Source organism: Corynebacterium canis, assembly GCF_030408595.1.
Taxonomy (GTDB): domain Bacteria; phylum Actinomycetota; class Actinomycetes; order Mycobacteriales; family Mycobacteriaceae; genus Corynebacterium; species Corynebacterium canis.
Genome location: NZ_CP047080.1, coordinates 1,095,228 through 1,210,570, shown reverse-complemented (window position 1 = coordinate 1,210,570; position 115,343 = coordinate 1,095,228). Strand labels below are relative to the sequence as shown.

The following is a 115,343-nucleotide window of genomic DNA, read 5'->3' as shown; positions in this document are numbered from 1 at the left end:
CACCGGCACAATGCCACCAGGCATCGTAGCAGCTAATTCGGTGCGGCACTGCTTTAAATCTATGGTGGTGTTTTCCTCCGCCACGAGGTAGCCCACGAGGACATCCGAACCCGCCTGCGTCTTATGCTTCTGTGCGGCTCCTATGCGCACATTGGTGCAGGCCGTGAGCTTATCATCAATCTCGCCGAGCTCAAGGCGGCGGCCGGCGAACTTAATCTGATCATCCGCGCGGCCGGCAAACACTAAGCCCTCGCGCTCGGCTTTCACAAGGTCGCCGGTGCGGTAGGCGCGCTCCCAATTCATCGCGGGCAGCGGCGCATACACCTGCCGGTCCTTCTCCTTATCTAGGTAGCGGCCAAGGCCCACGCCGCCGATAATCAGCTGGCCGGTCTCGCCCCACTCGACGAGCTCCTCCTTATCATTGACCACCACCAGCTGCCAGCCGGGGACGGGGCGGCCGATGCGCACCGGCGGCGTCGGGGACACTAGGTGGCCGGAAGCGATCACCGTAGCCTCAGTTGGGCCATAGGTATTCCAAATTTCCCGGCCGGGGGTGTGCAAACGTTCGATTAGGTCGTATGGGAGGGCCTCGCCGCCGAAAATAAGCAAACGGATCCGGGCTAGGTCCTCGTTGGACCAAAACGCCGCCAAGGTGGGCACCGTGGAAATCGCCGTAATGCGCTTTTCCACCAGCCAACGGCCCAGCACATCGCCGGAACGCACCGTATCACGGTGCGCGGCCACAAGGGTGGCGCCGGTGCGCCAGGCCAACCACATTTCCTCACAGGAGGCATCGAAAGCCACGGAAAGGCCCGCCATCACGCGGTCCTGCGGGCCCAGCGGGGCGTCCAGCAGGTACATCCGCTGCTCCGCATCCACGAGCGCGGCCGCCGAGCGATGCGTAATAGCCACGCCTTTAGGCTTTCCCGTGGAACCCGAGGTAAAGATAATCCAGGCATCATCATCCAGAGTGGGCAGGCCGGTATCTACCGTCGCCGGATCGGGGGCGTTCACCACCGCTAGCGACAGCTCCGCACCGTAGACCACGGCCACGCTCGCCTCTTCCCACACCGTATTGGCGCGGGAATCCGGATCATCCCAATCCACCGGCACGTATGCAGCGCCGGCGAAGATGGTGGCAAGGATGGCGATATACAGATCGCAGGTGCCGGATGGGACGCGAATCCCAACCCGATCACCCCTGCCTACCCCCATGGCGTGCAATCGTTCAACTTGCTCCCAGATTCGCCCCTCAAACTCCCTAAAAGTTAGGGATTCTGTGTCGGACTCCATACCCACCGCATCGGGATACGCGCGGAAAGTCGTTAACGCAATATCAACGAGGGTGCGCTGTTCCGGCTCCTGTTCGACACCAAACACGGCATAACGTTCATGGTCGGAAGTCGAAGAAAAGGAAGGAACACCTGAAGGGATCAAAAGAATCCTCCTAATGTTTGCCCACAATATAAGATAAAAATTTAAGCCACTCTTAGCTATCAGGGTTAGATCGAAGCTAATTGTACCGCTATAGTATAGCTAAAATACAGCAAGGAGAGTCAGGACGAAGTGACAAGTGGAAAATAGTCGTCTCGCCGTATATCGCGCCCTGGGTTTAGTGGTAGGGCTTATAATTTTGCTCACCGCTGGGGCTTATCTATTCTCTGGAAACCCCAGCGGATCCAACTTTGATGCGGATGCCCCCTGCACACAATGGGGGCTTGACCACGAGGATCCCCGCGCAAAGCCGGGGGACGTATCTACTCAAGACCACCCGGCATTTGGCGCAAAAGAAGATAGTGTACGGCTCAACCAGCAATTTGAGTTCGAAGGTATCAAAGGGCGATATCATTTATTCGCCAAAGACATCGATCACACAAAACCCGTAGGAATTGTCATTCGCTTACACGGCGATGGTGGATTCGAATTTTCCTATCCGAATAACCTTCCGAATTGTTTAGCATCAGTTGCGCAATCATACAACATGGTGCTGTTAGCACCTGAGTCACCGGTGACCTCGGAAAGCAACGAATTGACGTGGTGGAAGGATATACCAACAAAACGGAAATGGGTTTTAGCGTTGGTTCAGGAGCAACTGGAACAAATCAAAAACGTCGACCGCAACAAGATTTGGTGGATGGGCTATTCCGGCGGCGCGGAATTCATATCCTATGGCCTGCTCAACCACCGCACGGACTTGGTGACGGGCGGCACGATCATGGTCGGCGGCGGTGGTGCCCCCAACGAGCAGCAGCTGCGCGACCTAGACGATGCAGTACGTAAACAGGTCCCCCATTATTGGGTGGTGGGCACCGCGGATGATGGCTCCGACCCAAAAACCCCCTTTAACGCGCGCCGAGCCGCAACCCTTGGCGAAGAGTTCTATCGAACACATGGTTTTACTGCGACGTCTCGCACAGAGTTGCAACACATTAATCATTTGAATCTGCCGCAGGCCGCAATATTAGACCGCTCGCTCGACGGCACTTTGCCGCACGATACTCGCCCGTACGCGAGTGACGACGCCCCGCAGCCCCCACGCCCGGCGCCCCCGCTTGAGGACCAGCCGCACAACGCCAACCACGACGATGATCCCGGATTGAGCATTCAAGACGGCAAGGATGGCGACCACGGCCGACATCGGATGCGCCGACATCACCACGACGACGATCACGAATGACCCACAAGTCGCACCAGTCACAATAGCAACTCTGGTTACATGCCATGAACTGCCGTTTCCCTGGTGCACACCTCTTAAATTTGAAGAACTGTTCGATTCAGATCTGATGTATCGGGGGTATCCAAAAGGGGGATTGATGCTGCGACAACCATCTATTTGACCAGCTCAATATTTAGCCAGCAACCTAAGTAAAGGGTCGGCTTACCTTAATAGAAGGTTAACGTGTACCTTCCCGTTAGGTTAGCGTTCACTTAGTAAGCGCTCACTGTTGTACCACTCCCCTCACGACCTTGGAGCACACCCAGTGAAGAAGACTCTCCGCCTGCCCGCAGCGGCACTCGCAACTTCTGTAGCACTGAGCGGCCTCGCCGCCGTCACCCCGGATTTCTCCCCAACCGCAAACCTCAATGTGCTGGCCACCGCGCAAGCGCAGAGCAGCGATAGCATCCCGGATATCTACCACATCCAAAAGGCACCGGATGCAGAAGACTACAGCGCCGAGCTCAACACCTTCCTGCGCATTTCCAAGGCGCGGCACCTGTACCACTCCGCCTCCTACGACCAAAAATACGAAAACTACTTCAATGCCCCGCAGTCCGTTCGCGACGCCGCCGACTTCTCCCAAGATGCATGCTACGCAGCAAAGAGCCGCGTCGCTCTGGCCATCCTCAAGGCCGAAGGCAATGAAGAGGCCCGCAAGCTCGACATCACCAAGGTAGGTTTCGACGCCGACGTCACCGCCGCCGCCGTGAAAGTCCTCGGCGCGGCCACTGAAATCGCCCGCCAAAAGGCGCTATCCGACGATCCCGACCAACAGGCTTGGGCCAAACGCCACAAGTTCTTCGATGAAGGATTCGGCCGCCTCAAGGACCTGAATGCTGCAATCATCGCAGGCACGCCGGACGCCAAAGAAGCCGATGCGTTCTCCGTGGTCGACTGGGGTGTTGCCCAAACATTTGTAAAGAAGGCCGAGACAGACAATGGTTACACGCTCGCTTCCCTGACCGGCATCTCGCTGTACAGCCCTCCGCTACCCAGCAAGTTCGATCCGGCCGCAGCCAAGGAAGTAGCCCGCCAAAACGAAGCCGCCTTGGCTGAAGAATTCGGCCCCATCACCGCACCGGGCTCCTCCACCCCGAAGCCGGGCGAGGGTGAGACCCCCAAGCCGGGCGAAGGCGAAACCCCCAAGCCGGGCGAAGGCGAAACCCCGAAGCCGGGCGAGGGCGAGACCCCCAAGCCGGGTGAGGGCGAGACCCCCAAGCCGGGTGAGGGCGAGACCCCGAAGCCGGGTGAGGGCGAGACCCCGAAGCCGGGCGAAGGCCAGAACACCGACAATGCCTCCGCTGCTGCTTCCGCACAGGAAGCTAAGGATGCTGCGGACAAGGCCAAGGAGGCCAAGGAAGCCGCCGAGGCCGCCGCAGCCGCTGCCGCAGCGGATGCCGCAAAGGTAGCGGAGGCCAAGCAGGCCGCTGCCACCGCGAAGACCGAGGCCGATCGTGCGGAAGCTGCAGCTACTCGCGCTGAGAAGGCTGCTGAATCCGCAAAGGCAGACAAGGCAGCTGCCGAGCAGGCTCGCGATGCAGCACAGGCCGCCCAAAAGGCTGCTGAAGCGGCGCAGAAGGCCGTGGAAGAAGCCCTGAAGAAGGTTCCGGCCGGCAATGAGACCCCGCAGCCGTCCAACCCGGGCACCGATAACTCGGCGGAGGCCAAGAAGGCCGCCGAGGATGCCAAGAAGGCTGCAAGCGAGGCAGAAGCAGCAGCAGCGCAGGCTGCGGCGGATGCCAAGAAGGCTGAAGAGGCAAAGGCTGCCGCAGCTAAGGCTGAGGAAGCCGCCAAGCGGGCAGAGGACGCTGCCAAGAAGACTGAAGATGATTCCGCAAAGGCACAGGCAGCTGCCGAGAAGGCCGCAGCGGATCGTGCTAAGGCTGAAGAGGCTGTGGCTAAGGCCGCCGCCGACACGGAAGCCGCCAAGAAGGCTCGTTCCGAGGCCGAAGATGCCAAGAAGAAGGCTGACGAGGCTTCCGCAAAGGCCCAGGACGATCTGAAGGCTGCCGAAAAGGCACGCGCGGACGCTCAGGAAGCTCAGAAGGCTGCCGAGAAGGCTCAGAAGGCCGCCGAAGAGGCCGCCAAGAAGGCTTCGAACGGCTCCCAGACGGATACCGGCAAGAAAGACGAGAAGAAGCCCGAAACCAAGAAGAATGGCTTCTACGGTTTCTTGGAGCGGATCCTCGGCTTCTCCGGCATCGGCGGTTTGCTGATCACCATCCTGAAGAGCCTGGGTTTCCTCCGCTAAGAGCGCGTAATTAATACCGCATAACCCGAACTCATTCCCCCGCATCGATTCTCGGTGTGGGGGTTTTCATTGCCCGCGCGACCGAAGCCAAGCGCTGCTTATCCCCCAACCCCTCGCTTATACATAAGGGTGTGAACACCCTCCGCAGCAATCGCAATGACCACTGCGGAGGATCCCGCTTTTCTAGGCCCAATTCCCAAATACGCGGTATCCACAGATTAACCTAATCAAGCACCAATAACAACACAAGTAACACCTGCCCCTAACTTCACTCCATTATCGCTGGTACACAGGGGTTTTCACCCGCCCCATTCAATACCCCCAGTCAAGAGACCCCGTGTGCGTATCGACGCCGCGAACCCCCGCCCCGCCCCAAACCCCACCCACTGCGCGCATTACGGAGGCCATCTCTCATCCAATAGATCCTGCGCACCCCTGGGCGGTGCCGAAGACACCAAAACCGCCTGGAGGGGCACACGAGTTATCCCTCCCGCCAACGACCGGACAAACCCCGCCGGTCAGCCTCCAAGCTGCACAGTTCTCACACGACAGTCCGTGAAGAATGCGTTGGGCTTCGTCATCATGTTGCTGCGAACACCAGCCCACGAACCTCCGCTCAGGCAGATTCGACACGCGGGGGTGCTCGGAGTCATGTTTTCGCAGGAGCACGAAACGGCCGTGTCAGATCTGCCTGAGGCAAATGTTGCGGGGCCCATGATTCGAGAAAGTTCGAACGTTATTGCCCGGGATTGCTCTCCCGGCAGCTTCCGCCGATAGGTTGTGTGCAGCCGTTGACCTGCGATCGTCCGGAATTTCTTCATTAGGGTGGTCAACGAAGAATAAAAAGACCATTTGCAGCGTTTTTGGCCAAGATTCGTCCGGAATTTCTTCGTAAGACCCCCGAATGAAGAATAGAAAGACGAGCCCAGGTCGGCGGTTGCGCGCAACCCATCGCCGGCGTGATTTGGAGGGTTGAAGCGGCTGCCAAGCTCCGCGCTCAGGCAGATTCGACACGCCGAGACACTCGGAAAGTTGCTTCCGCAGGTGGGCGAGACGGCCGTGTCAGATCTGCCTGAGGCAGATTTTGCGGGGCCCATGGTTCGAGAAAGTTCGAACCTTATTGCCCGGAAATACTCCCGGCAGCTTCCGCCGATAGGTTGTGTGCAGCTCCGGATAGGTTGTGTGCAGCCGTTGACCTGCGATCGTCCGGAATTTCTTCATTAGGGTGGTCAACGAAGAATGGAAAGACGAGCTGCGGGGTTTTTAGGCCAGATTCGTCCGGAATTTCTTCGTGAGACCCCCGAATGAAGAATAGAAAGACGAGCCCAGGTCAGCGGTTGCGCGCAACCCATCGCCGGCGTGATTTGGAGGGTTGAAGCAGCTGCCAAGCCCCGCGCTCAGGCAGATCCGACAGGGGCGAATGGTTCGAAAAGACTCAAGCTGTGCGCGGGAGGTAAGGGATGCGGCGGCTGGTGCTGAGGCGACACCAAAGACACCAAAGACACCGAAGACACCAAAAACCGCCGCCTGGAGGGAGTACACGAGTTATCCCTCCAGGCGGCGGTCGAACAGGTCGAGAAAACCTTGCCGGTTAGTCTTGGTCGCCACCCCGGTCGTTGCGGCGGTAGCTCCGATCGCCACCACGGTCACGGTTGCGGAAGCTCCGATCTTCGCGTTCGCGCTTGCGGAAGCCCCGATCACCGTCGCGACCACGGTAGCCGCGATCTTCCCGACGCCCACCACGGTAGCCGCCGCCATCACGTTCGAAACGCCCCTGGCCCTTACGGAAGGACGCTGGGCGGCCCTTCGGCGCACCCGGGTCGGGTTCGATATTGATCAGCTGCCCAGAGATGCGGGTATCCTCCAAGGCGTCGAACACTTCCTGCGGCAGGTCCTTCGGCAGTTCCACCAAGGTGTGATCCACGGCAATGCTGATCCGGCCGAAGTCGCGGGAGCTCAGCCCGCCCTCGTTGGCCAAGGCACCGACGATGGCACCGGGTCGAACGTGCTGGCGCTTGCCCACGGCAAGGCGGTACACGGCCATCTCCTTGCCGGAACGATCGAACCGGGTCGGCGCATCGCGATCAAAGCGATCACCGCGATCGCGCTCAAAGCGATCCCCACCACGGTCCCCGCGATCCCCGCGATCGCGCTCGAACCGGTCCCGGCGCCGATCCCCACCGCGATCCCCACGATCGCGATCCCGGCGGCGCTCCGGCGGCGGCTCCTTCATCAGGAATTCGTCGCCGGCCTGCGCCTGGCTGGCCAGCGCCGCCGCAATGTCTTCGAGCGGAACGTCGTGCTCCTCGGAGTACGCCTTTACCAATTTGCGGAACACCGCGATTTGGCTGTCTTCCAGGGAAGCGGTGATGGCGTCGGCGAATTTAGCTTTGCGGGACTCGTTGACCTCATCGACCGTCGGCAAGTCCATTTCCACGAGCCGTGCGTTGGTGGCGCGCTCGATGGAACGCAGCATACGGCGTTCGCGCGGCGTCACAAAGAGAATTGCCTCGCCGGAACGCCCAGCGCGGCCGGTGCGCCCGATGCGGTGCACGTAGGACTCGGTGTCGTGCGGAATATCGTAGTTGAGTACGTGGCTGATGCGCTCCACGTCCAGCCCGCGCGCGGCAACGTCGGTGGCTACCAGGATATCCAGCCGGCCATCCTTCAGCTGATCGACAGTACGTTCGCGCTGAGCCTGGGCGATATCGCCGTTAATAGCCGCCGCGGAGAACCCCCGCGCGCGCAGCTTTTCGGCCAATTCTTCGGTCTCGTGCTTGGTGCGCACGAACATAATCATGGCCTCAAACTCTGTGACCTCAAGGATGCGGGTCAACGCGTCGAGCTTATTGCGGTGCGCCACGGACAGGTAGCGCTGCGAAATATTGGTATTGGTCCGCGTCTCGCTCTTTACGGTGATTTCCGCGGGCTCGGACAGGTATTGCTTGGAAAGCCTGCGAATCGCGTTCGGCATGGTGGCGGAAAACAGCGCCACCTGCTTCACGTCGGGGGTGTCCGCAAGGATGCGTTCCACATCCTCCTGGAAACCCATGTTCAACATTTCATCGGCCTCGTCCAAGACCAGGAAGCGCAGGCCAGAAATGTCTAGGGAGCCTTTTTCAAGGTGGTCAATCACTCGACCAGGTGTTCCCACAACGATATGGGCGCCGCGGCGCAGCCCGGAAAGCTGAATGCCGTACGCCTGTCCGCCGTAGATGGGCAGCACGTTCAGGCGGCCGAGGTGATCGGCAAAGGATTGGAACGAGTCAGCGACCTGCAGCGCCAGCTCGCGCGTGGGCGCAAGCACGAGCGCTTGGGGGGCCCGCACGGAGGGGTCGATGCGCGCGAGGATAGGCAACGCAAAGGCGGCCGTTTTACCGGTGCCGGTTTGCGCCAGGCCCACCACGTCGCGGCCCTCCATGAGAACCGGAATTGTTTGCGATTGGATAGGGGACGGAGTTTCGAAGCCCACCTTCTGGATTGCGGAAAGAACTTCCGAGGGAAGACCGAGGTTTTCGAAACCTTGCGTGGAGCCGGTGTCCTCAGAAGTATTCGCATCCCTGATGTCTTCGGCAGCAGCGGCTGCCCCATCCTGCGAAGTTTCCTGAGATTCCGACGAAATGACGTTGTCCGGCTCTTCTACGCCGCCGGTGACGTTATCGGTAATGCTCATTGCCCGTCCACGTTACGCTATTGCACAACTAATCGTAAAACCGGTGTGACCAGCATCCTAACGCGGCACGCATTGCCAAAACCGCCACTCCCCCGCTTTTCGACGCCCCCCGCACACCGATTGCGCACAATGTCGGCGCGTGGGGGTACGAACGTGGGTAGCCCTAGCAGGGCCTTTGCATCCTCTGCCCCTGATGCGCCCCCAACAGGCAACTCCTAAAGATAATCTAAGTTGATCTTAACAAGGGCCCACCAGCCCAAAAGCAGTCCTGGGGATGCAAAGGAAAATCGCGGATGACGGATGGTATTGACGTGCTCGACGAGTCGGAAGTTCTCTTAGCCTGCGAGGACATAGAAATCTTTATTAGGGGCGGATTGTCCATTGATGCTGCGGTCGCACGGCTATCCCGGGCGCTTGGTGAAACGCCCGAGATTTCGGCCGCTGAGAAAATCATTCGCCGCAAGCTGAGCGATTCCGGCCTTTCCGGGACGCTCAGCGAATACATCACGGCGATCTATGATCCCGAGGAAACGAAGTCTTGGTACGGCGGCCCGAACCTGGCACTAGATACCTATTGGCCCCCGGTGCGCTCCAATATCGAAACCGCCATTGGCAAGGCCGTGGATTCCGTCGATGTCACCTCCACCGCCATTATCCAATCGCTGCGGCAGGCCAACGGCACGGATTTCTTTAACCTCAAGGGCTTGGTGGTGGGCTATGTGCAAAGCGGTAAAACCACGAACTTTATGTCCGTGATCGCTAAGGCCGCCGATGTTGGATACCGCCTGATCATTGTGCTCACGGGCATGACCGAGAACTTGCGCGTGCAAACTCAGGCCCGCCTAGAGCAGCAGCTGATTCTGCACGATCACGGCAAGTGGCACCGGCTTACTACCGTGGATCACGATTTTTGGGGCGATGATAATCCACAGCGCTTAAAGGACCCGGAAACTCGCTTTATCGCGGTGGTAAAGAAGAACTCCACGCGGTTGCAGGCGCTCAATAATTGGATCAATAGCGCGGGCATGCTGGGCGATTCCTGTCCGATTCTGGTGATCGATGATGAGGCGGACCAGGCCAGCATCGATGTGTCCCCCCGCGCCAAGGGCCGCCGTTCCGCCATTAACCAGCAGATTAGTGACCTTTTGGATCGCAAGAAAACCGTCTATATCGGTTACACCGCCACCCCATTTGCCAATGTGCTGATCAACCCGAACAAGACGGACGACCTCTACCCCTCCAATTTCATTCACGTATTGCCAAAGCCGGAAGGTTACTTCGGCGCGGAGGCCCTGTTCGGCCGCGATCCGCTCGATGGTGAAGAGAAATCGGATATGCATGGCGATGGCTACGACATGATCCGCATTATCGGGGAATCGGAAGTGGAGAAGATCAAGCCGCCATCTTCCCGCAAAGATTCCGCGGACTGGACGCCCGAAATCGATTTCGGCTTACAGGATGCGATCCGCTGGTTCATCATGGCCACGGCCGCCCGGTGGGTCCGCGGCGATGAACGCGAGCACTCCTCCATGCTGATTCACACCTCGATGCTCACCGACCATCACCTAAGCCTCGAGATGCTGGTCCGAACAGAGCTCAACGAGCTGCGTCGCACAATCAAGGCCGACACGATTCCTTATTCCTGGGTAGAACAATGGAACAGCGAAACCGCCACCGTTCCCGCCAGCGAGTTTGATTTGCCCGAGGTCAGTTTCGAACAAATCCGGCCGCTGATCCCCGAGGTGCTGGAGAAGACCCGCGTGATCATAGACAATGCGGAGTCGGATGACCGCCTGATCTACACCGACGAAAATCCGGAAACGGTGATCACTATCGGCGGTAACACCCTTTCCCGTGGTCTCACATTGGAAGGTTTGGTCGCTTCGTACTTCGTCCGTCAGGCAAGCGCCTTCGATACTTTGTTGCAGATGGGCCGGTGGTTCGGTTTCCGCAACGGCTACCAGGATCTCCCCCGCATTTGGATGCCTGCGGAACTCGCGCTTTGGTTCCGCGACCTCGCACTGATCGAGGCTGACCTACGCCAGGAGCTTGCCTGCTACGCCCGCGAACGCTACACGCCGATCGAAGTGCAAGCGAAGATCCGCAAACACCCTGCGATGATGATTACCGCACGGGCAAAGATGCAGGATTCCATTAAGATGACCGCCAGCTACTCCGGCCAGCAGGTGCAAACGGTGCGGTTTAAGGCAGGCGACAAAGAATGGTTGCAGAACAACCTGGATGCCACATGGGATTTTGTCTCCGCACTCCAAGAGGAGGGGGTCGCCTCCGAAAAGTTGGATAACGGCACCACGGTGTTCCGCAACGCCTCCACCGATCTTGTCATGGATTTCCTTACCAACTACTTGTTCGATGAGGGTTCTCGCCTTGAAAATCGGCGGAAGACTCTTGTCCAGCAATACATCCAAGAAGAATCCGAGGCCAAAACACTCCGCAGGTGGAACATTTCCTTCTTCGGGTTGGCTAACGAGGCGCAGGGTACTCGAGAAGTCGGCCCCGGCCTGCAGGTACACAAGGTACGCCGTTCGAAGCTGGAGGATCACACCACCACGAACGCGCAAATTAGAGCTCTCGCCGCCCCGCTGCACCGCCTAAACGATCTCCCGGTGGACAATGAAACCCGGCACCAAATCATCGCCGATGCGATCGCGGAGATTAAGAAAAATGAAACAAATAAGGATGCAGTGATCCGCGCTGCGCACGATAAATACGCTGGCAATGGCACGGCGCACCTCGCGATCTACGTGATAGATAAGGATTCCAAGGCCCCGGCGCAAGCGAAACGACAAACGCCGTCCTCCCGTTACGCGAGCAATAAACCGCCGCGCGTGGATCTCAATGCTGTCGATGACATTATCGGCATTGCCATCTTCTTCCCCACCTCGGCGAACCCTGGGTCAGGTGTGGAATATGTAACAGCGGTGGAAGCTGATGCGGAAACCCGGGCGGCGTACGAAGCCATGGACGACGAATTTGATAGCGCCGAATCTGTGGACGATAAGAGGCTCAAGGATGAGGCCAGTGACCGAACCTAGGCCGCTACCTTCTGCGGAGTTATTTCAGACGCTGTATACCCGGGCCGCATCCGGCGAGAAATCGCCGTTTACTCGGTTGATTCTCCCCACTGGGGTGCTCAGTGCCATCGGGCGCATCTCAGCGTTTATTAATGATGAGCGCGGCATTGGGCTGCAAATCCCAATGACCGAGGAAGTCGCACAAAAGTTCAGTACTGACACGAGAAGTCCGAGTTTGGTGCTTACGCGCGACACGTATCGCGACCAAGCCTGCGCACTAATCACACTCAAGGAGCCTGCGCTACGCTCGGTATTCGAAGTCTTTTGCGATGATTTTCTGATGAAATCCATGGCACAACCTGAGCAGGCAGCACTCACCGCATCGGCACTTTTAAAGCGTTGGCGGAATCTTTTTTCAGCCAGTAGTGCTAAAGTGCTAACCCCAGAAGAAGAAACTGGGCTGATTGCGGAACTGGAAGTGTTGGAACGATTATTGCAGGAGCGAGGAGAAATCGCCTTCCTCCGCTGGACGGGGCCAGATAAAGCCCGGCACGATTTCAGCTTCGACGACGTGAGCATTGAATGCAAAGCCACGCTTCAGAAAGATGGGCTGTTCATTACTATTCATGGAATTTCCCAGCTGGAGCCCGCACACGACATCCCGCTTCGTCTAATTGTGCGAAAATACGAATCGACGCCGACTGGCGATATTACGCTTCCCGGGCTTGTGGATCGCATTGTTAAGCACCCACACGTCTCCGGGCCAGAGCTTTTGAACCAGTTAGCCGAGATCGGATACTCGCACTCCGGCGAAGCAAGAGAGGACAATAATCGGTATAGATTCTGTGAACAACATACATTTGATGTGACGGACGAGTTTCCCCGATTACTTCAGGTAGGCCCGTCCGATCGAATCCAAAACATTAAATACACCATCGACCTCTCCTCCCCCTCCGAAATCCCCGGATATAGGAACGACTAGGAAAACATGCTTAACGTCTTTCACCACAAGGAACCTTTCGGTGATTCCGGAAGTACATACGGTACATCGACCAAAAAGGCACTTGGGCGTCCGAACCTACATCGCTGGGAAATGTTCACCCGAGAAACTTTGCAGAACAGTTGGGATGCGCGTGACACCGGCGGCCACACCGACGGCGTCACCTTTGCCATCGACTATAAGACCCTCGATGAACCAGCTGTCACACAGCTTCGCGAGTTCTTCGGCGAAGACCTCACAGGCGTAGAAGACTCCCTGGGTGAATTCCTGAAACGCGACAACCTTCCCCTTATCGTGGTCTCCGACTCTGGAACCTGCGGGCTCCAGGGACCAACCTCCGCTGCCACCCATGTGGATTGCAAAGACGATTTTGTTTCTTTCATCCGCAATATCGGCCGCAGCTCCGATAAGGCCGTGGGCGGCGGCACCTACGGCTTTGGTAAGGGCGTGTTCTTCGACGCCAGCAAGGTCAACGCCGTCCTGGTGTACACCCGAACCCGCGACGAAGAAGGCAACCGTGTCAATCGCTTTATCGCCATGGCGATCAGCGAAGCCTTCCACATCGATGAGCTGAATTTCACGGGCCGCCACTGGTGGGGCGTGCAGGCCGATGGTGTTACCGGCGGCGATTTCGCCGAACCATTCGTCGGCGAAGAGGCAGACAAGCTGGCCACGGCCTTTGGCATGGACGAGCATTTCACCGAGCATCGCCCAACGGGAACCTCGGTGGCCGTGCTCGACCCGGCCTTCGAGGCCCCGGCGGATTCCGAAATGGACGACGATGCGCTGACCAAGTACTGCATGGACAATATCGCCAAATCCCTGACCAAGTGGGCGTGGCCGCACATGGTGGTGCAGCACAAGAACATGGGCCCGCTTAACTTCGTGGTGAAGAACCGCGGCGAAGATGTGACCATCCCCGATCCCATGGAGGACCCAGGCCTGATCCATATCGTCCGCGCCTACAAAGAGCTGATCAAACACCCCGAACCGCAATACCATGAGATCACCGACGAATGGACGGGGTCCTCGCGCTACCGAATGCGCGATATCATCTCCAAGCGTCCCGCCGAGTACCTAGGCAAATTGTGTTTGTACCGGCTGTCTCGCATTCCGGAGGAAAGCACCACCGCCGGCGAGTCTTACGATCGGCACATCGCATTGATGCGCAACCCGCGCATGGTTGTGGACTACTGGGTTGGCCCCAAGGGAGCGGTGGGCTCTGGCTACGGCGGTGTGTTCGTGGCGTCGACAAGCTTGGACGGAATTTTCGCGGCGAGTGAGCCACCCGCGCACGACGAATGGAACCCCAAAACCGTCGACTTGTCCGACCCGCGCTTCTTCCAGGAGGGCAAGACTAAGCAACGCCGCACCAACCCCGTGAAGGTGGCGTTTATGCGGCTGCGCGACCACATTAAGGAGCTCACGCCCAGCACAATCAAGGTTATTAAATCCGTATCCAGCCCGGCTATTGTGGAACTCTCCCACGACCTCGGCCGCATTCTCTCCGACGGGACCGGCGGGCGCACGCCAAAGGTAAAGCAACCGCAATCGCGCGCTGCAGCGGTAAAGAAAACTCCGCGCGCGGGCATTGCTACCTCCACAAATATCGAAACGATGGAGGTGACCAGCCGGGGCACCGTCGTGGTGTTCCAGGTAACCGCCAAATTGAGCAAGGCGGCGGCCCAGCACGGCGCTACGCTGCAGATTCACCCGGTTTCGGTGGTGGATGGCAAGCGCTACACCAAACGCGGCGAAGGCGTTTCCCTCGCCATGCCGCTCGGCTGGGTGGACCCGTACGACCCGACGCTGGATTGGGAGAAGCTGGCCGCGCAGGCCGACGCCCCGCAACAGACCTTGGTCAATATCACCGACGACAGTTGGGAAGGCTACATTGCCCTCCTGCAACCAGAGAACACGGCGATCATGCTGAACGTGAGCACCGAAGCGAACTCCGCCCCCATCATGCGCGGTGAAGAACAGGAGGACAACTAATGGCTAATCGCATTTGCCTTGGTTTCCGTCAACCGTCGGCGGAAGCTATCCGGCTCGTGGATTATGAAATCATGGTCGATGGCGAGCCCGTCGCCTACACCGACGATGGCGCCGAAAGCACCTGGACGTACGAAACCCCGGTGGAGGCTTCCATCACCATTGCCGTCGACTTGCCGCGCGTGCTCAAGGAAACCGGGCTGCCCGACGAGGACCCGCTTACCGACAGCCCCGCCTCCCGCGTCGGTGCGGCAATCGTGTGGAAATCCTCAAAAACCGGCCGTCACGGCGCTACCGATGTGCAAGAGGTGGTGGATGGTAAACAAACACTGAAGATCAACCTGCCTGGCACCGAAATCGGCGGAACGGTCAGCTTCCGCATCTCCGTGGTGCTGCTGGAAAACCCGCACGCCCACGAACCGACGCTGGCGCCGAAGTACCCGGGCTCCCGGCTGTGGGATGCCACAATGTCCGTGAACCTGGAAAACCCGGAAACCCAATTCCCGCTGAGCGCAATCAACTTCAAGGAGGCGCGCATCGAGCCGACCTCCGCCATGTGGAAACTGGAGGTGGACCGGCATCTGCACCGGCATGCCAGCGCGGCGATTCGCCTACAGCTCAATACCATGCATAAGCGCGTGGAGGATTACCTCGCCGACCCGAAATCGCTGGACAGCCAGGACTTTCGCGCGTTTTTAAACACGGATGTGGTGAGCCAGCTGATCGTACATGCGTTGCTATTTGAACCGGATGAATTGGACCCGGAGATCACCGAGATTGGTACCCTCGCGGAAAAGCTGTTGTCCATCCATACCGCCATCTTCGGTGAGCAACCGCTCCAGGAAACGAAGAATATTTACGAACAAAACCCAGGCGAAATCCACGCCCGAATCCAAGCGCACTTCTTCAATTCTCAAAAGAGCAAGAAATGAACAATCCCGCCGAATCGTATTTCTATTACAAGCTCCTCGACCGCGCCCACGCCATCGAGCTCGCGCGGCAGACGATCTCCAAGTCCATTGCGCGCCTGCAGGAAAATAACGACGTCGCGCACCCGCTTGCGCACTTTGACGGGATTTGCTCCAACCCGGTTCCGGACGAATACCTGCTCAAGCTGCGCGACGGTGTGCGGCAGATCGCGCACAAGCACGGCTACCCCAAGGGTGGCGACAAGCAATCCATGACCGTGTTCGACTACGAGGTAGGCAATTACCTGTACGAGAACATGCACATGCTGCCGACGCAGGCCGCCGACGAACTCGTGTGGAACTACTTCACGCTCGTATTGCTTCCCGACGTCGCGAAATGGCGCTACCCGAACCGCGACCGAAACCCGGAGTACTACGCCTGGCTCGGACAATCCCGCCGGAACGTATTCCGCCGCGCCTGGTGGCGTAGCTTCACCTTCGGGTCGGACATCAATGCCGTATTGAGCGACAACGAATGCTCCGCCATTTTGGACCGCACCACCTTCGGCGGCAACCCGCGCATTGCGCAGGCAATCGCGAAAGAACACATTTCTCGGTTCTCCGAATACGCCAATAATCCGCTGTCCCGTCAGGACAACTTGCGCGGCGTGATGGTGCATTTTGGTCGCTGGACCGAAATCATCGACTTTGACACGTTGAACGACGAGCAATTGGAGCTTCGCGTCAAAGAGATCTTCAACAGCTTCCTTGCCTCGGTGGCAACAGCAAGCTAACACCGAACTCGACCAAAACTGCCGTTCGCCCCGTAACATTCGGGGCGGGCGGCGGTTTTCGTTTCTGCATGCTTGCGCGCAATACAGTGGCGAACGGTCGGCAAAGTTGTAGCACAACTAAGTCCGGGTTCCTTTCCACTGGGGTCAAGATGACACTACACAAAAGGTGGTCTAATCTTATTCTGAACAAATACTTAAATACCCTGTGGTGAGCGTAAGGGAAACCCAGACAATGGCATCAGGCATCCGGACCATCAGCTTCTTTAATAACAAGGGTGGCGTGGGCAAAACCACGATTTCCACCAACGTGGCCCACTATTTCTCGCAGCGAGGCCAACGAGTGCTGTACGTCGACTGTGACCCGCAATGCAATGCCACCCAATTGATGCTGACCACCAAGCAGTGCGAAGAAATCTACGGCAGCACCGGAAACGTTGATGAAGCATTGCGCTCGTCGCTGCACAAGACCGTGTACTCCCTGTTCGTGCCGTTGCGTGAAGGCGAACCCACGATTAACGCGGAAATCCAGCCGATTCGATCCAAACGCTTCAAAGTAGACGTGTTGGCTGGGCACCCCATGCTTTCCCAAATCGAAGACGTGATGAGTGAGGCGTGGTTCAATGCGCTAAGCCGCAAGACGGGTGACTTCCGGCGCGTCCACTGGGCGGGCCAACTCGCCACTGCCCTCGAGGATGCGGACCGCTACGACGTCATCTTTTTCGACGTCGGGCCCAGCCTCGGCCCATTTAACCGCACCGTTTTGCTCGGTTGCGATGCCTTTGTAACCCCGACTTCCACCGATCTGTTTAGCTACCACGCCTTTGGCAACCTCTCCCGCTGGTTTACCGAATGGACCGTTGAATACAGCGAAATGGTCGAAGCCAATAAGAACAGTTGGGGACGATATAACACCAATATCGAGGAAAAGCTCCGCACCCTGCGATTACATGGCGAATCCGGACGCAATCTCACCTACCTGGGCTACACCACGCAGGAATACAAAAAGCGGAAAAAGGACGGCAACGAAGTCCTCGTCGGCGCCTACGAGCTATTCCGTGGCAAATTCGGCGTTGCCGCAAACACGATCGCGGATAGCCTGGGTGCCAAGCACGGCGATTACTTGCTTGGCCACATTCCAGAGATGGCGTCCATGCCCGCGCGGGCGCAAGACGCACACGCACCCATCGCCGAATTGCTCTCACAAGATGGCATCACTGGATCCCAGCACAACCAACGCGACAGCTATGCAGCTGATATTCACAAGGTCGCGGCCGAAATCTACGATCGGATCATTGAGCCAGTGGCCATTCCTAGCGAAAAATCGCGGCACCGGGTATCGTCAGCCGCGGCCAAAACCGCCACCTAGTGCGACGTCAGGTACTCGTATAGTCCGGTATCCACGGGTTGCTCGAGATCAAGCCGCATATCTGCGACAAGTACATTAAACTAAATGAAACAGATAAAAAGCAAAGACAACGAAACTAAGTTGTGAGTTCGGCCGTATACAAAGATCACAAGGCGAATTGACACAATTCCGCTTCTAAGCTAGTGTAATGACCCAGCATCAAACTGGATTAGACCGACCTTTATCACTTTCCGTTCGTCTTGCGACTACTAAGACCTATTCGGTTTAAACCGCTCGCACCTAACAAAAGGATAGCTAATGGATCCGTTAACAAAGCACAGAATAATTAAATTCGGAAAAGACTCCGGATTTACAGGTGAATTACCTATTCTTTTTGAAAAATACGTCGCATACAACTACCTCAGAAAGTATCTTCCTAACGCATATCAATCAGTCGATGATGTAGTCATCCAACAGCCAGACGGCGGAATAGATATAGCCGCAGTAATTGTCAACGAAGACGTTGTAACCGACAGGGAGGAGTTGGAAGCGGCGATCAGAGATCGTCAAAGTAATAGTATTAAAGTGGTTTTCATTCAAGCGAAGACATCTAGTAACTATGATGTCAAATTACTCGCTCGATTTCTTCACGGAGTAGAATCTGTCACAAGGGCCGCTTGCGAACTTTTAAATGACAACCCTATCGACGGCTTAGAGTCTGGTTTGCACGAGACGGCAAACATACTTTTTGCAGCAATTATTAACATAGACAAATTCCGGGACAAGAATATACCGGTCGAGCTTTACTACGTTACCACCGCGCAGCACCAAGACGAGAACGTTCAAAAAGATCAACAGATAATCAACGCAATTACTCGAATCAAAAACCTTCAAGTTTATCAAGAAGACTTAACATGCTCGTTACACGGGGAAAGTCAACTTTATAATAAAGCTAGAGAGTTTCTTGGCCCTCAAAATGTTCAATTCACGTTCAGCACACAACAATCAATCCCGTTTGACGAGCATACCCGCAACGAAAACGTCTCGCAAGCCTATATCGGAATAATTCCTTTAAGCGAGTTGATGAAGGTTCTCACGTCCGAACAGGAGATGAGGGAAAAGATATTTACAGATAACGTAAGGCTAAATCTCGGAAATGATAATGACGTTAATGCGGCTATTTACGGCACTTTAACGTCAAATAGAACATCAATGTTCCCGCTTTTAAACAACGGGGTCACTTTAATTACGAGAAAGATAGATAGAATTGCCAACGCTTTTACCATTTCTGACTACCAAGTCGTAAATGGATGCCAAACATGCCATCAACTAGTGCGTTTCGCGAAAGACGTTTGGCAAAGCAACGATAGCGAAAAAACCCTCGACAATATTTTTGTTCCACTAAAGTTAATTTGCACCAATAATTCGAAAACAACCGCTGAAATTACTGTTGCAACGAATTGGCAGTCACCAATTACCGATGCAGATATTCAAGGCAGCAGCGAACAAGCAAAGAGGGTCGAGGAATATTTCCAACAATCTGGACCTTCAGGTTTGCGTTACAGTCGACAGTCGTCCGGTGACAAACAGACTGATAATGAAGTCGCAGGAGTCCGCAACTTTAATACTGATCAAATCAATCGCGCCTTTGCGGCCTGCATATTCGGCGAATCCTCCAAATCCATTGGCTCACCAAATCAACTCCGCAATCGGGCTTCAAAAATATGGCAGAACTTTGATGTATCCCTATACTATTTTGCTTCATGGATAACTTATAAAGTTGAAGCCAAATTCAGACAGCAAAAAACCTCAGTCAAGGGCATAACTGCTGCGAAGTATCATATCTGCATGCTAACTGCAGTCCAGTTTTACCCAAACCTCAAGGCTTGTTACGCTCAGGACGACGCTAGGCCTCAAACATATTCTTCTTTAGCCAAAAAACTGTCGAAGACCAAATGGGATGATGTCCACACTGCAAACCATCTGGATTCTCTTATTGAAACGTCGATTAAGGTTGTCCGCGAGCATTTTGCAGAAAAGCTTCGTAGCAAGAATCTTATCAAAGACGACGTACGTGCGCTTTCAGTACAAAAAGAGCTTCTAGATCGTCTATTGAAAACTTTTTAAACTTGACCAGATTACATACCAGATATTTCAGCCGCATCACAGGCTATTAAGCTACAATGCGCTTAGCGCGCGTCACTACGCTCGCTTTCTACTCGAAAGCAAATAGGAAGCAGCAATGCAAACGAAATTACAGTACACTCCAACATTTGACCCACAATCGATTGTATCAACTAAATTTAGTTCCATAGAGGTATGTGCCGGCGCAGGCGGGCAAGCTCTGGGCTTGGAACAAGCAGGCTTTCATCATGTAGCTACAGTTGAGATTGATAAACACGCTTGCGCCTCGCTTAACGCCAACCGGCCCGAATGGAACATTTACGAGGAAGACATTAATTCTTGGATATTAACCTCAGCTAAGCAGTATCAAGGGGTTGATTTAGTTGCTGGTGGCGTACCGTGTCCTCCCTTTTCTGTTGCAGGTAAACAACTCGGTTCAGAGGACGAGCGCGATCTTTTTCCTGCTATGATCTCTTTGGTTCGAATAATTAAGCCAAGAATAGTGTTGATTGAGAATGTGCGCGGGCTGCTGGATAGGAAATTCGACGCATATCGCAATCAAGTTAATCAAGCTTTCGAGCAAATAGGATACACTTTAGCGTGGCAATTGGTTCACGCGTCAGAATACGGGGTACCCCAGTTGCGGCCTCGTGTGGTCGCTGTTGGACTTCCTAGTAGTATGGCTACATCCTATGCTTTTCCCAATCCAATTAGTTTAACCCCGCCAACAGTTGGCGAAGCTCTACACGATTTGATGAGCGCACGTGGTTGGCTTCTTGCTGATGAGTGGGCGAAAAAAGCCGACAAGATCGCTCCCACGATCGTCGGTGGTTCTAAAAAGCATGGAGGTCCGGATTTAGGCCCGACTAGAGCTCGAAAGGCCTGGCTAGATCTGGGAGTTGATGGCAGAACCATAGCGCTCGAAGCCCCGGAAGCTGATTTTCAAGGCAACCCACGTTTGACAGTGCGAATGGTTGCACGTTTACAAGGTTTTCCAGACTCGTGGCAGTTTATCGGCGCGAAAACTAATGCATACCGGCAGGTCGGAAACGCCTTCCCTCCTCCCGTCGCACGTGCCATTGGCGCGAGCATGGTTCAGGCTCTCACCGGATAACGGGGTAGTTGTAATGGATGCTATTTTAACTAGGGCCCGTAAAGAGTTCCACGCGGACATTGTGGACCAGCAGCTGTTAGTGATTGATTCAAACGGTGTAGCTTCCAATGCAGATTCGTCGCAACGATTTTCACGAGAAACTGCCCTGGATATTGCCAATAGATTAGGCGCCCATAAAGTACAAAAAAAGATCTCCGGGCAAAGCGCTGGAAGGATTTTTGAATCTGCAGTTCAATCTTTTTTGGAAAGTTCCTTTTTAGCACTCCATTCTATCCGGCCCGGTGACTGGAAAGTGGAAAACTTTGGCAATAGTAGAAGTGAGTACCATCTCGGCAGATACGTACCATACAGGCATCTAATAGCTCTAGCTAATGCCATCGAAAAAGATCCAACCTTGACGGCAGCGCTCGGCAACAGCTATGACATATCACCGGACGTCCTCGTGCTTAGGAATCCAGTCTTAGATGATACGATCAATAAAAGAGATTTGATCGTTGATGCTCTAGCTGGCAATAGATCACCCATCCGCATGAGTAATCAGAAATCGCCCATAGTCCATGCCGTTATTTCATGTAAGTGGACATTGCGTTCGGATCGAGCGCAAAACGCACGATCCGAGGCTTTAAATATCATTCGCAACCGGAAAGGTCGTACTCCGCATATAGCGGTCGTAACCGGTGAACCATCACCGTCTCGTATTGCGTCACTTGCATTAGGTACCGGCGACCTAGACACAGTTTATCACTTTGCCCTTGAAGAACTACTCGAAGCGACAATTAAAAGTGATAATTCTGAAGCCATACAGACTTTACACAACCTGGTTGACGGCGAACGACTCAGAGATATCTCAGATCTTCCTCTCGATCTCGCAGTTTAGGTATTCTTCGTCTCCGTACCACCCCTCCCCTACGTCGCCGCCAGCCCGGCCAGGAGGGTGAGCACCACGAGCAGCGGGATTGCTACGGTGACTACGGCAATGTCCTTATAGGATTGGCGGTGGGTCATGCCGCAGACGATCAGCATGGTGAGAATCGCACCGTTGTGCGGAAGGGAGTCGAAGCTCACGGAGGCCATGGCGGTAATGCGGTGCAGCTCTTCGAGGCTGGTGTTTTGCTCCACGGCCATTTGTTTGAGCTGCTCGCCGAAGGCCTGGAGGGTGATGGAAAGGCCGCCGGAGGAGGAACCGGTGATGCCGGAGATCACGCCTGCGGAGAGGGTGGATACCACGAGGACGTTATCGGTAAGCGAGAATATGCCCTCGCGGACCGCGGCGAAGGCGGCCAGGGAGGCAACCACCGCGCCATAGCCCACCTCGGAGGCGGTGGTGAACACGGGCAGGACGGCGTTCTTCGCGCCATCGGAAAGGTCGGTGAACAGCTCCCCGGCCATGCGGAACTTCATGATAAAGATGAGGATTATGGCGGTGGTGAGGCCGACCACAACGGACCATACACCGATCACCTGATCGAGCTTTACGCCACCGAACTTCTCTTCGGATAGGTAGGAGAAATCGAGGCGTTCGGCCAGCACGTACAGGAACAGGAAGTTCATGATGATCACCACGGCGATGGGCAGCAAACCCAGCAAACCACGCACCGCGATATTGCCGCCGGTAGCGGGATGATGAATCTCGGTTTCTACCGTACCGTCGAGGTCAACGCCGTCTTTGTGGAACGTGGTGGCTCCCGGGGCGTCGTCAAGCCCCTCCGGGAGGAAGCCCTCACCGGCGGCGTGCAGGCGACGAATCCGGTACTGTAGCCACGCCATGCCAAGGATAAACATCGCGGCGGCGCCAATCAGGCCGAGCACGGGGGCGGCGTAGCTATTCGTGCCGAAATACCTGGTGGGGATCACGTTATGCACCTGCGGGCTGCCCGGAAGCGCGGCTAGGGCGAAGGTGATCGTGCCCAGGCCAAGCGCGGCGGGCATGAGCCGCTTGGGAATGCCGGCCTCGCGAAACAGTTCGATAGCGATGGGGACGATAGTGAAAGCGACAACCCAGGCGCTCACGCCGCCATACGTCAGCAACGCCGTAGCCAATACCGTGGACAACATGGCGCGCTTCGGGCCGAACAATTTGGAAATGCCTTGGGCGAGGTCCGTGGCTAGGCCGGAGGACGTCATCAATTTGCCAAAAATCGCGCCGGCGAGAAACAGCGGGAAGAAGCTCACAATAAACTTGCCGAGCGCCGGCATAAAGATCTGCGTGTATGAGGCGAGCAGCGGCGCACCGGAAAACACGGCGGCAATCAGCGCGGCAATGGGCGCCACAATGACCACGGAATGCCCGCGGTACGCCAGCGCCATCAGGGCAAACAGGGACAGGACAATGCCCAGCAGTGGGAGAATCACGGATGACTCCTTCAAAAGGTGGGTTTTTCAGTAGGATTTCGGTCATGGAGCCTGAGAAAGATGCAAAAACCCGGATTTTGGAGTGTTCTCGTGACCTCTTTAGCACCCACACATTTGCCGGGGTTTCGCTGAAGGATATTGCTCAGGCTGCCGGGGTGAGTCCGCCGCTGATTATTAAGCACTTTATTAATAAGGAGCAGCTGTTTGAGCAAACATTGGACTTTACGCCGTCCGCGGCGGCACTATTTTCTGGACCGTTCCAGCATTTAGGGGAAACGTCCATCCGTGAAACTTTAACGGCGCCGGTAACCGCGTCTTATTCGATGATCCGAACTATTTCCATTACGGACGGTTCAGAGGGTTCATTGAGCGCAATTGGTAAGCGGATTAAGGAGGATATCCTCCAGGTGCTTAGCACGCGGATTCAGCGGGAGGCGCCGCACCCCTACCCGTCGCCGGAGCTGCGCGCCCAGGCTGCGGTTTCATTATTAACCGGCGTTTCGCTCATGCGCCGAGTTGGGGATGCGGATTTTCGACGTTTCCCTTCCGAACAATTAGTGGCCTATTATTCGGAAATTTTGCAGTCAATTATTGATGGTTCTGCCGCACCGCCTCAATAATCACCCCAAAATCCTTACCGCCGTAGCCCGCCTCCGACAATGCTTGATAACGCCGCGCAGCTTGCGCTCCCATCGCAACCTCAGTGCCGGTGGCTTCCGCCGCCTGCATGGCGAGCCCGAGGTCTTTGACTATCAAATCCGTGGCGAAACCGGGGCGGAAATCGTTTTCGGAAGGCGAGCCCTGGACCACGCCCGGTACGGGGCAGTTCACGGTGAGGGCCCAGCAGGCGCCGGTGGAATTGGACACCACATCGTAGAATGCCTGCGGGGTAAGGCCGAGGCGTTCGCCAAGCACCATGCCTTCCGCGATGGCGATCTGCTGGATCCCGAGAATCATGTTGTTGCAGAGCTTCGCCGCCGCGCCCGCGCCTACGTCGCCGCAATGGGTGACGGTGCGGCCCAGGACGTCGAAAATAGGTGCGGCTGTGGCCACGTCTTCGGCGGCGCCTCCGACCATAAATGCGAGCGTTCCGGCGGCCGCTCCGACCACCCCGCCCGAGACTGGGGCATCGATATACCGGTGCCCGGCGGCCGCGGCGGTCTGGGCATTCGCCTGCGCCTCACCGACGGCAATTGTGGAGGAATCGACAAAGAGTGCGGGGGCTGTGAGGGCGGCGATTGCCTCCTCCATCACGCTGGCAACGAGCTTGCCATTGGGCAGCATGGTGATTACCACGTCCGCCCCTTCGGCGGCTTCCGCCACGCTTTGCTTCACCTTCACGCCGGCCGCTTGGGCGGCTTCCTTGGCGGGTTCCGTGACATCGAACCCCTGTACGGTGTAGCCAGCGGCGACTAGGTTGGCGGCCATGGGACCGCCCATGTTTCCTAAACCAATAAACGCGATCGTGCGGGTGCTCATGGGTCTAGCTCCTCTCCTTTTGCTATCCGATGACGGGCATGGTGAACTCGGCGCCAGTGGCCTTGCCCACGGGCCAGCGGCTAGTCACAGTCTTGGTCTTGGTGTAAAAACGGAAGGAATCCGGGCCGTGCTGGTTCAGATCGCCGAAGCCGGAGGCCTTCCAACCGCCGAAGGTGTGGTACGCAATCGGCACCGGGATGGGCACATTGATGCCCACCATGCCCACCTGCACCCGGTTTGCAAACTCACGTGCGGCGGCACCGTTATTGGTGAAGATGGACACGCCATTTCCGTACTGGTGTTCGTTGGGCAGGGCGAGCGCTTCCTCGAAGGTATCTGCCCGGACGATGGTAAGCACGGGGCCGAAAATCTCATCGGTGTAGATGCTCATATCGGTGGTGACGTGATCGAAGAGCGTGGGGCCAATGAAGTAACCGCCGGAGAGATCTTCCCCGTCGAAAGTGTCGTCGGTTGCGCCTTGGGTGCGGCCGTCGATCACGAGATCCGCCCCGGCCGCCTCGCCTTGGGCGATGTAATCGCGTACCCGGTCGAGCGCGGACTGGGCTACCAGCGGGCCGTAATCTGCCTCTGGGTCCAGCGAATGACCCACCTTCAGGGTGCCGATCCGCTCGATCATCTTTTCGCGCAGCTTGTCTGCGGTCTCCTGGCCCACTGGCACGGCCACAGAGATAGCCATGCAACGTTCGCCGGCCGATCCGTAGGCCGCGCCCAGCAGCGCATCTGCCGCTTGGTCTAGGTCAGCGTCCGGGAGGATCAGCATGTGGTTCTTTGCGCCACCGAAACACTGGGCGCGCTTACCGGTGGCCGCGCACCGCTCGTAGATGTACTTTGCGATCGGCGTGGAGCCAACGAAACCGATCGCACGTACGACATCCGAATCGAGCAGTGCGTCCACCGCAGTCTTATCGCCGTGCACCACATTGAACACGCCCGCAGGGCCGCCAGCCTGGATAAACAGCTCCGCCAGGCGCACCGGCACGGACGGATCCCGCTCCGACGGCTTCAAAATGAATGCATTGCCCGCCGCCAGCGCCGGACCGGCCTTCCACAGCGGGATCATCGCTGGGAAGTTGAATGGCGTGATGCCTGCGACAACACCCAGCGGTTGGCGCATCGAATACACATCCACGCCGGTGGCCACCGAATCCGAATACTCGCCCTTCAGCGCGTGGGGTGCACCGAGCGCAAACTCCACAACATCCAGACCGCGAATCACATCTCCCTTTGCATCTTCGAACGTCTTGCCGTGTTCGAGCGACAGCGTACGGGCGATTTCGTCAATGTTTTCGTTGATCAGTTGAATCCACTTCATCAACACACGGATACGCTTTTGCGGGCTGGTCGCGGCCCAACCTCGCTGCGCCGCAGCGGCATCAGCAATGACTTCATTGACTTCTTCGGTGGTGGCGAGATCGACAACCGCCTGCACCTTGCCGGTAGATGGGTTCAGCACATCGGCGGTGTTTCCACTGCGGCCCGGTTGGGACTGTCCGTGAACAAAATGGTGAATAGTGCGAGACATAACACGCTCCCTAAAGTTGTGATCGGTAACACGCTTACTTCTTGCCGATCACCATATTCGAAGCCGCCGGAAAACTCACTAGAAAATGTGATGGTGAACACTATTTACCCCAAGGATTCGGCCGTAACCTGCGGATTTGCATGACGTAGCGGGGTGCCTATACACGGAGGACACGGCAAGCTAGCGGACGCGACCGGTTCGCAAGGCGCTTCGTAAGGTGCGCCGCTCCCCTGCCAAACCCAAGGCTCGCGGCCCGCGCCCACAAATGCCTTAAAAGCTCGTCTTGAACGCGACATTTTTGCAGGGCGGAGTGCTCAGCCACAGAGCCGATGGCGGAATTGAAAAGATAAGCAGCTATCCCGATATGCATATATACCTAGTTTCGTGAGAGATGGCACGGACGGACCGTAGCCAAGTCATGGCCTAGAAACGTAGCTCGCTACAATTTTGCGCTTAAGTAAAATAACGCCGCTGCGGGCTTTAACTAGCCCGCCCGATATACGCCATGGTCTAATTACGTCACTGTGACGAAAAGGTGGTGCGATTCCTTGCGGGCAACCTATCTGCACAGCGGGAGTTGAACGGTGTCTACCGATATTTTTTACATCAAAATTCAGAAATCTGTGTAAAAAATATCGCGCCGACTGCCCTGAGCGGCCTGGCGCGATGAAAATTACACAGAAATCGCGTTTCGTGTGTAAAAAACTTCATGCGCAGCACACAACCCATCCCCGAAGCCTGCCTAAGCCCGTTTTGCCAGCGCATCACCAAGGTTTCTAGGCGCTACCCACCATGACATCCACATGCCCCACACCGGAGCGTTCGGCTGCAGAGCTTCCGACAGAAATGGAAACACATCTGGCCGCAATCGATATGGATACATATCTGATTTTGCGGAAGTGTGGCCCTGAGCGGAGCCGAATCGCATTCCCAGAAACGTAGCTCGCTACAATTTTGCACTCAACTTAAATAACGCCGCTGCAGGCTTCAATTCGCCCGCCCGATATACGCCATGGCCTAATTACGTCACTGTGACGAAAAGGTGGTGCGATTCGTAGCGGGCAACCTATCTGCACGCCCAGAGTTGAACGGTGTCTACCGATATTTTTTACATCAAAATCCAGAAATCTGTGTAAAAAATATCGCGCCGGCAGCCCTGGGCGGCCTAGCGCGTATGAAAATTACACAGAAATCGCGTTTCGTGTGTAAAAAATTTCATGTGAAGTGCGCTACCTATTTTCAGCAGGGGTCTGCCGCGCCTTGGGCGGACTCAAGGGCCACCACCCGGACAAATCACCCCCAAATTGGGGCGGAAATCTGGCCCTGCAAGCGATGCGATCTGAGCGCAGGCCCCGCCGCCTAAAATCCGCAGCCCAAAAGCGCCCGCCGGAGCCTTCCACCAAAGCCCCGCCACCCCAAAACACCCAAGCAGACGCACATATTGGGCACAACCTTCCCCCGAACCCCCGAACCCCCGAACCCCCGAACCCCGAACCCCCAGCCAACACGCCCCAACCAACACCCCCCAACCAGCACCCCTAATGCAAACCGGGCCAGGGTTCCACCAGTTCGGGCAGGGGGATGATGTTGCCGGATTCGTCGAGTTGCGGGGGTCCGAGCCAGGCGAGGACGTCGGCTTGGCGGTTCATGCGGATTGTGGCCAGGATGGCGGGATCTTCGTACACGAGGCGTTGGACGCGGGCGAGGAATTCGGGGGTGTCCACGCCGAGGCCTCGCCAGGCGGGGTCGTCGGCGGCCCAGTAGTCGGTTTTCACGGGCTGGTTCATTTCCAGGTTCATGTCCACGGCCTCTTGGAGCAATTCGGCACGTTGTTCGACGGTAAAGAACATGTAGCCGTTCATCCGGTGCGCGTTTTTCCTGAAGATTTGCTCTAGCTCTTTGCGGCTAAAGTCTTCGTCCCAGCATATGCGGAGCACATCCTCGCCGCCCTCGGCGGCCACGTAGCTTCGCCCAATGCGGTCCAGAAGGGTGTTGATGCGGGTTTCGCCGCTCCCGGGCGGCAGCCCGATCCATGCCACCCATCCGGGGGTGAGCCGTTCGATGCCTACCACTTGGAGGAGGCCTTCATCGTTGAGCTGGGCGCGGACGATATCGTCGATGCTGAACGGCATGGCAAAGCCCACGCTTTTCACTAGGTAGGTGCCGCCGGCTTCGTCGGCGTGGACCGGCTCGGCCCAGCAATCTTCCGAGGGGACAAAGAATCCGGCCGCATCCGGTTCGTGGAGTAATGATTTGAAATATATCTTTACTCGCTGGTCAGCGCTCATTGATGCTCCTTGGGCTTGTGAGAATGTCGCCTCAACCTAGGTACGAAAACTTTGTACGTCCCTCCGATGACCCGCCTTCTTGTAGAAGTAGGTTTGCTTCTGACCCTACCAAGTTTCGCCCCTTACCACGCCGTTCACCACGCCCCGCGCCGCGCCATCCGCAGACCCACCAAACCCGATCTTTCACGCCGCCGCGCGCCCGGCGGTTTCGCGTCCGAGGAAAATCCAAACCAGGATTGCGGTGAGCCCAATTAAGCCGCAACTTAGGAAGGCGGGGCGGAAGCCGTGGGCGTCGACAATCATGCCTACCACGAGCGGCCCCACGATCACTCCGAAATCTTGTGCCATTTGGTAGGCGGCCAGCACGCGTCCGCCGGCGCGATGGTTGCCCACGATATCGGCGATTGTGGCTTGTTGCGCCGGATTCATCAGCCCGGCCCCCACGCCCGCGGCCACGGACACCGCGAGCAGCACGGCGAAATGCTCGCTAAACCCGATGCAGGCGGTGAACAGGGTGTTTACAATCAGCCCGCCGATGATCAGCGGGCGGCGGCCAATCTTATCGGCCAGATCGCCGGAGATCTGCAGCGTCACGGCGTTGCCCACGGCATAGGCGGCGAGCGCAAGGCCGGCCACCGCCCCGCCCCAATCGAACACAGCGGCGGCAAACAATGGGAGAACTGCTATGCGAACGCCGAAATTGGACCAGCCGAAGGCGAAGCCGCTGATAAGCGCCGCGCAATAGGTCGGGTCGCGGAAGGCCTCGCGGCGGCGCATGGGCGGTTGGGTGTCGCCCTGTTCCACGCCTTTGATTTCCTGCGCATTGAGCCGCACCGCCACCACCACTGTGGCCAGGATCAGCATCACCGCGTAGATCACAAAGGGCGTGCGCATGCCCAGCCCGGAGAGCACGGCGCCGAGCACCGGCCCGATAACGCTGCCGAGCAGGAACGCCGTGGCGTATGTTGAGGACGCCCTGCCGCGGATATGCGGGGGCGCTATTCGAACAATCAGGCTCATGGCGGAAACCGTAAACATGGTCGAACCGACGCCGCTGATTGCGCGCAGCGCCACGATGTGCCAATAGGCTTGGGCGAAGGCGATGGCGCCGGTGCCTACGGCGACTGTGGTGAGCCCGGTGAGGTAGACCCAGCGCGATCCGAGCGCGTCGATAAGCCGCCCAGAGAGCGGGGCGAACATAAGCCGGGTGGCTGCGAAAATGGAGATTACAAAGCTCGCGGCGCTCACGGAGACGTCAAAACTCTGCGCGAATTGCGGGATGATCGGCGAGACCAGCCCGAAGCCGAGCGAAATAATAAACGCCGCCGCGACCAATACTCGGATCTGGTGTGGGATCGGCGTTCGCTGTGCATCATCGTTCACACAGTTCAGGCTACTCGCCCACCGCCGCACCCCACATTCCATACGCACAAGTGTTCGAATAAGGCGTTCGAATGTTAGCCCGGACCCCTACAGTGCGTTACATGATCACCTTGCGCCACCTCCTCAGCCCAGCCCAGCAAACCACCGCCCAGGCAATCGCACGTCTGCGCGAAGAACAGCCCCTCGTGCTGCGCGCGGCCGCCAGCCTCATTGCGAACCCATGTTCGTTAGCACAACCGCGTCACGATTGGCTCCCCCCGACCATCGAACTCCCCGGCACGCCGCGCCTCACGCTCGAAATCTCCCGCAGCCGCGTCACCCCACACCTCACATCGCGGCTGCGCGCCTGGAGCCCCGACGAAACATTGCTGCATCCACCTGCGTTTTTGCTCAAATTACGCGTGCTCGGCGGCGGCGATCGCGGCACCGCCCGCAATTGGGTGCGCGCAATGCTTCCCGACCTGGCACCGCACACGCTCCACGAGCTTATCGACGCCCCGACCCCGACCTTTCACCTTATCCTCGACGCGCGCTTCCACCCGCTGACCTCGCCTTATTGGCTTTTTCAGGGCCAGCTGGCGGCGTAGCGCGGGCGCGGGGCGGGGCTAATCGTCCTCCACCACGTCGAGGTCTTCGTCCTCGTCGTCATACACCTCATCGAAAACTTCTTCGAGCTCCGAGTAGTCCTCGTCATCATCGTCGTCTTCGTACTCATCTTCGTAGCCCGCGCCGTCGGCCACGGGGACGAGTTGGGCCTCCCAATCGTCGGCCTGATCCGCCGCCAATGCCAGCACATCGAACAGGCGATCAAAGTCCGTAAAAGACCCCAATTCGAGCACCTCTTCGGAGGCCAATTCGGCGTCACGCACGGCCGCCGCAATCAACAGGTTGCGCTGATCCTCCGGCAGGTCCTCGCCCTCGCCGTCTTCCCACAGCTCCGCGATGGCCTGATCCACCAGCTCTTCGTACGCCTCCCCGGAGGCGGAAAAGGTGACCACGGCCACGGGCACATCGCCATCCGCCTCCACTAGCACCTGGATTTCGGAATGCTGCCCCACCTCGGCGACCACCAGGCTCGGATCCTCCCAGTCCTGCACAAAGGCCAGGTCGGCGATGCGCTCGTCGGTGCCATCGAGCAGGTCACGCAGGACGGTAACCACCTGGTCCGTGGCCACGTGGCGGGCCACGGCGGAGACCGCATCGGCCACGGAAAACGCCACGGACACGAGGACAGCTTCGAAGTCTTCATCGTCTTCATCCACATCGGCTGCCGCGATATACACATTGGCGGCCGGCAGGTCTGGATCAATCTCCACGAATTGAATCTCCACCTCGCGGGTAATGGGAACGAACATGGTGTCGCCCTTCACCCGAGACTCGATACCATCGGCATCGAGCGCCGAAGCGATATCCTCGAAAAAGCTCATGTCCTGCACCTTTCACTGGTTGAATCCGCTGCGCTCGGGCACGCATTGCGCCCTGCCACACCGCGGCTAGGCTCCAGCCTAACCTGCAATAACCGAGACTATTGCACGTGCGCAATTAATGCCGCCTCGCGGACGGCCGGATCCTGCTTTGGGCAGGACAAACACTTCCCCGAACCCGGCGAATGAAAGATCATGCAACACGACGCCCGGCGCGCCACTGTGTGCACGTCATCGGGCTCTTCACCTGCGCGAACGGCCGCCATATCGGTCGGCCCGATCGTGCCGCCCCGAATATCCTGAAACCGCGGAGTTGGGATGGTCACACCGTGCGCTCCTGCGGCCAAACCCGCCGACAATTCGCACGCAATTCTCACTCCCCGATAAGGATCGAACGCTTCATTGCCAGCGCCAACGGCCGCCGCAACCAAAGCGTCAGCCGTCACCGCCCACAACGGCGCGGGTTTCAGCCCGGCTGCGGTAGCCAGGGCGTCGATAATCGGGCGAACGCTCGTGGCGTAATCCGCCCCGGCCTCGCGCCACTGCCCGTCGGCCGCGACGATATCGGTGGAATAGCTATACCAATAGTCGCCGGGTTGCGCGTGCAGCACGCCGCGGGCGAGGTCCAGGCTGGGCACCTTGTAAAACTCCACCATCGCCGTCACCGCCGGAGCCACCACGGAATTATTCCAGGAAAACCACCACACCTGGCCCGCCCACCGGGCATCGCCCATCGGGAACAACCGTTCGCTTGCTGCGATGGCTTTGGACATACGTTCGGGCGTGGCGAGGGCGGCGACGCTCAACTGCTCCGCACCGTCGCTGGGCAGCACGGCCGTCCGGAAACGCGGGTATTCCGCAAGCACGAGCTGAAACACGGAATGCATACACACCTCTCAGAGCCAACCTCAAACGCGGGTAACCCCACTACACCACATCAGGCAAAGCCTGCACACCTCACACCTAGTTTTTCTACAATCGCCTGTGGATAGGCTGAATCGTTTCCCACCGGAGGTTTTGCTGTTGAAGTACACCACTCGTTTGCTCACCACCCTCGGGGGGATCGTCGGGGGCACCCTCGGGGCTGCGGCGGCCACGCACCTGGGCGTGCAATGGTTCCGCACCCGCAAGGTGGATCCCGAGCTGCGCCACCGCGGCCTGCTGGTGCACCCGATCTGGCGCACCCCGGCGCTGTGGAACCGTAGCTACCCCGGCTACGCCGCCACCCACCTCGAACCCAGAACCAGCCACGGCGATGTCTCCGGGGTGCGCATCAGCAGCCACAATGTGGCGGGCTACGCCGGCGGCCCGCCCGTCCCGGTGCGCCACTACACACCCGCAACACCACCCACCAAGACCCCCGATTTCGCCCTGTTATGGCTGCATAACGGCGGTTTCGTGCGCGGCACCCCGGAGGCCGAGGATGGGGTGTGCGCGTACCTGGCCCGCTCCCTGGGGTGCACGGTGATCAATCCGGAGTATCGGCTTGCGGGCACCGCCCCCTTCCCCGCCGCTTTGCACGATGTCCGCGCGGTATTCGATTGGCTGAGCGATACCTACACTCCCGAACGTATTGTCGTTGCGGGGGCCGGCGCGGGCGGCGGGCTGGCGGCCTGCCTCACGCAATGGTTGCACGATGCGGGCACCCCGCCGGCGTTCCAATTGCTTATGGAACCGATGTTGGATGATCGCACCCGCGTCACCCCGAACCCGGGCCGCGGGGAGTTCGTGTGGGGGCATACGGCGAACACGCTGGCGTGGAATTGCTACCTGTCCTACCTGTCCCCGCACGATGAGTTCCCGGACTACGCCGCCGCGAATCGCCGCCTGGACCTCGCGGGGCTGCCGCCGACGTTCCTCGCGGTGGGCGATTTGGACCTGTTCTACGAGGAGGACCTCACCTACGTCCGACGCCTCAGGGAGCAGGGCGTGGCGGTGACTTCCATGATCCTGCCGGGCGCGTATCACGGTGCGCTTACTCGGCGGCTGCGGGCGCCGCATGTCCAGCAGGCGTGGGAAAAGGCGTTCCAGACGCTGCGCCAGCAGTTCACCTAAGCTGGGCCCCATGGTGAACATTATTGATCGGGAAACTCAATTGTGCATTTCCCTGGCCGCGCGGCCTTCCAACCATGGGGTGCGTTTCCATAATTGGTTGTACGCGCAGCTCGGCTTGAATTTTGTGTATTACGCCGTGGCCCCTACCGATATTGCGCAGGCCGTGGCGGGTATTCGCGGCTTGGGCATCCGCGGGGCCGGCGTTTCCATGCCGTATAAGGCGCAGGTGATTCCGCTTATCGACGCCCTGCACCCCTCCGCCGAGCGTTTGCATTCCGTGAACACGATCGTCAACACCGATGGGCATTTGAAGGGCTATAACACGGACTACATCGCGGTGGCCGCATTGCTGGATAAACACGGCGTCGATAAGCGGCATGAGGTGGCCGTACGGGGGTCGGGCGGCATGGCTTCGGCGGTGGTGGCGGCGCTTGCGGACCATGGGCTGCGGGGCACCATCGTCGCGCGCAACGCGGAAACGGGCACGGCGCTGGCGCACAAGCACGGTTGGAGGTGCGCGGCGGAGGTGCCGGAGGAAGCAACGATGCTGGTCAACGTTACCCCGCTCGGCATGGCTGGCGCGGACGCCGACGTGCAATCGTTTTCCGACGCCCAGATCCGCAACGCCACCTGCGTCTTTGATGTGGTAGCCTACCCCGTGCGTACGCCATTGATTCAGGCAGCCGAGCGGCTCGGAGTGGCTACAATCAACGGTGGCGAGGTGATTGCTTTGCAGGCGGCGGAGCAATTCGCCTTATACACCGGGGTTCGCCCCACCGATGCGCAGGTGATTGCCGCGGAGGAATACGCCCAACAATAACCGCCGCCGCCAACCACGAACACACGTTTGCGTGAGGAGCTTGAGTGACCTATCCCGCCAAATCGCCCGACCAACCCGTGACCGACGCCGTACATTCGAACCCACAGGCGCTTGAAGAACGCGCGGGGGCGACTGGACGCATGTTGCTCAAGGTCATTGATAAGGCCGTGCACATGCAATCCGGGGCGATTGAAAACTATGTGAATTGGCTTCGCAACCGAAACCCGGAGGCTTCACCTGCGGAAATCCAGCAGAAGCTGGATAAGCACTTTAAATTGATCGCTTCGGGTACGGGCGCGAGCGTGGGTGCGGCTTCCGCAATCCCGGGCATTGGGCTCGTTGCGGGTGCCGCCGCGATCGGCGTGGAATCGCTCGTGTTTACGGACGCCGCGGCGGTGTACACGATGGCCTCCGCGCACCTTCGCGGGATCGATATTCGCAACCCTGAGCGACGCCGCACCTTGATCCTGGTGGTGGCCGTGGGCGCCTCCGGAACCATGCTTGTGGACGCCGCTATCGGCGACCTCTCCCACAAGAGCGGCGCCTCCGTCACCGCCATGCTGACCCGCTACGGCACCCCGCAGCTGAAAGACATCAATAACAAGCTGCTCGGGGTGGCGCTCAAGCGCGTGGGTAAGAAATTCCGCGGGATGTGGATTGGCAAGATCATGCCGTTTGGCATCGGCGCGGCCTTGGGCACCTGGGCGAACCGCAAGATCGCCTCGAAGGTGATTACGAATACGGCGGAATCCCTGGGGCCGCTGCCCGCCGCCTTTGCCACCCCGGCCCCGAAGGCCGTGGAACCCCCGCACTTTGCGGAGCTGCAAGCGCCCGCCGAAGACTAGGCCGCCGGACCCCCATGCGGCAATTCTGGGCAATCCTCGCGCCACATTGGCGCATGGGGCTGTGGGCGATGCTGGCTACCGTGGGCGTGACCGCCGCGGAGCTAGCGATCCCCTTGATTACCGGCAATATCGTCGATCTTGCCGTCGGGCGGGAATCCGCACGCGTGTTCGCCGGGCTGGGTCCGGTGGGCAGCGCCACGCTGATCCTGGTGCTGATGGCGGTGTTTCGGTGGGCCTGCCAATTCCTGCGCCGCTACACCGCCGGGCGGCTCTCCTTTGACGTCCAGCACGGCCTTCGGCTCCGCCTGCTGGACACACTGCTGGGGTTGGACGGGCCGGCGCAGGACAAGATCCGCACCGGGCAGGTGGTCAGCCGTTCGATTTCGGACGTGCAATCGATCCAAGGGCTGGTGGCCATGCTGCCCCTGGCCGCGGGCAATGTGCTGCTCTTGGTGATCACGCTGGTGCTCATGGTTTCCCTGTCCTGGCCGCTGGCATTGGCCAGCCTGATCTGGTTGCCCGCGATCGCCTGGCTGGCGCGCCATTCCAAACGCCCCATCATGCGCGCCACCAATGCCGCGCAGCAACAGGCGGCGGACCTGGCCACGCACGTAGAACAAACGATCGTGGGCATCCACGTGGTGCAAGGGTTCGCCCAACAGCCCCGGGAAGTCGACGCCGTGGCCCGCGCCGCCGTGCTGCTCTACCACGCCCGGCTGGCGGCAGCCCGCGTGCTCGCCAGCTTCCAACCGTTGCTCGAACAATTGCCCCAAGCCGCCCTGGTGGCCACCATCGTGGTGGGCGGCTGGATGGCCACGCAAGGCTTGGTGTCCATCGGGGTGTTCGTGGCCTTTTCCATGTATGTCTCCCGGCTCACCGGTGCCGTGCGGATGATCGGCAACCTGACGGTTCGCCTGCACAGCGGGCTGGCCTCCGTGCATCGGGTCTGCGAAATCACCGATCTGCGCCCCGAGCTGCCCGTGGGCACGCGCGCGGTGCCGGAAGGCCCGCTCGAGCTTTCCTTTGCCGGGGTGCATTTCGGGGACGCGCTTCGCGGGTTTAGCCTGACCATCCCCGCCGGGAAATGCGTGGTGGCCGTGGGCCCGCCCGCAGGCGGCAAAACCATGGCCGTGCAATTGGCGGCCCGGTTCTACGATCCGGACGCCGGGGCGGTGCGGCTCAATGGCATCGACCTGCGCGAGCTGGATCGCACACAGCTGCGAAACGCTATGGCGGTGGTGTTTGATGAAGCCTTTTTGTTCGAAGCCTCCGTACGCGAAAACTTGACCCTGGGCGCGGCCGTTTCGGATGCCGAACTCTGGCGGGTGCTCCACATCGCGCAGGCGGCGGAATTCGTGCGTGAACTACCGGACGGATTGGACGCTCCGATCGGGGAACGCGGCGTGACCCTCTCCGGCGGGCAGCGCCAACGCCTCGCCCTGGCGCGGGCCTTGCTGCGGCGACCCCGGCTGCTGATCTTGGACGATGCGACCTCCGCCATCGACGCCGCGACGGAATCCCGCATCTTCGCGGCACTCGAACAAGAGTTTGCGAATACGACGGTGTTTGCGATTACGCACAAGCACTCCATGGTGCACCTCGCCGACAGCGTCGCCGTGGTGGATTCCGGCCGCGTCACCGCTTTTGCCACGCCCGCCGAGCAGGCCTGGCAGCTCCCCGAATTCTTGGCCGTTATGGACGCGGCAGGCGCGCCTGCGGACTCGGCTTCGGCGGGTGCGGCGCTAGAACCGGCGGACTCGGCCCAGGCGGGCGCTGTAGCGCTGGGCGACCCCGGATGGGATGCCTCGCTGCCCGCGGCCGAGGTGCTGCCGGAGGGCCCGCTGCCCGCTCCCGTGACGGTCCCGGTGCCCTTTTCGCTGCTGCCTTTTGTGCGGCAGGTGCGCGCCGGGATCATCGGAATTATCGCATTGCTCCTGGCGGGCGTCGGGGCGGATCTCGCCTTCCCCTCGCTGGTGCGCTACGCGGTGGACCAAGGCGTGGGCAATGGCGATCGGCGCGCGCTGGTGATCGTGGCCATCGGCGGCGGCGTGTTGGTGGTGGGGGCCTGGCTGGTGGGCTTCCTGCGCACCAAGCTCGCCGCACAGGTTGGCGAACGGCTGCTCTATGCCCTGCGCGTGAAAACCTATAAGCACGTCCTGGATTTGGATCTGGCGTATTTCGAGCGCACCCGCACGGGCAGCATTCTCACGCGGATGACCACGGACATCGACACATTGAGCAATTTCCTGCAAAACGCGCTGGCGCAGTCGATAGTGGCGGCCGCCACCCTGGTCGGCGTTGCGGTCATGCTGCTGGTCACCTCCCCCACGCTGGCATTGGTGGCGCTCGCCGCCATTCCGCTGGTAGTGCTGGCCACCGTGGTGTTTCGCCGGATCACCGCGCGGCTTTACACCCAGGCGCGCGAGGAACTCAGCGCGATGAACGCGGAATTCCACGAGGCCATCTCCGGCTTGCGGACCGTGCAGATGCATGGCGCGGAGCCGCAAACCCTCCAGCACTTCGAACGCAGTTGTGAGAAATATCGCCGCACCCGGATCCGCTCCCAGATCGCCGTGGCGATCTACTTCCCCGGCGCGCAAGCCATCGGCCAATTAAGCCGCGCCACCGTGATCGGCGTAGGCGCCACGCTCGTGCTGCGGGGCGATATTTCCGCCGGCGTGCTGATCGCCTTCGTGCTCTATATGAGCCTGCTCTTCGAACCCATCCAGGAGCTTTCCCAAATCTTCGACGCCTACCAGCAAGCCAAGGTTGGGCTCCGGCGCATTGCCGAGCTGTTGTCCGAACAACCGCAAGTTGGTTCGAGCGGTGAGGTGGCGGCGTCGATAAGCAAAAACGACGAGGAACAGGCCGTGCGGCGCGCGATGCGGGGCGAGCTGCGGCTGGAACACGTCTCGTTTAGTTACGGGGGTGCGCCGGTGCTGCGCAACCTGAATGTGACGCTGCGGCCGGGCACAACCGTGGCGCTGGTCGGGCATACGGGAGCCGGAAAAACGACGGTGATGAAACTTCTGGCTCGGTTTTACGACCCCACCGAAGGGTGTATCCGCGCGTCGGGAACGGACCTGCGCAACATTCGGCTACCCCTGTGGCGTAGCGGACTCGGCATTGTACCCCAAGAACCACACCTTTTTGCGGGTACTATCGCGGAAAATATTGCATATGGGCGCCCGCACGCCGAACCAACCGAAATTATCAGCGCCGCACGCCGCGTCGGAGCGTTGGAAAGCATCGCGGAAATCGAAGGAAATTTCCAATACCGGATAGGCGAACATGGGCGCGGATTGTCCGCCGGCCAGCGGCAACTCATCGCACTAGCGCGCGCAGAACTGGTCGAACCACAACTCCTGCTACTCGACGAAGCGACCGCCACATTAGACCCCGCAACCGAACGCGCCGTGCTCGAGGCCGCACACCGCGTGACGACGCCGCGAACGTCGGTCGTAGTGGCGCATCGACTGGCCACCGCGGCACAAGCGGACCGCATTTTAGTCCTGCAACGTGGGTATATTATCGAAGACGGTACCCACGCGGAATTACTTGCGAACGAGGGTTCGTATGCGTCCATGTGGCGCGCCCACCAGTAGCCAGAAAAAATTCCCACCACTTTGTTAGCCAACAATGCGACAAGCGGGGTAACAACACGTTAGCCTGTAGTGAATACTTACAGTGACAACACTGACGTAAGCGATGACACAAGGAAATGAGGCGAGCACCTGCCGTGAGCAGCGCTAGTACTTTCGGCCAGAATCAGTGGCTGGTTGACGAAATGTTCCAGCAATTCCAGAAAGACCCCAATTCGGTGGACAAGGAATGGCGTGAACTTTTTGAGTCCCAGGGCGCACCCTCCGCCACCCCCGCAGCTACCCCTGATACGGCACCTGCTGAGACTTCCCCTAAGGCCGCCGCGCCCGCCCAGGCCTCGGCACCGAAGAAGCCTGTAGTGAAAACCACCGCCCCGGCACCCGCCCAAAACCCTGCGGCGAAAAACCTTCCGAAGATGCATCAGCCGGACGAAATCCGCGCCGCGCAGGAGGCGAAAAAAATCGCCGCCTCGCCGCTTAGCCGCATCGGTTCCTTGCCGGGTGCCAGCGAATCTCCGCTGCGTGGCATGGCAAAGGCGATTGCCAAAAATATGGAAATCTCGCTCGAGGTGCCTACCGCGACCTCCGTGCGCGATATGCCCGTGCGGTTGATGTTTGAAAACCGCGCCATGATCAACGATCAATTGGCGCGCGGCCGCGGTGGCAAGATTTCCTTTACCCATATTCTGGGGTACGCACTGGTCAAGGCGGTGATGCTGCACCCGGTGATGAACAATGCTTACGCCGTTGTGGATAACAAGCCTACGTTGGTGGTACCGGAGCACATTAACCTCGGCCTAGCCATCGATATGACGCAGAAGGACGGCTCGCGCGCATTGGTAGTCGCCGCTATCCGCGAATGCGAACGCCTCTCCTTCCCCGAATTCGTAGCTGCGTACGAAGACGTGGTGAAGCGCGGGCGCACCGGGAAGCTCACGGGCAAGGACTTCTCCGGGGTGACCATTTCGCTGACGAACCCGGGCGGCATTGGCACCCGGCATTCCGTGCCGCGCCTGACCAAGGGCCAGGGCGCGATTATCGGTGTCGGCTCCATGGATTACCCGGCCGAGTTCGCAGGTGCGTCCGAAGACCGAATGGCCGAGCTGGGCGTGGGCAAGCTGGTCACGATTACCTCGACGTACGACCACCGCATTATCCAGGGGGCGGAGTCCGGCGAATTCCTGCGCACCATGAGCCAATTGCTCGTGGACGACGCCTTCTGGGACGATATTTTCGATTCGATGAAGGTGCCCTACACGCCAATGCGGTGGGCGCAGGATCTGCCGAACACGGGCGTGGATAAGAACACCCGTGTGATGCAGCTGATCGAGGCGTATCGGTCGCGCGGCCACCTGATCGCGGACATCAACCCGCTGCATTGGATTCAGCCGGGCATGCCGGTGCCGGATCACCGCGACCTGGATATTGCCACGCACGGACTCACGCTGTGGGACCTCGACCGTACGTTCCACGTGGGCGGTTTCGCCGGGCGGGAAACCATGACCCTGCGCGAGGTGCTGGTGACCCTGCGCCGCGCGTACACGCTCAAGGTTGGCTCCGAATACACCCACATCCTGGACCGCGACGAGCGCACCTGGCTGCAGGACCGCCTGGAGGCGGGCATGGCGAAGCCGACGCCGGCGGAGCAGAAGTATATCCTGCAGAAACTCAACGCTGCGGAGGCGTTTGAGAACTTCCTGCAGACCAAGTACGTGGGCCAGAAGCGCTTCTCCCTGGAGGGCGCCGAATCGCTCATCCCGCTTATGGACGCCGCGATTGATACCGCCGCCGGGCAGGGCCTGGACGAGGTTGTTATCGGCATGCCGCACCGCGGGCGTTTGAACGTGTTGGCGAATATCGTTGGGAAGCCGCTGCACACGATCTTCAACGAGTTCGAAGGCAATATGGACCCGGCGCAGGCCGGCGGCTCTGGCGACGTGAAGTACCACCTGGGTGCGGAGGGCCGCCACATACAAATGTTCGGCGATGGCGAGATCAAGGTGACGCTCACCGCGAACCCCTCTCACCTCGAGGCCGTCAACCCGGTCATGGAGGGTATCGCCCGCGCCAAGCAGGACATTTTGGACAAGGGCCCCGACGGCTACACCGTGGTCCCGCTGCTCCTCCACGGCGACGCCGCCTTTGCTGGCCTGGGCATTGTGCCCGAGACCATCAACCTGGCGCAGCTGCGCGGGTATAACGTGGGTGGCACGATCCACATCGTGGTGAACAACCAGATCGGCTTTACCACCACGCCGGATTCCGGCCGCTCCAGCCACTACGCAACTGACCTCGCCAAGGCGTTCGGTTGCCCGGTGTTCCACGTCAATGGCGACGACCCCGAAGCCGTAGTGTGGGTGGGCCAGCTCGCCACCGAGTATCGACGCCGCTTTGGCAAGGACGTCTTCATCGACCTTGTTTGCTATCGACGCCGCGGCCACAACGAAGCGGACGATCCTTCGATGACGCAGCCCAAGATGTACGAAATCATCGAACAAAAGGCCGGTGTGCGTTCCCAGTACACCGACGACCTAATGGGTCGTGGCGACCTGTCCAAGGCCGACGCCGAAGCCGTCGCCCGCGACTTCCACGATCAGATGGAATCCGTGTTTAACGAGGTCCGCTTGGCGGAAAAGCAGGCCGCGGAGGCGCAGGTGGGCATCACCATGTCCCAGGCGTTGCCGCACGGCTTGGATACTTCCGTGACCAAGGAAGAATTGGTGGAGATCGGCAAGGCGTATGTGTCCCTGCCGGAGGGCTTTAACATGCACCCGCGCGTCGCGCCGGTCGCCCAGAAGCGTGCCGAATCCGTGATCGAAGGCGGCATCGACTGGGGCTGGGGCGAGCTGCTCGCCTTTGGCACCCTGGCCAACGCCGGCAAGCTCGTTCGCCTCGCCGGTGAGGATTCCCGCCGCGGTACCTTCACGCAGCGCCACGCCGTGATGTATGACCCGCACACCGCCGAGGAATACAACCCGATCGATGTGCTTGCGCGCTCGAAGGGCCCCGGCAAGTTCCTGGTGTACAACTCCGCCCTGACCGAATACGCCGGCATGGGCTTCGAATACGGCTACTCGGTGGGCAACCCTGACGCCGTGGTGGCGTGGGAAGCTCAGTTCGGTGACTTTGCCAACGGCGCCCAGACCATCATCGACGAATACGTTTCCTCCGGTGAGGCGAAGTGGGGCCAGAAGTCCAGCGTGATCCTGCTGCTGCCACACGGCTACGAGGGCATGGGTCCCGACCACTCCTCCGGACGCATCGAGCGCTACCTGCAGCTTTGCGCCGAAGGTTCCATGACCGTCGCGCAACCCTCCACCCCGGCAAACCACTTCCACCTGCTGCGCCGCCACGCGCTTTCGGACCTGAAGCGCCCGATGGTGATCTTCACCCCGAAATCGATGCTGCGTTTGAAGGCAGCCGCGTCTCCGGTGGAGGACTTCACCGAGGTGAAGAAGTTCCGTTCCGTGATCAACGATCCCCGCTTGGTGGATCGCGACGGCAATATCATCGGCGACGTGAACAAGGTGAAGAAGATCCTGCTGGTTTCCGGCAAGCTCTACTACGAGCTGGAGAAGCGCCGCGCCAAGGACAAGCGCGAGGATGTGGCGATCGTGCGCATCGAAATGCTGCACCCGATCCCCTTCAACCGCCTCAAAGAAGCGTTCGAATGCTACCCGAACGCGGACGAGATCCGCTTCTGCCAGGACGAGCCCGCGAACCAGGGGCCGTGGCCGTTCCTCGGCCTGCACCTGCCGGAACTGATCCCCGGCATGCTGCCCATGAAGCGGGTATCCCGCCGCGCCCAATCCTCCACTTCCACCGGCGTGGTCAAGGTCCACCACTTCGAACAGGAGCAATTGCTCAACGCGGCATTCGCCGACTAACCCGGCTGCACCGCTCGGTGTGAAAATCCCCGGCGGTGTGAATATCCCCGGACCGTTTGAAATGACGGCCCGGGGATTTTCTCTTGGTGCTGGCTGCTGGCTGGGTTGGGCCGGTCCCCCACGCGCTGCGTCTCCGCCAATCACCCCGCCGCCGCACCGAACCGCCCGCGTATAGTTTGAACTTTTTCGAACCATTGGCCCCTGCCGGATCTGCCACCGATAGGTTCGGTGCCACCGCCGAGGTCGCCGATGGGTTGTGCGCAACCGCTGACCTGGGCTCGTCTTTCTATTCTTCATTCGGGGGTCTTACGAAGAAATTCCGGACGAATCTGGGCCAAAAACGCTGTGTCATCTCTCAGGACCTTGGTAACAACCTGTTTCATCACCTTGGTGACAACCTGTCTCATGTCCTTGGTAACAGTCTGTCTCATGGCCTTGGATGCAACGAGTCTCATGACCGTGGAAACGATTTTGGTGGTGTTCGTTTTCAATTAGGTGCATGGTTCGTCCTCTTTCGCCGAATGTGCGGCGTTTAATTGTTGAATTTGATCCGTGTGCCGCGAACGGCATGAGTATTACGGAGTTTTGTGCGGTTCATGGCATTAGCCGGAAAACGTATTATGCGATCAAAAAGCGTTTTGAGCAGGAAGGATTTGGGGCGCTGCATCCGCGGTCGAGTGCGCCGCATAAGCCTGCGACTACCTATGATGAGGCTACGGTGTCGATGGTGCTTGCGATGCGGGAGCGGCTTGGCCAATTTGGTTGGGATAATGGGCCGCGATCCATTTGGTATGCGTTGATTGATCAGCCGAATGTGGTGCAGCCGATTCCTTCGGTGTCGACGATTGCTCGGATTCTGGCTGCTGCGGGTGTGGTCGCGAAGAATCCCCGGAAGCGGCCTCGCTCATCGATAGTGCGCTTCGAGCGATCCTGTGCCATGGAGTTGTGGCAGCTGGATGCGTTTTCCTATCGGCTCGCTACTCCGGCGGGCACTGTGATCACGATTTACCAGCTCATCGATGATGCAACCCGATTTGATGTGGGTACTACGTATGGCACCAAGCCGGAAAATGGGGCAGATGCGTTGAACTGTGTAGTTAACGCGATCCGTGTCTATGGGGTACCGCGCCAATTGCTGAGCGATAATGGTGGCGCGTTTAATCAGATTCGCCGGGGCCGGATCACTGCGCTGCATCGGTTTCTTGCCGTCAAGGGTTGTGAGGCCATTACTGGCCGGGCGGATCATCCCCAAACCCAAGGCAAAAACGAACGCTCCCATCAAACCTTGGTGAAGTTCCTTGATGCGCACAAGCCCAGTACTGAGGCCAAATTGAAGGAATTGCTCAGTGAATACCGGGAGTACTACAACAACAAGCGGAGGCATCAAGCACTCGGGGGTATGACCCCGAAACAGGCCTGGGACAGCATCGAACACCGCCCTAGTAGCGGCGAGCCCATCACCCAGGAGCAATTGACTGCAGAGATTGAAAAATACCGGCAGGCCCGTTCGAGCGAGTCCCCCAGCGCTGCAGATGGCCTCGACCAGGATCCAGCAATGCTGTACATCAAACCCTCGTCCAGACCACGTTTCGCGCTCGCGGGGTACTACATCAATATCCCCAAACGGCTTACCGATAAGCACTACTACGTCGTTCACACCGACGATGAATACGCGCTATTCGATTCCGTCGACGGCGTCATGGTCCTGCGAATCCCACTGCCACTAAACGTGCTCGGCGAACCGATCGGCGCCACCGTACCCCTTTGGAAAATCATCGGCGCGTACCTCCACGAGGCCCCGCCGTGGTTTCTCAAACGACAGCAGCAATGGCTACAACAACACCCCACCGCCGCTGCTGAACTAGAGGATTAACTACCCGCTCGCGCGTTACCAAGGTAATGCTACTGGTTGTCACCAAGGTGATGATACTGATTGTTACCAAGGTGATGGCACAGAGTGTTACCAAGGTCGCGAGATTCTACAGGCCAAAAACGCTGCAAATCGTCTTTTTATTCTTCGTTGACCACCCCAATGAAGAAATTCCGGACCATCGCAGGTCAACGGCTGCACACAACCTATCCGGAGCTGCACACAACCTATCGGCGGAAGCTGCTGGGAGAGTATTTCCGGGCAATAAGGTTGGAACTTTCCCGAACCAACCTCTTGAGTCGGCACTGCCCCAACCCCTGGGCCTCCGCACCCCGATACCACGCAAAGAACAGATACTTTTAGAATCATTGGCCAGAGCCGGATCTGCCTCAGGCACATCTAACATGGCCGTTTCGCGCTCCTGCGGAAACACCGCCGCGCGGCGGTCGGCGTGTCGAATCTGCCTGAGCGCGGCAAATCGTCGGCCGATTTCGGCCCCCAAGCCACCCCAGCGGCAATAGGTTGTGCGCCACCGCCTGGGTCACGGATGCGTTGCGCACAATCACTGACCTGGGCTGGTCTTTCTATTCTTCATTCGGGGGTCTAACGAAGAAATTCCGGACGAATCTTGGCCAAAAACGCTGCCCAAAACGCTGCAAATCGTCTTTTTATTCTTCGTTAAGCACCCCAATGAAGAAATTCAGGACGATCGCAGGTCAACGACTGCACACAACCTATCCGGAGCTGCGCACAACCTATCGGCAGGCAGGGCCCAGCGGAGTTTCCCAGACGATGAGGGTTGAATTTCGCGAACCATCGGCCCCGCTAAATCTGCTTCAGGCAGATCTGACAGGACAAGTTCACTGTCCTGCTAAAACTGTGCAGCCCAGGCGCGGGCATCCCGCCGCTCCGAACCCCTAAAGCCCCGCCGCGCCGAACCCTAAAGCCCCACCAACCCCCTAAAGCCCCGCTTGGTCTAGGTACGCATCCACCACGACGGACACGGAGTTTTCCTCTTCGGCCTCTTTGACCAGCTCGGATACGTCCGCAGTGCTGATGGTGCCGCTGATGTAGTTGAGCACCAGCCGGTCGTTGCGGTTCAGCACTTGTTTGCGGAACACCGGCACCACGTTTTGCGGCAGTTCGGGCCCTTCGCCATCCGTGCATCCGGTGGCATTCGATGGGTCGGAGGCGGTCAGCGTCCCGGGCAGCGATCCCATCATGGCTTGATACACTTTGTCGCGCCATTCGCCGTTATTGGCGTCGACCTTCCCGTCGGCCATGTCCTGCTGGTATTCCTTCGAGAGTTCTTCCGCCAGTTTCGGGTTGAGTTCGTTGAGGAATTCGCCGGTGCAGCCGATTACTAGGTCCGCGGTTTGGCTGCGCACGCGGTCGATTTTGGTCACGTCGCTGTCGCTGGCCGCCAGCCGCAGCAGTACGTTGCGGTTTTCGCGTTTGAAGGCGCGTTGATAGAGTTCCCCGAGGATGATTTGTTCTGAGGAGTGATCCACTACGGCTATTTCGATGGGCTTGTAGTCGGTTTCGCGTTGCGCGTGTTGTGGTTCTTTTGCGCAGGCGGTGATACCCAGGCTGAGTCCGATGATGGCCACGGTGGCCGGAACAGAACGACTGTGCATGTAAGAACCCCGGTGAAGTCTGAAGGCGGATAGCACATTCCACTTTACGCGGGGCACGTACACTGTATCTGGTTTGATCCCCCTTAGGGAAAGGTTTTGCACGTATGGTGTCTCCTCGACGCGGTGTTCGCAATGGCACTCACCCGCCCGCACCCAACGAACAAACTGTCGAACGATGCCGGGTGTATGTGCGTGGCCATCGCCTCACGGAGGAGTTTGCCAGCTATGCGGATGCGTTGGCGGAGGTGCGCCGCCGCGGCGAGGGGTTTGTGTGGTTGGGCATGTTGCAGCCCACCGAGCAGCACATGCAGGAAGTCGCCGAGGCCTTCGGCTTGCACGAGTTAATTGTGGAGGACGCGGTCGCCGCCCATCAGCGTCCCAAGGTTGAGCGTTACGACGACCAGGTGTTCTTCGTCGTGCGCTCCGTACGGTACCAGGAACACGAGCACGTATCCGATGCGAAAGAGATTATCTCCACGGGCGAGGTGCAGATGATCTTTGCCAAGGACTTTATTATTACGATCCGCCACGGCCACCACACCCGCATCGCGGGGCTCCGCCGCCGAATCGAACAGGATCCCGAACAGTGCGCGCTCGGCCCGAGCGCGGTGGCCTGGCAGATCGCGGACATGCTGGTGGATGAGTACTTAAGCATCGCCAATGAGATCAGCGGCGATGTCGACGAGCTGGAAAACGAGGTGTTCACCCCCAACTCCCGCTTCGATATCGAACAGATTTACATGCTAAAGCGGGAAATCTTGGAGATGCGGCATTCCATAGACCCGCTCGCCAGCGCGCTGCAGGCCTTGATCCAAAACCACAAGGACGTGCTCCCCAAGGCCATTCGCTCGTATTTTCGTGATGTCCTGGATCATGAAATCATCGCTGCGGACCGCGTTGCCGGCTACGATGAGCGTCTCTCGGCGCTGATCGACGCGGGCGTCGCAAAGATAACGTTGCAGCAAAACAGCGACATGCGGAAAATCTCAGCCCTGGTCGGCATGGCCGCGGTGCCCACGATGATCGCCGGAATCTACGGCATGAACTTCGCATATATGCCCGAATTGCAGCTGCGTTACGGCTATTTCGTGGTGCTCGGCATCATGGCGTCGACGGTGCTGGCTATGTGGTGGCTGCTCCGAAAAAACCATTGGCTTTAGCGATGGCGTCGCGGGCCCGGCGCGCGTGCTGAGGATCACACAACACGTCGTAACGATTCGCAACAATGTGCGTAGTCGTGGTGAAGTCTCGACGGCCGCGGGAAGCGGCGTACGGCACCGCGTTCGTCACCACGCCAAACACAATGCCCATCACGATGCCGTACAAAATCGGCGACCATAGATCCGTGCTAAACAGGCCGATCAGCACGCCGAAGAACAAGCCGAGCCACGCGCCGTAAATGGCGCCATTGACCAGCACCCGTCCCCAGCTTAACCGTCCGACTACTTGTTCTACCTCCATAAGGTCCACGCCAACGATGGTGAGCTCGTTAACGGGAAAATCGCCAGTATCGCTGAGCATGTCCACGGCGGCCTGCGCCTCATCGTAGGTGGCAAAACTCCCCACCGGCCAGCCTTCCGGAAGCGGCCGCGACGAGCGCTGAACGCCCCTGCCTGGGGTAGTCATGGCAGTCAAGTCTCCTTCACATAGTGAAACGATGGAACACTTTATTCAACGATCCTGAGCTGCACTTAGTTCCCGGAATGCGAGGCCGATGTCCGCGCATGGTTAGACTTGACAATCATGAGCCCAGTGACACGAGTGTATGCAGGCCGCCTGGCGGGCATGGTGGTGCGCGGACCGGATACGGAATCAATCGGACGTGTGCGCGACGTGGTGGTTATCGTACGTCCGTCCGGACACCCCTCGCGGGCGATCGGGCTCGTGGTGGAAATGGTAAATAAACGCCGCATCTTCGTGCCCATGCTGCGCGTGTCCGCGATCGAGCCGCAGGAGATCACGCTCTCCTCTGGGCAGGTGAATATGCGCCCGTTCCAGCGCCGCGTGGGCGAGCTGACCATTATGAGCGACCTGATCGGCTCCCGCGTACACACGGACGATCCGCACACGGAGCACCTGCATGGGCGCGCGGTGGAAATCGCCGATGTGGAACTAGAACGTACGCGCACCCGGGACTGGGTAATTACCCGGGTAGCGGTGTTCGGGGAAAAACACTCGTTCGGGCGGCGCGGGGACCTGCATGTGATCCCCTGGTCGCACGTGCACGGCATTACGGCGGCGGGCGTGGGGCAAACCAATGCGACCGCCGAGCTGATCGCGCAATTTGAAGACATGCGCCCCGCGGACATCGCCACCATGATGCACAACCTTTCCGCGACGCAGCGGCGGCAGGTGGCCGAGGAGCTGGACGATGAGCGCCTGGCCGATATCCTGCAGGAGCTCCCCGAGGACCATCAAACAGAGGTGATCGAAAGCCTGAACATCGAACGTGCGGCCGATGTGCTCGAGGAGATGGACCCGGACGATGCCGCCGACTTGCTCGGCGAGCTCTCCGATGAAAAGGCGGATGTGCTGCTGGAGCTGATGGATCCGGAGGAGTCCGCCCCTGTGCGCCGCCTGATGGTGTTTTCGCCGGACACTGTGGGCGCGCTCATGACCCCGGAGCCATTGATTCTGACACCGCAAACTACCGTGGCGGAGGCGTTGGCAATGGCGCGTAACCCGGAATTGCCGACGTCGCTTTCCTCGCTCGTGTTCATCGTTCGCCCGCCCACGGCCACGCCGACGGGGACGTATTTGGGCTGCGTGCACCTTCAAAAACTCTTGCGAGAGCCGCCGAGTTCGCTGATCGGCGGGATCTTGGATCCGGATTTGCCGCCACTATATGCGAACGATAGCCAGGAGACCGCCGCGCGGTACTTTGCCACCTACAACTTGGTTTGTGGCCCAGTCTTGGACGATGATAATCATTTGCTGGGAGCCGTCGCGGTGGATGACCTCTTGGATCACATGCTCCCGGAAAACTGGCGCGAAACTGGATTGCGCCCCACCGTTGCAACAGGTGCGCGTGCTGAAACTAGGTAAGGAGGACTCGCAGTGGCTGAATACTCGCGTAGTGATTTGGACACCCCACTCATCGGGCCACGCCGGGGTTTCTTCCGCCTTGATGGGGACGCGGTAGGCGCGTTCGCGGAAAAGGTGGCCCGGTTCTTCGGCACCGGCGAATACCTGTTCTGGCAGACGGTATTTGTGCTGATCTGGGTGGCGCTGAATATCGGCGGCTTCTGGTGGAATTGGGACCCCTACCCGTTTATCCTGCTTAACCTGGCGTTTTCCACCCAGGCGGCGTATGCCGCGCCGCTGATCCTGCTGGCCCAAAACCGCCAGGAGGACCGCGACCGCGTGATGCTCAACGAGGATCGCCGCCGCGCGGAACAGACCAAGGCGGATACCGAATTCCTTGCCCGCGAGCTGGCCGGCGTGCGTATCGCCGTCGGCGAAACGGTAACGCGCGATTATTTGCGGCACGAGTTGGAGGATCTGCGCACGCTGCTGGATCGTATCGAGGCGAAGCTGGACGATGAATCCGCAGCCCGCATCGCCCGGGAGCACCGCGAATCGGATCAATCGACCGAGCTTACGGAGCCCACGCAAGGGGATATCGCCCACGACCGCTAGACTCGGATGGTGATGTCTACTCTCACTGAATCCGCTGTCCGCGGCGCACTGTCCCGCGTAGAGGACCCAGAAATTGGCCGCCCGATCACCGAACTGGGAATGGTGAAATCCATTTCCATCTCCGGCAATGATGTGGCCGTTGAAATCTACCTCACTATTGCGGCTTGTCCACTCAAAAACACCCTGATCAATAACGCCAAGGCAGCCTTGGAAGAGATCGAAGGTGTTGGCGAAGTGACGGTCACCACGGACGTGATGAGTGAAGAGCAACGCCGCGAACTCCGCGATAAACTCCGCGGACACTCCGACCCCATTATTCCGTTTGCACAACCCGAGTCAACCACACGTGTGTTCGCGGTGGCGTCGGGTAAGGGCGGCGTCGGCAAGTCGTCGATGACGGTCAATCTTGCCGCAGCCTTGGCCGCGCGGGGCCTCAATGTGGGAATCCTCGACGCGGACATCTACGGGCACTCCATCCCGCACATGATGGGTTCGGATGCTAGGCCCACGCGCGTGGACGATATGATCATGCCGCCGATCGCCCACGGTGTGAAAATGATTTCGATCGCGCAATTTACGGAAGGCAACGCCCCGGTGGTGTGGCGCGGCCCGATGCTGCACCGCGCGATCCAGCAATTTCTCTCCGAGGTGTTCTGGGGCGACCTCGACGTGCTCTTTATGGACCTCCCGCCGGGCACCGGTGACATCGCCATTTCCGTGGCGCAGCTGGTGCCCACCGCAGAGCTGCTGATCGTGACCACCCCGCAGGCGGCGGCGGCCGAGGTTGCGGAACGCGCCGGGAGCATTAGCCTGCAGACCCATCAGCGGATCGCCGGGGTAATCGAAAATATGTCCGCGATGGTGCTGCCCGATGGTTCGATCATGGACGTGTTTGGTTCCGGCGGCGGCGATATCGTGGCCAACCGTTTGCACAACCTTACCGGCGCCGCCGTGCCATTGCTCGGCGAGGTACCATTGGACCCGAAGCTGCGCGAGGGCGGCGATAATGGCACGCCGATCGTGCTTGCGGAACCGGATTCGCCGACCGCCCAAGCGCTGAATTCCATTGCGAATAAACTTGCGATTCGCAGCCAATCTCTATTGGGCAAAACCTTAAACCTCGGCGTGAGCCGCTGATTTCTGGGGTACACTCGACGCAGCATATTGACCGGAAATCTCAAGGAGCGGCTCATAGTGTCCAGCCTTGTCCTATTGCTCAGCGCCATCGCGATTTTCTTTGCGGTGTTCGGTATTTACGCCGCGATTAAGGCGGTGCGCGCGCCGAGTTCCCCGAAGTCCGCGTTCGCGATGCCGAACCGGCAGGATCCGTTTGCCTCCACATCCGGCGCGCGCGAGTTCGGCCCGGAGGTGCTGGGCCCGGGCGCGGTGGTGACGCGTAACGGCGTCGATAATGTTGTGCGCGGTTCTGTGACGTACCGCCAAGGCCCCTATGTGTGGTGGTCGCATTTGTTCGATAGCGGCGAGTGGCTGGGCGTGGAGGTCGATGAAGGCATCCTCGAACTGACGTGGTGGCGCAGCCGTAAGGACCTGTATGGCCTGACCCCCGGCCGCACGGTGTCTGCGGACGGTTTTTCGTACGACCATTCGGAGACCGGCACGGCGAACTATGTTTCGGAAGGCACGACGGGCCTGGCGCCCTCGGGCAAGGTTGAATACCAGGATTACGAGTCCGGTTCGCTGCTGCTCGCGCTGGAGAATTACGACGGCGCAGGCTGGGAGGTTTCCACCGGCGAAACCATTGGCCAGCACGAACTGACGGTGTACCCCGCGCCGCGCGATTAAATGAACGTATTGCTGCATTGCGCGCCCGTGGACGTTTCCGCACGCTCGCTGGGGCTGCTTATCGACGGCCCGCTCCCCGAGGTCCTCGCCGAACATACGCTCGCAAACTCCCGCGGCGGGCGGGTGTGCTTGGGGATTATCGGCGCTTCGCACGTCGCCAGTGTGTACGATGCCGACACCTTGTTGTTTCGGGAGGAAGTTTCCTGCAATGTGCTCGGCCCCCTACCCCCGCAAATAACTAACCCACAATACTCATTTACGCAACGCATTGAGCGTCTCAGCGATGCCGAGATCGCGCGCCGCGCCAGCCTGCTGGACGATGATTCGTGGCTGGTGGCGCGTTTTCCGGGCGTCGGCCCGCATCACTTTACCGCCGTATCCGGCCGCTGGGAGCGCGGCGCGTGGGAGTGGCGCACGTTGCACTGCTATCCGATGGAACACACGATGCTGACAACGCAAAGTAGGTACCAACCATGAACCGACGCAATTGGGCAATCGTCTCGGGCTGCAGTCTTTTCATATCACTCTTTATGTTTATGGTGGCCGGCAGTGTCTTGGATAGCCGCCCGCTGGTTGATGATAAGGATCGACGCTGCGAAGGCGGTCCAACGGTGACGGAATCGCGCATTACCGGACGCTCCACGCCGCGATCGCGCGCCGTCGATAGTGCCACGGGTGTGGTGTATCTGCGCTACGACAGGCAAATCATCAGCATCACCCCGAAGCAGAACAATAAATGCACGGTGCAGACCGAGGATCTGAGCAGGTACAACACCGGCTTTTACACGCACTTAGGCCCTGGGTTCTCGCCGTCTGCTCCATCAAACTCGTCGGGTGGGTCTTCCGGATCCTCCGGCGGCGTGAAATAAGGAAAGTCGAACACTTATGCTGTATGAAATCCTTGGCACGCTGGCCTATTTCGGCGTGTCCGTCGTTGTCTTGGTCATCGGTTTCGTGGTGCTGGATCTGATGACGCCCGGCCGGCTCCGCGATCTGGTGTTCATCGAGCACCTGCCCAACGCCGCCCTGATCGCGGGCGCCCAACAAATCGCCCTGGGCTTGATTATCGTGTCCGCCATCCTCCATTCCTCCGCCGATCTGTTGTTCGGATTACTGGATGTGGTGGTGTTCGCCGGCATCGGCCTTGTGCTACAGACCGGCGCGCTGGTGCTGGTGGAATGGTTCGTCCCCGGCCGCTTCCGTGACCTGGTGGCAGACCCGAAGCCCCGGTCAGGCGTGTTTGTGGCGGCCACCACCATTATCGTCGTGGGTGCGATTAATGCGGCATGCCTTACGTAGCTGAGTCCCGCAGATGGCGCGTCCTGCTGCTGATCTCCGTGGCAGTCTGCGCCGCTTCCGGACTGGTGTACGAACTCGCGCTGCTTACCCTGGCCACGAGCCTAAACGGCGGCGGGGTGGTGGAAACCTCGCTGATCGTCGCGGGCTATGTGGCCGCACTGGGGTTCGGTGCGTTTTGCGTCCAACCCTTGCTGCGGTGGCCCGCGCAGACCTTCCTAGCGGTGGAAACGGTGCTGGGTTTGGCGGGCGGCACCTCCGCCCTGCTGCTCTATATTTTCTTCGCAAATATTGGCCAATCGGTCACGGTTTTAGTGATGGCTACGGCGGTGAGCGGCATCCTCGTGGGCGCGGAGGTCCCGCTGCTGATGACGCTCATCCAACAGGGCCGCACCGCCGATGCCCGCGCCGCCGGCGAGCAGGTGGCCACGCTGAACGCCGCGGATTATTTCGGGGCCTTGGTCGGCGGGCTGGCCTGGCCGTTCCTACTCCTGCCCGCCTTGGGCTTGGTGCGGGGCACGCTCGCCGCAGGCTTGCTCAATATCGCCGCCGCGTTGTTTATCGCGCTGGTGTTGTTGCGCACGCTGATGTCCGCACGTACGTTCTGGATCCAATCCGCCGCACTGATGTGCGCAGCGACGGCGTTGATTACGCTCCTGATCCGCAGCGAAGGCATCGTGGAAACCGCCCGCCAGGCGCTGTATGCCGACCCCGTGGTGTTCTCCCAGCAATCCGCGTATCAGGACATCGTGGTCACCCAGCGGGGCACGGACCGCCGCCTGTTTCTCAATGGCGGCCTGCAATATTCCAGCCGCGACGAGCACCGCTACACGGAGTCCCTTGTACACCCCGCCGTGCCCGAAAATGCCCGCAACGCGCTGATCATTGGCGGCGGCGATGGCTTGGCCGCGCGCGACCTCCTACGCTACCCGGATTTGGCCATTACGCAGGTGGAATTGGACCCCGCCGTGATCGAAGTCGCCCGCCACCAGCTACGCGCGGACAACCTCGGCGCCCTCGACGACCCCCGCGTTACCGTGCTTATCGACGACGCGTTTACCTGGCTGCGCTCCGGTGGTCACCCCAGCTATGACACGGTGATCATCGATCTGCCGGACCCGGATTCCGCTACGCTCGCCCGCCTATATTCCACCGAGTTTTATGGCATGGCCTTGCGCACCCTCAACCCGGGTGGCCGCATGGTGGTGCAGGCCTCCAGCGCGTACTCCACCCCGGAGGTGTTTTGGCGCGTTAACGCCACGGTCCGCGACGCGGGTTGCGAACACACGATCCCCTACCACACGCACGTACCTACGTTCGGTGACTGGGGTTTTGTCTTGTGCGCCAACGAGGCCACCTTGCGTGCCGATGCCCCCGAACTGCGCTACCTCGACCAAGACGTGCTCGATGCCGCCACGGTATTCGGCAAAGACAACCGCCCCTTAAATCTCGAACCCTCCACCTTGGAGCACCCCCGCATCGTGGATGACCTGCGCAAAGGTTACCGCTAGGTCACATCCGCCCACGAAATCGCGCCGCCGTGGGCCTGCCCATCCGATTTTTGCCCCTCCACCTGCGGGGAAGCAGCCGGCTTCACGGCGGGCGTGGCGGGCTTCGGGACGGCGGCGGGCGTGGCGGGCTTGGAAGCCGCGCCGTCGATACGCAAATCTTCTGGGTCAACCAATTTCTTCGGATCGAACGCTTCCAACATGCTGGAATCCCCATCGAACAGCGTCTTCGTCAACGCAGCCTTCGGCCCCATGCGTTGCAATGTGGCCAGTTCCGCGATCGGCTTGCTCAGCTCATCAAACTCGGGGCCGAGCTCGTTGCTCAAATCCTGCTTCGCCTTCTCGATCGCATTACGCGCAGCAAAAATCGCCGCCCGTACGTCTTGGATCACGCGCGGCAGCCGCTCCGGACCGATCACGATCAAACCGATAACAACGAGGAAAAAAATCTCTCCCCAGCCAACGTTGCTAAACACTCCCCCAGCCTACCGCAACCAACTCCGGCGGACGGCGGCGCGGTACATCAGATCCATGCGATCCATCAATGTCTCCGGACTCGCACTCACCTTGTCCTCCGCCCCCGGGCCTTGCGGGCAGGAAGCCGCGATATCCGCCAGCCGTGCCATTAAATCCCGCGGCGCCCGAATATCCTCACTATCGGCACATGTGCGCAGCCGTTCCGAGGCCCGTCGCTGCTGCTCCACTTCGGCACGGCACTCCGCGCAATGCACCAGGTGAATGCGCGCACGGTGCATGGCCCCTGGGCTCAACTCGTGGTCTACAAACGCGGCGACCGCCTCGGCGCTCAGGTGCTCAACAGAAGCAAATTGCTTGGGTTGTTTACGCATCATTCACGCCTCCTTTAACCACGAGGATACGCTTCAAAACGAACTACCGTGCTGCTACATATTGCTCAGCATCTGGATTGGATTCCAAGCTGGCGCGAAGTTGGCTTCTACCTCGGTGAATGCGGCTACGCACGGTACCCATTTTCACGCCGAGCGTCTCCGCGATCTCGTCATAGGTCATACCAACGACATCACACAATACAACGGCGACACGGAAATCGGGGCTCAGCTCATCCAACGCCCGCTGCAGCGCGGGATCCAAGTGCGTGAAATGGTACGCCTGCTCCGGCGTCATATCGTTGCCGGGCACGCGGTCATAATCCTCCGGCAGCGCCTCCATATGGATCTTGCTGCGGTGCCGCACCATATCCAAAAATAGGTTCGTAGTGATGCGGTGCAACCACCCCTCGAAGGTGCCCGGCTTGTAGTTCTTTAGCGAACGGAACACGCGCATAAACGTCTCTTGCGTCAAGTCTTCCGCGTCGTGCTGGTTGCCGGTCAACCGAAACGCGAGCCGATACACGCTATCCGCGTGCTCTTGGACCAGCTCAGACCACGTTGGCATACCTCCCTGACCTGCATCAAAAGCAGCGGTCCCTGTGAGAGATTCAGAGTCGCCTGTCGGGAGGGATTCGTTAGCGCGCGTGACCATGTCTCGATTTTGCATTGTTGTTTTAGTTTAGCGCCAAATACCAGCTAAGACCACCATAAGATATTGGCGTCATTTGGGTAACGCACAAAAGACACAAATGTACGAACGTCACGCCAGCCCCAACTACCCCACGCGCCACATTCTTGCGAGGAGAGATGCAGGACCCCAAGCGCACGACATAAAATATGCGTTGTGACTGACACCGCTCTCGATTCCCTCCACGCCTACATCACGTCCACCATCGAAGTACCCCCAGCACTTGCCGCCGCCCGCCGCGACGCGAAAGAGTTCGGTGTCACCGTGCCCGATGTACTCACCGGATCTTTGCTGAGCACTCTCGCGGCCGGTGCCGCCACCCCCGACAACGCCTCCGCCATCGTAGTCACCCCCGCGGCAGGGGTCGTCGGGTTGCATATCCTCGAAGGGCTCGGCCCCGATGGCCACTTGACCTGCATTGATCCCGAGACGGAGCTCCAGGCGCAGGCCCGTATCACCTTCCGCCACGCCGGTTACCGCCCGAGCGCGGTGCGTTTCCTCCCTTCCCGCCCCCTCGAAGTGATGAACCGCCTCGCCGCCGATTCCTATAACTTTATCTACGGCGAGGTGCGCCCCACCGAGCTCAAGACGTTTTTCACCATTGCCTGGCCCCTCCTCGAAGAGGGCGGCGTAGTAGTGCTTGCCGACGCCCTGCTCGACGGCACCCTCAGCGACGAAACTCGCCGCGACCGCGACACGTCCGCCGCGCGGGAAACGGATCAACTCCTGCACGAGCTATCCGATGCCGTGGTCAGCCGCCTCCCCCTCGGCGCCGGAATGACAATCGTTTCCAAACGCCGCAAGGCCGCAGACTCCAAGTAATCCCCGCGCACGCCCGGGGCATGAAAAAGGTGACGGAGCCCGCCGCCCAGGACGGGACCCGTCACCTACAACGGATGGTTACACGACTTCGTTTTTGCCAACGCAGACGACACCACCGGGGCTGATCTGGAAGCGCGATGCATCGCGTTCCCTATCAACGCCAATGAATTCGCCTTCGCTGACCACCACGTTCTTATCCAGAATGGCGTGGCGCACAACGGCGCGCTTGCCTACCCGAACGCCCGGCATCAGCACGGATCCTTCAACCGTGGCGCCTTCCTCAACGATGACGTTATTGGAAAGCACGGAGTTGCGGACGGTACCTGCGGAGATGATCGAACCGGATGCCACCATCGAGGATTGCGCGATGCCGCCTTGCACGAACTTTGCGGGCGGCAGGTTGCCATCGTCGGTGTTGTGGATCGGCCACCGCCGGTTGTACAGGTTGAACACGGGGTGCACGGAGATAAGGTCCATGTGTGCCTCGTAGAAGGCATCGATGGTACCTACGTCGCGCCAATAGCCCCTATCGCGCTCGGTCGCACCGGGCACCTTGTTCTTGGAGAAATCGTAGACGTGGGCTTCGTTCTTGGATACGAAGTACGGGATGATGTCCCCGCCCATGTCATGGTCGCTGTCTTCCCGCTCGGCGTCCTGTTTCAGCGCTTCGATCAACGCCTTGGTGGTAAACACATAGTTACCCATCGAAGCATAGGTGACGTCCGGATCGTCCGGCGTCCCCGGCGGGTCGGCCGGCTTTTCCAGGAACTCGGTAATATTGCCGTGCTCGTCGGCTTGGATACAGCCGAAGGCCTTCGCTTCCTCGCGGGGCACGCGGATACCGGCAACGGATACGGACTTCCCGGATGCGATGTGCTCTTCAACCATCTGGCTGGGGTCCATCCGGTACACGTGGTCCGCGCCGAAGACGATGACGTACTCGGGGTCTTCGTCATAAATCAGGTTCATCGACTGCAAAATTGCGTCCGCGGAACCCGTGAACCAGCGCTTACCCAGGCGTTGCTGTGCTGGTACCGGCGTGATGTATTGACCCGCCAGGCCGGATAGTTGCCACGATTGGGAGATGTGGCGGTCTAGGGAATGCGACTTGTACTGCGTCAGCACGCATATTTGCATGTACCCGGCGTTCACCAGGTTAGACAGCACGAAATCGATGAGCCGGTAGGTGCCGCCAAAAGGTACGGCGGGCTTTGCGCGGTCCGCAGTAAGCGGGAACAGGCGCTTACCCTCACCACCGGCTAGGACAATTGCTAATACATGTGGTTGGCTCCTCACATCCTCCAAACTATAACCTTTGCCATATTCTTGCCGCGAAAGTGAGTGAAACAACCCCGAAAACGATGAAAACCGCAGGTCGCATTTAGCCCTTGTGACATATCCCGCGTTTCGGCTGGTCTTGCACATGTCGTACCAGTGCCCGTCCACAACCGATCAGAACCCCACCGACCCGCACACCCACCACCAACACCCGCCACCGTCTCGAAAATAGTTTTCCTGCAAAACCCAGCTGTTCGGGTCTACTCTCGGGGTTATGCGAGTAGGAATGATGACCAAAGAGTACCCGCCGGAGATCTACGGCGGGGCGGGCGTCCATGTGACTGAGTTGACGCGTTATATGCGCCAACTGGTCGAGGTTGACGTCCACTGCATGGGCGGACCCCGCGACGAACCGAATGTGTATGTGCACGGCGTGGACCCCGAACTGCAGAAAGCGAACGGCGCGATCCAGACGTTGTCTACTGGGCTGCGCATGGCCACCGCCGCGAACAATGTCGATGTGGTGCATTCGCACACGTGGTATGCGGGTTTGGGCGGCCATCTTGCGGGCAAGTTGTATGAGATTCCCCACGTTGTTACTGCCCATTCGTTGGAGCCGCACCGCCCGTGGAAGCGGGAGCAATTGGGTGGCGGCTACGAGGTTTCCAGCTGGTCCGAGCGCAACGCTATGGAGTACGCGGACGCTGTGATCGCGGTGTCGGCACGCATGAAGGACGCTGTGTTGGAGGCGTACCCGAGGGTTGCCCCGGAGCGCGTGCATGTGGTGTTGAATGGCATTGATACGCAGCTGTGGCAGCCGCGCCCGATTTTCGACGCCGCGCCGGACTCCGTGCTCCTCGAGCTCGGCGTTGACCCCTCCCGCCCGATCGTCGCGTTTGTGGGGCGCATCACGCGGCAGAAGGGCGTGGGACACCTCGTGAAGGCCGCAAAGTTGTTCGATGACGATGTGCAATTGGTGCTGTGCGCGGGCGCGCCGGACACCCCGGAGATCGCCGCGGAAACGAAGGCGCTTGTGGAGGACCTGCAGGCCAGCCATTCCGGCGTGTTCTGGGTGCAGGAGATGCTGCCCAAGGAGAAGGTGCAGGAGATCCTGAGCGCCGCCGATGTGTTCGCATGCCCGTCGATTTATGAGCCGCTGGGCATTGTGAACCTGGAGGCCATGGCGTGCGGCACTGCGGTGGTGGCTTCGGACGTGGGCGGCATTCCGGAGGTCGTGGTTGATGGCGTCACCGGCACGCTCGTGCACTACGATGAGGCCGACGCGGAGGGCTTCGAACGCGGAATTGCCGACGCCGTGAACGCCCTCACCGCGGATAAGGCGCGCGCTCAGGCATTCGGCGATGCCGGCCGGAAGCGCGCAATTGATGATTTTTCGTGGGCAACCATTGCCCAACAGACCGTTGATATTTATCGCTCGCTGATGTAATTCGCGGGGATTTTATTCAGGTGTTTTATTCGGCCCCGATGCAATCGGATTTGCATCGGGGTTGTCTAGTTTCGTGCTCAGCACAAGATCAGGGTTGAATTCAGGGAAAACCCTGATTACCTGAGCGGGGAGGGAAAATAAACTGGGTTTTTAGTTGAGCTCTCGTGTTGCAGCACCTCGTGCGGCTGCCGTAGTAACCAATTTAGGCGGCTTTGTTGCTCGGCGGCGAGGCTGAATAAAACATATGGGCTTGCTAAGGTTTGATCGAGTTTCAATGTTTCGCCAGTTTCTATGAGGAGGGCTATTTATGAGTTCGGATGTTGCAGGTGCCTCACCTCAACCTCGACACCGGTTGAAGAAGGTCTTCAGTCGCCGAAGTAGCCTTATTTTCATCGCCCTCGCGCTATTGCTGGTGGTGGCGCTGGCCTTTCTTTTGATGCGCCAATTCAGCGGCACCGCGATCGTTCCCGCCAACGATTACAAAGTGTTATCCTCCGAAAAGTACTCGAACAAGGTGGCGGTAACAGGGGCCGTCTCTGCGGGGAAAACCGCCACCTTGGTCACGCACCTCACGGGCCCGGTCAAGGCCATGAATGTCAAGCTTGGTGACCGCGTCAATGCCGAACAGCTCATCGCCCAAATCGATGTCACCTCCGTGGAGCGCGACTTGGAGCGTCAGCGCGCGGAGCAGGCCAGCACCGAGGCCGGCAATCTCACCCAGGTGGAGCAGGCGCAAACGCAATACAACCAGTACAAGGACGCCCTGGACCGAGGCCTCAACCCGGAGGTAAACAATGCCGCCGCGGCCGCCCGTACCGCCAACGACCAATACGTCGATGCGGTGGCGGCCTTTGATAATAAGCAGGCCGATAAGGACGCCGGGCGGGACCCCTTGATCCGCGACCAGGCGAACGCCGTGGAAAACGCCCGCTCCCAGGTGCTTACCGCCGCCATCAATACGGTGCGTTCCGGGGTCGGGATCGCACAGGTGCTCGGCGGCAGCCCCAGCACCACCACCGGCGGCACTGGCGGCGCGGGCACTGGGAATGGCGCGGCCACCCAAACCGGCGACACCGGCAATGGCGGAGCTGGCAACGGGGGCACGGGTGATACCGGCAATGGCGGCAGCACCCCGGATACCCAAGTCGGTTCCGGCTTGATCAATGGCGCGCTCAATAGCGCGGACGCTTTGAACCAGCTCAACGCCGCGAATCAGAACCTCACCAATGCGGAGAAAACCTATATCGATAATCTGGCCAAGGTCGACCAGGAATTGGCCACGGCCCAGCGCGGCGTGTCCACGGCGTTTGCCGGCAAGAAGGAGGCGGAGACCGCTTTGGAGGCGGCGCGCCTGGCGTCGAGCAACCAGCTGGTCAGCTACGAGCAGGCGGTGCAGCAGGCGGTGCGCGCCGCCGAGGCCGGCCACAGGGTCACCGAATTGAGCGAAAACCAATTGCGCTACGATATCGCATCCGGCGAGATCCGCGCCCCCTTTAATGGCGTGATCACCAAGGTGGTCGCCCAGGAAGGCCAGCCCGCGAACGGCACCCTGCTCGCCGTGGGCGACGATTCGAAATTGCTTATCGACGCCGACGTCAAAGAGGTGGACATCCCCAAGATCAGCGTGGGCACCCCGGTGAAATTCACCACCGTGGCCACCGGCACGAAGCAATTCCAAGGCCAGGTGGCCAGCGTCTCCCCCGTCGGCGCCTCCGCGGCGGATAAGGAAGGCGCGGAAGGGGCGACTTCCAGCAAAAAGGTGAGCTTCCCCGTGCAGATCGAGGTCACCGGCGACCGCGAGGGCCTGCTGATCGGCGGCTCCGCCAAGGTGCAGATCATTACCGACGAGCTGCCCAATGTGATCACCGTCCCCCGCGACGCCATCTTCTCCAACGACAAGAACGAAAAGGCGGTGCTGGTCGCCGCGGAGCGCAATGGACAGCGCGTGGTCGAGGAACGCAGCGTCAAGATCAAGACCTCCAACGATGTCGAAGCTGTGATCGATAATGGCAGCCTGAAGGTCAAGGACGTGGTGCTTACCCAGCCCGATAATTACCGCAAACTGGTGGGCCAACAAGTCACCCTCGAGGAAACCGCCAAAACCACCACCAAGCAAGGATGAGTAACCCCGTGGAACGTGAATTGGGCATGCCGTTGATTGACATTCGCGGCGTCGTCAAGCGCTTCAATGTTGGTACGGAGGCCGAACTTACCGTCATCCCGGGTTGCGATTTCCAGGTATACCCCGGCGAATTCGTCGCGGTGGTCGGCGCGTCCGGATCCGGAAAATCCACGCTCATGAACATAATTGGGCTGCTCGACCGCCCCACGGAAGGCAGCTACCTTTTCGACGGCGTGGACATGCTCGACACAGACGACGACCAGCTCGCACACTACCGCAGCCAAAACATCGGCTTTATCTTCCAGAACTTCAACCTTATCGGGCGGATCAGCGCGCTGCGCAATGTGGAGGTCCCCATGCTGTACGCCGGCCTGAGCGCCCGCGAACGATCCGAACGTGCGGCCGAATTGCTGGAGATGGTGGATATGGGCGACCGCATGAACCACCTACCGAACGAGCTTTCGGGCGGTCAGAAGCAGCGCGTCGCCATCGCCCGCGCGCTGGCAAACGACCCCGATTTGCTGCTGGCGGACGAACCCACCGGCGCGCTGGACTCGAACACCGGGCGGCTGGTCATGGACATGTTCCATAAGCTCAACCAAGAGCAGAAAAAGACCATCGTCTTTATTACCCACAACCCGGAGCTCGCCGCCGAAACCTCGCGCACGGTCATCATGACGGACGGGCGGCTCGCCGAGGCGGAGGTGAAGCAATGAGCCTTGCCGAATGCATCAACCTGGCGCTCACCGGGCTGCGCTCCAATAAAATGCGCTCGCTGCTCACGCTACTGGGCGTGATTATCGGCATCGCCGCCGTGATCACGATTTTGACCTTGGGGCGCGCCTTGCAGGCGCAAACCGCGGCGGACCTGGCCAATGTGGGTGCCAACGACTTCACGGTGCAAATCCAATCGCGCGCCACCGACGCCGAAGAAAACCCCTATGGGCCCGTAGAAACCATCGACGAGGACAGTAAAATCACCGCCGATATGATCGAAGACCTGCGCGGGCGTTTCGGCGACCAAATTGTTGGGGTTTCCATCGGTGACTATTCCTCCCATCGTGGCAATGCCACCTTGGGCGGCGAAAAATCCACCACGTCGCTTTCCGCCATTAATGAAGACTTCCTTGATATGAAAGGCGTGAAACTGAAGGCTGGGCGGGCCTTTACCGAAGAAGATATTTCCGGCGACCGGCAAATTGCCATTATCTCCCCGGAAACGCTCGATGCGCTTTTCGATGGAAACACCAATGAAGCGCTCGGCGCGGAGGTGGATTTCTCCGCAGGCAATGGCAATACCGCCTCCTTTACCGTGGTCGGGGTTTACGAAAGCGCAGCTCAAGGCATGCTTATCGGGGCGGATACCACCTCGTATTTCTACGTCCCATGGCCAAGCGAACAACGCATCGACGATGAAGCCAGCGACGCCTGGGATGGCATCAGCGTCCGCCCAGACGAATCCATAAACAGCGACCAATTCAAGGATAACCTGCAAAAATATTTCGACGGCGAATACGCCGATAACCCCGACTACACCGCGAAAGTCACGGACTTTAGTAAACAACTCGGCGAGCTTAATAGCCTGTTGGATACCATCAGCCTTGTGGTGTCCGCCATCGGCGGAATCTCATTGTTTGTCGGCGGCATCGGCGTGATGAACATCATGCTGGTCACCGTCACCGAACGCACGCGCGAGATCGGCATCCGCAAGGCGCTCGGGGCCACGCGGCGCGATATCCGCATGCAATTCGTCGTGGAATCCATGATCGTTGGCCTAATCGGCGGCATTATCGGCGTGATCCTCGGCACAGTATTCGGCGTGCTCGGCTCCATCATGATGAAGAGCCTGGTCTACCCGCCGATCAACGGGATCCTAGTCTCGCTGATCTTCTCGCTCGCCATCGGCCTGTTCTTCGGCTACCACCCCGCCAACAAGGCCGCCAAGCTCGACCCGATCGAGGCGCTGCGCTACGAATAACCTTCCCGCAAGCGGCTGCCAGGCGAGGCGGCGTGCGCGCGGGGGCTATTCGCCGGCGGCATTAAACATCCTGCGGCCGCCGGCTGGCGAACCCTTGCTCAGGCAGATTCGACATGCCAGCCGCCGGTTGGTGGTGTTTCCGCAGGACGCCGAACTCGCCGTGTCAGATCTGCCTGAGGCAGATGTGGCGGGGCCGATGGTTCGCGAAAATTCGACCCTCATCGTCTGGGAGGCTCCGCTGGGTCCTGCCTGCCGATAGGTTGTGTGCAGCCGTTGACCTGCGATCGTCCTGAATTTCTTCATTGGGGTGCTCAACGAAGAATAAAAAGACGATTTGCAGCGTTTTTGGGCTGTTTTTGGGCGAGATTCGTCCGGAATTTCTTCGTTGAAGTGCTCAATGAAGAATAGAAAGACGAGCCCAGGTCAAGGGTTGCGCGCAACCCATCGGCAACCTAGGCGGCGGCGCATAACCTGACGCCGCTGGGGTGGTTGCGCGCAACCTATCGGTGGTGAAGTGGCTTGGGGCCGAAATCGGCCAATGATTTTCCGCGCTCAGGCAGATTCGACACGCCGACCGCCGCGCGGCGGTGTTTCCGCAGGACGCCGAACCTGCCCTGTCAGATCTGCCTGAGGCAGATGTGGTGGGGCCGATGGTTCGGGATAATTCGACCCTGATCGTCTGGGAAGCTTCGCCGGCCCTTGCTTGCCCTGATAGGTTGTGTGCAACCGTTGACCTGCGATCGTCCTGAATTTCTTCTTTGGGGTGCTCAACGAAGAATAAAAAGACGATTTGCAGCGTTTTTGGGCTGTCATCTCTCAGGACCTTGGTAACAACCTGTTTCATCACCTTGGTGACAACCTGTCTCATGTCCTTGGTAACAGTCTGTCTCATGGCCTTGGATGCAACGAGTCTCATGACCGTGGAAACGATTTTGGTGGTGTTCGTTTTCAATTAGGTGCATGGTTCGTCCTCTTTCGCCGAATGTGCGGCGTTTAATTGTTGAATTTGATCCGTGTGCCGCGAACGGCATGAGTATTACGGAGTTTTGTGCGGTTCATGGCATTAGCCGGAAAACGTATTATGCGATCAAAAAGCGTTTTGAGCAGGAAGGATTTGGGGCGCTGCATCCGCGGTCGAGTGCGCCGCATAAGCCTGCGACTACCTATGATGAGGCTACGGTGTCGATGGTGCTTGCGATGCGGGAGCGGCTTGGCCAATTTGGTTGGGATAATGGGCCGCGATCCATTTGGTATGCGTTGATTGATCAGCCGAATGTGGTGCAGCCGATTCCTTCGGTGTCGACGATTGCTCGGATTCTGGCTGCTGCGGGTGTGGTCGCGAAGAATCCCCGGAAGCGGCCTCGCTCATCGATAGTGCGCTTCGAGCGATCCTGTGCCATGGAGTTGTGGCAGCTGGATGCGTTTTCCTATCGGCTCGCTACTCCGGCGGGCACTGTGATCACGATTTACCAGCTCATCGATGATGCAACCCGATTTGATGTGGGTACTACGTATGGCACCAAGCCGGAAAATGGGGCAGATGCGTTGAACTGTGTAGTTAACGCGATCCGTGTCTATGGGGTACCGCGCCAATTGCTGAGCGATAATGGTGGCGCGTTTAATCAGATTCGCCGGGGCCGGATCACTGCGCTGCATCGGTTTCTTGCCGTCAAGGGTTGTGAGGCCATTACTGGCCGGGCGGATCATCCCCAAACCCAAGGCAAAAACGAACGCTCCCATCAAACCTTGGTGAAGTTCCTTGATGCGCACAAGCCCAGTACTGAGGCCAAATTGAAGGAATTGCTCAGTGAATACCGGGAGTACTACAACAACAAGCGGAGGCATCAAGCACTCGGGGGTATGACCCCGAAACAGGCCTGGGACAGCATCGAACACCGCCCTAGTAGCGGCGAGCCCATCACCCAGGAGCAATTGACTGCAGAGATTGAAAAATACCGGCAGGCCCGTTCGAGCGAGTCCCCCAGCGCTGCAGATGGCCTCGACCAGGATCCAGCAATGCTGTACATCAAACCCTCGTCCAGACCACGTTTCGCGCTCGCGGGGTACTACATCAATATCCCCAAACGGCTTACCGATAAGCACTACTACGTCGTTCACACCGACGATGAATACGCGCTATTCGATTCCGTCGACGGCGTCATGGTCCTGCGAATCCCACTGCCACTAAACGTGCTCGGCGAACCGATCGGCGCCACCGTACCCCTTTGGAAAATCATCGGCGCGTACCTCCACGAGGCCCCGCCGTGGTTTCTCAAACGACAGCAGCAATGGCTACAACAACACCCCACCGCCGCTGCTGAACTAGAGGATTAACTACCCGCTCGCGCGTTACCAAGGTAATGCTACTGGTTGTCACCAAGGTGATGATACTGATTGTTACCAAGGTGATGGCACAGAGTGTTACCAAGGTCGCGAGATTCTACACAGCGTTTTTGGGCGAGATTCGTCCGGAATTTCTTCGTAAGACCCCCGAATGAAGAATAGAAAGACGAGCCCAGGTCGGCGGTTGCGCACAACCCATCGGCGACCTAGGCGGCGGCGCATAACCTAACGCCGCCGGGGTGGTTCCGCGCAACCTATCGGTGGTGAAGTGGCTTGGGGGCCGAAATCAGCCAATGGGTTTCCGCGCTCAGGCAGATTCGACACGCCGACCGCCGCGGGGCGGTGTTTCCGCAGGAGCGCAAGACCGCCGCGTTAGATGTGCCTGAGGCAGATCTGAAATGGCCGATGGTTCCGGCGTGCGGGCACGCACGCACCGCACACGCAGAGCTATTCGCCGGCGATATTGAACATCCAGCGGACGCCGAAGCGATCTTGGACGCGGCCGAAGGTGTCGCCCCAGGGCGCGGTGGTGAGCGGCATGATCACGGCACCGCCCACGGCGAGTGCATCGAACCAGCCGGTGACGCGGCCTAGCTCGCTGGCGGCCGCGCCGATGGCGAGGTCGATGCTGGTTTCCGGGTGGAAATCGTTGCCGGCGTCGGAGGCCATAAAGGTCCAGCCGTCGGCGGTTTCCAGATGCGAATGCATGATCAGGTTTTCCTGCTCTGGGGATTCCGCGGCACCGAATTCCCCAAAGGTGGTCATATCGAGTTCACCGCCGAAGATGCTGTGATAGAAGCTCATCACTTCGCGGGTGGAATCGCGGAAACAGAGGTATGGGTTTACCCAGGTAGCGGCCATGATTGCCAACACCTAACCTTCCAAACTTTCAGTTATATGCCGTTGTTTCTGGCACCACTGTACCGAAGGGCGGGGGTGAAATGCGGGAGGGCCGCACCGGCCGCAAATGGTGATCAAAAAGGGGTAGTTTAGGCAGTAAAACGTCCTCGCATTCGTAAGGAGTATCGCACATGCCGGAGCACCATCGCCCCCAATTTCACCTCACCCCGCCGATTGGTCGGTTGAATGATCCGAACGGTTTGTATTTTGAAAACGGGGAATTGCACGCCTATTTCCAGCACGATCCGCAGTGGCCGATTTCCGGCAAACGCACTGGTTGGGGGCACGCAAAGGCCTGCATCACCGACGATGGTGCACCGGAGCGCTGGGAGCATCTTCCCGACGCCCTGTACCCCGCCGTGGATTACGATACTCACGGTTGTTACTCCGGCAGCGCGGTCTTGGTGGATGGGGAACTCGAATTGTTTTATACAGGGAACGCAAAGCCGAATAATACGCGCCGAGCCACCCAAAACTTGGTGCGCGTGTCGCAGCGTCACGCACCCCACGGCGGGGCGCATATCCGCGCCGCGGAGAACCCATTGATCGACGGGCCGGCCCCGGGATACACGGCCCACTACCGAGATCCGCAGATCCTGTTCCGGGACGGCCAATGGTTGATGTTGCTCGGCGCGCAGCGCGAGGATGAGACGGGCGCGGTGGTGCTGTATACCTCCCCGGACCGCCGCACATGGGATTTTGCAGGCGAAATAGAGTTCGATTGCACTGCGGCACACCCGGGTGTGGCCCCCGATTTGATTCCTGGCGGGTATATGTGGGAATGCCCAAATTTGATTCGCATGGAAGACGAGGCTGATGGAAAAGCCAAAGATGTGATGATTGTATTGCCACAGGGCCTGGAGCAGGTGGGCCACCATTACGCAAACAATCACCAATGCGGGTACATCGTGGGCCAGCTTAAAGGGACAAAGTTCCAGGTAGAGCGCGGTTTTACGGAGTTGGATTATGGCACGGAGTTCTACGCCCCGCAGGTGGTGCACAACGCCCCCGAGCCGTGGCTGATGGGCTGGATGGGATTGCCGGATCAGGACGATCAGCCGACGAAGGCGGATCATTGGGTGCACGCGTTGACCATGGTTCGCCGCTTGCGCCTTGTCGATGGCGTGGTGCTGCAGCAGCCGCGGGCGTCGATAAGCGGGCTACAGGTGAAGCGCGGCTCAACGTTGCAGCTTATCGACGCCGTCGGGGTGGAGATAATGCGCTTTACCTTAGGCGATGATTGGGTGGAGCTGAATCGAAGCGCACAGGAATATCACGAAGGCGGGGACGTTCGGCGGGCGCCGCTGGAGGCTGATAGCGAGCTGATAGACGCCATCATTGTGGTCGACGGATCCTGCGTGGAAGCTTTCTTCAACAAAGGTATGATCACTATGTCCGCTCGGGCATTTGCGAAGCATCCTTTCAGCCATATTTCCGTGATAGATGTCACATAATTGCCCCTATGCTGATCTATGCCACGTCCGATAATGTTGGTTTAGCAAACATAAACCAACATTGGAGGACGTAGTGAACCACGCGGACGTCGCCCATAGGATGCTTCAGGCACTCGGCGGCGAATCAAACATTAAGGCAGCGGCCCACTGCGCTACACGCATGCGGCTCGTCATCGACGACGAGGCGTTAATCGATCAAGCTGCGCTGGATGACGACCCTGACCTTAAAGGCACCTTCTCTGCGGGCGGGATGTATCAAATCATCGTCGGCCCCGGCGATGTTGACCTGGTGTATGACGAGTTCATCAAACTCACCGGAAACAAGACCGTCAGCACCGAAGAACTCAAAGACGTAGCCGCGCAAACCGGCAACCCCGTCAGCCGCGCCATCAAGGTATTGGCCGATATTTTCGTACCGCTGATCCCCATCCTGGTGGGCGGCGGTCTGTTGATGGCGCTGAACAACATCCTCACGGCCGAAAACCTCTTCGGGCCGGACGCGCTGATTACGCAATTCCCGGCGATCACGGACTTCGCAGCCATGATCAACCTGCTGGCCTCTGCACCATTCGCCTTCCTGCCGGTGCTGGTCGGCTTCACCGCCACCAAGCGCTTCGGCGGCAACGAATACCTCGGCGCCGGTATCGCCATGGCAATGGTGTTCCCCAGCCTGGTCAACGGCTACGAAGTGGCCGAAACCATCGCCGAAGGCAAGATGGAATACTGGAACCTCTTCGGCCTCGATGTAGCACAGGCCGGTTATCAGGGCACGGTACTGCCGGTGCTCTTGGTGGCGTGGATCCTGGCGCAGGTGGAAAAATTCCTGCACAAGCGGCTCTCCGGCACCGTGGACTTCCTGGTCACCCCCGTGCTCACACTGCTGATCACCGGTTTTGCCACCTTCATCGCGGTGGGCCCCGCCATGCGCTGGTTGGGCGACACCATCGCCTACGGCCTGCAGGGGCTCTATGACTTCGCTGGCCCAATCGGCGGCTTCCTGTTCGGCCTGGTGTACTCCATGATCGTGATCACCGGCCTGCACCAATCCTTCCCCCCGATCGAGCTGCAGCTCTTCGCCGTCGGTGGTTCCTTTATCTTCGCAACCGCCTCCGTGGCCAACGTTGCACAAGGTGCCGCCACGCTCGCGGTGGGCATGACCACCCGCGACGAGAAACTCCGCGGCCTGGCTACAGCTTCCGGCCTGTCCGCCTGCTTCGGCATCACCGAACCCGCCATCTTCGGTGTGAACCTGCGTCTGCGCTGGCCGTTCTATATCGCCATGGGCGTCGGCGCGATCACGGGTGCCATGATCGCGCTGTTCAAGGTCAAGGCGGTGGCGCTCGGTGCAGCAGGTTTCATCGGATTCGTGTCCATCAAGGCTAGCGATATCCCGCTGTTCCTGGTGTGTGTGGCCACGTCCTTCGTCCTCTCCTTCGGAGCCTCCTACGCGTACGCTCTGTACCTGCGCCGCAAGCAGCCGGTGGTGCCGGAGGCGCTCAAGCCGGAACCGCTGACCGCCGAGCCGGAGCACCAGGACCCCGCCAAGCTGTCCAGCCCGCTCACCGGTGAGCTGGTGCCGCTGGCCTCCGTTTCCGATCCTATGTTCGCCGAAGGCAAGCTCGGGCCCGGGTTTGCCGTGATCCCCTCCGAGGGGGTGCTGCGTGCCCCCGCATCGGGCAAAGTGAAGGTGGCATTCCCCACAGGCCATGCGGTGGCCATCTCCACCGATGATGGTGTAGAGGTCCTGATGCACATCGGTTTTGATACCGTGAAGCTGGAGGGCAAGGGCTTTGACATGAAGGTGAAGAAGGGCGACGTGGTCAAGGAAGGCGACGTGCTGGTGGAGTTTGATATTGACGTCATCCGCGCCTCCGACCTCGACCCGACCACCCCGATAGTAATTTCGAACCACCGGAAGCGTGGGCGGGTGGATACGGACGCCGCTCCCGGCCCGATTACCGCCGGCACCCACGTTGCTACGGTACACCCGAAAGAACTCGTCGGTACGAACTAATCGTGCACGACTCCCCGAGGATGTCTATCCTCGGGGACATGAATGATGTGCACAGCCTTCCCGTGGAACGGCACACAATCTTTCAGAATTCGCTTATGACCGCCCTGCTGGACGGAATCTACGATGGCGAAATGACTGTCAGTGAGTTGCTGAGCCACGGGAATTTTGGCATTGGTACCTTCGACGCCCTTGACGGCGAAATGGTGATCGTCGACGGTACGTGCTACCAACTCCGCGGCGACGGTACCGCCCGCGTTGCCGATTTAAAGCAGCGCTCGCCCTACGCCGTGACCACAAATTTCGTGCCCCGGATAGTGCAGGAGGCACCCCGCGGCCTGACGCGCGCGGAGATTTCCGGGATTATCGACGCACTCCTGCCCAGCAAAAACTACATGTATGCGCTCCGGATCGCAGGTACGTTCCACGATGTGACCGTGCGTACCGTGACCAAGCAGCGCAAACCGTACCGCCCGATGGTTGAGGCGGTGGACAGCGATTCCGAGCTCCACGTGACGGATACGCAAGGGGTAATCGTGGGGTTCCGCACGCCCGTGTACGAGAAGGGCATTTCCGTTCCCGGCTGCCATGTGCACTTTATTGATGCGGCCCGCACCTGCGGTGGCCACGTGTTGGACTTCACCGTGGACCACGCCAGCATCTCCATTTGCCCGGGCACCGATCTGCAGCTGCGATTGCCGCTGACCTCGGATTTTTCCGCCGCGAATTTGGATCCGCACGACCTTGACCAGCAACTCCACGCCACTGAAGTAAAGGATTAGACCATGTCGCACGCTACGCACCATCCGGAGCTTCACGCAACCGCCGAGCAAGGAATTCTTAACGCCCCGGCCGGGGTTTTGCGGGGTGCGGATTCGTGGCACATTTTCCACCAGTACCAGCCAACGATCCAGGCCGCTCCCCGCTGGGCACACCAGGTTTCGCCCGCCGCCCCTTACGATTGGGTGATTTGCGACGACGTGCTCGCCCCCGTCGGCACGGAAACGCAACTGCGTGCAGGCTCCGTCGCCCACGACGGGAATACTGCGGATCTGTTTTTCACTTCCGTGACGGAAGACGGCTGCAGTATCCACGTCGCCACGATCGAAAACATCGCCGAAACCCTGGCGGAGATTTCTGACGACGCCCTGCACCTCGACGAACATGTGGTGCGCTGCGGCGAAGTGCTGGCCGATCGCGATGGTTTTACCGATTTCCGCTCCCCCTGCGTCTTTCCAAAGGATAACGGCTGGTTAATGCTGGCGGTGACGGGCAAGACCGAGCACCCGACATTGGTGATCTCCGAGTCCACCGACCGCCGGAACTGGAACGTGCTCGGCCCGCTGACCTTTCAGGGCACCACGAACTTGGAAAACGAGCAGCGCTTGGTGGCCCCGCGCATTATCCAGCTGCGGGACGAACTCCACCCGGATTCCGAAGAGCTATTCGACATCCTGATTGTCACCCTGGAGCGCGACGGTATCGATCATTCCGGCTACCTCGTGGGCCGCCTCGACGGCACGGTATTTACCGTGCGCACGCCGTTCCAGCGCCTGGATTTCGGCCACGATTTCACCCGGCCGCGCAATACCAACACCTTGGATCACGCCACCTACGGCCGCGCCGCCCTCTTCGGCCTGATGAATGGTATCGGGCGTTACGACGACCCCACCACACACCACAGCCTCAAGACCGAGGACTGGGCGAACTGCCTTTCGGTTCCCCGGCTGACCACCCTGGAGGGCGGCCTGCTATTCCAAACCCCCGCCTTCGGCCTGCCCGCCGCCGTGGAGCAAACCAATTGGGCCCGCATGTGGACCGGATTGTTCGATGCCAGCGAGGGCGCCGTCACCGTCACCCTGTATAACCCCGATGAATCCATCGCGGCGGTGGTCCGCCACTCCGGCGATCGCCTGCAATTCGACCGCTCCATGAACCCGCATCACCTCGGCTCCCCCATCGCCGAGGCGGAACTCATCGCGGCGGACACCGACGCGCTCACCATCCTTGTGGACGGCTCCACCGTGGAGATCTTCGCCGACGGCGGCGTGGCCACCATGGCCAGCCGCGTCTACTTTGACACCTACTGCGCGCACCTCGAAGTGGAAACCACCGGCGACGCCACCGTCCTCCAATGCTACGAGGTCACCGGCTCCGAACTCTAACCACCGCGCCCATTCCCTAGTGTCGTAATCGCGCCGAGTAGGCGCGATATGGAGGTTGGTCGAATTACGTCACTGTGACGAAAAGCCGGGCAGATTCATTGCGGACAACCTATTTGAACTTCGGGAGTTGAACGGTGTCTACCGATATTTTTTACACCAAAATCCCGGAATCTGTGTAAAAAATATCGCGCCGGCAGCCCCAGCGGGCCCCGGATGATGAAAATTACATGGATCTGGGATTTGGGTGTAAAAAACTTCATGCGCAGCACACAACCCATTCCCGCAGCCCGTTGGCACCTTAGCTTTCCGATGGGTCACCAGAGCATAGGCGTACACCAATAACGGAGGCGCGGGCGTTCGGGCTCCAGCAAACGATGTCAAGCAATCGACGATGATGAATATGTATGCGTACTAGATTTGCGGGATCGGCTGTGTCGAAGCCGGAGCCAAATTGCATTCCCAGAAATGCGGCACGCTATCAACTTGTGCCCAAGTAGAATATCACCGCTGCGGGCCTCAATTCACCCGCGCAATATGGAACATCGTCGAATTACGTCACTGTGACGAAAAGCCGGGCCGATTCGTTGCGGACGACCTATTTGAACTTCGGGAGTTGAACGGTGTCTACCGATATTTTTTACATCAAAATCCCGGAATCTGTGTAAAAAATATCGCGCCGGCGGCCCCAGCGGGCCCCGGATGATGAAAATTACACAGAATCCGGCTTCCCGAAGCATCTCGGCGGGGCCACTGGGGCGAACGCCGGGGTCTCACGGGGTGTGAGATCGCACCGCTAGGCGGGTGATTACGGCGCGGGCCGTGACCTCCATCTGTTTGGGCAGGCGCGCAATGCGTTCCGCCAAGACATCGGGGTGAATGTGCCGCGCCGAGGGGCTCATGCCAATCTGGTGGGCGATGGAATCTTGGTCGAGGGTCATGCGGAACTCCACAGGTTCCGGATCGCCGACCGGCACCAAATGACCCGCGGCCTGTTCGATCATCCGGTCGACCTTTCCGCGTTCCACGTCGATGATGCCGAGCGGTTCGCGGAGCTCGGCGAGGTGGCCCGCGTCGTCGGTAAGCACGATGACCTGGCCGCCGGGCTTGAGCACACGGGCGAACTCGGCGGCATTGCGGGGGGCGAAAATAACGGTAATGGCATCAATAGACGCATCCTGCAACGGCAACCGGGCCCATGCATCCGCAACAACGGCGGCAGCGCGAGGATGGCAACGGGCAAGATGCTCGGCCGCAGGAATGGAAACATCGATGCCCACGCCGAGGGAACCCGCGACATCGTCAAGCGTGTGCGAAAGGTAATAGCCCGTGCCGGCGCCTACTTCGCAGATGACTGGGGAAACAGCTTCATCAAGCTGGGCGTCCTCGAGGGCGCAATGCACCTGGTTGGACACCGCCTCCACAAACGGGCCGTAATGGCCGCGGGAAAGGAACAGCTCGCGCGCCTCAATCATCTCCGCATCATCGCCCGTATATCGTAGGCCCGCCCCACCCACAAGCGTGACATATCCAGCGGCGGCAATCGGGTACACGTTCCCCGAAGCGGACGTTAACTTGCCGCTCTCCATTGCCAGGGCCGAGCCATCCACCGGATCTGCGAGGACATTGATGACATCGGTCAACATATAAGAAGACTCCTTAGGTAAAGCGTTCTAGCCATTCTAACGGCAGCAGGCGCGGCAAATACGACTTGGCCGACAAGCACGAAAAAACACCCCGTCCCCCCACGCACACATGCATGTTCTCGTAGCCACCCGCGCGCCACGCAGGGTGCGGATGTGTGCCTGCGCGCGGTGGGAGGGGAGGAAAAGACGCCAGCGAATTACTCGGCAGCGGCGACCAGAAGGGCACCGAGTTCGGCGGCCTCTTCCTTATTAAGCTCCACCACGAGGCGCCCGCCACCATCCGTGGGGATCCTCATGACGATCTTCCGGCCTTCTTCTGCCGCTTCCATCGGGCCGTTTCCGGTCCTAGGCTTCATCGCTGCCATCGGTGACCCAACTCCAAACATTGCTCAGGTTATTACTTGGTTTCTTCCAAGTCTAACCTTTTTGTGCCCTGTTTTTTAAGCATGTATCCAAGAACATCATCGACTTGCTCCTGGGAATAGCCCCGCAAGACCACGTCGAAACGCAGCGCGTCCATGTCGCCGCGATCGATGGCCGCACGGTTGTGCGAGATGATATCCGCCTTGGCGGGCAGCGGCGGAAGCCCCTCCCCGCGGCCAAACAAAGCGGCGAATACGAACGTCAAAATGACGATCAGCACCAGCACCACGACGGTGTACAAGAGCCAGAGCAGCATACGGTTCCTATCGGTTGTGAGCTGCGACGATAGCGTCCACAGCGGCGGCGGCGGAATCTGTGAGGATGAACAGGTCCATGTCTTTTGGCGAAATCATGCCCTCGCCGACTAGGTGCTCGTGCATCCATTCCACCAGCGGACCCCAGAACGATGTGCCGATCAGCACGATCGGATAGTTGGTGATTTTACCCGTTTGCACCATGCACAGCGCTTCGAACAATTCATCGAGTGTGCCGAAGCCGCCGGGCAAGCAAACAAACGCCTGAGAGTACTTCAAGAACATCGTCTTGCGCACAAAGAAATAACGGAAATTTAAGCCCAGATCAATCCACTCGTTCAACGATTGTTCGTGCGGCAGTTCAATTCCCAGCCCCACGGACAGCCCCTCGGCCTCCACGGCGCCACGGTTCGGGGCCTCCATCAGCCCAGGGCCGCCGCCGGTAATCACGGCGTAACCGGCATTGGCTAGGCGCTGCCCCAGCTCCACGCCCATTTTGTAGTATTCGTGATCGCCATTGACCCGGGCGGAACCAAACACGGTCACCGCGGGTGGCATTTCCGCCAGCGCGCCAAAACCGTCGACGAATTCGCTTTGGATGCGCAGGACCCGCCAGGGGTCGGTGTGCAACCAATCCGAATCGGGCCTGCTATCAAGCAGGCGCTGGTCGGTGGTCGTTTCCTCCAATTGGGTGGTCAACACCGGCCCGCGCAAATGGCGTACGCGCCGTTTAATCATCATGAACGTTCCAATCAAGCTTGAGTTGTGAGATAGCGGTGAAGCGTCTCAGAGACTTCCGTAATCATGCTCACAGGGCATTGTTCATCGCGCGTATGGCAATACGCGGGGTCGCCGGGGCCGAAATTCACGGCCGGGATCCCCAATGCGGAAAACCTAGACACATCAGTCCAACCGTACTTGGCGCGGAACACCCCGCCGGTAGCAGACACGAGTTCCGCGGCCGCGGGTTGGGAAAGCCCAGGCAGGGCGCCCGCAACGGCGTCGTCGATGTGATAGCTAACTCCCTCCGGCAGCGCCAGCACCTCCAGCATGTGCGCCAAGGCTTGGGCCACGCTCCGGTCCGGGGCGAAGCGGAAATTCACAAACATCCAGGCCTCGTCCGGAATCGTGTTTGTGGCCACACCGGATTCGCAATGCACGATATTGAGCCCTTCGCGGTACCGGCAGCCATCGATATCAACCTCGCGGGCCTGGTATTCCGCGATCCGCATCATTACCGGCGCCAACCGATGCATCGCATTGACCCCCATCCAGCCGCGCGCCGAATGCGCCCGCTTGCCGCTAGCCACCACCCGCAATCGGATGGACCCCTGGCAGCCGGCCTCGATCACCGCGCCGGAAGGCTCGCCGAGAATGGCCACGTCCCCGCGCAACCACTCCGGATGCTCCGCGGCGATATGGCCAAGGCCATTAAACTCATCGGCCACCTCCTCGCCCTCGTAGCAGATCAAGGTGATATCGCGCCGCAACGCCGGGGAATCGGCGAGGGTGGCTAGGGCGTGGAGGAACACGGCGTCGCCACTCTTCATGTCCACGGTGCCGCAGCCGAACAACACATCGCCTTCGCGGTGGGAGGGAACATTATCGGCGGGCGGCACGGTATCCAGGTGCCCAGCGAGGATAACCCGCGTTGGCAGCTCACGCTTTGTCCGCGCTAGCACATTGTTGCGAAAACGTAGGACCTCGACGCCCGGCACTCGGCGCACGGCAGCCTCGACAGCGTCTGCGATGGCCCCCTCATGATGCGAGGGGCTGGGAATATCCACTAATTGGGCGGTCAATGTCACGGGGTCCGCCGCCAGATTCAAGGAAGTCACGAACCCAACTCTAGCCACCTAATCGCGGGTACTCGGCACTCGGCACAGTACGATAAACATATGACGATTCAGGGTTTGCATGGCGTGGGCGCGCACGCCGTCGGCATCGCTAACATCGCTATGGATGGAACAGTGCTGGATACCTGGTTCCCTCATCCCGAGTTGTCCACTGGTATCAGCCATACGGGCTCCACGCGCCTCGGCGCCCAAGACTTGTCCCCGAAGATGCTCTCGCTGGTCAAACTGGACGAAGACCGCATGGTGGAGCAAGTCGCAATCAAAACTTCTATCGCATCCTTGGCCCAACCCCCAGTAGACGCGCACGATGCGTACTTACGTTTGCATTTGCTTTCGCATCGCATGGTGCGCCCGCACGAAATTAATGTCGAAGGCATCATGGATCGCCTGGCCACCGTCGTGTGGACCAATAAGGGCCCCTGCCTGCCGGATAATTTCGAATTCGTACGCACGAGCCTGCGTTCCCGCGGCCTGATCCACGTCTATGGCATCGACCGCCTCCCCCGCATGGTGGACTACGTGGTGCCCACCGGCGTGCATATCGCCGAGGCTGAGCGCGTACGTTTGGGCGCATACCTGTCGCCCGGGACGTCGGTAATGCGCGAAGGTTTCGTGTCCTTTAATTCCGGCACGCTCGGCCCGGCGAAAGTTGAAGGGCGGTTGTCTTCCGGCGTGGTCATCGGCGAGGGCACCAAAATTGGCCTGTCCGCGACGATTATGTGTCAGCGCACCCCGGAGGGCGGCCGCATCCCGCTGGTCATCGGCGAAAATTGTACCTTTGGGGTAAGCTCGGGCGTGATCGGGATTTCGCTGGGCAATAACTGCCACGTAGGCAATAACGTGATTGTGGAGCCAGACACGTTGCTGTATTTCGCGGCGCGCGATGAGCTCGGCCCAGCGGCGCGTATCGCAGAGCAGCACAATTGGCAATTGCGTATTGAGCCGGGGTTCCGCGAGGTTGTTGCACGCCGTATGTAACCCTTATTATCAACGCCCCTGCTCTCCCCCGCCCCTGCCACCGCTTTGACCGTGTCGCCGCCGCTGGGCTGTCACCGCTTCGGCGTGTCGCCCGGATCTCGCGGATCGGGCTCGGCCGCGCACGCACCCCCAAGGTGCCGGTCGGTGCACTCGGGGGCGTGGGCCCGCACCCTAACAAACGGGGGTAATTAAGAAAATCTTAGGATCCAACAGCAAAATTTGAAACGTTTCAATATAGGGTATTCCCCATGACAAACGTGGATACACCAGATTCTGGACTTGGGTCCGGCCTGAAAACACGCCACCTGACCATGATGGGACTTGGTTCCGCGATTGGCGCTGGGTTGTTCCTGGGCACCGGCGTGGGCATTCGGGCGGCTGGGCCGTCGATTCTCCTTGCGTACCTGCTTGCGGGCGCGGTGATCGTGTGCATCATGCAGATGCTCGGCGAGATGGCCTCCGCTCGCCCCGCCTCCGGATCCTTTTCAAGCTACGCCGAAATGGCGTTCGGACGCTGGGCGGGTTTCTCGCTCGGCTGGCTATATTGGTTCATGCTGACCATGGTGCTCGGCGCGGAAATGACCGGCGCCGCCGCGATCATGGGGCATTGGTTCGGCGTGGACCCGTGGATTCCGGCGCTGATTTGCGTGGCGTTCTTCGCCGCCGTCAACCTTGCCGAGGTCCGCGGCTTCGGTGAGTTCGAATTCTGGTTCGCCTTTATCAAGGTCGCGGTGATCATCGCGTTCTTGGTCATCGGCGTGCTATTGATTTTCGGCTTGCTGCCCGGCTCCGAGTTCGTGGGCACCAGCAACTTCCTGGGCGAGGCGGGCTTTATGCCCAATGGCATCGCCGGTTGGGCCGCCGGTTTGCTCGCCGTCGCTTTTGCGTTCGGTGGCATTGAGATCATCACGATCGCCGCCGCGGAGTCCGCAAATCCGTCCACCGCTATCGCCACCGCCGTGCGTTCCGTGATTTGGCGCATCTCCATCTTCTACCTGGGCGCTGTGTTGGTGATCACCTTCCTGATGCCGTACGCGGAGATCAAGGGCGCGGAACAGGCCGCCGATTCGCCGTTTACAATTATTCTGGCCAAGGCAAATATCCCCGGCATCGTCGGGATTATGGAGGCCGTGATTGTGCTGGCGCTGCTCTCCGCATTCAACGCGCAGATTTACGCCACCTCCCGCCTCTGCTACTCGCTGGCCCAGCGTGGCGACGCCCCGGCTATCTTCGCCGCCACCAATAAGCACGGCGTCCCCATCAATTCGGTGCTGCTGTCCATGGTCTTCGCCTTCGCCTCGGTGGGCCTGCAATATTGGAACCCGGAGGGCCTGCTGGACTTCCTGCTCAGCGCGGTGGGCGGCTGCCTCGTGGTGATCTGGGTGGTCATCGGGCTGAGCTATATCAAGCTGCACCCCGAGCTGGCCAAGGAGGAAAACGTTTCGGTGCGCATGTGGGGTTGGCCGTGGCTGCCGTGGCTGACCATCGCCTGCTTCGTGGGCCTGACTTTGCTCATGCTTTCGGATCCCGCCTCCCGCTACCAGATCACTTCCGTGACCGTGATCTGCGTGGTTTTGGTCCTGCTGTCCCTGATTCCGCGCCGCCGCCAGCCTGGTGCTGCCGCGGATGTGGTGAGTGGCGCGGCGTCGAAAAGCACCACCGGCGAGGCTCAGTGAGTGGTTCGTGCGGTAACTTATAACCCATGACTTCAGCTTCTGCCCTTGGATTAGCAACCTACGCCTCAGACGATAGTGTGCTCGATTGTTGGTTCCCCGAGCCGGCTCTTTCGGACGCCGCGCAAACCGCCGGCACGGAACGCCTCGCCCCGAGTGAGGTGGATTCGCCGCTGGCCGCGCTGGTGGGTAGCGACGAGCTGCGCGGCACCAAGCGCGTGCTGATCCGCACCACCATCGCCGATCTCGCGCAGCCGCCGGTGGACGCGCACGATGCGTATCTGCGGCTGCACCTGCTCTCCCACCGGCTCGTCCGCCCGCACGGCGCGAACCTCGATGGGGTGTTCGGTTTGCTATCGAATGTCGTGTGGACGAACCACGGCCCCTGCGCCGTACAGGGTTTCGAACTGACCCGCGCGAAATTGCAGGCTCGGGGGCCGGTGACGGTGTACTCGGTGGATAAGTTCCCACGTATGGTCGACTATGTCATGCCAACAGGTGTTCGAATCGGCGATGCGGATCGGGTGCGGCTCGGCGCGCACCTAGCGGAGGGCACCACCGTGATGCACGAAGGGTTCGTAAACTTCAACGCCGGCACGCTCGGCTCGTCGATGGTGGAGGGCCGCATCTCCAGCGGCGTCGTCGTCGACGATGGCACCGACGTGGGCGGGGGCGCCTCCATTATGGGCACCCTTTCCGGCGGCGGCAAGCAGGTGATTTCCGTGGGCAAGCGCTGCCTGCTCGGCGCTAACTCGGGGCTGGGCATTTCGCTTGGCGACGACTGTGTGGTCGAGGCCGGCTTATACGTCACCGCTGGGTCGAAAGTCACCGTTTTTGGTGAGGTTGCCAGCGCATTCGGCAAATCGAACGGTTATGCGGTGAAAGCTGCGGAGCTTTCCGGGGCGAACAATGTGCTGTTCCGGCGCAATTCGATCACGGGTGCGATTGAGGCCACCGCGTGGAAATCCGCCGCCGTTGAGCTCAACGCCGACCTGCACGCGAACTAGTTTTCGACCATTCGGGGCCCTTTCGGGGGCCTCGGCCGCGGGGGAACATCAGTGCGGATGCGGGTGGTTGGGGGACGTGGATGCGTTTGGACGGGGACGTCAATGCGGATGCGTTTAGACGGGGGACGTGAATAGTGCGGGGGAGAAATCGAGGCAATTTTATGAGTAACAACTCCTTAAGCTCCGGGCTGAAGGTCCGCCACCTGACCATGATGGGGCTGGGTTCCACCATCGGCGCCGGCCTGTTTCTGGGCACCGGGGTGGGCATCCAGGCGGCGGGCCCGGCGGTGCTATTGGCGTACCTCGCGGCCGGCACGATCGCCATCCTTATCATGCGCATGCTGGGCGAAATGGGTTCCGTGCTCCCCGCCTCCGGCTCGTTTTCCGAATACGCCGACGTGGGCATCGGGCACTGGGCCGGTTTCACCCAAGGTTGGGTGTATTGGCTGGCCACCGTGGCAGTTTTGGGCGCGGAGATCACCGGGGCGTCGGCCTTTGTGGGCGCCTGGTTTGGGGTGGCACCGTGGATTCCCGCGCTGATCTTTGTGGTGTTTTTCGGGGCCGTGAATCTGCTCCGCGTGCGGGCCTTCGGTGAATTCGAATTTTGGTTCGCCTTTATCAAGGTGGCGATGCTGATCGCCTTCCTGGTTATCGGCGTGTGCCTGATCCTTGGCATTATCCCCGGGGCGACCACCGCCGGGCTCGAACTGATTCGCGATGAAGGCTTTATGCCCAACGGCATTGGCGGGGTCGCCGGAGGCCTGCTCGCCGTGGCCTTCGCCTTTGGCGGCATCGAGGTGGTGGCCATCGCGGCGGCCGAATCGGACCAGCCAAAGAAGTCGCTGATCAATGCGGTGCGCTCCACCGTGACCCGCATTAGCGTGTTCTACCTGGGCTCCGTCTTGGTGATTATCCTCCTGCTGCCCTATTCCACGCTCGGCGCCGCGAAGTCCGCCGCGGATTCCCCGTTTTCCAAGGTGTTGGAGCTGGCCGGGATCCCCAGCGTGGTGGGATTCATGGAGGCCATTATTGTCTTGGCCCTGCTTTCGGCGTTTAACGCACAGTTGTACGCCAGTTCCCGCATCATGTTTTCGCTTGCGGAACGCCACCAGGCCCCGCGGCTGTTTACGCGCGTGGATTCCCGCGGCGTCCCCATCGCTGCGATCACACTTTCGATCGCTATTAGCGCGGTCATGGTGCTGCTGAACTTCCTTGACGATTCCTGGCTGCTGCGCTTTATGCTCAATTCCGCCGGCGCCTCGTTGCTCATCGTGTGGGGCTTTATCGCCGTATCCCAATTGCGCCTTCGCCCCCGTATGGAGGCCCTTATGCAGGGGCGTGGCGAGGAGCTTCCGATTAAGATGTGGGTGCAGCCGTGGGGGACACTTGCGACCTTGGCCGCCCTGATCGGGCTCGCCCTTTTAATGCTTAGCGACGCCGCGGCTAGCATCCAGCTTTACTCTGCCGCGGCGATGGTCTTTATTCTGATCATCGCCGGTTGGCTCACTCTTAAGGCACAAGGCATCAACCCCACGGATAAGACCCCGCTCCCCGGAGAATCGCTGAGCGCGACGCGGTGAGTGTGGGTCGGTCGGTTTGAGCCGGTGGTCTCGTGGGGCACCGTCGATCTTTGAACCGATATCCTGTCACGTTTTATGCGCATCGTGGCTAGTTTCCTTGCCTGTTTGCCAAATATTCTTTACACTTTGTTATGTGAGCAACCCAGAGGCGGCGAACATGGTGCGCAAGTACCGACGCTGGGCCGAGTTATCCCAGGCGGAACTCGCCCAACGGGTCGGAGTTTCACGCCAGACAATCGCCAATATTGAGAAAGGAAACTATTCGCCTTCCGTGCATCTTGCCCTTGCGATCTGCCGGATTCTCGGCAAAACCGTCGAGCAAGTATTCGGAGAAGAACAGGAAGGATGAGACGATGAGCTTTGCAAACGCCGTCATCGAGACAATCAACCAGAAAACTGAGGACGAATACCAAGCCGCGATCGTCCACCAAGCAAATTCCATCTCCCAAGCCGCCACTACCCTGATCTCCCTCTGGGTCGCCGCGATCGTCGCTTGGATACTACCCGGCCGGTACAGCTATATTTCCCTGCTCGTCATCGTGCCTATCCTCCTAGGTTTCATTATCGGAACTCGGTGGATGCGCAACCATATCCCCGTGCCGGTAAACCTCCGGATGGGAAAACTCGAACTGTTCAGCATCGCCGCCAGCGGAATCCTTTGGGTCGCCGGCATGTGGTACAGCATTAGCGTCGCCGAACCCACGAACCAACATTGGGGAATCATCGGCGGCGCAGTCGTAGGATTCGTCTTCGCGCTCATCGCAATTCCGATTTCGATGCGCAACCAGCGGCGGCGCGATATCAAACGCCTCGACGCCCAACTCGGCGACGATTAACCCTGGTCAGGCAGATTCGACACGCCAGCCGCCGCGCGGTGATGTTTCCGCAGGACGCCGAACCCGCCCTGTCAGATCTGCCTGAGGCAGATCCGGCGGGGCCGATGGTTCGGGAAGATTCGACCCTAATCGTGCGGGAGAGCTCCGTCGGCCACTTTCTCCGATAGGTTGTGTGCAGCCGTTGACCTGCGATCGTCCTGAATTTCTTCTTTGGGCACCTCAACGAAGAATAAAAAGACGATTTGCAGCGTTTTCAGCGTTTTCGGCCAAGATTCGTCCTGAATTTCTTCGTAAGACCCCCGAATGAAGAATAGAAAGACCAGCCCCAGGTCGGCAGTTGCGCACAACCCATCGGCGACCTAGCCACCCCCCAAAACCCACGACTACACCTTCGTGGGCTCCGTGCTGGAAATCACGCGATGCCCGCGAAAGGTCCAAACCTTGTTCACTAGGAAGTTGATGGGCATGGCCACGACGATAGAGATCATGTTTGCCCAGTAGACGCGGTTGCGCAGCCCGGTGGAGTCGTCGAAGATTTCGGGCGGCAGCGCCACAGGCGATTCGACGTTCACCAATGCGGTGGTCACCAGCAGTGTCACGGCGAACGCCCCGAGCCCGGTGAGCAGGAACGGGAAGAATCCGCGTAGCCAGGTGCGTTGCCGCGCCCCGCGGAAGGTCCACATTCGGTTGAGCTGATAGTTCCAGGTGTTCGCGCCCAGGAAGGCTAGGGTCACCATGATGTGGTACCAGCGGATATGGAACGGACTACCCAATATATTCAGAAAGGGGTCGGTGGTTGCGATCCCAAAGATATCGGCGAAGATTCTGCGCACCACCACCAGCACGGCCATGTTCACTAACACGCCGGAGCCACCGACGACGCCGAACTTAATGAATTGCTTCATGCTATTGAGGTAGGCATTAGGCTGGCGCAACGATATCTCCATATTTCCAAGGGCAAACTGACTGTTTAATTCTACCCCGCGGCATTGTCGTTTCACGCTTTTGGTGCCCGCAAGGCCTCAGCCCGGAACCCCGCTGAACTGCGCAGATTTTGCACAACCATGCAGTTCGCGGGCGAAAACCGGGGCGATTGTGTTACAAACCACCCATTGGCGTTCGAACGTAAACGTTAATCGTTGTTGGCGAGGCGGGCGGCCGCGGCGTCGATACGCTCATCGGTGGCGGTCAACGCCACGCGCACGTGCTGAGCCCCCCGGGGCCCGTAGAAATCGCCGGGTGCCACGAGGATGCCGCGCTCCGCGAACCAGTCGACGGTGGCGCGGCACTCCTCCCCACGCGTTGCCCAAAGGTAAAGTCCTGCCTCGGAATGATCCACGGCGAAACCAGCGTTAGTGAGGGCGCGTAGGAGCGTGACGCGTCGCTGGGCGTAGCGCAATTTTTGGGCGGTCTCTTGCTCGTCGTCCTGCAGCGCCGCGATCATGGCGTGTTGGATCGGCCCGGGGACCATGAGCCCTGCGTGTTTGCGCACTTCCAGCAATTCCCGAATCAGCGCCGTATCGCCGGCGAAAAAGCCCGCACGGTACGAGGCCAGGTTCGAGGTTTTGGATAGCGAGTGGATGGCCAGCAGCCCGGTATGGTCGCCTTCGCTCACGCGCGGGTCCAGAATGGATAGCGGCTCTTCCGCGCCCCAGCCTAGCCCCAGGTAGCATTCGTCGGAGACGAGGATCACACCTCGCTGCTGCGCCCATGATACTACTTTGCGCAGGTGCGGCAAGCCCAGCACTTTGCCCGTGGGGTTTGACGGGGAATTAATAAACATTATCGACGGCCGCGCGGGCCCAAGCTGCGTGAGCGAGTCAGCGCGCTGCGGGGTCGCCCCCGCCAGGAGTGCCGCAACCTCGTACGTTGGGTACGCGACCTCCGGAATCACCACCGTGTGCCCGGCACCGACGCCTAGGACCGTGGGCAGCCAGGCGATGGCCTCCTTGGTGCCAATAACCGGCAGGACAAAGTCCTCGTCCGGCCCCGTGATGTGGTAGCGGCGCTCCAGGGCCGCCACGATCGCCTCCCGCAATGCGGGGGTGCCGGCGGTCTGGGGGTATCCCGGTTCCGCGGCCGCCTCCGATAATGCGAGCTGGATCCCGGGAGCTACCTTGTCCACGGGCGTGCCCACGGAGAGGTTCACAATGCCGTCCGGGTGCGCGGCGGCGCGCGCCTTCGCCTCGGCGAGGCTATCCCACGGGAAATCCGGCAATTGAATTGGTGTGCGGGCGGGCATTTTGATCCTTTTTATGCTTGTGGGGGCAATGATTCAACGAGGGGCGGATCGAAATCTTGCGGCCCGAGTTTGGCGGCGCCGCCAGGTGAACCCAATTCATCAAAGAACGCGGCATTTGCGTCGTTGTAATCGATCCATTCATCGGGCACATCGTCTTCGTAGAAGATCGCTTCGGTCGGGCATACGGGCTCACAAGCGCCGCAATCCACGCATTCATCAGGGTGAATATAAAGGGAGCGTTTACCTTCGTAAATGCAGTCCACGGGACATTCTTCTACGCAGGCTCTGTCCATGACGTCAACGCAGGGCTGTGCGATTACATAGGTCATTTGTGAACGAAAACTCCAGAACTTAAAAAAACGGCTAGGGGAAGATGAGTGTAGCCCCTATTGTGTCATTTCGCCCGCAGTAAGGGCCAACCACCGCCCGCCATGCCGGCGAACAAGAGAAGCATACTCCTCGGATTTTCGCCGACAAGAATGTCCCCGGAAAACGAAACCCAGAACGTGAGCAGGAAAAACCCGGCCATCCACACGAATAACGGTATGGCTGCAAAGATGATACGCTTCGTCCATAGCAACGCCGTTCGACTTAACACCATCGTGAACAAAAAGGCGATCGGAATGGTAAACGGAAAGGCTATTGGGCGCCCGCCGACGGTAATCCAAGTGCCCAAATACACCACCTCTAACAGCACGGAAAGCAGCGCCCCGAGGCTGAGCCACGCCAACCCCCAAATAATTTCGGCTTTAGAGAAATTCACCAGGATAAGCCTTCCATAGGGCACGCACCCGCGGAAAACGGGGTACCCCACCCGAGCTGGAAATGCTCGTAACGCAGCAATGGCTGCGCGATCAAATTGCTTAAGCAATACACCAGCGGCGCCGCCTCGATATCCGCGGTCCGCGCCCAGGCCGCCTCCGGATTAACCCTGCTCACGCTGCCATTTGCCACCCATAGCTGGGTGGCGTGGGCGGCAAAGGCGCGCACTTTGGCCGCATACGCGGCGTCGTCAAGCCGCAAGCGCAAATCCACGCGCTCCTGGCAGGCTATCTCCCCCGCCGCCGCGCGCCGCCACCTCGCCGGCGGCTCGATGATCGCGTCCAGCCCACGGCGCAAATCCGCCGCCCCCGTGACAGCCCACAGCACCCGCTGCACCGAACTGCCCGCCACCGCGGCGTGGGTAATCTCGTGGGCGCGGATATGATCCGGGTGCCCGTAACCGCCGTCCGGCCCGTAGGTAATCACCAGCTGCGGGCGCACACGATCGAATACCTCGGCGAGCTGCTGCACCGCCGTATCGCCCGAATGAATAAACGCACTCGGGTGATCATTGGCGGGGTCGCCCTGCATGCCGGAATCCCGCCAACGGGCCACGCCGCCCAAAAATTCGCCGTGCCGGACGCCCAGGTGGGCCAGCGCAGCCTCCAGCTCCGCGATCCGGAAGCCGCCGAGCTGATCGCTGCGCACCAGGCCTTGATACGGCGCGCCGATCACTTCCCCTTGCTCGCCGAGGGTGCAGGTCACCACCGTGACCTCCGCGCCACGTTCGCTTAAAGTTGCGATAGTGCCGCCGGTGGTAATGGCTTCATCATCGGGATGGGCGTGGACGGCCACCACCCGCGCGCCAACGAGGTCACTCATCGCTTCTCCTCCAGGTTGCTGCGGTTGCTAGGGCGCCCGCAGGTTGATTCGTCGGCCACTGATCCAGCGCCGCATTCGGACCAACAATACCAACCCCCAGCACCTCCACCCTCGTATCCTCAAGCAGGGGTATCCCCAGCACCTGCTCCGCATAAAATTGCGCCCCATCCACCGCGCGCTGCCCCGCCAAGGCTGCGGTCAATTGCTCATCGAATGCTTGATCGCAAACCCCGGAGAGATTCCCCGCACGCTCCGCCGTTTGCGGACACAAGAAACGGCTCGCCGTAGTCACAGCGGAGGGGGTAGTGCGTTGCCAGGAAACCACGGCGTCGACACGCCCCTCGGGGAGCAAACGGCCGGTAATTTCGTTGAAATCGCTGAGCACCACCTCCGCGTTGACGTCCTGTCCGCGCAGCATATCCACAATACTTGCGGCGGCGGACGCGGCAGCATCATCGGCGGCGTCGGCAGCAATACGCACCCGATGCGGCACCTCATCCCCCCCCGCCGACGCGTGGAATTCGGGCACGGAAATGTCCGTTCGGCGGCCTGCGGCGATCTCTGCGATGGCTTGCCGATCCACCCGTTGCACCACCCCGCGCCGCAATTCCGGCGTGTGCATAGTCACCGTATTAAACGTGAGTTCGAGCCGCGATTCGCGCTGAAACGTGCGCAGCTGCGTCTTCGGCATCAGCTCATACACCGCGATGCTAACCTCGGACGGGGTGAGGTCCAGAAACCCCACCTGGCCGCTGCGCACCATCTGCCGGCCCTGCGGTTGCGAGCGTATTTCGCGGAACACCAGCATTTCCGTCACCGCCGGGCGCTTGCCCCAATAGCGGTCATTGCGAGTAAGCGTGACGACGCCGCGATTCCGATCCACCGTGCGCACCATATAGCGCCCCGCGGATGCCGGCACCACGTCATCGAGCACACTTGCGAACGATTCCGTGCCGGTGCTGAACAGGTGGCTGGGCACTAAATGGTTAAACAGCAATTTCCAATCCGCCACCTTGCGCCGGAAATCCACGTCCACCGTTTTCCCGCTATTGGAGGATCGAATCTGCATCACCGATTCATATCCCGCCGGGTCCACCACGCCCGGGGTGGTGACCATATTGCGCCATAGGTATTGGAAATCGGCCCCCGTGATGGGGGTTCCGTCGCTCCACTGAGCTTCCTTACGGATCACATATCTTATCGACTGCGCCACCCCCGGCTCCGTACTCGGAATCTCCTCCGCCTTTTCCAGCACGGCGGTGTCCATCTCGCCATTGACAAAGGTACTGGGCAGCACCAAACTGGCGAGCGATTGCACGAACGCGCTATCGTCCGCGAGAAGGTGCGGATTGAACCCATTTTTGATCGGATCGATGCCAATCTCAATGGAATCCGCCGTATTCTTCTTCGGCTCCGCCTCCTGCTTCTGCTCCTCCCCCGGCTCAGCGACCGGCGGCGGGCCCGGCGAAGCCGCGCAGCCGACAAGCAGTGTGCAAGCTAAAAATACAACAAGGGAAAGGCGCTTCACTCCTACCTTTGTACCAGCCACTCCCCCGCGAATGTGAGCAACAAACAAGTGACGTGCAACAGGTGTGTCTTATCACTCCGCGGGGGGCGGCTGTGGCCGAGGTGCCGATGGGTTGTGCGCAACCGCCGACCTGGGGCTGGTCTTTCTATTCTTCATTCGGGGGTCTTACGAAGAAATTCCGGACGAATCGCAGGTCAACGGCTGCACACAACCTATCGGACCTGGGTCAGTCCATCAACCCAGGCCAACCCAAGCCACAGCCTAGGAGTTGCGGGCCTTGGCGCGGGACCGGGCGCGGGCCCGATCGGTGGCGTTGAGCAGAACTTTCCGCACACGGATGGTCTGCGGGGTGACCTCCACGCATTCGTCTTGGCCGCAGAATTCCATGGCTTCGTCGAGCGAAAGGTTCCGCGCCTTTGCCAGGGTCACGGTAGCCTCCGAGGTAGCCGAACGCATATTGGTGAGCTTCTTTTCCCGCGTGATATTGATGTCCATATCTTCGTCGCGGTTATTGGCCCCGACCACCATGCCTTCGTAGGCCTCGGTGCCGGGTTCCACAAAGAAGTTGCCCCGGTCGGCGAGCTGTTGCAGGGCGTAGGCGGTGATTTGGCCGGACCGGTCGGCAACCAGCGAACCGGTGGCGCGGTCTTTAATATCGCCGGCCCATGGTTTATAGCCTTCGGAGTAGTGGTTGGCAATGCCGGTACCACGGGTTTCGGTCATAAATGTGGTACGGAACCCGATAAGCCCGCGCGCGGGGATGCTGAATTCCATGCGCACCCAGTCGCTGCCGGAGTTGTCCATGGAAAGCATTTGGCCTTTCCGCACGGCCATGAGCTGTGTCACGGCACCCTGGTATTCACTGGGCACGTCGATGACCACGTGTTCGTAGGGTTCGTGGATTTTGCCGTCGATGGTTTTCGGCACCACCTGCGGCTTCCCTACCGTGAGTTCGAATCCTTCGCGCCGCATGGTTTCCACCAGCACGGAGAGCGCCATTTCGCCGCGCCCTTGGACTTCCCATGCGTCCGGGCGTTCGGTCGGCAAAACGCGGATGGACACGTTACCGATCAGCTCCTGATCCAACCGGGCCTTTACCACCCGGGCGGTGAGTTTATCGCCGCCCCCACGCCCGGCAAGCGGCGAGGTGTTTACCCCGATGGTCATGGAAATTGCGGGTTCGTCGACGGTGATGCGGGGCAATGCCACGGGCTCGTTGACATCGGCAAGGGTGTCACCGATCATGATTTCGTCGATGCCGGAGATAGCCGCGATATCGCCGGCGATGACTTCTTCCGCGGGTACGCGCGTAACGCCGACGGTGCGCAGAAGTTCCGCGATTTTGGCGGTTTTGGTGTGCTGATTGCCGTCCTTGTCGTAGTGGATCCAGGCGACTTGCTGGCCTTTGCGGAGGCGCCCGGCGTGCACGCGTACCAGCCCGATGCGCCCGAGGAACGAGGAGGAGTCGAGGTTTGTGACGTGCGCTTGCAAGGGGGCGTCGAGTTCTGCGGTAGGCTCGGGCAGTACGGAGTACAGGACGTCGAAAAGCTGCTGTAAGTCGCCGGCTTCGGGTACGTTGCCGTTTCCTGGATTGCTTGTCGACGCCTTGCCCTCCCGCCCCGATGCGTACAGTACGGGGAGGTCCAGCAACGTCTCCGCCGCCTCGGCAGCTTCGGGGTCTTCCAATGTGGAGGCGAGCTCGAGGAGGAGGTCGTGCGATTCCTCTACCACTTCATCAATTCGGGCATCGGGGCGGTCGGTCTTATTTACCACGATGATAACCGGCATTTTGGCGGCTAGCGCTTTGCCGAGGACGAAGCGGGTCTGGGGCAGGGGGCCTTCCGAGGCGTCGACAAGCAATACTACGCCGTCGACCATGGACAATGCGCGTTCCACCTCGCCGCCGAAATCCGCGTGCCCGGGGGTATCAATGACGTTGATGATCAGGTCTTGGCCGTCCTTGCCCGCACCCTTGCGCCTGATGGCAGTGTTTTTAGCCAGGATGGTGATGCCCTTTTCGCGTTCAAGGTCGCCGGAGTCCATCACGCGGTCGGTGACTTCCCCGTGGTCGCCGAAGACGCCGGATTGCTCGAGCATGGCATTCACAAGGGTGGTTTTTCCGTGGTCAACGTGAGCGACGATGGCTACATTGCGGAATTCTGTCTGGGTCACGGGCGGCTTATCTCCTGCCAAAATTTGTGCGTTTTTCCGATCGGTGACTTAATGTACCCCGCTACCCCCAGGGGACGCGAATATTTTAATACTAGCGTAACAATGCCCACAGCATGTACGACTTGTTCTATAGAGCTGCGTGTGGCTGGTGCTTATATGTTCACTACACTAAGGTCTGTGGCGGAAGTAAATTAAAGTAAACTGGTGTGACTAATGGGAAGGTCTTTGTGAGTTACGGAATGAGGCGTCTGGCAGCGGTTCTAGCCGCAATCGGTATCGCATGCAGCCCGGGATTCGCCTCCCCACCTGCAGCTTCCGCCGAGCCAGGGGTAATTCCGCTCTCCTTTGACCACTTGGGGCGCCCATCTGCGGGCACCCTCGACCAGTTGCGCGGTTTATCGGATACCCCGTGGCTTCCGGCTCCCGCCAGAGACACGCTTGAAGCGGCTATTACCTTTTTTGAAGGTTCCAGTGGGGGCGGCGTCGCTCTTCCTGAGGACGCCCCAAGGTTCTCCCAATTCCTCTGGCCTACCACCGCGGATCGGTGCATCGCGGGCGAACACCGCGCCACCGGCACCGTGATTGCCGTGCCGGGGCCGGCCGCGCTCCCCGTCCCCGGGGTGCCAGAAAATCAATCCGCATTCGTATTTACGGCGCTGGGTACCGGGCCTGCCGACCCGAACCACGAGGGCATGACCATTCATTGGCTCAACGTAAATAACCTGCGCTTTGGTGCCACCAAGCTGAGCGCCCAAGGCATCAATGCCGAGGGCCCAGCAACGGTCAGCGGGGTGGCAAACACGGGGCGCGGAACAGTCGTAGCAATCGCCATCGGCGGGGTTTCCACCGAAGGACACATGTGCAATTTCATCCCAACCGCAGGAATGTTCACAGTTTAAGGATCCACAATGGTCGACCTACACCCAGTCAAGCAGGAAACCTTTGATACCGAGGCAAGGATCAACATCGATCCAAAGGGTTTCCACCGCGCGGTGGATACCTACCAGGAAACCGACTTCGGGCTTTATATGGCCCGCGGGGCGGACCACCCCGAATTCGGCTACCTAGAATCGTGGCTTATCCCTTCGTTGCGGCTGCGCATCAATATTTTCCACTACCGCGAGGGGGCGGAGCGGGAGCAAGATTTTTATGCAGATGTTGTAGATATCACCAAAGAGGGCGCTATGTGGCGCACCCGAGACCTCTATGTGGATCTGATTTGCAATATTGGGAAACCGGTGGATGTCTGGGATATTGATGAGCTTTCCGCCGCTACCGCCGCCGGCATCCTCTCCGCCGAGGACGCGGAAAAGGCCATCGAGGCGACGCTAGCCGCGGTGGAGGGGATTACGCGCCATGGGGACAATGTTTCGGTATGGCTGTCTTCGCGTGGCATCGACCTCACGTGGGCGGAACGCGTTAAACTCACTAGCATCGAGTGACATGGACGTAACTATCTACCACAACCCGGCGTGCTCTAAATCCCGCGCAGCACTCAGTTTTCTGCACGAACACAATATCGAACCCACCGTTATTGAGTATCTGGAAAATGCCCCCACCGCCCAGACTCTTGCCGCGCTACTTAATTCGGCGCAGCTTTCCGCACACCAAGCAATTCGAACGGGAGAGCCACTATACAAAGAACTCGGATTAAGCCCAGAAACCCCTGAGAACCAGCTAGTTGCCGCAATGGCCGAGCACCCCATTCTTATCGAACGTCCTCTCGTAGTCACCGAGAAGGGTGCGCGAATTGCGCGACCTGCCGAAGTAATCCAAGAAATCTTATAATTCCCCCCTTTTTCTCATCGCTTTCGCTACCAAGTTATACTATCAATCCGAATTCCCCAATTCTCTAAGGCTGTGCCAATGAAATTTTCGCGTCTCGTCGCCGCCCTCGCTATCTTCGGAAGCTTAACCGCCGTTGCCGCCCCGGCTGAGGCCATAGTCGGCGGCAGGCCGGGAGGCACCGCTTCCCGGGTGATCTTGGGCGACATGAGCTGCAGCGGTACGCTGATCAGCCCGACCTGGGTGCTGTCCGCAAAGCACTGCGTGGGTAAAGGCGATGCTAATTCGATTTCCGTAAACAATGAGATCCGCCACGCCACGAACGTGTATATGCACCCATCGGTGGAACTCGCCGTCATTGAGCTCGACGCCCCCGTCGGCGCGGCCCCGGTAGCTATTTCCGGCGCGCACTTGGCCCCCGGCACCGTTGGCGTGGTGGAAGGCTGGGGCGGCGTAGCCCAGCATCATTTCCTGCAGCCGCAGGCGGCAGACGCCACGATCCAGCGCCGCGTGTTTAACGTCCCGGGCGCAACCCCCGACCAGCACCTTTTGGAGGCGTGGATTGACCGCGGCCGCATCACCCATGGCGATTCGGGCGGCCCGTTCCTAGTCAACGGCCAACTTGCCGGCGTGACCGCGTATTCGAACCAAGGCAATAACCCCGCCGGCACCGTGGCTTGGTACGTCCCAGTCGCCGAGCACTTGGACTGGATTCAGCGACAAACAGGCGTAGGCGTACCCGCACAATCCGGCGCCCCCGCCCCGCTTGTCGACGCCGTTCAACACCCCACCCAGGCACCCGCAACGGGGCCTGTGACCGGCAGCTCCTACATCGATTCGATTATCAACTACCAGTTCAGCAGCGTATAGGCCAATCCACTAAGCTAGACCGGCTTCGGCGCGGCGAATCGGCGGCAAACCCCGTCGACATCGCCGCGCATTTTGCTGTGCTCCCGCCCTGTCTTCCCCAGCGTCGGTGGGCCGCGCCCCGCCTTCCCCAGCGTCGATACGTTGCGCCCAGCCCCAACTATTCGCGCACGACCCATCAGCGAACCAGCCCCCGAAACCCTGGTCAGGCAGATTCGACACGCCAAGGAGATTATTCACGGGCCCTGTTTGAACGAACAAGTACACCGCCCCCACTGCGGCAATCGGCATTGTACCCGTTCGCCGTGCTGGGCGCTACCTTGTGGCCGCTGAAACCCTACGTGCCTGTGGATAGTTTGGGGTTATCCACAGGTTGGTGGGGTGTGTTTAGGAAACCCCTAGGTTTTGTGCTGTTTTGGGGTTATCACTGGTGCTATGGGTTTGTTTCAGCGTCGCACCAAATTGCTTGATACCTCTTTCATCAACATCACTCGCAGGCTTGCCATGCCGCGTGGGTATTGCCGTGCGAGCCGGGAGGTGGAGTGGGGTTCGCGGTATCACCCGCAACGCCTCGGGTTTGCCGCCCCGATCATGCTGCGGGCTCGGGCGCATTTCACCCAAACCCCGAATGTCATTATCGGCGGCTGGGCCGCCGCAGCTTATGCCGGTTTGACCTATTGGGTGGATGATGCCCACATCACCGTGCATGTGGCCAGTAATTTCCAACGCAGCCACAGCGTGTTCGACGCCACCCGCCGCAGACTGCGACCAGGCACCAGGGTGTGGACACCGGATCAGGAACTACCCGGCATGCAGGTCGTCGCCCCCGAATACGCGTTGGTGGATTGCCTGATTGATCTGCAGCGCGACCGCCACTCCTGGTGGGTCTACCAAGTACCCAACCTTGCTAACTGGGAAGTCCGCGCCATCCAGCTCATCGACGCGCTGCGCGCATGCACCACCCTAAACTTCCAGCTGGTGCGTGACATCGCCCGCAATATTTTCAGCGCCCGCCAGCTCAAAAAACTGCTGAACCTGTCCCACTCTGGGGCCCAGTCGCCCCCGGAAACCGTGTTGCGGTTGATTGCCGAGCAGCTTCGCCAACACCTGGAGGTACAAATCCCGATCTATGACTCCGGTGCGCTGGCAGACGACGGCACACCCCTGCTGACCGTGCTTGATTCCGGCTGGCCCGATATTCGTGTTGGTTTGTTCTACGACGGTGCCCACCACCTCCAACGCAGCCAACGCGACTACGACGCCAAAGTGTTGATCCGGCTACGCGAACTCGGGTGGGAACCACTACGTATCACCCACGGGCTACTGCAAAAACCCCGCGAACTCATCACCACCCTGCGCCGCGCCATCCACCGCGCCGAAACCAACACACAACCCCCAAAACATAACCGGCCGAAACCAAACACCAAATCCTGACGCCGAATCTTAACGGCCGAATCCTCGCGGCGATCACTCGCTGCACCCCAACACCTGGGCCTAGTCGCCGACCTGCCCTATTGCTGCGCGCCCACCACACCCCGTTACTTCCGTCTGCCCGCAGCACCCCACAACCGGCACGGTGAAGCTCAACACTGTTCGGTGAGCCCGAAACCCGGCGCACCCCGGCCCATTCTCACGCCGCGCCAGCCGCGCCACTGCCGCCTGCCCGCAGCACCCCGCAACTGCCCGTAGCTGAAGCGCCCCCTTTTCCCCGGCCACGTCAAATCTGCCTGACTGCGGTCCTGCCTCGTCACATCTGCCTGGCTGTGCCGGATCTGCCTGATTTTTAGGCCAAGTTTTCCTGGGGAAACGCGGCCGCGACGAATCTGCCTCAGGCACATCTGACACGGCAGGCACCGCAGGCAGATCTGACACTGTGGACAGGCAGGCAGATCCTCACCACCACGCCAGGTGATGTCGCGTGTTGGGGGCCGAAATCGGCCCACAAATCCCGGTCAGGCAGATTCGACACGCCGGTCGTCGCGCGATGGCGTTTCCGCAGGAACATGAAACGGCCGTGTTATATCTGCCTCAGGCACATCTGGCATGGCAAGAAATGCAGGCAGATCCTCCACACCAAACCCCCGCCCATGCCGCAGGGGCAGCGCACGGCTGCACGCAATAGGTCACGGCCGACTCGAACACGTTGGAATCACATCGATTGTGAACCACCGAAGCCCGCACTCACCAGCCACGTACAATCTGCCTGGCCGCTGTCCGACCCTGTCACATCTGCCTGGCTCCGCCGGATCTGCCTGATTTTTGAGCCGAGTTTTCCTGGGGAAATACGGCCGCGACGAATCTGCCTCAGGCACATCTGACACGGCAAGAAAACCAGGCACATCTGACACGGCAGACACCTCAGGCAGATCCGACAGGGCCTGGTGGTTCGAAAGGTTCAAGCTGTGCGCGGAAAATGAAAAACACACCGGCTGGTATCCGGGCCGGTTGAGCAGCAACCCACACAGCACCGGCCCAGCCCGACCCGGCAGAATCTACACCCCGGTACCCAGCTCGATGCCGAGGCCCGGAACGGATTCGATGAGGTCCCGCGTGTACGCCTGTTGCGGGTTCTCAAAGACTTCGTCGGTGGTGCCGGCTTCCACCACTTGGCCTTGTTTCATCACCACTACGTCGTCGGCGGTTTGGCGGACCACCGCGAGGTCGTGGGTGATAAACAGGTAGCTCAAGTTGAGTTCTTCTTGCAGCCCGGCGAGCAGCCGCAGGATTTGGTTTTGCACCAGCACGTCGAGGGCGGAAACGGCCTCGTCAAGGACGATCACCTCTGGGTCCAGCGCCAATGCGCGCGCCACGGCGATGCGTTGCCGCTGCCCGCCGGAGAGCTCGTTGGGGTATCGGCGCATGGTGGACCGTGGCATAGCCACCATGTCCAGTAGTTCGGCCACGCGTTTTTCCCGCTCGGCGCGGTTTCCCACCTTGTGCACGGCGAGGGGTTCCTCGATGCACCGGTAAATGGAGTACGTGGGGTCGAGCGAACCGTAGGGGTTTTGGAACACCACTTGGAGTTTGCGCCGCATGCGGAACAGGTCTTCGCGCCCCAGCTTGGATAGGTCAGTGCCCTTGTAGTACACCTTCCCGCTGGTCGGGTCGAGCAGGTTCAGCACGATATTGGCCACGGTGGATTTCCCGGACCCGGATTCCCCCACCAGCGCGAGCGTGGTGCCGCGCCGGAGTGTAAAGGAGACGTCGTCCACTGCTTTGAAGTGTTTCTTGGCCCCTTTCGCCCCGCGGATATCAAACACCTTGGTCAGGTTTTCCACGCGGATGACTTCCTCGCCGTCCGTGTCGGTATCCGCGGTGAGCAATTCCTGGCTCTCGATGCCTTTTTCCTTGGCCAGCCGGATTCGCGCGGAGGCCAGCGAGGGTGCCGCCTTGACTAGGCGTTGGGTGTAAGGATGCTGCGGGTGGCGGAGGATTTCCAGCGAGGGCCCGGATTCCACGATCCGCCCGCGGTGCATCACCACGAGGTGGGAGGCGCGTTCGGCCGCCAGCCCCAGGTCGTGGGTGATAAATAGCACTGCGGTGCCCAGGTCGTCGGTGAGGCTTTGCAGGTGATCCAGGATGCGGCGTTGCACGGTCACATCCAGCGCCGAGGTGGGTTCGTCGGCGATCAGCAGCTTTGGCTTGGCGGCCAGGCCGATGCCGATCAACGCGCGCTGCCGCATACCGCCGGAGAATTCGTGCGGGTATTGCTTGGCGCGCCGTTCGGCGTCGGGGAGCCCGGCGTCTTCAAGCAATTGGGCGACGCGTTTGTCGGCTTCGCTTTTGGGCACCACGTTGTTTGCGCGCAGGGATTCCTTGACTTGGGTGCCGATGCTCCACACCGGGTTGAGGTTGCTCATGGGGTCCTGCGGCACCAGGCCGATTTCGGAGCCGCGGTAGGCCTGCATTTGCTTTTCGGAAAGCTTGGTCAGGTCTTTGCCCTGGAAGAGGATTTGCCCGCCGGTGACTTTGCCGGTGCCGGGCAGCAGTCCGATGATGGACATGGCGGCGGTGGATTTGCCGGATCCGGATTCCCCTACGATAGCCACGGATTGCCCGGGGTAGATCGTCATATTGATGCCGCGGACGGCGTCGACGGTGCCGGTGGATGAGGTGAAGGAGATTTTCAGGTCCTTCATTTCGAGTAATGGTTCCATGGTTATCGTTTCCTCGACTTCGGGTCCAGCGCGTCCCGGACGACGTCGCCCATCATGATGAAGCTCAGCACTGTGAGCGCCAGCGCTGTCGCCGGGTAGAACAGCACCATTGGCTGCGTGCGTAGCGAGCCTTGCGCTTTGGCGATGTCGCCGCCCCAGGACACGATGGTCGTCGGCAGGCCGATACCCAGGAAGGATAGGGTTGCTTCCACGACGATAAAGGTACCCAGCGCCACCGTTGCGTACACGATGATGGGTGCCGCGGCGTTCGACAGCACGTGCGTCAGCAGGATAGCGCTTTTCGACGCCCCGACCGCCCGCGCCGCCGTAACATACTCCTCGTTCTTCACACTCAGCACCGCACCGCGGGTAATACGGGCGATATTGGTCCAGCCGAATAGGCCCAGCACGAGCACCACCGTGATAATCGTGCGGTGTTCTTTAAACATCTGCATGACCACGATGGCGGCCAGCACCAGTGGAATGGCGTAGAAGATGTCGGTGATGCGGGAGAGCACGGCGTCGATAATTCCGCCGAAGTAGCCGGCCAGGGCGCCAATGACCACGCCAATTACTACGACGACCAGGGTGGTGAGCACGCCGACGACCACGGAAGCGCGCGCCCCGTAAATGGTGCGGGCGTAAATATCGCAACCTTGGCGGTCAAAACCAAAGGGGTGACCTTCCGTGGGGTTGTCTAGGGAGCGGGTAAGCTCGCACAGGCGCGGGTCGGTGCTGGTAAATAATTGCGGCACGAGCGCCAGCAGCACGGCGATCAGGATCAGCGTTGCCGAGACCCAAAACAGGGGCCGATGGCGCAGGTAACGCCATGCTTCGCCCCACACTGAGGTGGGTGCCGATTCGTCGGCAACCGCGTCGACGGCACCCAGACCGGTTTCGTCTGTTTCCGCGACGTAGTGTTCTTGTCCAGGATAAATCTTCTTCTCAGGCATAGCGGATCCTTGGGTCGAGAAGTGCGTAGATCATGTCAACGAGCAGGTTTGCAATGATGTACACGACCACCAGCGCGGTGGTAAACGACACCACGGTGGCGGGCTCGCCCTTCAAAATGGCTTGGTACATCGTGCCACCGACACCGTTGATGCCAAAGATGCCCTCGGTGACAATCGCGCCGCTCATCAGGGCGCCAAGGTCGGCGCCGAGGTACGTGGCCACGGGGATCAGCGAGTTGCGGAGCACATGGCGGGTAAGCACCGTGCCATTGGACAGGCCCTTGGCGCGGGCCGTGCGCACATAATCGGCGGTGAGGTTTTCACTCACGGACTGGCGGGTAAGCCGCAGCACATAGGCGAATGACACCGCGCCGAGCACGATTGCCGGCATGAGCAGCGACGTAAAGGACACGTTGCTGCCCACGGTCACGGGAAGCCACTTCAGCTTCACCCCGACCACGAATTGGAACACAAAACCGATAACAAAGGAGGGGACGGCGATCACGATCAGCGACAGCACCAGCACGGTGGAGTCGAAGATGCCGCCCTTGCGAATGCCCGCAAGGAAACCAAACCCAACACCAAGCAGGGTTTCGAATACCAGCGCCATTACGGCGAGTTTGATTGTTACGGGGAATGCGTTCGCCATAACTTCAGCGACCGGCCGACCGGAAAAAGTGGTGCCGAAGTCCAATACGAAGATGCCTTTGATATACAGCAGATACTGAATCAGAAAAGGCTTATCCAGATTGTATTGGCTCCGGATGCGGGCTGCAGCGGCTTCGCTCAGTCCGCGTTCACCGCCGAGCGCCTGGACAGGGTCGCCAGGCATCAGGAATACAAAGGCGTAAATGAGTAGGGTTGCTCCGAAAAAGACCGGAATCATTTGAAGCAAGCGACGCCCGACATAGCGCAGCATAAAGGGATTCCTTACGAACTTGTGATAAGCGGGGTTAGCGTAGTGAACGCCAAACGCCCCGGCACGCGATGCGGCCAGGGCTGCGGAATGGTCAAACGGCGATCACCGAACTACTTCTTCGTAACCAGGTGAAGTTCGGCGCGGGACTTCCAGTTGAATGCAACATTGTCCACGTTTTCGGACCAACCTGCGGTCACATTGGAATACCACAGCGGAATCACCGGCAGATCCTTGAGCAGGATCTCCTGCGCTTCGTTGTACAGCTTGAGGGATTCCTCAACATCGTCGGCGGCTGCGGCCTTCTTCAGCATGGCGTCGAACTCTGGGTTGGAGTAGTCACCGTCGTTGCTGCTGGCATTGGTAGCGTAGATCGGGGAAAGGAAGTTACCCAAGCTCGGGTAGTCGGCCTGCCAACCGGTGCGGAACGCGGAGCTAATCGTGCGGTTGGTGATCTCATCGCGCAAGGACTTAAAGTCCGGGTACGGTTTGCCAACGGCCTCGATGCCAAGGGTGTTCTTGATGTTATTGGTCACCGCGTCCACCCAGGACTGGTGCCCACCGTCAGCGTTATAGGCGATGGTGAACTCACCGGTGAACTTGTTCATGGCGTCAGCCTTGGCCCACAGCTCCTTGGCCTTTTCCGGGTTGTACTCCAGCACATCCGCGCCCTTGAGGCTTTCGGAATGACCATCAATCGCGGGCGAGGTGAAGTCGGTTGCCGGGGTGCGGGTGCCCTTGAAGATCTTATCGGTGACGGAATCACGGTCAATGGCCATCGAGATGGCGGCGCGACGCAGCTCACCTTCCGCGCCGGAGAAATGCTCCAGCTTTTCCGGAATGGTAAAGGACTGGAACACGGCGGAAGCCTGGTTCACTTGGCGGTCACCGAGCTCTTGCTCGTAATTGGCGAAGGCGGAGTCCGGAATGGTGTCCAGCACGTCAAGGTTGCCGGCCAACAGATCAGCATAGGCGGCATCAAAGTTCGGGTAGAAAATAAACTTCACGCCGTCGTTCTTGGCCTTGCGGGGGCCGTCATAATCGGGGTTCGGCTCCAAGATGGCGTCCTGGTTATGGTTCCACTCGGCCAACTTGTAGGGGCCATTGCCCACCGGGTTCTCGCCGAAGGCATCCATGTCTTCGAAAGCGACATCCGGAAGCGGGAAGTAGGCGGCGTAGCCTAGGCGCAGCGGGAAGTCAGCCTCGGGCTGTGCCAACTCGATGGTGAAGGTCTTATCGTCGATGACCTTCAGGCCTTCCAGCGGCTTGCCTTCCTCAAAGCCCTTGATAGGCTCGAAGAACGACGCCATCAGCAGGGAATTCTCCACCGTGTAGTTCCAGGCCTTGACAAAGTTCTCGGCCTTGACGGTGGTGCCGTCGGTGAACTTTTTGCCTTCCTGCAAGGTGACGCGATAGGTGGTGTCACCCTCTTTTTCAATGGACTCCGCTAGCTCGTTGTGGATCTTGCCTTCCGTATCGTAGTAGGAAAGGCCGGCAAACAGGACGTCGAGAAGCGAACCGCCACCGGTCTCGTTGGTGTTACCCGGTACGAGGGGGTTTTGGGGCTCGCTGCCGTTGACGGTGACGTAGTCGGTGCCGCCGCCCCCGCCGCCGGAACCGCTATCGGATGAGCAGGCAGTGAGACCGAAAGCCAGAGCGGCCGCCGCTGCGAATGCGAGTATTCTTTTCATGGCCAAGTGAACCTCCTTGAGGATAAGGGATGCTCGTATCCTAACTGTGAGCTGCGTCAAATAATGAATCCAACTAAAGCCACATTACACTCGCTTCACCGGCGGAATGTGAAGAAAAATCGATCTAGCTGGCTAGATCACACTTTTGTAGCGCGCATCACCCGATTGGTTATATATTCCGACTCCCCCTGCCCTACCCCTTCATACGTTTGTTTGAATAGCAGCACACGTTTCTCTTATCGGCTGACCAGCTTCGCGGCGTTGCGAGCGATGCGGACCTAGGGTTTCAGGACGTTTGTTTTGGGCGATGGGTTGCGTCCGTGTACCGCGCCCACTGATGGGTTGCGTCCGAGTACCGAAAGGTTGCGCGCCACCGCCTAGGTCGTCGATGGGTTGTGCGCAACGCCTAGGTCGCCGATTGGTTGTGCGCAACCGCCGACCTGGGGCTGGTCTTTCCATTCTTCATTGGGGCCCCTAACGAAGAAATTCCGGACGAATCTGGGCAAAAAACGCTGCAAATCGTCTTTTTATTCTTCGTTCGGCATCCCAATGAAGAAATCCAGGACGATCGCAGGTCAACGGCTGCGCGCAAGCTATCAGAGAAAGTGGCCGACGGAGCGTTCCCGCACGAGTAGGTTCAAACTTTCCCGAGCCATCGGCCCCACCACATCTGCCTCAGGCAGATCTGACACGGCGAGTTCCCCGTCCTGCGGAAACACCGCCGCGCAGCGGCCGGCGTGTCGAATCTGCCTGAGCGCGGAGAATCATTGGCCGATTCCGGCCCCCAAGTCACCCCAGCGGCAGGAGGTTGTGCGCAACGCCTAGGTCGCCGATTGGTTGTGCGCAACTGCCGACCTGGGGCTGGTCTTTCCATTCTTCATTGGGGCCCCTAACGAAGAAATTCCGGACGAATCTGGACCAAAAACGCTGCAAATCGTCTTTTTATTCTTCGCTCGGCATCCCAATGAAGAAATTCAGGACGATCGCAGGTCAACGGCTGCGCGCAAGCTATCAGAGAAAGTGGCCGACGGAGCGTTCCCACACGAGTAGGGTCAAACTTTCCCGAAATGAACGCCGCGGGCGACCCTGGTTCAGGCAGATCTGACGCGGCAAGTCCAGAGCTCTACACACCCCACATCGCACGGCCCCAACATCGCGAAACGCCGACCCACAAACGTGCGGATCGGCGTTCGAATCGGCCCCTAGGCGAGGCAACCGTCGTTCAAACTAGTGCACGAACGGCGCCATAAAGGAAAGCACATTAGTCTGGAGGAAGACCAAGCAGCATACCACGATCAGCATGCCGAAGGACCAGCCGACGACGGCCTTAAAGATGTCCGATTCGCGGCCTTCCATCTCCACGGCGGTAGCCGCGATGGCCAAGGATTGCGGGGAGATCATCTTGCCCACCACACCGCCGGTGGTATTGGCGGCAAGCATCAGATCCGGGTTCAATCCGGCATGTTCTGCTGCGGTGACCTGCATTTTACTGAATAGCGCATTGGCCGAGGTATCGGAACCGGTCACGGCGGTACCGACCCAGCCGAGCGTCGGCGCGAGGAAGGCGTACACCGCACCGAGGGATGCGACGTATTGCCCGATGGCCACGGTCTGGCCGGAGTAGTTCATCACATATGCCAAGCCCAGCACCAGCACGATGGTGACCGCAGACCACCGCATGCGGTACCAGGTGCCGAGGAATTCTTTCCATACCTCCGCTGGGCTCAGAGCGTACCGGCCGTTCTCGTTATAGATCATGTATGCGACGGCGACGATAAGGCCGGAAATGAGCAACAAGGTACCCGGGTTGAACACCAGCTCCATGTTGTAGGCGGACTTCACTGGGTCGCCGGAGGCGGTAACCAAACGCTCCTTTAGCAGCGGCATCTCGATCACGATCTTCGCCTTTTGCAGGAACGCCTTGACTGGATCCACCAGGTTGGCCACGCCGAAAACGACGGTGACCACCAGGTACGGCATCAGGGACATCCACACGCGGCGCGCCGGAAGATCTTCGTTGAGGGCGGCGGGCGGCAGGTCCATGCGGGCACGCATCTCGTCGACGCCGCGCGGCGTCCAGAAGCGAAGGAAAATAAACGCCACGCCGAGTGAAACGATACAGGCTACGACGTCGGTGAGCTGGTACGCAAAGAAGTTCGAGGTGGCCCACTGCGCAAGGCCGAACGAAATGCCAATGACAAAGGCCGGAACCCAGGCATCCCGCACGCCGCGCATACCGTCGAGAATAAACAGCAGGATAGCGGGGACGAACAGGGCGATCAGCGGGGCTTGGTGGCCCACGATCGCGGCGATGTTCTGGGTCTGCTCCAAGGTACGATCGCCGACATCACCAGCGGTGGTGATCGGGATAGCCACGGCACCGAACGCCACGGGGGCGGTGTTCGCCAGCAACACCACGATGGCGGCCTTGAGGGGCTTCACGCCCAGCGCCAAGATCATCGTTGCGGTGATCGCCACGGGGGCACCGAAACCGGCGAGAGCTTCGAGCAAACCACCGAAACAGAAAGCGATAAGGATGGCCTGAATGCGGACATCGCCTTCGCCAAGCTTGTCGAAAGTTTTGCGGAGGTCTTCAAAGCGCCCAGAGGCAACGGTGATCTGATAAAACCAGATCGCCATCACGATCACCCAGACGATGGGGAAGAAACCAAAAATGCCGCCGCGCACCACGGACATAAACGCCAGTTCGCCCGGCATATTAAAGCCCGCGATCGCCACGATCATCGCGGTGACGGTAGCCACCGCGGCGGAGGTGTGCGCGCGGGCTTTCACGCCGATCAGCATGATAAAGAAGGCCAGCAGCGGAATACAAGCCACGAGGGCGGATAAGCCAAGGCTCCCGCCGACTGAGTTGGTTACAGCGGTAAATGTGTTCACTGCAACTCCTTACAAGGTATCGATTGGTCGGTTGAACTACGAACAAAGCTCAATGGACGTCGCCCCGAATGAGGCACGCCATTCATTTGCCTATTGTTGTACAAATCTCTTCTAATAGAAAATATCGCGCAACTTACACTGCCGCGTCGAACACCGCAGTCCACCGCATGAAAACTCCCTCCCCACCTCAAACGGCTTGGCGAACCCCCGAAATGCGATTTTCCCTCAGCTACCTCCGCCGAGCTCACCCGATCCGCCGAGGGTAATATCGACGTCGGGTAGGTGCGCGAAATGCTCGCGTTCTTGCGTTGCCCATTGCTCCCAATATGGCGCATATCCCGGGTCACGTTTCAGCGCACGCGCCTTCCGCACGTCAGCTGGCGCTTCTACCAGGATTGTCATTACATTACCCCCGGCGCGTATCGACGCCTCACTTACCGCACCTACCCCCTCCACGATAAGGTCTCCGCTGGGCACCGTCACCCAAGCGCCCGGGGCATTCCGATCCCAGTCCCAACGTTGAAACCTGCGTTCGAGGATCACCCCGGCCACCATATCGCGGCCCGCCGCCAACCCCGACCATCCGGGATAGAAATCGTCGAGGTGCACCACGGGCCAGCCCAGAATAAAACCCAACCGGTTTGCCAGCGTGGTCTTGCCGGAACCGGATGGCCCATCGATCAAAATGATCATCGCCTAGGCCCCCAAAAACCGGAAGGCCCCCGTGGCAACCGAAACCCCTATCGAGCATGCGGCGACGCCGAAACAGACGGCGAGGACCACGGCGTCGATACGCGTCATGATGGACTCGCGAGCCCAAGTGCGCTGGTTGGAGCCGAAACCCCGGGCCTCCATGGCGGTCGCTAATGCGGAACCGCGCCGTAACGCCAGCACTAAAAGGCCGAATGCCATGGACATTCCGTGTCGAACACGCCCTCGATCGGCGATGCCGCGTGCCCGCCGCGCTCGCGCCATCGCCTCCCAATCGCGGCGAAACAGGCTGAGCAAACGCACGCCCGCCACCGCGCCCACCACGAACCGTGGGGGAAGCTTAAGGCGTTGGGCTACGCCGTCGCCAAGATCGGTGGGGTCTACCTGCGCCGTCAGCACCACCACCGGGATGCCTACGGCCAAGACGCGGACCATGATCGCCATCGCAAGGGAGAGCGAATTATCGGTGATATGAGCGAATAGAAAGGAGGCGTATTCGCGGCCCTCCGGGCGGCCATACAGCGCCATGGAAATGCCAGAAAGCGGGGCGGCCACCAGGATCGGCACGCTGCGGCGCGCGACGGTACGCAAGTCCACCCCCAACAAGGGGGCGAGCAACAATGTCCACGCGAGCGACACCCCCGCAGACACGATATCCACGCTCAGCAGCAGCGGCGTGGTCACGATCAGCAGCCCCAAAATGCGGGTCACCGGGTTGAGCGTTGGGGGCGTTTTCATTGCAGCGCCACCTCGTAATCGCCAATAGCTTCGAGGAAAAGTTCGTCGTGCGAAATGGCGCAAATGGTTACGCCTTCGGTGGTTAAATCGCGCAGGATCTGCACCAATTCAATAAACGTTCGCCGATCCTGACCGAACGTGGGTTCGTCCAGAATCAGGAGCTCGGGGGCTGCGACCAATGCCGTGGCCACGGACAGCCTGCGCTGCTGCCCTCCGGACAGCGTAAACGGGTTCGCCCTGGCCAAGTGTTCTAATCGGAGCCGGTGCAATAATTCGGCGATGCGCGCCTCCGCATCCACGCCCATGACCTGCGGGCCCACCCGCATTTCTTCCAGCACCGTGCGCGCCACAAATTGATGTTCGGAATCTTGGAACACATATCCGATCCGACGGGCGAGCGCGCGGGATTTCCAAGTATGCGGCTCGCTGCCGAAACCGGCGATGCGGCCTCCTAAGGGTTTTAAAAGCCCAGCTAGCGTCAGCGCCAGCGTGGTTTTCCCCGCACCATTGGGCCCAGTAATCACCGTCGCCGCGCCCTTAGGAAGGCTCAGGTTGCGTGGCGACCCGACCGGTTTCGAATATCCGACCACCAGTTCCTCCGCGCGAAGCAGCTGGGTATCGCTCGTGCGACGCTGCCACGCGGGCATCTGCGCATTGGGCAGCCACACCCCCGGCAGCTCCAATTCCGCCACGAGCTCCGGCGGGCCGTCGGCGATAACGCGGCCATCGCCAATCACGATCACCCTGGTAATCAGGTCCATCCACTGTGCGACCCTGTGTTCGACCACCACCAACGTTGCGCCCGTATTTTCGACGGCGTGACGGACGGCGTCGACAACCTCGACAACGCCGCGCGGATCGAGGTTTGCCGTCGGTTCGTCCAGCAGAATCAGCCCGGCGTGCATGGCCAACACCCCGGCCAGCGCGAGGCGTTGCTTCTGCCCGCCGGACAGCTCGGCCGTGGGGTGGTCGAGCGGGAGATGCAGGCCGACCGTGCGCAGGGCGTGCTCCACACGCGGCCAGATCTCCGCACGCGGGACGCATAGGTTTTCGCAGCCAAAGGCGACGTCATCGCCAATGCGGCTAGAAATCACTTGCGAATCCGGATTTTGCAGCACCATGCCCACTGGGCCCGGATTCACCGTAATGCTGCCGGTGCGTTCGCCGTCTTCCGAATCCCCGAGCACCCCGGCCAGGGCCGCTAGCAGGGTGGATTTGCCGGAGCCGGACTCGCCAAGCAATAGGACGCGCTCCCCCGGTTCGATGCGCAGGTCAAGGCCTTGCAACGCTGGGAGCTTGCGTCCGGCATGCCGCCAACCGAATCCCTTGGCGATGACTTCACTACCCGCCATTACACCAGCTGCTGCTGTTCCCTACCGGCGGCGAAACGATCCAGCGCGCCGGTGGCGGCCAGTGCGCGCACCAGTACGAATGCCAGCAGGCCCGCCAGAACGATCCCGGACAGCGAGCAGGTGATCAGGTAGATCACATTAAACACCGCGCCCTTGGCGTAATTCGCGGAGATCACCAGTTCGAGCAGCCAGGCGCCCACACCCGCGGCAGCCCCGGCAAGCATCGCCACGCCGGGGCCAAAGCGCCGATACGCGAACGCAAGGAGCACGAGCTCGGCGCCAAGACCCTGTGCTAGGCCCGAAAACAGGGTTTCGATGCCCCATTGGTTACCGATCAGCGCGGAGACCAGCGCCGCGATCACCTCAACAAACACGGCCGCGCCGGGCTTGCGAATGATCAGCCCACCGAGCACCCCACCGAGGAACCAAACACCTGTTGCAACACCGCCAAAGCCTGGGGTGAGCGTATCCGCCGCCGAATACCACGCGTAGCCGATCGAGTTCCACACCCAGAAGATCAACCCGCACGCGACCCCGAGCACCGCCGCCACCACGATATCTACGACGCGCCACTTGTAGTTCATATTCAAAAATCCTTTCTTCCTACGCCGGTACCAACCGGATCAGGTTCAAACGGTTCGCACAGTGCATCTCAGCCCAAACGTTTTGGGCACCCGCGTGGCTTCTACTATACGTCGCTGGTTGCAGGGTCTACCCTAAAGGCATGAGCAATCACATCAGCAACATGCGTCCCATTGGTTACACGGCGATGCTTGTGTTGGCTACGACACTCACTGCCTGTGGCCCCCAATCCACCGCCCCACCCAGCTCAAACACGCAATCAGAAACCCCGCAAGCGAGCGTGCCCCAACACTCGCACACCACGCGGGGAAACTCCGCCAATTGCAGCGCCGAACAACTATCCGCCACAGCCTCCGATAGCGAAGGCGCGGCGGGAAGCACCTTTTACACCATCACGCTCAATAACACCGGGGACTCCGAATGCTCGCTGTCCGGATACCCTGGGGTCTCCCTCGTGGACGCCCAAGAAAACCAACTCGGAGCGCCCGCAGGGCGGGAATCCGGAGATCCCGGAACCCCCGTGACGCTACCCCCGGGAGGGAACGCAGCCTTTACGCTGCGCATCCTCAACGCGCTCGCCTACGAGCCGAAAACCTGCTCGGCTACCGACACCGCCGTGAACCTCAAGATCTACCCGCCGGAGGAACACGGCTGGATCCTGCTGCCATTCACGGCCACCACGTGCACGAACCCGGACATCGTGATCCTCAAAGTCAGCGGGGTCCGCGCCCCCTAGCCGGTGTGCGAAAGCGTTTCCGCAAACAACGCTTGGTCGATCCACATCGCGGCGCGCTGCCCCTCACCCATGCCGGCCGCCACGAAACCCAATGGAACGGGCGCCGCACGGTTCATAGCACAATCCCCCACGGCATACACCCCGGGCACGCTCGTCTGATGCTGCGCATCCACCGTCACCGCAGCCCAATCCGCATTGCTCTCACAACCAAGGTCCGCGGCCAATCGATTGCTCTGCGTGGCATCCGGGCGATAGAACACACGGTTGCATTCCAAGGTATCCCCATTGGCAAGCTGAAGCTGCAACGCCGGTTCGGCGCCGGTAATGCGGGTGACGGGGACGTCGATAAGCGACACCCCGGGCACCGGGTCCACCGCAAGGCCCTGCGTGCACAACACCACGTCCTGGCTAAAGCGATCGCGCAGGTAGCGTGCGATCATCGCGTCCATCGGGCGCACGGCAAGCACCGCGATCTTGGCGTCCAAAGATTCGAATCCATGGCAATAGGAGCAGTGGTACACGCCCCTGCCCCAGCGCTCCGAAAGCCCCGGCAGCGAACCCAATTGGTCGTGCTGCCCGGTGGCCAGCAACACATATTTCGCGCGCACCGTGCGGCCTGCGAAAGTAACTTCGAATGCGCCCTGCTGTCCGCCAATACGTTCCACCACGGCGCTGCGGCGCTGAACGCCTGGGAATTCATCAAGCTCCGCACGACCCAGCCGGAAAAACTCGTCAGGGGAAATGCCGTCGCGCGTCAACACCATATGGATCGCGGGGGACGCGGCGTTGCGGGGATCACCGGAATCCAGCAACAACACGTGCCGCTGCTGGCGCCCCAACACGAGGGCTGCGCTCAGGCCGGCCGCGCCACCGCCCACGATGGCAACATCAAACACTACGTCGTTATCGGTCATATTTTCGGCTCCTTAAGATGGTTCAAGTGCGATCACACGATCCGCCCACTGGCAGATAGCGTCCTCGTGGCTCACCGCCAGCACCGCGGTGCCGGCCTCGCACAAACGGTCTACCTCGCCGAGGACGCAATCGCGGGTATCGGGGTCGAGCGCGGCGGTAGCCTCGTCCAAAAGCAAGACGGGAGGACGCAACGCAATGGCCGCCGCAAACAGCACCCGCTGCCGCTGCCCACCGGACAACTCACCCGGGCGCCTATCCAATAAATGTTCGATTCCCAGGCGGGTGCACACCTCGATATCGGGCTGACGCAGGATCCGGGCGACGCTATGCGCCGGGTTCAAACTCAACGCCGCATCCTGCGGCACCCAACCGATGCCACGCCGCTGCGCGATAGAACGCCGCGCAAGCTGGGGCGCGAGCACGGCCCCCTGCACCGCCACACTGCCGGTATCCGGGACGTGCAGGCCCAGGATAGCGCGCAGCAAGGTAGTTTTGCCGCAGCCGGAAGGGCCCGTCAAGGCCACCACTTCGCCCGCATGAACTGTGACGTCCAAGGGTTGGGAACGCGGCTGACCAGCATGTCCCGCATCCAAACCGCGCACCTGCAACACCGAAGTGCCCACTGCCGGCACCTCGCCACGCGTCTTAGGCACCCGTTGCGGCGGCGGCCCGATGCGCACAATGCGATCCGCCACCCGCTGCGCGAACTCCAAATCGTGGGTGATCACCAACTTTGCCGCGCCCTCCAGCTCCGCCAACGCTGCGCACACCTTTTCTAATGTGGCGGCGTCGAGGCCGGCGGTGGGCTCATCGAAAATCACCGCCTCCGGCTGCGACACCAACCCGCGGGCCAATGCGACACGACGCCGCTGACCGCCCGAAAGCTGCGCCGGATAGGCGTCCATCAGGTGTTCGATCTCCAAAAACGCGGCTAGGGGCTGTGGATCGACCTGGGCGCGTTCCGCAAGCAGCCGACGCACCGTGAAATGCGGCGTCAAAGCCGCCCCCGGATCCTGATCAATATATGAAACGCGTTTGCGAAACTCTCGCAGCCGCTTGCCGCGCAAGTGCAATGGCTCGCAACCCGCCACCGTCACGCGGCCTTCCGTCACCCGCAACCGCGTCGGCAACTGCCCCACCAAGGCCCTACCCAATGTGGACTTACCCACCCCAGATTCGCCCATAAGTGCGACAGTTTCGCCGGGGGACACGCGGAGGTTCACGTGTTCGAATAACGCCTCCCCCGCGGCGTCGATACGCACACAAAGCTTTGCGACGTCGATCATACGTCACCGCCCCCAAAACTCAGCACGCTCAACGGCACGGTCAATGCCATAATCGCCAGCGCAGGCGCGGCAACGCCCCACGGATTCAGCATCACCCCAGATAACCCGGATTGGATAAGCGTGGCCCACGTATCGCTACCATCCCCAACGCCTGCACCTAGGAAGGACGCCGTAGCCGTAAGGTACACAGTGGCGACGAAACGCAAGGACACATCGGTGGCGAACGGACGTGCTAAAACGGGTGCGACCTCGCGCACCACAATGCGCGCCCAACCATCGCCACGGCAACGCGCGAGTTCGATAAAACCGGCGGCCAGCACGCGCTGCGCGGTCGCCTCGAAAAACCGGCTCGACAAGGGCAACGCCAACACCACGCTCGCGCCAATCAACCACGGCGCCGACAACCCCGTCGAAGCCGCAATAGCAAGCATGATCACAATCGGAGGGACCACCAGCAACGCATCGAGCAGGGTACGCGTCACGCCGCGCGCCCATTGCGGCACCATCACATACAGCGAACCCACCACCAAGCCTGCGGCACTAGCCAGGCACGCCGCCACCAAAGGCACCACCACGAGCACCGCATTCCCAGAGAGCATGCGGGCCGCAATATCTCGGCCGAGGCGGTCCGTGCCAAACACATGTTCACCAGATGCGGGTTCGAATGGAGTTGCGGAAATATCGGTGGCCGACGGCAAACCAATAACCGGCGCAAGCAGCGGGCCAAACACCGCCAACACAACGGCCACGGCCCACACGAACGCCGCCCCAACACGAATCATTTGGTCACCACCAAGCGCTTCCTTTGGGTATCCGCCAACGCAAACAACACCAACGTCACGGCCGCCAACGCCACCGTCAACGACGCAACCGCAGTGGTTTCACGCTGGCCGACCAAGCCGGTAAGCAAACCGCCAATCCCCGGATAGCCCACCACAGATTCCACCACCACGGCACCGGACAATAAATACGGCACCACCGCTACGATCAATTGTGCGATCGGGGCGGCAACAACCGGCAGAATATGAGCGATCACGACCCGCGCGGGATGGACCCCCGCTCCCGTGGCGGCTTGCACATGCGGGAGCTCCGCGGCGTCGGCAACCACGGAACGCACCATGCGCAACAACCATGCGCCCGCCGCCAGCCCGAGGGACAACGCCGGAATCACCAAAATGTTCGGACTATCCAACGGCGAACGGCCCGGCGCCACCAAAGAAACTTGCGGCACCAGCCGAAACTTCGCGGCCAAAATCACCACCAGCAGCGTAGCCACCGCAAAATCCGGCACCGCGATCACCGTCTGTGCCGCCATTGACCAGCCACGATCGCGGCGCGAGCCCGGCCGGCTGCCCGCATACACGCCGCCGCCAACGCCCACCAACAACACGATCGGCGCAGTAACCGCAGCCAACAATAGCGTATTGCGCACGGCGGGTGCGGCCAGCGAAGCCAATGGCTTGCCTGAAAGCGCCAAGGTGCCCAAGTCCCCAGTGGCCAAGCCAAACAGCCACTGGCCGAGCCGCTCCCACACCGGTCGATCCAGGCCCAGCTCCGCCCGCAGCGACGCGAGGGCTTCTGGGCTGGTCGGGCCGAGCGATTGGGTGGCTACGTCGCCGGGCAGCGCATCCATGACCAAAAACACGAACACAGCGGCGATAAGCAACGTCACCGCCAGACGCAGGATGGCGCGCAACATGGTAGCCAGTGCGGTTGGTCGCACGGTGCGCAAGGCGGAACGCAATGGGGTAGGTAGCACGACGCGCTACGGGGTGGTAAACACCGGCGCGCCCTGGGACATGATCACATCCGGGGTGCCCTTCACCCGACCATGCAGCGTATCCTGCACACCCCACAGCACCGTGCCGCCCTCTTCGGCATAGGTCTTGGACAGCGAATCAACTAGCTTCTGGCGTTCCTTCGCGTCCACCGTGGCGCCGATCTCCGCAAGCTTGGCATCCCATTCGGCGTTCTTGCCCCAGCCAGACATATTGAACACACCGTTAGTTCCGGAGGTGAATTGCAGACCGTACTCCGTGGGGAAATTCTGCAAATACGTTGCGAACAGCGGCAGCTTCATCAGCGCGGGGATATCGTTGTAGTAGGTGGCCGGATCGCGCTCATCTACCTTAAGCTTCACACCCGCCTCATCCAATTGCTCGGCGATCAGGTGCGCAGCATCGTTCATCCCGGGGCTCACATCGGCGGTGCTCAGGGTAAGCTCCGTGATTCCGGCCGCCGCAAACAACTCCTTTGCCTTAGCGACGTCGCGCTTTGCCCGCACGCTCTCGGGGTAGCCGTCCATGCCCTTACCGGGCAAATCGTCGCCGGGTTGGCCGTGGCCGTCAAACAGCGTCTTGGCAAGCTTCTCGCGATCGATCGCCAGTTTGAATGCTTTGCGGGCGTCCACATTATTAAACGGTGCCACGTCGGTGTTCAAGAACACGCCGAGGTTCTTGGCATCCGACGGGCCGGCGGACCAAATCTCTGTATCCCCGGTCAACGTTTTAGCCGCCACCACCGGCAGATCCAATGCAAGATCAATTTCCCCCGAATTCACGGCGCGAATACGAGCATCCGCGTCCGCAATCACACGCACCTCGAGCATCTCCGAAAGGCGCTTATCCTTGGGAAAATGCTCATTCGCCATAAACGACCAGCCATCAGCGGCGGAACCGGATTCCTTTACATAAGGGCCCGAACCAATCCCCTTTGCTGGATCCCCATCCTTAAACACCAAACTCGATTTGGCCAAAACGCTTTCAATAAAATCGGCGCGCGGCTGATACAGCGCCAAAACCACAGTGCTATCGTCCTTCGCCTCGCTCTTGTCCAAATCAACGCTGGCCAATTGCGAGCCAAGCTTTTGCGAATCCGCAGTAAAACGCAACGACGCCAATACATCCTTCGCGGTCACTGGGGAACCATCCGAGAACTTCGCGCCATCGCGCAAAGTTACAGTCCATTCGGTGGCATCATCATTCGGCTTCGCCGTGGTGGCCAACTGCATACTCGGCCCCGTTGCGGCAGTAACCACTAACGACTCAAAAATCGCGTAAATCCCCGCCCACGTTGCCGTGCCCGAAGCAGCCGACGGATCCAACTCATCACCCGGATTACCAATCGCCGCTACGCGCAATGTGGTTTTCGCCTCATTGCTAGCGGCAGCATCACTATCAGCGTCCTGCTGCGAACACGCAGCAAACACAGACCCGGCGAGGGCCACGGTGGTACCGGTTGCAAGCAACTTGAGAAATTGACGACGCTCCATGGAACAACAGTTTCCTTCCAATGCGGAATAATATTCGAAGTTAGGTTAGCTTATACTAAGCTAAAACTGCGTGTAGGCAGCCCCGAAACACCCCCTATTGTACAATATTGAAATCGCTTTCCAATAAGACCTCGCGAGTACACCTCCAGACGATCGCCCTCCCGTGCATCACCCCCTGTGCAAACAAACTGAACCGAATGACACAAACTACCAAATCATTGCCAAGCCAAAACCTATTTACATGAAAATCTGCTACTTTTCACATAAGAATCAGTGGAAATGCATGCTCATATATAACCATTGTGTTCTTTCTTTTCGAGGAAGAATTCTTTGCAAAAGGTAGAGTGGAGTGCATGTTCACCGTGCAGAACATCGTTTTCTCTGGCGGTATTGATCTTGGCTGCACGGTGATTTGATCACCCCCAGATTTGATCACCCCCAGTGGTAAGTGTTGTAAAACCATGACACGAGGTACGTAATTATGAATGATGCTGGCCCAGATTACCGCAGCGCGTTACGGCTGGTTCGCGCCCATATGGATGGCCATTGGGCAAGGCTCGCAGCCGCCGCTGTACTCGCGATTTGCAGCGCAATGTTCGAGATAATCCTCGCTTCATTAGTCTGGCAAGCCCTAGCGGCCATTATTGAACGAACGGAGCCCGCCCCCGTTGACACTGGGCGGATTATCGGCGCGCTAGCATTTTTTGCACTGATCTCAGTGATTGCACAGCAAGTCTTTTTTGGATTATCTACCGCCGTGTCCCATTTAGTTGCCTTCGATGTACTGGCAACGATCCGCAAACGTTTAGGCAGCACCTGGGTAGCCACTCCCGTAGGTCGCCTTTCGCAACAGCATTCGGCTTCCGCAAAGACCCAAGCCATTGATCATTGCGAACGGCTCGAGGTGTTTATCGCGCATGCAGTGCCGGAAACCACCGCATCTGTCGCCGTATGGATAGTGGTCACCATTTGGCTATTCACAGTAAATCCTTGGCTTACATTGGCCACAATTGCTCTTATCCCTGTGGCGTTTTACACCATGCTCCGTGCCATGCGCGCAAATGGGCATCGGATGGGCGAATGGGTCGCCGCGACCGGAGAAATGAACGCGGCGATCATGGATTTCCTCACCGCACTGCCGGTAGTACGCACGTTCAATCGTATCGGCGATTCCCACGAACGCACCGCCACCGCTGTGCGCCGCAACGCACAACTGCAAAGCGACTGGGGGCGGGCCTTTGTCCCCTGGGGATCGCCGTTTTCAACCCTAGTGGTTTCCGGGCTGGTGCTTATTACCCCCATCGGAATATGGCTTTATCAGGCCGGCAGCGTCGACGGCACCGAACTGGCACTCTTCTTCGTGCTCGGGCCGATCTATAGCCTGCCTTTAGTAAAGATTTTCTACCGCATGACGGCGCTTCCACTCCTCGCCAGCGGCGCACAAGAAATCGCCGCCGCCCTCGCGGATGCGGACCAAAAGGAAGCCGACTACGCTCCAGCCGAAGACCTAACTCACGAAATCAAGTTCGAGAATGTCTCATTCGCATACGAACCCGGACACGAGGTCCTTAAAGACATCAGCTTTACCATTCCCGCAGGGACCACCACCGCATTAGTCGGCCACTCCGGCTCGGGAAAATCCACGCTTGCAGAACTCCTCCTCCGCTTCCACTCCCCCGCAAGCGGCACGATCAGCATCGGGGGACGCGACGTCGATACGCTCAGTGACGCAGACCTGTACCGCAATATAGCCGCTGTGTTCCAACGCCCAATGCTGCAAGCAGGTTCGATTCGGGCCAATCTCACGCTGGCCAAACCCGAAGCCAGCGAGCAAGAATGCAGCGCCGCCCTGAACGCCGCCGAATTGCAACAAGTCATCGCCGAGCTGCCCGACGGGTTAGACACACATTTGGGCGAATCCGGCGAAGGGCTTTCGGGAGGCCAAAAGCAACGCCTAGCCATCGCCCGCGCACTGCTGGCGGACCGGCCGATCGTCATTTTGGACGAACCAACCGCCGCCACCGATGCGGAGACAGAGCTCATGCTGCAACGGAGTATGAGCACGCTACTCAGCGGCACAACGAATCTGATCATCGCCCACCGCCTGCGCACGATAGTCAATGCAGATCAAATAATTGTTCTAGAACAGGGAAAGATCGCCGAACGCGGAACGCACGACGAACTTGTCGCCAGCGGCGGGATTTATG

94 protein-coding genes and 1 riboswitch (2 of these 95 cut by a window edge) are annotated in these 115,343 nt (G+C 59.8%); of the genes, 51 read left to right on the top strand and 43 right to left on the bottom strand.

What is annotated here, in order from left to right:
- Positions 1-1,437, bottom strand: the beginning of a protein-coding gene (locus CCANI_RS05330; protein ID WP_246118147.1) for a Pls/PosA family non-ribosomal peptide synthetase. It extends 2,547 nt beyond the left edge of the window; 1,437 of the gene's 3,984 nt are visible here — the first part of the coding sequence; its start codon is at positions 1,435-1,437; the stop codon falls past the left edge of the window.
- Between the two features lie 544 nt (positions 1,438-1,981).
- Between CCANI_RS05330 and CCANI_RS05325 the strand changes: the two genes are divergently transcribed.
- On the top strand, positions 1,982-2,677 hold the full coding sequence (locus CCANI_RS05325) for a hypothetical protein (protein WP_290211543.1): 696 nt from the start codon (positions 1,982-1,984) through the stop codon (positions 2,675-2,677).
- Positions 2,678-2,981: 304 nt separating this feature from the next.
- Positions 2,982-4,970: a hypothetical protein gene (locus tag CCANI_RS05320; RefSeq protein WP_146323264.1), complete on the top strand. Its 1,989-nt coding sequence runs from the start codon at positions 2,982-2,984 to the stop codon at positions 4,968-4,970.
- Between the two features lie 1,591 nt (positions 4,971-6,561).
- Here the strand turns inward: CCANI_RS05320 and CCANI_RS05315 are convergent.
- A complete protein-coding gene (locus CCANI_RS05315) occupies positions 6,562-8,643 on the bottom strand; it encodes a DEAD/DEAH box helicase (protein WP_146323263.1) in 2,082 nt (693 codons plus the stop codon).
- A 293-nt stretch (positions 8,644-8,936) separates the two neighbouring features.
- On the opposite strand from CCANI_RS05315, the gene CCANI_RS05310 reads away from it, so the two are divergent.
- The 9 genes from CCANI_RS05310 (at position 8,937) to CCANI_RS05270 (ending at position 21,832) form a co-directional block, all read left to right on the top strand.
- On the top strand, positions 8,937-11,699 hold the full coding sequence (locus CCANI_RS05310) for a Z1 domain-containing protein (RefSeq protein WP_146323262.1): 2,763 nt from the start codon (positions 8,937-8,939) through the stop codon (positions 11,697-11,699).
- Positions 11,686-12,660: a PD-(D/E)XK motif protein gene (locus CCANI_RS05305; RefSeq protein ID WP_186750012.1), complete on the top strand. Its 975-nt coding sequence runs from the start codon at positions 11,686-11,688 to the stop codon at positions 12,658-12,660. The genes CCANI_RS05310 and CCANI_RS05305 overlap by 14 nt, the downstream gene beginning before the upstream one ends.
- A 6-nt stretch (positions 12,661-12,666) precedes the next feature.
- The gene (locus CCANI_RS05300) at positions 12,667-14,673 is read left to right on the top strand and encodes a hypothetical protein (protein WP_146323260.1); all 2,007 of its coding nucleotides are present in this window, start codon (positions 12,667-12,669) and stop codon (positions 14,671-14,673) included.
- Complete coding sequence (locus tag CCANI_RS05295; protein ID WP_146323259.1) at positions 14,673-15,602, top strand: hypothetical protein; 930 nt, start codon at positions 14,673-14,675, stop codon at positions 15,600-15,602. Before CCANI_RS05300 ends, CCANI_RS05295 begins: the two co-directional genes overlap by 1 nt.
- Complete coding sequence (locus CCANI_RS05290; protein ID WP_146323258.1) at positions 15,599-16,372, top strand: DUF6339 family protein; 774 nt, start codon at positions 15,599-15,601, stop codon at positions 16,370-16,372. Before CCANI_RS05295 ends, CCANI_RS05290 begins: the two co-directional genes overlap by 4 nt.
- Before the next feature lie 244 nt (positions 16,373-16,616).
- Positions 16,617-17,738: a ParA family protein gene (locus CCANI_RS05285; RefSeq protein ID WP_146323393.1), complete on the top strand. Its 1,122-nt coding sequence runs from the start codon at positions 16,617-16,619 to the stop codon at positions 17,736-17,738.
- Between the two features lie 297 nt (positions 17,739-18,035).
- On the top strand, positions 18,036-19,844 hold the full coding sequence (locus tag CCANI_RS05280) for an AIPR family protein (protein WP_146323257.1): 1,809 nt from the start codon (positions 18,036-18,038) through the stop codon (positions 19,842-19,844).
- Positions 19,845-19,959: 115 nt separating this feature from the next.
- Complete coding sequence (locus CCANI_RS05275; protein WP_146323256.1) at positions 19,960-20,955, top strand: DNA cytosine methyltransferase; 996 nt, start codon at positions 19,960-19,962, stop codon at positions 20,953-20,955.
- Between the two features lie 13 nt (positions 20,956-20,968).
- A complete protein-coding gene (locus tag CCANI_RS05270; RefSeq protein ID WP_146323255.1) occupies positions 20,969-21,832 on the top strand; it encodes an NgoMIV family type II restriction endonuclease in 864 nt (287 codons plus the stop codon).
- 29 nt (positions 21,833-21,861) lie between these two features.
- Here CCANI_RS05270 and CCANI_RS05265 read toward each other — a convergent pair whose 3' ends face one another.
- A complete protein-coding gene (locus CCANI_RS05265; protein ID WP_146323254.1) occupies positions 21,862-23,307 on the bottom strand; it encodes a GntP family permease in 1,446 nt (481 codons plus the stop codon).
- A 44-nt stretch (positions 23,308-23,351) separates the two neighbouring features.
- On the opposite strand from CCANI_RS05265, the gene CCANI_RS05260 reads away from it, so the two are divergent.
- Positions 23,352-23,927 carry a TetR/AcrR family transcriptional regulator gene (locus CCANI_RS05260; RefSeq protein ID WP_186750010.1) on the top strand — a complete coding sequence of 192 codons (576 nt, stop codon included), beginning with the start codon at positions 23,352-23,354 and terminating at the stop codon, positions 23,925-23,927.
- Here CCANI_RS05260 and mmsB read toward each other — a convergent pair.
- The 4 genes from mmsB to CCANI_RS05240 all read right to left on the bottom strand — a co-directional run bounded on the left by mmsB (position 23,896) and on the right by CCANI_RS05240 (position 30,000).
- Positions 23,896-24,843 carry a 3-hydroxyisobutyrate dehydrogenase gene (gene mmsB, locus CCANI_RS05255; RefSeq protein ID WP_484037934.1) on the bottom strand — a complete coding sequence of 316 codons (948 nt, stop codon included), beginning with the start codon at positions 24,841-24,843 and terminating at the stop codon, positions 23,896-23,898. The genes CCANI_RS05260 and mmsB overlap by 32 nt on opposite strands.
- A complete protein-coding gene (locus tag CCANI_RS05250) occupies positions 24,809-26,329 on the bottom strand; it encodes a CoA-acylating methylmalonate-semialdehyde dehydrogenase (RefSeq protein WP_146323252.1) in 1,521 nt (506 codons plus the stop codon). Before CCANI_RS05250 ends, mmsB begins: the two co-directional genes overlap by 35 nt.
- Positions 26,330-27,867: 1,538 nt before the next feature.
- Entirely contained in the window at positions 27,868-28,617 is a 750-nt protein-coding gene (locus tag CCANI_RS05245; RefSeq protein ID WP_146323251.1) for a hypothetical protein, read from the bottom strand.
- 183 nt (positions 28,618-28,800) lie between these two features.
- On the bottom strand, positions 28,801-30,000 hold the full coding sequence (locus CCANI_RS05240; protein ID WP_246118145.1) for an MFS transporter: 1,200 nt from the start codon (positions 29,998-30,000) through the stop codon (positions 28,801-28,803).
- Positions 30,001-30,101: 101 nt separating this feature from the next.
- Here CCANI_RS05240 and CCANI_RS05235 point away from each other — a divergent pair, with 101 nt between their 5' ends.
- Positions 30,102-30,587: a hypothetical protein gene (locus CCANI_RS05235; RefSeq protein ID WP_146323249.1), complete on the top strand. Its 486-nt coding sequence runs from the start codon at positions 30,102-30,104 to the stop codon at positions 30,585-30,587.
- Between the two features lie 18 nt (positions 30,588-30,605).
- On the opposite strand, the gene CCANI_RS05230 is transcribed toward CCANI_RS05235, so the two are convergent.
- Together CCANI_RS05230 and CCANI_RS05225 are read right to left on the bottom strand one after the other, a co-directional pair.
- A complete protein-coding gene (locus CCANI_RS05230; RefSeq protein ID WP_146323248.1) occupies positions 30,606-31,427 on the bottom strand; it encodes a hypothetical protein in 822 nt (273 codons plus the stop codon).
- 98 nt (positions 31,428-31,525) lie between these two features.
- Positions 31,526-32,311: a (2Fe-2S)-binding protein gene (locus CCANI_RS05225; protein WP_146323247.1), complete on the bottom strand. Its 786-nt coding sequence runs from the start codon at positions 32,309-32,311 to the stop codon at positions 31,526-31,528.
- A 136-nt stretch (positions 32,312-32,447) separates the two neighbouring features.
- On the opposite strand from CCANI_RS05225, the gene CCANI_RS05220 reads away from it, so the two are divergent.
- The 5 genes from CCANI_RS05220 (at position 32,448) to CCANI_RS05200 (ending at position 42,633) form a co-directional block, all read left to right on the top strand.
- Positions 32,448-33,479, top strand: a complete 1,032-nt coding sequence (locus tag CCANI_RS05220) for an alpha/beta hydrolase fold domain-containing protein (RefSeq protein WP_290211542.1) — start codon at positions 32,448-32,450, stop codon at positions 33,477-33,479.
- Positions 33,480-33,489: 10 nt separating this feature from the next.
- Entirely contained in the window at positions 33,490-34,299 is an 810-nt protein-coding gene (locus CCANI_RS05215; RefSeq protein WP_146323245.1) for a shikimate 5-dehydrogenase, read from the top strand.
- A gap of 44 nt (positions 34,300-34,343) precedes the next feature.
- The gene (locus tag CCANI_RS05210; protein ID WP_146323244.1) at positions 34,344-35,144 is read left to right on the top strand and encodes a hypothetical protein; all 801 of its coding nucleotides are present in this window, start codon (positions 34,344-34,346) and stop codon (positions 35,142-35,144) included.
- A gap of 14 nt (positions 35,145-35,158) precedes the next feature.
- Positions 35,159-38,749 (top strand): ABC transporter ATP-binding protein, encoded by a 3,591-nt coding sequence (locus CCANI_RS05205; protein ID WP_146323243.1) that lies wholly within the window; start codon positions 35,159-35,161, stop codon positions 38,747-38,749.
- 134 nt (positions 38,750-38,883) lie between these two features.
- Positions 38,884-42,633, top strand: a complete 3,750-nt coding sequence (locus CCANI_RS05200; protein ID WP_146323391.1) for a multifunctional oxoglutarate decarboxylase/oxoglutarate dehydrogenase thiamine pyrophosphate-binding subunit/dihydrolipoyllysine-residue succinyltransferase subunit — start codon at positions 38,884-38,886, stop codon at positions 42,631-42,633.
- A gap of 293 nt (positions 42,634-42,926) precedes the next feature.
- On the opposite strand, the gene CCANI_RS05195 is transcribed toward CCANI_RS05200, so the two are convergent.
- Positions 42,927-43,088, bottom strand: coding sequence for a hypothetical protein (locus tag CCANI_RS05195; RefSeq protein WP_186750006.1), 162 nt, complete (start codon positions 43,086-43,088; stop codon positions 42,927-42,929).
- A 44-nt stretch (positions 43,089-43,132) separates the two neighbouring features.
- On the opposite strand from CCANI_RS05195, the gene CCANI_RS05190 reads away from it, so the two are divergent.
- Positions 43,133-44,506 carry a helix-turn-helix domain-containing protein gene (locus CCANI_RS05190; RefSeq protein ID WP_146325786.1) on the top strand — a complete coding sequence of 458 codons (1,374 nt, stop codon included), beginning with the start codon at positions 43,133-43,135 and terminating at the stop codon, positions 44,504-44,506.
- Between the two features lie 956 nt (positions 44,507-45,462).
- On the opposite strand, the gene CCANI_RS05185 is transcribed toward CCANI_RS05190, so the two are convergent.
- Positions 45,463-46,140: a hypothetical protein gene (locus tag CCANI_RS05185; protein ID WP_146325622.1), complete on the bottom strand. Its 678-nt coding sequence runs from the start codon at positions 46,138-46,140 to the stop codon at positions 45,463-45,465.
- Positions 46,141-46,244: 104 nt separating this feature from the next.
- Between CCANI_RS05185 and corA the strand changes: the two genes are divergently transcribed.
- Entirely contained in the window at positions 46,245-47,300 is a 1,056-nt protein-coding gene (corA, locus tag CCANI_RS05180; protein WP_146325623.1) for a magnesium/cobalt transporter CorA, read from the top strand.
- Here corA and CCANI_RS05175 read toward each other — a convergent pair.
- Positions 47,263-47,766, bottom strand: a complete 504-nt coding sequence (locus CCANI_RS05175; RefSeq protein WP_146325624.1) for a YflT domain-containing protein — start codon at positions 47,764-47,766, stop codon at positions 47,263-47,265. The two genes, corA and CCANI_RS05175, sit on opposite strands and share 38 nt — an antisense overlap.
- 117 nt (positions 47,767-47,883) lie before the next feature.
- On the opposite strand from CCANI_RS05175, the gene CCANI_RS05170 reads away from it, so the two are divergent.
- From CCANI_RS05170 to CCANI_RS05135, 8 genes are read left to right on the top strand one after another with little or no spacing between them, the layout of a single operon-like run.
- Complete coding sequence (locus CCANI_RS05170; RefSeq protein WP_146325625.1) at positions 47,884-49,185, top strand: magnesium transporter MgtE N-terminal domain-containing protein; 1,302 nt, start codon at positions 47,884-47,886, stop codon at positions 49,183-49,185.
- A 12-nt stretch (positions 49,186-49,197) separates the two neighbouring features.
- Positions 49,198-49,779, top strand: a complete 582-nt coding sequence (locus CCANI_RS05165; RefSeq protein ID WP_146325626.1) for a DUF1003 domain-containing protein — start codon at positions 49,198-49,200, stop codon at positions 49,777-49,779.
- A gap of 12 nt (positions 49,780-49,791) precedes the next feature.
- The gene (locus CCANI_RS05160; RefSeq protein ID WP_146325627.1) at positions 49,792-50,916 is read left to right on the top strand and encodes an Mrp/NBP35 family ATP-binding protein; all 1,125 of its coding nucleotides are present in this window, start codon (positions 49,792-49,794) and stop codon (positions 50,914-50,916) included.
- 57 nt (positions 50,917-50,973) lie between these two features.
- Complete coding sequence (locus CCANI_RS05155; RefSeq protein ID WP_246118307.1) at positions 50,974-51,582, top strand: DUF4178 domain-containing protein; 609 nt, start codon at positions 50,974-50,976, stop codon at positions 51,580-51,582.
- 27 nt (positions 51,583-51,609) lie between these two features.
- Positions 51,610-52,059 (top strand): DUF2617 family protein, encoded by a 450-nt coding sequence (locus CCANI_RS05150; RefSeq protein ID WP_186750425.1) that lies wholly within the window; start codon positions 51,610-51,612, stop codon positions 52,057-52,059.
- Positions 52,056-52,451 (top strand): DUF4247 domain-containing protein, encoded by a 396-nt coding sequence (locus CCANI_RS05145; protein WP_146325630.1) that lies wholly within the window; start codon positions 52,056-52,058, stop codon positions 52,449-52,451. Before CCANI_RS05150 ends, CCANI_RS05145 begins: the two co-directional genes overlap by 4 nt.
- A gap of 16 nt (positions 52,452-52,467) precedes the next feature.
- The gene (locus tag CCANI_RS05140) at positions 52,468-52,881 is read left to right on the top strand and encodes a DUF350 domain-containing protein (protein ID WP_146325631.1); all 414 of its coding nucleotides are present in this window, start codon (positions 52,468-52,470) and stop codon (positions 52,879-52,881) included.
- On the top strand, positions 52,869-54,389 hold the full coding sequence (locus CCANI_RS05135; protein ID WP_146325632.1) for a polyamine aminopropyltransferase: 1,521 nt from the start codon (positions 52,869-52,871) through the stop codon (positions 54,387-54,389). Before CCANI_RS05140 ends, CCANI_RS05135 begins: the two co-directional genes overlap by 13 nt.
- Here CCANI_RS05135 and tatB read toward each other — a convergent pair.
- From tatB to sigE, 3 genes are read right to left on the bottom strand one after another with little or no spacing between them, the layout of a single operon-like run.
- Positions 54,386-54,862 (bottom strand): Sec-independent protein translocase protein TatB, encoded by a 477-nt coding sequence (tatB, locus tag CCANI_RS05130; RefSeq protein WP_146325633.1) that lies wholly within the window; start codon positions 54,860-54,862, stop codon positions 54,386-54,388. The genes CCANI_RS05135 and tatB overlap by 4 nt on opposite strands.
- Before the next feature lie 9 nt (positions 54,863-54,871).
- Positions 54,872-55,237 (bottom strand): anti-sigma factor family protein, encoded by a 366-nt coding sequence (locus tag CCANI_RS05125; protein ID WP_146325634.1) that lies wholly within the window; start codon positions 55,235-55,237, stop codon positions 54,872-54,874.
- A gap of 40 nt (positions 55,238-55,277) precedes the next feature.
- A complete protein-coding gene (gene sigE, locus CCANI_RS05120; RefSeq protein ID WP_246118308.1) occupies positions 55,278-55,886 on the bottom strand; it encodes an RNA polymerase sigma factor SigE in 609 nt (202 codons plus the stop codon).
- Between the two features lie 192 nt (positions 55,887-56,078).
- Between sigE and CCANI_RS05115 the strand changes: the two genes are divergently transcribed.
- The gene (locus CCANI_RS05115) at positions 56,079-56,744 is read left to right on the top strand and encodes an O-methyltransferase (RefSeq protein WP_146325636.1); all 666 of its coding nucleotides are present in this window, start codon (positions 56,079-56,081) and stop codon (positions 56,742-56,744) included.
- Between the two features lie 78 nt (positions 56,745-56,822).
- Here the strand turns inward: CCANI_RS05115 and glgC are convergent, their stop codons facing one another.
- Positions 56,823-58,040 carry a glucose-1-phosphate adenylyltransferase gene (gene glgC / locus CCANI_RS05110; protein ID WP_146325637.1) on the bottom strand — a complete coding sequence of 406 codons (1,218 nt, stop codon included), beginning with the start codon at positions 58,038-58,040 and terminating at the stop codon, positions 56,823-56,825.
- A gap of 256 nt (positions 58,041-58,296) precedes the next feature.
- On the opposite strand from glgC, the gene glgA reads away from it, so the two are divergent.
- From glgA to CCANI_RS05085, 5 genes are all read left to right on the top strand, one after another.
- The gene (gene glgA, locus CCANI_RS05105) at positions 58,297-59,469 is read left to right on the top strand and encodes a glycogen synthase (protein ID WP_146325638.1); all 1,173 of its coding nucleotides are present in this window, start codon (positions 58,297-58,299) and stop codon (positions 59,467-59,469) included.
- Positions 59,470-59,776: 307 nt separating this feature from the next.
- The gene (locus tag CCANI_RS05100) at positions 59,777-61,591 is read left to right on the top strand and encodes an efflux RND transporter periplasmic adaptor subunit (RefSeq protein WP_146325639.1); all 1,815 of its coding nucleotides are present in this window, start codon (positions 59,777-59,779) and stop codon (positions 61,589-61,591) included.
- A 26-nt stretch (positions 61,592-61,617) separates the two neighbouring features.
- Positions 61,618-62,307 (top strand): ABC transporter ATP-binding protein, encoded by a 690-nt coding sequence (locus CCANI_RS05095; RefSeq protein ID WP_146325641.1) that lies wholly within the window; start codon positions 61,618-61,620, stop codon positions 62,305-62,307.
- Positions 62,304-63,569: an ABC transporter permease gene (locus CCANI_RS05090; protein WP_146325640.1), complete on the top strand. Its 1,266-nt coding sequence runs from the start codon at positions 62,304-62,306 to the stop codon at positions 63,567-63,569. The genes CCANI_RS05095 and CCANI_RS05090 overlap by 4 nt, the downstream gene beginning before the upstream one ends.
- A gap of 960 nt (positions 63,570-64,529) precedes the next feature.
- A complete protein-coding gene (locus tag CCANI_RS05085; RefSeq protein ID WP_146325786.1) occupies positions 64,530-65,903 on the top strand; it encodes a helix-turn-helix domain-containing protein in 1,374 nt (457 codons plus the stop codon).
- A 456-nt stretch (positions 65,904-66,359) separates the two neighbouring features.
- On the opposite strand, the gene CCANI_RS05080 is transcribed toward CCANI_RS05085, so the two are convergent.
- A complete protein-coding gene (locus CCANI_RS05080; protein ID WP_146324531.1) occupies positions 66,360-66,773 on the bottom strand; it encodes a VOC family protein in 414 nt (137 codons plus the stop codon).
- Between the two features lie 170 nt (positions 66,774-66,943).
- Between CCANI_RS05080 and CCANI_RS05075 the strand changes: the two genes are divergently transcribed.
- The 4 genes from CCANI_RS05075 to CCANI_RS05060 all read left to right on the top strand — a co-directional run bounded on the left by CCANI_RS05075 (position 66,944) and on the right by CCANI_RS05060 (position 72,442).
- Positions 66,944-68,266: a glycoside hydrolase family 32 protein gene (locus CCANI_RS05075; RefSeq protein ID WP_146324530.1), complete on the top strand. Its 1,323-nt coding sequence runs from the start codon at positions 66,944-66,946 to the stop codon at positions 68,264-68,266.
- Positions 68,267-68,339: 73 nt separating this feature from the next.
- A complete protein-coding gene (locus CCANI_RS05070; RefSeq protein ID WP_146324529.1) occupies positions 68,340-70,280 on the top strand; it encodes a sucrose-specific PTS transporter subunit IIBC in 1,941 nt (646 codons plus the stop codon).
- A gap of 38 nt (positions 70,281-70,318) precedes the next feature.
- On the top strand, positions 70,319-71,059 hold the full coding sequence (gene budA / locus CCANI_RS05065; RefSeq protein ID WP_146324528.1) for an acetolactate decarboxylase: 741 nt from the start codon (positions 70,319-70,321) through the stop codon (positions 71,057-71,059).
- A 3-nt stretch (positions 71,060-71,062) separates the two neighbouring features.
- On the top strand, positions 71,063-72,442 hold the full coding sequence (locus CCANI_RS05060) for a GH32 C-terminal domain-containing protein (RefSeq protein WP_146324527.1): 1,380 nt from the start codon (positions 71,063-71,065) through the stop codon (positions 72,440-72,442).
- 770 nt (positions 72,443-73,212) lie between these two features.
- On the opposite strand, the gene CCANI_RS05055 is transcribed toward CCANI_RS05060, so the two are convergent.
- From CCANI_RS05055 to dapE, 5 genes are all read right to left on the bottom strand, one after another.
- A complete protein-coding gene (locus tag CCANI_RS05055) occupies positions 73,213-74,085 on the bottom strand; it encodes a methyltransferase domain-containing protein (protein ID WP_146324526.1) in 873 nt (290 codons plus the stop codon).
- A 197-nt stretch (positions 74,086-74,282) separates the two neighbouring features.
- Positions 74,283-74,450, bottom strand: coding sequence for a DUF3117 domain-containing protein (locus CCANI_RS05050; RefSeq protein WP_146324525.1), 168 nt, complete (start codon positions 74,448-74,450; stop codon positions 74,283-74,285).
- 32 nt (positions 74,451-74,482) lie between these two features.
- Positions 74,483-74,764, bottom strand: a complete 282-nt coding sequence (locus CCANI_RS05045) for a DivIVA domain-containing protein (protein WP_146324524.1) — start codon at positions 74,762-74,764, stop codon at positions 74,483-74,485.
- A gap of 7 nt (positions 74,765-74,771) precedes the next feature.
- Entirely contained in the window at positions 74,772-75,503 is a 732-nt protein-coding gene (locus CCANI_RS05040) for an LOG family protein (RefSeq protein ID WP_186750262.1), read from the bottom strand.
- 11 nt (positions 75,504-75,514) lie between these two features.
- Entirely contained in the window at positions 75,515-76,591 is a 1,077-nt protein-coding gene (dapE, locus tag CCANI_RS05035) for a succinyl-diaminopimelate desuccinylase (protein WP_186750264.1), read from the bottom strand.
- A 69-nt stretch (positions 76,592-76,660) separates the two neighbouring features.
- Here dapE and CCANI_RS05030 point away from each other — a divergent pair, with 69 nt between their 5' ends.
- From CCANI_RS05030 to CCANI_RS05005, 6 genes are all read left to right on the top strand, one after another.
- A complete protein-coding gene (locus CCANI_RS05030; protein WP_146324522.1) occupies positions 76,661-77,596 on the top strand; it encodes a DapH/DapD/GlmU-related protein in 936 nt (311 codons plus the stop codon).
- A 248-nt stretch (positions 77,597-77,844) separates the two neighbouring features.
- On the top strand, positions 77,845-79,272 hold the full coding sequence (locus CCANI_RS05025) for an amino acid permease (protein ID WP_146324521.1): 1,428 nt from the start codon (positions 77,845-77,847) through the stop codon (positions 79,270-79,272).
- A gap of 26 nt (positions 79,273-79,298) precedes the next feature.
- The gene (gene dapD, locus CCANI_RS05020) at positions 79,299-80,276 is read left to right on the top strand and encodes a 2,3,4,5-tetrahydropyridine-2,6-dicarboxylate N-succinyltransferase (RefSeq protein WP_146324520.1); all 978 of its coding nucleotides are present in this window, start codon (positions 79,299-79,301) and stop codon (positions 80,274-80,276) included.
- A gap of 161 nt (positions 80,277-80,437) precedes the next feature.
- Positions 80,438-81,856 carry an amino acid permease gene (locus CCANI_RS05015; protein ID WP_146324519.1) on the top strand — a complete coding sequence of 473 codons (1,419 nt, stop codon included), beginning with the start codon at positions 80,438-80,440 and terminating at the stop codon, positions 81,854-81,856.
- A gap of 157 nt (positions 81,857-82,013) precedes the next feature.
- Positions 82,014-82,205 (top strand): helix-turn-helix transcriptional regulator, encoded by a 192-nt coding sequence (locus CCANI_RS05010; RefSeq protein WP_146324533.1) that lies wholly within the window; start codon positions 82,014-82,016, stop codon positions 82,203-82,205.
- Positions 82,206-82,209: 4 nt separating this feature from the next.
- Positions 82,210-82,692, top strand: a complete 483-nt coding sequence (locus tag CCANI_RS05005; RefSeq protein WP_146324518.1) for a hypothetical protein — start codon at positions 82,210-82,212, stop codon at positions 82,690-82,692.
- Positions 82,693-83,075: 383 nt separating this feature from the next.
- Here CCANI_RS05005 and CCANI_RS05000 read toward each other — a convergent pair whose 3' ends face one another.
- From CCANI_RS05000 to typA, 7 genes are all read right to left on the bottom strand, one after another.
- Entirely contained in the window at positions 83,076-83,639 is a 564-nt protein-coding gene (locus tag CCANI_RS05000) for a GtrA family protein (protein ID WP_146324517.1), read from the bottom strand.
- Between the two features lie 185 nt (positions 83,640-83,824).
- Positions 83,825-84,934, bottom strand: a complete 1,110-nt coding sequence (gene dapC / locus CCANI_RS04995; RefSeq protein WP_146324516.1) for a succinyldiaminopimelate transaminase — start codon at positions 84,932-84,934, stop codon at positions 83,825-83,827.
- Between the two features lie 11 nt (positions 84,935-84,945).
- Positions 84,946-85,263 carry a ferredoxin gene (gene fdxA, locus CCANI_RS04990; protein WP_146324515.1) on the bottom strand — a complete coding sequence of 106 codons (318 nt, stop codon included), beginning with the start codon at positions 85,261-85,263 and terminating at the stop codon, positions 84,946-84,948.
- A gap of 65 nt (positions 85,264-85,328) precedes the next feature.
- Positions 85,329-85,697, bottom strand: coding sequence for a hypothetical protein (locus CCANI_RS04985; RefSeq protein ID WP_246118223.1), 369 nt, complete (start codon positions 85,695-85,697; stop codon positions 85,329-85,331).
- Positions 85,694-86,578 (bottom strand): N-acetyl-1-D-myo-inositol-2-amino-2-deoxy-alpha-D-glucopyranoside deacetylase, encoded by an 885-nt coding sequence (gene mshB, locus CCANI_RS04980; RefSeq protein ID WP_146324513.1) that lies wholly within the window; start codon positions 86,576-86,578, stop codon positions 85,694-85,696. The genes CCANI_RS04985 and mshB overlap by 4 nt, the downstream gene beginning before the upstream one ends.
- On the bottom strand, positions 86,571-88,106 hold the full coding sequence (locus tag CCANI_RS04975) for an ABC transporter family substrate-binding protein (RefSeq protein ID WP_146324512.1): 1,536 nt from the start codon (positions 88,104-88,106) through the stop codon (positions 86,571-86,573). The genes mshB and CCANI_RS04975 overlap by 8 nt, the downstream gene beginning before the upstream one ends.
- Positions 88,107-88,367: 261 nt before the next feature.
- A complete protein-coding gene (gene typA, locus CCANI_RS04970; protein WP_146324511.1) occupies positions 88,368-90,278 on the bottom strand; it encodes a translational GTPase TypA in 1,911 nt (636 codons plus the stop codon).
- 206 nt (positions 90,279-90,484) lie between these two features.
- Here typA and CCANI_RS04965 point away from each other — a divergent pair, with 206 nt between their 5' ends.
- The 5 genes from CCANI_RS04965 to CCANI_RS04945 all read left to right on the top strand — a co-directional run bounded on the left by CCANI_RS04965 (position 90,485) and on the right by CCANI_RS04945 (position 94,364).
- The gene (locus tag CCANI_RS04965) at positions 90,485-91,177 is read left to right on the top strand and encodes an Rv1157c family protein (RefSeq protein ID WP_146324510.1); all 693 of its coding nucleotides are present in this window, start codon (positions 90,485-90,487) and stop codon (positions 91,175-91,177) included.
- Positions 91,178-91,186: 9 nt separating this feature from the next.
- The gene (locus CCANI_RS04960) at positions 91,187-91,720 is read left to right on the top strand and encodes a ribonuclease FAU-1 family protein (protein WP_146324509.1); all 534 of its coding nucleotides are present in this window, start codon (positions 91,187-91,189) and stop codon (positions 91,718-91,720) included.
- Position 91,721: 1 nt separating this feature from the next.
- Complete coding sequence (gene arsC, locus CCANI_RS04955) at positions 91,722-92,066, top strand: arsenate reductase (glutaredoxin) (protein WP_146324508.1); 345 nt, start codon at positions 91,722-91,724, stop codon at positions 92,064-92,066.
- A 78-nt stretch (positions 92,067-92,144) separates the two neighbouring features.
- On the top strand, positions 92,145-92,933 hold the full coding sequence (locus CCANI_RS04950; protein ID WP_146324507.1) for a trypsin-like serine protease: 789 nt from the start codon (positions 92,145-92,147) through the stop codon (positions 92,931-92,933).
- A 432-nt stretch (positions 92,934-93,365) separates the two neighbouring features.
- Positions 93,366-94,364, top strand: a complete 999-nt coding sequence (locus CCANI_RS04945; RefSeq protein WP_146324506.1) for a putative endonuclease domain-containing protein — start codon at positions 93,366-93,368, stop codon at positions 94,362-94,364.
- Positions 94,365-95,422: 1,058 nt separating this feature from the next.
- Here CCANI_RS04945 and CCANI_RS04940 read toward each other — a convergent pair.
- The 9 genes from CCANI_RS04940 to CCANI_RS04900 all read right to left on the bottom strand — a co-directional run bounded on the left by CCANI_RS04940 (position 95,423) and on the right by CCANI_RS04900 (position 106,930).
- On the bottom strand, positions 95,423-97,087 hold the full coding sequence (locus tag CCANI_RS04940; RefSeq protein WP_146324505.1) for an ABC transporter ATP-binding protein: 1,665 nt from the start codon (positions 97,085-97,087) through the stop codon (positions 95,423-95,425).
- Positions 97,088-97,089: 2 nt separating this feature from the next.
- Positions 97,090-98,040 (bottom strand): ABC transporter permease, encoded by a 951-nt coding sequence (locus tag CCANI_RS04935; protein ID WP_146324504.1) that lies wholly within the window; start codon positions 98,038-98,040, stop codon positions 97,090-97,092.
- On the bottom strand, positions 98,033-98,959 hold the full coding sequence (locus CCANI_RS04930) for an ABC transporter permease (protein ID WP_146324503.1): 927 nt from the start codon (positions 98,957-98,959) through the stop codon (positions 98,033-98,035). The genes CCANI_RS04935 and CCANI_RS04930 overlap by 8 nt, the downstream gene beginning before the upstream one ends.
- Positions 98,960-99,069: 110 nt before the next feature.
- Positions 99,070-100,653, bottom strand: a complete 1,584-nt coding sequence (locus tag CCANI_RS04925) for a peptide ABC transporter substrate-binding protein (RefSeq protein WP_146324502.1) — start codon at positions 100,651-100,653, stop codon at positions 99,070-99,072.
- A 1,221-nt stretch (positions 100,654-101,874) separates the two neighbouring features.
- Complete coding sequence (locus CCANI_RS04920) at positions 101,875-103,545, bottom strand: L-lactate permease (protein ID WP_146324501.1); 1,671 nt, start codon at positions 103,543-103,545, stop codon at positions 101,875-101,877.
- A 225-nt stretch (positions 103,546-103,770) separates the two neighbouring features.
- Positions 103,771-104,238 carry a nucleoside/nucleotide kinase family protein gene (locus tag CCANI_RS04915; protein ID WP_146324500.1) on the bottom strand — a complete coding sequence of 156 codons (468 nt, stop codon included), beginning with the start codon at positions 104,236-104,238 and terminating at the stop codon, positions 103,771-103,773.
- Positions 104,239-104,241: 3 nt separating this feature from the next.
- Positions 104,242-104,994, bottom strand: a complete 753-nt coding sequence (locus tag CCANI_RS04910; RefSeq protein ID WP_146324499.1) for an energy-coupling factor transporter transmembrane component T family protein — start codon at positions 104,992-104,994, stop codon at positions 104,242-104,244.
- Positions 104,991-106,346, bottom strand: a complete 1,356-nt coding sequence (locus CCANI_RS04905) for an ABC transporter ATP-binding protein (protein WP_146324498.1) — start codon at positions 106,344-106,346, stop codon at positions 104,991-104,993. Before CCANI_RS04905 ends, CCANI_RS04910 begins: the two co-directional genes overlap by 4 nt.
- On the bottom strand, positions 106,346-106,930 hold the full coding sequence (locus CCANI_RS04900) for an ECF transporter S component (protein WP_146324497.1): 585 nt from the start codon (positions 106,928-106,930) through the stop codon (positions 106,346-106,348). Before CCANI_RS04900 ends, CCANI_RS04905 begins: the two co-directional genes overlap by 1 nt.
- Positions 106,930-107,034, bottom strand: a riboswitch (TPP riboswitch). (Overlaps the previous gene by 1 nt.)
- A gap of 36 nt (positions 107,035-107,070) precedes the next feature.
- On the opposite strand from CCANI_RS04900, the gene CCANI_RS04895 reads away from it, so the two are divergent.
- Positions 107,071-107,664 (top strand): DUF4232 domain-containing protein, encoded by a 594-nt coding sequence (locus CCANI_RS04895; RefSeq protein ID WP_146324496.1) that lies wholly within the window; start codon positions 107,071-107,073, stop codon positions 107,662-107,664.
- Here the strand turns inward: CCANI_RS04895 and CCANI_RS04890 are convergent.
- Genes CCANI_RS04890 through CCANI_RS04870 form a run of 5 tightly spaced genes read right to left on the bottom strand, consistent with a single transcriptional unit; the run spans position 107,661 to position 113,136 of the window.
- Positions 107,661-108,578 (bottom strand): NAD(P)/FAD-dependent oxidoreductase, encoded by a 918-nt coding sequence (locus CCANI_RS04890; protein ID WP_146324495.1) that lies wholly within the window; start codon positions 108,576-108,578, stop codon positions 107,661-107,663. The two genes, CCANI_RS04895 and CCANI_RS04890, sit on opposite strands and share 4 nt — an antisense overlap.
- 12 nt (positions 108,579-108,590) lie before the next feature.
- Positions 108,591-109,865: an ABC transporter ATP-binding protein gene (locus CCANI_RS04885; protein WP_146324494.1), complete on the bottom strand. Its 1,275-nt coding sequence runs from the start codon at positions 109,863-109,865 to the stop codon at positions 108,591-108,593.
- The gene (locus CCANI_RS04880) at positions 109,862-110,647 is read right to left on the bottom strand and encodes an ABC transporter permease (RefSeq protein ID WP_146324493.1); all 786 of its coding nucleotides are present in this window, start codon (positions 110,645-110,647) and stop codon (positions 109,862-109,864) included. Before CCANI_RS04880 ends, CCANI_RS04885 begins: the two co-directional genes overlap by 4 nt.
- Entirely contained in the window at positions 110,644-111,588 is a 945-nt protein-coding gene (locus CCANI_RS04875) for an ABC transporter permease (protein WP_146324492.1), read from the bottom strand. The genes CCANI_RS04880 and CCANI_RS04875 overlap by 4 nt, the downstream gene beginning before the upstream one ends.
- A gap of 42 nt (positions 111,589-111,630) precedes the next feature.
- Positions 111,631-113,136 (bottom strand): ABC transporter substrate-binding protein, encoded by a 1,506-nt coding sequence (locus CCANI_RS04870; protein ID WP_146324491.1) that lies wholly within the window; start codon positions 113,134-113,136, stop codon positions 111,631-111,633.
- A 481-nt stretch (positions 113,137-113,617) separates the two neighbouring features.
- On the opposite strand from CCANI_RS04870, the gene CCANI_RS04865 reads away from it, so the two are divergent.
- A protein-coding gene (locus CCANI_RS04865) for an ABC transporter ATP-binding protein (RefSeq protein ID WP_146324490.1) crosses the window boundary here: on the top strand, positions 113,618-115,343 show its 5' portion. The gene runs 68 nt beyond the window's last position; only the first 1,726 of its 1,794 coding nucleotides appear in the window; the start codon lies at positions 113,618-113,620; its stop codon lies off the right edge, out of view.

Coding starts and splice junctions, on each gene's coding strand:
- CCANI_RS05325 (WP_290211543.1), top strand. CDS start 1,982: ATGGTGCTGTTAGCACCTGAGTCACCGGTGACCTCGGAAAGCAACGAA.
- CCANI_RS05315 (WP_146323263.1), bottom strand. CDS start 8,643: ATGAGCATTACCGATAACGTCACCGGCGGCGTAGAAGAGCCGGACAAC.
- CCANI_RS05310 (WP_146323262.1), top strand. CDS start 8,937: ATGACGGATGGTATTGACGTGCTCGACGAGTCGGAAGTTCTCTTAGCC.
- CCANI_RS05300 (WP_146323260.1), top strand. CDS start 12,667: ATGCTTAACGTCTTTCACCACAAGGAACCTTTCGGTGATTCCGGAAGT.
- CCANI_RS05295 (WP_146323259.1), top strand. CDS start 14,673: ATGGCTAATCGCATTTGCCTTGGTTTCCGTCAACCGTCGGCGGAAGCT.
- CCANI_RS05290 (WP_146323258.1), top strand. CDS start 15,599: ATGAACAATCCCGCCGAATCGTATTTCTATTACAAGCTCCTCGACCGC.
- CCANI_RS05280 (WP_146323257.1), top strand. CDS start 18,036: ATGGATCCGTTAACAAAGCACAGAATAATTAAATTCGGAAAAGACTCC.
- CCANI_RS05275 (WP_146323256.1), top strand. CDS start 19,960: ATGCAAACGAAATTACAGTACACTCCAACATTTGACCCACAATCGATT.
- CCANI_RS05270 (WP_146323255.1), top strand. CDS start 20,969: ATGGATGCTATTTTAACTAGGGCCCGTAAAGAGTTCCACGCGGACATT.
- CCANI_RS05260 (WP_186750010.1), top strand. CDS start 23,352: ATGGAGCCTGAGAAAGATGCAAAAACCCGGATTTTGGAGTGTTCTCGT.
- CCANI_RS05250 (WP_146323252.1), bottom strand. CDS start 26,329: ATGTCTCGCACTATTCACCATTTTGTTCACGGACAGTCCCAACCGGGC.
- CCANI_RS05245 (WP_146323251.1), bottom strand. CDS start 28,617: ATGAGCGCTGACCAGCGAGTAAAGATATATTTCAAATCATTACTCCAC.
- CCANI_RS05235 (WP_146323249.1), top strand. CDS start 30,102: ATGATCACCTTGCGCCACCTCCTCAGCCCAGCCCAGCAAACCACCGCC.
- CCANI_RS05230 (WP_146323248.1), bottom strand. CDS start 31,427: ATGAGCTTTTTCGAGGATATCGCTTCGGCGCTCGATGCCGATGGTATC.
- CCANI_RS05225 (WP_146323247.1), bottom strand. CDS start 32,311: ATGCATTCCGTGTTTCAGCTCGTGCTTGCGGAATACCCGCGTTTCCGG.
- CCANI_RS05215 (WP_146323245.1), top strand. CDS start 33,490: ATGGTGAACATTATTGATCGGGAAACTCAATTGTGCATTTCCCTGGCC.
- CCANI_RS05205 (WP_146323243.1), top strand. CDS start 35,159: ATGCGGCAATTCTGGGCAATCCTCGCGCCACATTGGCGCATGGGGCTG.
- CCANI_RS05195 (WP_186750006.1), bottom strand. CDS start 43,088: ATGAGACTCGTTGCATCCAAGGCCATGAGACAGACTGTTACCAAGGAC.
- CCANI_RS05190 (WP_146325786.1), top strand. CDS start 43,133: ATGGTTCGTCCTCTTTCGCCGAATGTGCGGCGTTTAATTGTTGAATTT.
- CCANI_RS05185 (WP_146325622.1), bottom strand. CDS start 46,140: ATGCACAGTCGTTCTGTTCCGGCCACCGTGGCCATCATCGGACTCAGC.
- corA (WP_146325623.1), top strand. CDS start 46,245: ATGGTGTCTCCTCGACGCGGTGTTCGCAATGGCACTCACCCGCCCGCA.
- CCANI_RS05175 (WP_146325624.1), bottom strand. CDS start 47,766: ATGACTACCCCAGGCAGGGGCGTTCAGCGCTCGTCGCGGCCGCTTCCG.
- CCANI_RS05170 (WP_146325625.1), top strand. CDS start 47,884: ATGAGCCCAGTGACACGAGTGTATGCAGGCCGCCTGGCGGGCATGGTG.
- CCANI_RS05160 (WP_146325627.1), top strand. CDS start 49,792: ATGTCTACTCTCACTGAATCCGCTGTCCGCGGCGCACTGTCCCGCGTA.
- CCANI_RS05145 (WP_146325630.1), top strand. CDS start 52,056: ATGAACCGACGCAATTGGGCAATCGTCTCGGGCTGCAGTCTTTTCATA.
- CCANI_RS05140 (WP_146325631.1), top strand. CDS start 52,468: ATGCTGTATGAAATCCTTGGCACGCTGGCCTATTTCGGCGTGTCCGTC.
- CCANI_RS05135 (WP_146325632.1), top strand. CDS start 52,869: ATGCCTTACGTAGCTGAGTCCCGCAGATGGCGCGTCCTGCTGCTGATC.
- CCANI_RS05125 (WP_146325634.1), bottom strand. CDS start 55,237: ATGATGCGTAAACAACCCAAGCAATTTGCTTCTGTTGAGCACCTGAGC.
- sigE (WP_246118308.1), bottom strand. CDS start 55,886: ATGGTCACGCGCGCTAACGAATCCCTCCCGACAGGCGACTCTGAATCT.
- glgA (WP_146325638.1), top strand. CDS start 58,297: ATGCGAGTAGGAATGATGACCAAAGAGTACCCGCCGGAGATCTACGGC.
- CCANI_RS05100 (WP_146325639.1), top strand. CDS start 59,777: ATGAGTTCGGATGTTGCAGGTGCCTCACCTCAACCTCGACACCGGTTG.
- CCANI_RS05095 (WP_146325641.1), top strand. CDS start 61,618: ATGCCGTTGATTGACATTCGCGGCGTCGTCAAGCGCTTCAATGTTGGT.
- CCANI_RS05090 (WP_146325640.1), top strand. CDS start 62,304: ATGAGCCTTGCCGAATGCATCAACCTGGCGCTCACCGGGCTGCGCTCC.
- CCANI_RS05085 (WP_146325786.1), top strand. CDS start 64,530: ATGGTTCGTCCTCTTTCGCCGAATGTGCGGCGTTTAATTGTTGAATTT.
- CCANI_RS05080 (WP_146324531.1), bottom strand. CDS start 66,773: ATGGCCGCTACCTGGGTAAACCCATACCTCTGTTTCCGCGATTCCACC.
- CCANI_RS05075 (WP_146324530.1), top strand. CDS start 66,944: ATGCCGGAGCACCATCGCCCCCAATTTCACCTCACCCCGCCGATTGGT.
- budA (WP_146324528.1), top strand. CDS start 70,319: ATGAATGATGTGCACAGCCTTCCCGTGGAACGGCACACAATCTTTCAG.
- CCANI_RS05060 (WP_146324527.1), top strand. CDS start 71,063: ATGTCGCACGCTACGCACCATCCGGAGCTTCACGCAACCGCCGAGCAA.
- CCANI_RS05055 (WP_146324526.1), bottom strand. CDS start 74,085: ATGTTGACCGATGTCATCAATGTCCTCGCAGATCCGGTGGATGGCTCG.
- CCANI_RS05050 (WP_146324525.1), bottom strand. CDS start 74,450: ATGGCAGCGATGAAGCCTAGGACCGGAAACGGCCCGATGGAAGCGGCA.
- CCANI_RS05045 (WP_146324524.1), bottom strand. CDS start 74,764: ATGCTGCTCTGGCTCTTGTACACCGTCGTGGTGCTGGTGCTGATCGTC.
- CCANI_RS05040 (WP_186750262.1), bottom strand. CDS start 75,503: ATGATGATTAAACGGCGCGTACGCCATTTGCGCGGGCCGGTGTTGACC.
- CCANI_RS05030 (WP_146324522.1), top strand. CDS start 76,661: ATGACGATTCAGGGTTTGCATGGCGTGGGCGCGCACGCCGTCGGCATC.
- CCANI_RS05025 (WP_146324521.1), top strand. CDS start 77,845: ATGACAAACGTGGATACACCAGATTCTGGACTTGGGTCCGGCCTGAAA.
- dapD (WP_146324520.1), top strand. CDS start 79,299: ATGACTTCAGCTTCTGCCCTTGGATTAGCAACCTACGCCTCAGACGAT.
- CCANI_RS05015 (WP_146324519.1), top strand. CDS start 80,438: ATGAGTAACAACTCCTTAAGCTCCGGGCTGAAGGTCCGCCACCTGACC.
- CCANI_RS05010 (WP_146324533.1), top strand. CDS start 82,014: ATGGTGCGCAAGTACCGACGCTGGGCCGAGTTATCCCAGGCGGAACTC.
- CCANI_RS05005 (WP_146324518.1), top strand. CDS start 82,210: ATGAGCTTTGCAAACGCCGTCATCGAGACAATCAACCAGAAAACTGAG.
- CCANI_RS05000 (WP_146324517.1), bottom strand. CDS start 83,639: ATGGAGATATCGTTGCGCCAGCCTAATGCCTACCTCAATAGCATGAAG.
- dapC (WP_146324516.1), bottom strand. CDS start 84,934: ATGCCCGCCCGCACACCAATTCAATTGCCGGATTTCCCGTGGGATAGC.
- fdxA (WP_146324515.1), bottom strand. CDS start 85,263: ATGACCTATGTAATCGCACAGCCCTGCGTTGACGTCATGGACAGAGCC.
- mshB (WP_146324513.1), bottom strand. CDS start 86,578: ATGAGTGACCTCGTTGGCGCGCGGGTGGTGGCCGTCCACGCCCATCCC.
- CCANI_RS04960 (WP_146324509.1), top strand. CDS start 91,187: ATGGTCGACCTACACCCAGTCAAGCAGGAAACCTTTGATACCGAGGCA.
- arsC (WP_146324508.1), top strand. CDS start 91,722: ATGGACGTAACTATCTACCACAACCCGGCGTGCTCTAAATCCCGCGCA.
- CCANI_RS04950 (WP_146324507.1), top strand. CDS start 92,145: ATGAAATTTTCGCGTCTCGTCGCCGCCCTCGCTATCTTCGGAAGCTTA.
- CCANI_RS04945 (WP_146324506.1), top strand. CDS start 93,366: ATGGGTTTGTTTCAGCGTCGCACCAAATTGCTTGATACCTCTTTCATC.
- CCANI_RS04940 (WP_146324505.1), bottom strand. CDS start 97,087: ATGGAACCATTACTCGAAATGAAGGACCTGAAAATCTCCTTCACCTCA.
- CCANI_RS04935 (WP_146324504.1), bottom strand. CDS start 98,040: ATGCCTGAGAAGAAGATTTATCCTGGACAAGAACACTACGTCGCGGAA.
- CCANI_RS04930 (WP_146324503.1), bottom strand. CDS start 98,959: ATGCTGCGCTATGTCGGGCGTCGCTTGCTTCAAATGATTCCGGTCTTT.
- CCANI_RS04915 (WP_146324500.1), bottom strand. CDS start 104,238: ATGATCATTTTGATCGATGGGCCATCCGGTTCCGGCAAGACCACGCTG.
- CCANI_RS04910 (WP_146324499.1), bottom strand. CDS start 104,994: ATGAAAACGCCCCCAACGCTCAACCCGGTGACCCGCATTTTGGGGCTG.
- CCANI_RS04905 (WP_146324498.1), bottom strand. CDS start 106,346: ATGGCGGGTAGTGAAGTCATCGCCAAGGGATTCGGTTGGCGGCATGCC.
- CCANI_RS04900 (WP_146324497.1), bottom strand. CDS start 106,930: ATGAACTACAAGTGGCGCGTCGTAGATATCGTGGTGGCGGCGGTGCTC.
- CCANI_RS04895 (WP_146324496.1), top strand. CDS start 107,071: ATGAGCAATCACATCAGCAACATGCGTCCCATTGGTTACACGGCGATG.
- CCANI_RS04890 (WP_146324495.1), bottom strand. CDS start 108,578: ATGACCGATAACGACGTAGTGTTTGATGTTGCCATCGTGGGCGGTGGC.
- CCANI_RS04885 (WP_146324494.1), bottom strand. CDS start 109,865: ATGATCGACGTCGCAAAGCTTTGTGTGCGTATCGACGCCGCGGGGGAG.
- CCANI_RS04880 (WP_146324493.1), bottom strand. CDS start 110,647: ATGATTCGTGTTGGGGCGGCGTTCGTGTGGGCCGTGGCCGTTGTGTTG.
- CCANI_RS04870 (WP_146324491.1), bottom strand. CDS start 113,136: ATGGAGCGTCGTCAATTTCTCAAGTTGCTTGCAACCGGTACCACCGTG.